This is a genomic window from Paraburkholderia sp. J69-1, assembly GCF_905220255.1.
Lineage (GTDB): Bacteria > Pseudomonadota > Gammaproteobacteria > Burkholderiales > Burkholderiaceae > Paraburkholderia.
Map to the genome: position 1 here is coordinate 1 of NZ_CAJMZG010000030.1, position 106,375 is coordinate 106,375.

Genomic DNA, 106,375 nt, shown 5'->3' on the forward strand with positions numbered 1-106,375 from the left:
GAGCGAAGCGAACAGTGCACAGGCGGCAACAACAAGAATCCGGTTTTTCATGACGACTCCATTCATTTCGTGACAATTACAGCGTCGGCACGATAGGCGCGGAATATTTCAAAACCGTGAAACATGGGTAATTCGCTTCAAAGAATAATCCTCGACACAGAGCCAGCACATTTCACTCATGAGCTTGCTTAGGCGAACCTTAAGAAAAGGCCATGAATCCATGACTTATTTAAATATTCCCTATTGCACAACTCGTTACAGATTGAACTGAAGATCATGTCGAACGATCAGAAACGGCGAACTGAATGTTGTCGAATTAGTAGGCTATTTTTACAATTATAAATTCACTTTTATGTGCCCTGTAACTAAGTTTCTCTTAATAGTTGCATTGTTATCGTGATGTCCGCTTACACAGTGCGTGCTGCTTCGATCATGAGACGCCGCTATCCAATACATCGCTCGTCCATTCGTTTGTCCCCCAACTCCCTGCACATGGCCATCATTCAACGCAGTCTTGTTGCAACAGTCTGTTTGCTCATCGGCATTTCGGCTCAAGCAACCACTCCTCAGCCCGAGAAAACGCTAGCCATTCCCGGCGCCCCGCTTGCGAGCTTCGATATTGGCTTTGCCAGCCACGGTCTCTATGCGCTCGCGGATCGCTCGAATGCGTCCGTCGATCTGTTCGATACTCACACGCTTCGCTTCGAAGGGCGGCTGACGGGCTTTACCGGTGAGAAGGCGACCGATATCTCCGGGCCGAATGGCATCGTCATCGTCGGCAAGAAGATTTGGGCAGGAGACGGAAATAGCGATATCAAGGTCATCGATATCGCGTCGAAAAAGACTCTGGCGACGGTCTCGACCGGCGGCAGCAAGCGTGTCGACGAGCTGGCTTACGATCCGCAGGAGCAGTTGATTGCCGCCGCCAACAACGCTGATGATCCCCCTTTCGTCACGCTGATTTCAGCGCGAGCGCCCTACGATGTGAGGGCTAGACTCGTGCTGCCCCACGCCACGGACGGCATCGAGCAGCCCGTCTGGGATTCGGCGACCAGAAAGCTGTTGCTTGCGGTACCAGTACTCGACGGACACAAGGATGACGGGGGCATCGCCGTGATCGATCCGCGCAGCGCGAAGCTGGAGCGCATAATTCACGTCGCGCGCTGCATGCCCGCAGGACTGGCAGCGGGTCCGGATGGCCAAATCCTGGTCGGGTGCAGTAACGATGCTGTCGAAGCCGGATTTCCGACTAAGTCGCTGCTGATCGATTCGCGCACTGGCACCGTCACTGCTTCGCTTGACCAGGTCGGCGGTTCCGATGAAGTCTGGTATGACGCCAGCTCCGGGCGATATGGTCTGGCTGCCGTCGCCAACCCCGGCGGCCCAGTGATGGGATTAGTCGACGCACACAGCAGGCGCTGGCTGGGCAATATACCGACGGGCAAAGCGGCGCATTCGATTGCCGCTGACGACCACACGTTTTTTGTGCCTGTTGCTGCAGGCGACGCGACCTGCACGAGCGGTTGCGTCAGGGTATTTCGTTAGTCCGTTGATGCGGGGCAGGCTACGCGTATCGAGGCAGCGCCTCGATACGCTTTTCAGCAACGCGGCAACTCATTGCGATTTATGTGCTATTGGCCTGAGCTACCGTCGTACGACATGCCGCAGGAAAGTCCGGGCTACTCGCTTGTACCTGGCTGACTACTTGCAACGCTCGCCACCTGGTTCGCGAATCGCCCAATTCACGGCTGCGTCGAAAAGCGCGTTGCCATCCGCGCTGAGCTTTTCAAACGAACGGTTGCCGAGAAACAGCGCGACACGACGCGCGGGCGCGATGAAATCGTAGTCCATAGTCGCCCCCTTCTCGTAAGCGAAAACCACGGCATGGGTCGGTTCGCCAGCGATGGTCGCAATGGTTGTCGCGCCCGGCCCAGGCTTGCCCCACCCCATTTCGTCGTCTCGCGGATAGACCCAGCGCTTTCCGGCCGGCACGCCGCCCGCGAGCGAACTCGGTGCATTGACAACGTTCACGTAGTGCTCTTTCGCGACCTCTCCGAAGTCCTCGCCCTTTTTCTGACCGGTGAAGCGCAGCGAATCGAACAGATCCGATTCCCACGTCAAGAGTGGGACAGGGACGTCGCGAAACGGCGTCCCGACCATATCACGCGCGCTGACTACCGACGAGATGATGACCAGGTCTTCGCCTTTCGCAGCCGAAACCGGCGCATCCTCGTCGACGAGTTTGACGACCATTCCGCGTTGCTCCAGATGCGCGATCACCTTGTCGTCTTCTTCCCGGTCGCGATGATTGAGCCGGGTAACGTACAGCACGTTCTTGCCGATCGTGACTGCGTCGGCACCCGGCCCCGCTTCGCGAGGCGCCGCCGCGGCAGCAGTGCCTGCACCATTTAACGCGAGCAACGCAGCCAGCAACGAGGCCACCCGCAGTAGCGGGCCTCGCGACGTTGCGACGCGCGAACGCAATGACAGATTCATACCCATGGTTGTTCTCCTATCAGAAATCGATTGTCGAGGTCAACGAGATGGTCCGTTCGAGCCCAATGCCCAATTGGCTCGATCCCGCCGACGCCCAGTAGTGTTTGTTGAACGCATTCTCGACATTCAACTGAAACGTGGCGTTGCGTCCAAACAGACTCGTCTCGTAGCGAGCACCTGCGGAGAACAGCGTGTAGCCGGGGATATAGGCCTGATTCGCGTCGTTGATCGGACGCTGGCCTACGAAATACGCGCCGCCGTTGATCGAAAAGCCATAAAGATGCGGCACGCGATAATTCAGAAATACGCTGCCGGTGTAACGCGGTGTGTTTTCCGGGCGCTTGCCGAGCGTGGTGGAATCAGTGCTGTCGACGAGCGTCGCATCGAGCCACATGCCGGTCGTGACTATCGAGAGATCGCGCGTGATGTCGCCCTGATACGAAAACTCGATACCTCGATAGCGACCCACACCGTTCAGGGCGTAGACGCCGTCAGCATCCGTGCTTGCAGACGGTTGCCGAATCTGGAACGCAGCGATCGACGCCAGGGCACCGTTATTGAAGCGATGCCTCAGGCCAACCTCCACTTGTTTGCTCACCGCCGCCGGCAGAATCTGATACGCGTTTGTGGCCGTCGCGGGCGCAGTGCCCGCAGACTCAAGCCCTTCGATATAGCTCGCGTAGACGCTCGTTTTCGGCGTGAGCTTGTACACGATGCTCGCCGACGGCGACGTGTGGTTCACATCCTGCGTGACCGTTTTCGCTTGCGTAGCGTGATACGACGAATACCGCACGCCCGCCGTGAAGTCGAGATGCGTCGTCAAGCCGATGCGGTCGAAAAGGTAGGCACCCTGGTTACTGATGTGCTGCGCGTAAAAGGCCTTCGACGAACCTGGCGTCAAACTCGTAATACTGAGCGGCTCATACAGATTCTGCGTCGCCGTGTAATAGTAAGTCGTGAAATCAGGCTGGAATAGCCAGTTTTCGTTGACGCCGAACGTGACGTCGTGCGTGACAGGCCCCGTATCGAACAGGCCATTGATTTCTGCACGCACATTCTTGTTCTCGTAGAACTGACCATTCTGCTGGCTGCCCTGAACCTGGCCGGTTCCCGTATCGACGTTGTACTTCTGGAAAATCCAGAGCCATCGATTGCGTTGCGTGATCGATTGACCAATCGACACATTGGCGCTCCAGTTGTCGTTGATCAGATAGTCGGCGCGCAGAATCTGTGCAATTGCGGTCGATGTGGTGGGCTTGTCGTTCGGCACCAGCAATTTCGACGCGTCTGGCAGCGAGGGCAACGTAATGACGCCGTTGACGGCAGTGAGCGGCGTAATACCGGCCTGCTCGACCACACGCTGATCGATGTGCTCGAGGTCGTATTTGAGCGTCAATCGATTCGTCGGTTTCCAGTCGAGCGCGACGCTCTCGAACATACGATAGCCGCGGTCGCCACTGATAGGCGTCTCGACATGTTCGGCCATCGCATTGACGCGAATACCGAACTGCTTGTCCGCACCGAAGCGCCGCGCAATATCGACGTGCGCGCCGACCGAACCATGCGAATCGACCAGCGTCGACACCGACGTCACCGGCGTGTCGCCCGCGCGCTTCATCACCATGTTGACGATCCCGGCCGGCACCGCGAAGCCGTAGTACAACGCCGAAGCCCCCTTCAGCACTTCGACCCGCTCCTTATCCTCCATCGGCATCCAGATGTTGTTGTCGATGGGCAGCACGCCGTCGAGGTAATAGCTTTGACGGTTGTCCAGCGCAATGCCGCGAATGGAAAGCTGGTCATACGAAATACCGCTCAGCTGCTGGCGCGTGACGCCCGCAACATTGCGCAACGCGTCGTACAAACCCGTTGCGGCTTGCGCTTTCAGCACATCGCTCGTGACGACGCTCACGGTTGCAGGAACATCGAGCGCGTCGAGTCCGCGGTATTGGCCCGTCTGAACGGTTTTCGGCGCGTAAGGGCTGGCTGCCGACTCCTTCGCGGTCTTGACCAGAATGGGCGCCAGCGTGGCCCCATCTGCCGTCGCATTCGTCACGCTGGACGCCGACGCGGACGTGCTTGGAGCGGCAACCAGTTCGTTTCCGAACGCGCGACCATCGGCGAACCCGCCATAGACGACCACAGACAGCGCAACGGCGATAGACCGGCGTCGTTTCAACGTGGAGCGTTGCCGCGCCGAAGAGGCGCGACGGACCTGGCGAGAAGATCGATTCATAGCGGAGAAGGAGAAAATAACGAGCAAAGCTGCGCCATCGAACGTCTTGCGTTCGAATTGGCCGACACAGAGAAAATTAAAACAGGCAAGCCGTGGAAACGTCGTTGCACGCTTGCACCAAAGCGAAAATCACCGAGGCTAGCGGTTCAGCCTGAAGTGTGCACGACTGAAAGTGCCACTGTCCGGTCGATTCCCTGCAATTGAGGCCCACACGGAGTAAATAGGATTACTAATCGCCCTATCTGACAACGTGGGCACACTTGCACGACAACACACCACTCTGGCTGAATTTCAGCAGTGAACAGCTCTGCTGACTGTCACGGAGGTCTGCTCGCTGCTAAAATGAGAATGGTTCGTATTTATACTTTAAAAATTCAGATTTGGCAATTCCCTCGCAAAATCAATGAGATGAACCGCGTTTAATGAACTTTATTTAATGTTCGGGGGACGTTTTGAGGGCTGTCCCGCCGAATTTTTGACGAGATTTCGCCATGCCAACAATACTCGTCGTCGAAGACGACGCGAAAACACTCCACGAAATCAAGGCCGCGCTGGAGGATCACGGATATATGGTCGAAACCGCGACGACGGGCGCGGAAGGACTCGCGTGCGCAACTTCGCGCAGCCTTGACGCGATCATTCTCGACCGGATGCTACCAGGCGGGATGGATGGCCTCGAGGTGCTGGGCGCACTTCGCGACGCGGCATCGACAACGCCCGTGTTGATTCTCAGCGCACTATCGACAGTTGACGAGCGCGTGAAGGGATTGCGCGCCGGCGGTGACGACTACCTCGTTAAGCCATTCGAATATATCGAGCTGACTGCCCGGCTCGATTCTTTGGTTCGCCGCGCGCAGACCTCTATCCAGGAACCGACGTGTCGCATCGGCCAACTGCATGTCGACCTGGTCAGCCGCACTGTGTGGTATGCAGGAAAGGAAGTCGAACTACTACCGCGCGAGTACCGGATTCTCGAGTATATGATCCGTCGCGAAGGACAAGTGGTCAGCCGCACGATGCTGTTTGAAGCGGTCTGGAATTACCGCGTAGGCGAGCGCACCAATGTTATCGATGTGCATATCAGTCGCCTGAGAAAGAAACTCGACCCGACGGCAACGGCGCCCATCATTCATACCGTTCGCGGATCTGGTTATGTCCTTCGTGCGCCTGATTGACCTTCGACGTACCACGAGCTTTCGGCTTTCGGTGCTATTCCTCGGCATCTTTGGCGGCATCTCGGTGCCACTGTTCGCCTATCTGTATTTTTCGATTACCGGTTTCGAGACTAAGCGGGTGGATGACTGGCTAGGTCGCGAATACGTTGCCATGCAGCGCAGTTCACCAGCGAGACTGTCCGCTCTCTTCAATGTACTGGCTCAAAGCGACCCGGACCAGCAGCGCCCAAACGGCCTCTTCAAGAACGACGGTCAATATATCGCTGGCTCCTTGACCAGGCTGCCTCATGATATTGCCTCCGTGGGAGAGCCATTCACAATCCGTTTGCAGCAGGAACCCATCAATCAAACCGCGCGCTGTATTGCTGCGAATCTGCCGGGCAACCATATCGCGATGCGATGCCAGAACGCGCGCGAGCTGAACAGTTTCAACAGCGGCCTCGTCAAGGTGCTGTTGATAGGCGCGGCTATCGCCCTCGCAATTGGCCTCGTCGGTGCGGCGTTAATCGGACTGAGTTCACTTCGTCGCCTAGATGCCGTCACCGCTTCAATCAGGCAAATCGTCGACGGAGACCTCTCGCAGCGTTTGCCGACGCATCGACGCCACGACGACCTCGAGAGTCTGGTACGAGTGGTCAACGGAATGCTCGACGAAATCGAGAGACTGATGAACGAAGTAAAAGGCGTCTGCGATGCGATCGCACACGACCTGCGTACGCCGCTAACGACGATGATTGCCGGGCTCGAGCGGGTGCAGCGGCGTGACCGGACGGTTGACGACTATCGTCAGGCGCTGAACGAAACCCTCATCGACGCCACGGACATGCTTCACACCTTCAACGCGCTGCTTCGAATCTCGGAAATCGAGAGCGGTGTGCGCCGCGAATCGTTTGTGCCGGTCGATATGGCCGCGATCGTCAGTGACGTGTACGAATACTACGAGGCATCCGCGGAAGAAAAGCGTCTTACATACCGATGCGAAATCGAAGGCAATTGTGATTTTCACCTGAAAGGAGACCCAAATCTATTGTTCGAAGCGCTGGCCAATCTCATCGAGAATGCCATCAAATTTACGCCAACAGGAGGGTGGATTGTGGTCAGCCTGGTCCGCCTTGAAGGCCGCATTCAATTTTCTGTTCACGACGATGGCCCCGGCATCCCCGAAAACGAGCATCAAGCTGTGTTGCAGCGCTTTTATCGCGGCGAGACCAGTAGACATACTCCCGGAAACGGACTTGGGCTAAGCCTGTCGAATGCAGTCGCCGCAATGCACGGCATGACGCTGAGATTCAATCGCGTCGCAAAAGGCTGCCGCGTTATGTTGATTGAAGCAGACGGAGCCGTCGACTTTCATGAGACCCGCAAGGCAAGCGCACTGCAACTCAATCCACCCTGAAAGCAACCTGGCAGTGAAACTTCCATGCGCCGATGTCTGGCGCATCGGCCTCCTTCCGTGTATTCGCTCAACTTCCTTAAGAAACGCTTAAGGAAGTGCTCATTCAAAAAAAAACAACGGAGTAGTCGACGGCGCCATTGAAATCGATGTCGCGAGCATCTTTTTCCTCATATGTATTGCGAACAGTTCTCATTCGCGCTATCGTTAACAAATTGAAAGGCACCGTCATCGCAATAATTCATTAACAAAAACATAGACTTACGATCATGTCACTTCGGGTTCGTCAATCGCGTCAATCGCAACAGTTTTCCCGCAGCGCCGCGCAATCACAGCACACCTGGGCATACAAGCCGCTGGTTTCGGCCCTCCAGATTGCCCTCGCAACTGCTTGTAGTTTTTCGTTTAGTACTACTACGTATGCGCAGCTATCGGGGCAAACTGATTCGTCCAGCCCGGACCAGTCGAAAGCATTGCCAGCGGTGAAAGTGAACGCGAAGGCGACTGCCGACGAACTCCCCACCGCTTACGCGGGCGGTCAGGTTGCCACGGGTGGCCGTGTGGGCTTACTCGGTAACAAGAACGTGATGGACACGCCATTCAGCGTGAGCAGCTACACATCGAAGCGCATGCAGGACCAGCAGGCACAGACGCTGGCCGACGTGCTCAACAAAGATCCGTCGATTCGTTTCACCGGGCAGACCGGCGGCGTGACGGATTCGTTTTACATCCGAGGCTTTCCGATTAACGAAGGCAATGTCAGCGAATTTGCGTTCGACGGCGTGTATGGTGTCGTGCCGAATTATCATGTCTTCCCCGAGTACGTGGAGCGCGTGGAAGTTGTGAAGGGACCGGCCGCCCTGCTCTACGGTATGTCGCCCAATAGCGGCGTTGGCGGTGTCGTCAACGTAGTGCCGAAACGGCCGTTGTCGCAAGATCTCACACGCGTGGGCGTCGATTACACGTCGGATGCGCAGTTCGGCGAACATGTCGATCTGAGTCGGCGTTTCGGTAATGATCGCCAGTTTGGTATCCGCTTCAACGGGCTGCATCGTCAAGGCAGCACGCCGCTCGACAATCAGCATTCGCGCTCGGAAGTGGGAGCGCTCTCGCTCGACTATCAGGGCGAGCGCCTTCGCGCGACGCTCGATTTCATCACGCAGTACCAATGGGTGGACGCACCGACGCGCCCCTTCTTGCTGACCTCCGGGCTGGCTGTGCCGTCCGCACCCGATGGCGCGCGCAATGTCACTCAGTCGTGGGGCTGGTGGAAATCGCTAGATCAGTCGGTACTGCTGCACACCGAATACGACGCCAGCCGCAATGTCACGATCTTCGCCGATGCGGGCACCGCAAAGACGGACGTCTCGCGTCTGTCCGACCAGACGCCGACCATCCTCAACGCGGCCGGCGACACCCGCTCCACACCGCAGAACTGGAAGTTCCAGGTCAATCGCTGGAGCGCTGATACGGGTGCCCGCGCCCACTTCGACACCGGGCCGGTTTCGCATCAGGTGACTTTGATGGCCAGCATCTACCGCGATCGCATTGCCAATGGCAGCAATTCCGGCTCGGCCATTCTTTCGAATATCTATTCGCCGATTGCAAGCCCGGAGCAGGACATCGCCTCGCCGTCGCGTGTGCCGAAAGTATCTTCGTCGCAACTTTATGGCGTGGCGCTGGCCGATACGCTCAGCGTCCTTAACGACCGCGTGCAATTGACCGCCGGTCTGCGCCAGCAGCAGATTGAATCGGATAACTTCAACACGAGCACTGGTGCGAAGTCGTCCTCATACGATAAGGGCGCGGTGACGCCGCTGGTGGGCATCGTGTTCAAGCCTGCTCAATATGTGTCGCTTTACGCCAATTACGTCGAAGGCCTGAGCCGCGGCGATATCGCACCGACAACGGCATCGAATGCGGGCCAGGTGTTCGCCCCTTACAAGGCGAAGCAGGAAGAATTCGGCGTCAAGCTGGATTATCAGAGCGTCATGGCCACGCTGGCCGCGTTCCGTATCACGAAGCCGAGCGGCCAACTGTATGGCACCGTCTACGCAGTCGATAGCGAGCAGCGCAATCAGGGCCTCGAATTGACGTTCGCAGGTGAGCCGCTGAAGGGCGTCCGTCTGCTTGGCGGCGTGACCTATATCGATGCGGAACTCACGAAAACGAACAGCGCTTCGACCGTGGGCAATCGCCCCGTTGGCGTGCCGCGCTGGATGGCCAACCTGGGCACCGAGTGGGACCTGCCATGGGTGCACGGTCTGACGCTCACCGGTGGCATCAATTTTACTGGCCAGGAATACTTCGACCAGGCCAACAAGCAGTCTGTGCCCTCATGGACGACCGTCGATATCGGCGCACGCTACACCACGCCGATTTACGGAAAATCGACTACGTTCCGCGCTGGCCTGCTCAACGTCTTCAATCGCAATTACTGGTCGGGCGTAGCCTCGTACGGAACGATCTCGCTCGGTGCGCCGCGTACGGTGTTCGCATCGGCGAGCGTGGACTTCTGATTTTGAACCTCTGGCGGAGATAAGAATGCAAAGTGATGTGCTGCTCGAATTGACCACCCCCAACGATGCCTGCCTGTCGCCGCCCTTAACGCTTGCGCCGTTGCTCGGCGAGGAACTGCGCCGTTTGCTGCAGGATCCGCAGACCTCGCTGGCAGCCTTGACACAGCAATATGGCTCGCCGCTCAACGTGGTCGTGCCTCAGGCGCTCGCCGGGAACGTCGAGCGTCTTCGGACGGTCTTCCGCCGTCATGGCGTAACGCACGAAATCTTCTATGGCGCCAAGGTCAACAAATCGCCGGCCCTCGTTCGGGCCGCGGTCGATGCGGGTGTCGGCGTGGACGTGTCGAGCATCTACGAGATGCGCGACGCGCTGCATGCCGGTATCGAACCACGCAGTCTCTGCGCAACCGGACCGGCAAAAACCCGCGTCTTTCACATGGCGCTCGTGGCCAATCGAGCGCTGATTTCCGTCGATTCCGTCGAGGAACTGGACGACATCGAAGCTATTGCTCGCGAAGTACAACCGGAGCAACCTGTACGTGTTCTGCTTCGGTATAAACCGGCCGATTCGCGGGCAAGCCGGTTTGGTCTGGAGCAGGCCCAGCTTTTTTATTTACTCAAACGTTTAGTATACCTAAAAAATAAAATTTCGTTTGAGGGTTTCCACTTTCATCTCGCAGGCTATCGTCACGAACTTCGGGTGGCGGCGCTCACACAACTCGTACCGTTAGTCGAAGCCGCACGTGAAATGGGATTGAATCCAGCCATGATCGATATCGGCGGCGGCCTGCCGGTTCGCTATGTCGATCAGGAGCACTATCGCGCCTGCCTCGAAGGGCAGAACCCGACGCACTATCGCAATGCGTCGGTCCCCCGCTCCTTTTATCCCTATGGCGGCGCAATCGATGCGGCCACATGGCTCGATCGCCTGCTTGCCTCGCCCTGTATCAACGGCTTATCGGTTGCGGGTTATCTGAAGTCCCAGCAACTCACGCTGGCCATCGAACCAGGGCGCAGTCTCGCCGACCAGGCTGCGCTTTCCGTGTTTCGTGTCACTCGTGTCAAATCGCTTGCGGATAATGAAGCCGTGATTTTCGCCGAAGGCAGCAGCTTCAGCGCCTGCGAAACCTGGTTCGGCTCCGAATTCCTGATCGATCCGCAGCATGTGCCGCTTTCCGATGCGCCAAGACGCCAATCCAGGCCGGTGCGCGCCTGGGTCGCCGGTCATAGCTGCCTGGACGAAGACGTCATTTCCAATCGCCTGATTGAGTTTTCCGTGTATCCGCATGCGGGCGATCTGCTGGTCTACGCCAATACGGCGGGTTACCAGATGGATCTGCTCGAAAACGAGTTTCATCGTCATCCCATGCCACGTCGCATCGCGGCGATGTTCGACGCGCGCGGCCAGATGACTTTCTCACCCGACGATCGAATGGAGGAACGCCATGATTTTGAATAAAGTCACTGACCTGATTGGCAACACGCCGATTCTTTGTCTCGATGTGCCCGGTAAGCACGCACGCCTGCTCTTGAAAGTCGAAAAGAACAATCCTGGCGGCAGTATCAAGGATCGCATGGCCCGCAATATGATCGTGGCTGCGCTGAAATCCGGTCGATTGAGTCCGGGCGGCGTGGTGGTCGAATCGTCGTCGGGCAATACGGGCATTGGACTGGCGATAGCTGCGGTCGAATTCGGCCTGCGGTTTATCGCGGTGGTCGACCACCACGCGGCGCCCGACAAAATCGCCGTCATGCAGGCGCTGGGCGCGGAAATCCGCTATGTGGAAGGCCACTATCGCGAGGACGAGGTCGCCGTGGTCGAGCGGCAACGCATGGCTGCGGCACTGGCCAGCGAGATCTCGGCCGCGGTGTTCATGAACCAGTCGGACAATGCAGCCAATGCGGGCGGCTATTCGGAATTCGTGCGGGAAATCGTCAGCGAAATTGGCGGTATCGATGCCTACGTGGGATGCGTCGGCACGGGCGGTTCGATGACCGGCATCGCGCGCGGACTCAAGGTCCACAATCCGCAAACGAAAACGATAGCTGTCGAACCGGAGGGCTCGATCGTATTCGGACAACCAGGTCATCCTTACTATCAATCCGGTACTGGCACACCGGCCGGCGACACGGTCGGACTGGTGCTGGATTACAGCTGCATCGACATGGGTGTGCAGGTATCCGATTCCCATGCGTTCGAAACGGCTCGCTATATCGCGCGACGCACCGGCCTGCTCGTGGGTGGCTCGACGGGCGGCGTGATTTACAAGGCGCTGGAATTCATTCATAGCGGTGTGATTCGCGGCAATGTCGTGGCGGCTGTGGCAGATGGCGGCGAAAAATATCTGCATACAGTATTCAGCGAAAACTGGCTCGAGGAGCGCAGTCTTCTCGATCCGCGCGTCTGGGAACGCCTCGACGGCTGGCTCGGCCAGGCAGACGCCGAAGAAGCGCCGCGTGAAGTGCCGCGCCTGCACGCGGTCCACGCCGCATGAGCGCCTCTGCAACGGTTGACCAGCTCAACGTGGTGGTGTGCGGCGGCGGTCGCACAGGGCACCTCGCAGCGGTGCTGTTCGCTCGCCTGCCAGGCGTGCACGTCACGCTCTACACGAACAATCCCGCCGTGGTGGAAAACTACCAGCACGACGAAGGCGTGACTGCCATCCTGCCCGACGGAACCCGTTGTTCGGCGCAACTCGACGCGGTGACAAGCGATCCCGGCGCAGCGTGCCGCGAGGCAGACATCGTCATCGTCACTGTTCCGGCGCACGTGCGGCCACAACTGCTGGAGCAGATCGCGTCCAGCCTGCCCTCGCACAAGCCGGTCTATGTGGGCGCGATTCCGGGATTTTGCGGCTTCGACTGGCTTGCCGAGAAAACGTTTGCCAATCGCGACAACGTGGTCATCTGGGGCATGAAGGACGTTCCGCACATTGCGTCCGATCTGTGTCCAGGCGTGTCGGTCAGAATGGGCGGCGCGAAAAGCGCCCTCTACGCCGCGACGCATTCGCGCGAAAGCAAGCGCGCGCGCGAGGCGTTGCTCAGGCATCTGTCCCGGCTCTATGAAGCGAGCGTCGAATTGCTGGGTGACTACCTTGAAATCACGCTGACGCCCGGCAATCCGATCATGCACAGTTCGGTTCTTTACGGACTGATCGGACCCTACGGGCAATGGCACGAAACAACGTTCGCCCAATCGCTTTGCTGGTGGTCCGATTGCCCCGAACTCGGCGCGTATTTTCTCGAACGCAGCGACGAAGAGAATCAACGGCTCTGCAAGGCGCTCGAACAGCGCCTCGATATCGACCTTTCATCGGTCAAGCCGCTGAAACAGGAAATCGTCGAGGCGTACGAGGAGCAGATCGCCGATCCGCGCACCATGCTCTCGGTGCTACGCACGAACCAGGCGTACGACGCCATCGCGTTGCCGCTCGTGCACGAAGCACATCGCGACGGTTACGTCATCGATCGCGAACACCGCGCTTTTCACGAGGACGTAGCGTTTGGCCTTTCATTGCTCGTGGAAATGGGCCGCCGTCTCAACGTGCGTCTGCCGCATATCGAAGAAGTCTTTCAATGGAATGTGTCGTATATGCAGGGCCTGCGCAGGTCCGCACTCGACTACTTTCCTGAATCCTGGCCAGCCTGAAGGCGGAGTTTCATGAAATCCAATCTCTCCATTTTGCAGACCAATCACGCGTTCTACGCCGAACGCCGGCAAGACGCGGAAGATGCAGCGCGACGCAACGCGGTGCGACGTCTCGTGCGCTGCCTCTTTGCCGAAGGCATCCTCGATGCCCGTGCTCTCGAATTTTCAGCCGATGGATGCGGTGCGTCGCTTGCGTTAGCGAATCGCAATGCCCGGCTGCTTTTCACCGATCTTGAAACGGCGCCCGCGAACACATTCATCAATAACGGCGAACTGGTTCTTGCCGATGCCGACGGTACTCGCACCACCATCAATCAGCCGGACCGGTTGATCGATGCGTTGCGCCCTTCTTTCGACTTCAAGCCGGGCGACGACGGCGTCGCGGGTCTCAAAGCGGATATCGCCAATAGCATCGCCAACGACGCGCTCGCACGCATCTATCGCGATGCCTGGAACGCGGATCTGCGCGAGCGCATCCGCGTGGCAGGATCAGGCGGCTTGCTGGGCTACATGCGCAAACATCTGAGCGTGCGTCAGGCCGCGGTGGAACTCGACCAATGGGGCTCGCTCGAAGGTCATCCGTTCTATCCCACGTGGAAGAGCAAGCCCGATCTCGATGCTGAGGAAGTCGCCGCGCTGTCGCCGGAATTCAACGCCCTTGTCAATGTGCGCGTTGCCGCGTTGCGCCGCGATATGGCCTACATCGAGCGAATGCCCCATGTAGAGAGCGTGCAGACCTGGTTCGCCGCCAACTTTCCCAACGTGTGGACGCGTTGGCGCGACGGCCTGAACGAACAGGGACTCGACGAGCACGACTGGCTGCCGCTGCCCATTCATAGCTGGCATCTCGAACACTTCGTTCGCCATGAATATGCCGCTGAACTGGAGGAAGGCATTCTGCTACTCGAAGGCCCGGATATCGAAACCTGGCCCACCATGTCGTTCCGCACGATGATGCCGCGTCTGCCGGGGCCGGTGCCGTTCATCAAATTGCCGGTCGCTCTCTGGCTCACAAGCGAGCAGCGCACACTGCAGGCAAAGTCGATTCATATGGGGCCGCGAATCAGCTGGCTCATGAAACGCATCCTCGCCGATGAGCGAGGTTTTGACGGCACGCTCGAAGCCTTTCCTGAAGAAGCGGCGTTCCATTACAGGCACGCCGCGCATCAGGAGGACCGGCCCGGACGCCATCTATCCGTGGCATTCCGCGCGAGCGCCGAAGCGCTGGACCGTACGGACGCGCTGCTGCCTGTCACAGTGGCGGCACTGTTCACGGCCTCGCCGGTGGACGGCCGTCCGCTCGTGACCGAACTCGTTGAAATGCAGTCGGGCACACCCGCGGCTACATCGACCGTCGGAACCTGGTTCCGCAACTATGTTCGAGCTGTCGTGCATCCCGTCATCGGCATCTATCTGCTCTATGGCATCGCGCTGGAAGCACACCAGCAAAATACCTCGGTGCTATTCGACGAGATCGGCATGCCGCGTAAAATGCTGATCCGCGATTTTGGCGACGGACGCACCTACGCGCCGCTGCTCAACGCCCGCGGCTATGAATTGAAGCCATACGCGCACCCGGGGATTCTGCCAACCGTATTTGATCAGGATATCGAACCTGTTCGCGATTTCGTACTTGACGCCTGCTTCGTGTGTCATCTGCACGAACTCGCGCTGGCATTGACGCGCGAATACGCACTGACGTCGGATCAACTCTGGCGTGTCATTCGCGAAGAGACCGCGCGTGCATTCGATGCGTTCTCATCTCGCGTGGAGCCTACGTTATGGGCGCGCGAACTCGACGCGTTCCTCGAACAGCCCTGGCCAACGCGTTCGGTTCTGCGAATGCACCTCCTCAAGTATGCAGATTATCGTCTTCAGCACGATCTGCCGAATCCGCTTCCTGAACTGGTCGAGGAGCAATAACTCATGATGAATGTCTCTGTCGCGCCCGGGCGCGCGGCACGCCTCATACACGTGCTGTTCGCGATTCAACTCGTATCGATGGGCGCGATGGAAATGAGCGGGCCGTTCTGGCCGCTGCATCTCAAGGAACTCAGCCACTCGACGTTCGAATCTGGCTTTGCGGGCGTCGCGGTCTACGTCGGGCCGATGCTCGGCATCATGCTGACCAGCGCTTTCTGGGGCCGCATAGGCGATCGCACCGGACATAAGCTGATGATGATCCGCGCGCTCATCGGCCTTTCGCTCACCCAGTTCGCGCTGGCGTGGGCAAGCGATGTCTGGTCGATACTCGCGCTGCGCTTCCTGCAAGGCGCATGCGCGGGTTATATCGCTCCCGCGCAGACTTACGGTGTTGGCATTATCGATCCATTGCGTCGTGGACGGCTCTTCGCGTATCTGCAGGTCTCGACGAATCTCGGCTCCCTGGTGGGCGCTGTCTTCGGTGGCGTCATCCTCGACCATTCGACTTTCGTCTGGATCAATATTGTTGCTGGCGTGTTGTGTCTGGCCAGTGCGCTTGCCGTCGCATTGATTCTGCCTGATGTCCGCTCTTCGCGTCCAAACGCAAGCGTGCAACCAGAAAAACAAGCCCTCGACCGCGGCGCCTCACCGTGGCGCGGGACACCGATCGTCGGGCTTCTTGGCGTAATCGGCCTGCTGTTGATCAGCCGAATGTTCACGCAAACGCCGTTCTCGCTCTACGTCCGCACGACATTCAACGTCGGCAACTGGGTAGTCGGTTTCTGCTACGGCATGCTGGCGTTCGGGTTTGTCGTATCGGCCGCGCTGTGGGCACGTTTCTTTGAACAGCGTAGCCTTGCCGAAACATTGCGGCGCATGACCGGCATCGCGTTGGGCTGCTGTGCGCTGACGCTTGGCGCGGCACTCACACGAAGCGTCGAAGTGTTCGTCGCAATCCATTTCCTGTGGGGGATGTTGCTGGGCGCCACCACGCCTGTGCTGATGTCGCTGATTTCGCGGGCAGCCAGCGGTTCGCAGCAAGGCTATGTGCTCGGCGTGGCGCAGAGTACGACGCAACTGGCATCCATTCTGGGTATCGCCCTGGGCGGATGGTTGACGGATGCGGCGGGGCTTCGCTACACATACGTATTCGTCGGTGTCGCCTACGCCATGGCAACCGCCCTCATTTTGACGCTTGTGCGTGAGCGGCCCGCATCGATTCGTGCGCCAACAGAAGCGAGGGACACACCATGCTGAACGTAGAACAGTTGCGAGCAGACACTCCCGGGACCACCGACGTCGTTCATTTGAACAACGCTGGTGCGAGCTTGATGCCGAATGTCGTGATCGATACGGTCATGGCGCATCTGCAAAGCGAAACCCGTATTGGCGGCTATGAGGCAGCCGCCGCTGCTGAAGCGCGGCTTGAAGACGTCTATGCGTCGATTGCGCGACTCATAGGTGCGATGCCAGACGAAATCGCCGTCGTCGAAAATGCCACGCGCGCATGGGACATGGTGTTCTATTCGCTGCCGCTCAAGTTGGGCGACATCGTTTTGACATCCACAACGGAATATGCAGGCAACTATATTCCGTACCTGCAACTGAAACGGCGCCTGGGCATTGAGATCGTCGTCGTGGAGAACGATCCGGGCGGCCAGATCTGCATGGAAGATCTGCGACGCAAGCTTCAGCATCCGCGTGCGAAACTCGTCACGTTGCCTGTCATCGGCACGAATGGCGGCCCGGTTCAACCCGTCGAGGCGATTGGTAACGAAGCCCGGCAGGCAGGCGCATGGTTCCTGCTCGATGCCTGCCAGGGCATCGGACAACTACCGCTCGACGTGCAGAAGATCGGCTGTCATGCACTCACGGCAACCAGCCGGAAATACCTGCGCGGACCGCGCGGCATGGGCTTCCTGTATGTCGAATGCAACCTGTGCTCGCAACTGGAGCCAGCATTCCTCGACTTGCACGCCGCGCATCTACACGGCCCCGATTCCTTTGAGATCCGCAACGATGCGCGACGGTTCGAGAACTGGGAATGCAACATCGCGGCCAAACTCGGCATGGGCGCGGCGGTCGAGTACGCGCTATCGATGGGCATGGATGCGATCTGGACGAGGATTCAAATGCTCGCGCACGCCCTTCGTGCCCAGTTGCGCGACGTCGACGGCGTGCGGTTGCAGGACGTCGGCACGATTCAATCCGGCATCGTCACGTTCACTTGCGACGGCATCGATCCCGACGACATCAAGCGCAAGCTCGCAAGCCTGCCAGACAGAATCAACGTTTCCTGTTCGACCGACACATCGACGATGCTTGACATGCGCGCACGCGGCCTGAAATCGGTCGTACGAGCTTCCGTGCACGCCTATAACGTGCAGGAAGAAATCGACGCACTCGTTTATGCCATGAATGAAATCGCTCTCCGGAGATAAGATGCCGAAGCAGAATCCCTATTGCGTCGCAGTGAAGCCGATCGAGTTTCTCGTCCAATCCGAAGCGGTCGACCACACCAATGTCGACAAACTAGTGTGTGAGATTCGCACATCAGGAAAATGGACAACCCCTATTCCCGTGAGTCGCGAAACCGGGATTGTCATGGACGGTAATCATCGCCTGACTGCTGCAGCCATTCTCGGACTTCGTCACCTGCCATGCGTGCTGCTCGACTATTTTGACCCCAGAGTGTCGGTAACCGAATGGAAGACCGGCATACCGTTCCATGTAGACGCCATTCTTCAGCGCCTCCTGTGTGAAAAGGCTGTGTTTCCCTATAAGACCACACGGCATGCGTTCGCGCCTTCGCTGCCCGTGACCGATATCCCGCTCGACATTCTGCAATGACGAGTCGATCGATTGCGCGTGCATGCATGCCTGCCGTGCTGCTTGCCGACACCACCGATATACTCGTCGCTTATTGATTCGCGATATCGGCCCTCTCTTTAGTGCTCCCTAACCGCTCCATGACTTCGATCCGCCGCCGCCTGCTCACCTGGCTCGTATGCGGCTTCGCCATTGCTTCGTTGATTGCCGCCTACGGAATTTTTCGCACCGCCCGTCATGAGGCGGCCGAGTTGTTCGATTACGAATTGCGTGCAGTCGCGCTCTCCATCCCCGCCAATCTGGGTGTAGCCCAGCGCATCGAAGACGCGGAACGCGGCGGCAAAGGCTATAGCGGAATCGACGACGACGAAATTCTCATTCAGATCTGGGACGATCAAGGCCGCGAAGCCTATCACTCGCAACACGTCGTTTCACTACCACGCGGCGGCACAGGTTTCAATGTATTACGGCACAACGACGAAACCTGGCGCGTGTTCGGCCTCCAGCGGCCGGACGCTTTCGTTCAGGTAGCGCAGCCTTACGGCATTCGCGACAGCCTCGGTCGCCAGCTGGCGTTACACACACTCTGGCCGTTGGCACTGCTGGTACCCATGTCGATCGCTCTCGTTCTGTTTGTCGTCGCGCGCGGCCTGCTGCCGATACGCGAGCTTTCCACCCACCTCACGACGCGCAGTCTTTCCGCGCTTCATCCGCTGGTTCTCAACGCGGACACGCCTCTCGAGCTCGTCCCACTCGTCCACGCACTCAACGATCTGCTTGCGAGACTCCGTCTCGCATCCCAGGCACAGCAGAATTTCATTGCCGACGCGGCCCACGAACTGCGCTCTCCACTCGCGGCACTCAGCCTGCAAGTACAGAGCACGATTCGCTCGGGCGAATTGCGTGGTGAAACGCATGTTCTCGATCGAATCAGCGTGCGCCTTAGCCGTCTCGTTCGCCTCGTGCACCAACTGCTGAGTCTTGCCCACGAAGACGCCGATACGCCGGCGAAACTCAAACCTGCGAGTCTGCGAAAGATCGCAGAGACGATCATTGGCGAATTTTCTCTGCTCGCAGAGGAAAAATCGATCGACCTTGGACTCGTCGTGCATTCCGATTGCCCGGGTCGTGACACGTTCGAGGCACGCATCGACCCTCACGGCCTGCATACGCTCATCGGCAACCTGGTAGACAATGCAATCCGCTACGTGCCAAGTGGTGGCCAGGTCGATCTGGTGCTATTCCGCAACGGTGACGACACCTCTATTCAGGTAGTCGATAACGGACCCGGCATTCCCGAAGAACACATCGATCGGGCATTTGACAGGTTTTACCGGGCGAATGCGCTGCAAGGAACCGGAAGTGGTCTTGGCCTATCCATCGCCGCGCGTATCGCCGCACGCCACGGCGCGCAACTGACCCTCGCCAACAACGCTGACGGCGTCGGGCTCACAGCTTCGCTCACGCGACTCAAACCTCTGCGATCAGATCTGTCGCAGACGGATTTCGCGACGTAACCTCCGCACAATACAAGCGCGCCGTAATTGGCACGTTAGTTCGAGACGTTAAGCTAATTGCAATTCGATTAAGACGCGGCGGTGAACGCCACGACGGACGGCAAGCTGTTCGGCGGCGACGAGTGGGGTAATTCGCAGGAGGCGGTTGAGGCGTGAAATGTTTGGGGGGCGTTTATTTGCTGCGAATGAAGCGCCCCCCACAGCCCCTCTACTCCACCACCCGAAAATATTCACTCGGCGGCACGCCCAACTGCTTGCGAAACATGGCGGAAAACGCGCTGGGGCTGTCGTAGCCCATATCGAGCGCAATATCTACGATACGCGCGCCCGATGCCAGGCGCTCCAGCGCCATCAAAAGCCGGGCCTGCTGCCGCCACTGACCAAACGTCAAGCCAGTTTCCCGCATGAACAGACGCTGAATCGTCTTGATGTCGACGCCAATAACTGCCGCCCAATGAGCCAGGGTCCGGTTGTCGTCGGGCGCTTCCGCGATCGCGTTGCAGATCGTCCGCAAATACGGATGGTGCGGATTGGGCAGATGCAAAGGCAGAACGGGCAGAACCCGCAACTCGTCGAGTATCAGCCCCATCAAGCGGCCATCGCGCGAATCGGTCAGATAATCGCCGTCAATCTCCATCGCGCTGACAATAAGTTGCTTGAGCAGATCGGAAATCGCCACCGTCGCGCAGGCTGCGGGCAATCCGCTAGCGGCCTCCGGCTGGATATAGAGCGAACGCATCGACACCGCGCTCACCATGCGGATCGTGTGTGAAGTGAAGGCCGGCATCCAGATCGCGCGTGTAGGCGGCACAATCCACCGCCCCGCCTCGCTGCTCACGACCATCACGCCTTCGACCGCGTAGATCAGTTGCGCCACGCCGTGATGGTGCGCGGGACGGACTTCGCCCGCGGGAAAATCGACCGAACGACTGCTTACCGCGGCAAGATGATGATGATGGTCGCGTCGAGGGGAATCCTCTGGGTGCGGAGAGAGCGGGCTGAGCCTGGGCATGTCCTTTTTCCGACGATCGATTGACTATTCGCGGGAGACGGATCGGTAGTGTAGCCCTAGACTGGATTTCCCATCCAGCGCATGCAGCGGGCTCCAGACCATGAAAAATGCAGCTACCCTGACCTCGAACGCGGCATCGTCGCGACCTGCGCCCTCCGGGCGACAGACGGCGTTCGGCATCCTCGGCGTCATGAGCGCTTCGCACCTGCTCAACGACATGATCCATGTCCCTGATGATTGCGGCTTATCCGCTTTTCAAAGGTGACCTGCATCTGTCGTTTGGAGAACTGGGGGTGGTGACGCTAGCGTATCAGTTGACCGCTAGTTTGCTGCAGCCGTTTATCGGCCACTACACGGATCGCACGCCCAAGCCCGGATCGCTGCCCGTATCGATGATCTTCAGCCTGTGCGGGCTGCTGTTGCTGTCGCGTGTCGGCAACTTTCCCGGCTTGATTTGCGCGGCAATGCTGGTGGGCACCGGCTCTTCGGTGTTTCATCCCGAATCCTCACGCGTGGCGCGCCTGGCTTCGGGCGGGCGGCATGGCCTCGCACAATCTATTTTTCAGGTGGGCGGCAATACGGGTAGCGCAATTGGACCACTGCTCGCGGCGCTGTTCATCGTGCCTCGCGGTCAACACGGCATTGCGTGGTTCGCGCTTGCCGCCGTGCTGGCCATGTTGCTGCTTTCGCACGCGAGCCGCTGGTATCGGCGGGACATGGCGCAACACGGCGCGCGCAAACGCAGCGCGACCGGCAAGGCAGCGTTCGACCTGCGCACGGTGGTGCCGGTTATCGCGATCCTGATGTTGCTGATGTTCTCCAAATACTTCTACACCGTGAGCATCAGCAATTATCTGATCTTTTATTTGCAGGGGAAATTCGGGCTGGGCGTGCAAGCGGCGCAACTACATCTCTTCATATTCCTGGCTGCCGTGGCGGCGGGAACGCTGGTCGGCGGCCCGCTGGCCGACCGGATCGGCCGCAAGACCGTGATCTGGTTCTCGATCATGGGCGCCGCGCCCTTCACGCTCGCACTGCCTTACGCGAGCCTGCCCGTCACGACGATCCTGCTGATTGCGATTGGCTTCATCGTGTCGTCTGCGTTTTCCGCGATTCTGGTCTATGCGCAGGAATTGATGCCGGGACGCGTTGGTATGGTCTCCGGATTATTTTTTGGTTTTGCATTCGGACTTGGCGGCATTGGCGCGGCGGTGCTCGGTCGCGCCGCCGATCGCTATGGGATTCCCGCCGTCTACGCTGTGTGCGCCTGGCTACCCTTGCTGGGTATCGCTGCCGCCTGGCTGCCCAGGCAACCGGGCGAGCGAACTGCCACCGGTTCCGGATCAGGACAGTGTGAATGATGCGGGTCGCCATTTATCCGATGGGAGCCGTTCTGTTGTTTGCGCTCATATCGCTTGCCAGCCTGAGCTTGCATATTCGCGCCATGAAAGCCGAAATCGACCGGCAGCCATTCCGTCTATCAGGCGTGACACGGCATGAAGCGCAGCAACGGCTGCTTGAATGGCGTGCGCAAAGAAAAAGACTTTGGCCGACTGCTGTGTTGTTGATCGTGGCGGTTGGCGTGGCAATGCATGGCTTTTGAGGCGAGGTATTGCGCTATTGACCGCACAGCCAGTTCATCGCGGGCCGCACCGTCGACGGCGGATAAACGCACCAGGAGCCATCGTCATGTCGAAAGAAAATAATCGCCAGCGGTCCGGACCGGCGCGCGACTTCGACCTTGACGGCATGCCACGGCATGGTCTTCGTGCGCTAGGGTCGCGTGACGCGGCAGGCTTCTGCGCGCCCGAACCAGTCGTTGACCAGGGAGCGAAGCGATTGTCGATCGGTTTTCATAGATGTCTCCGGAGCGGCGAACGTGACGCACCGCCGCTCCAAGCACACACTCAATGCAGCGTTTCGCGTTGCGCCAGCGGTTTGAACAGGCGGCTCCACGCCAGACTGACCACGATCGTCGCGCAACCGCCCAGCACCACCGAGCCAATTGCGCCCATCGCGGCCGCCGTCACGCCCGATTCGAATTCGCCCAGCTGATTGCTTGCGCCGATAAAAAGCGTATTCACCGCCGCCACGCGTCCACGCATGCGATCCGGCGTTTCCAGTTGAATCAGCGTTTGACGCACGATCACACTGATCGTGTCCGCGCCGCCGGAAATTGCCAGCAGCAGCAACGAAACGGCAAATGAGCGCGACAGCCCGAATGCGGCGATAGCGGCGCCATAAACCGCCACGGCGATCAGCAGCTTGCGACCCACGCCACTGCGAATCGCGCGCCGCGACAAAATCAGTCCAACGCACAGCGCGCCCACGGCCGGTGCGGAGCGCAACAGTCCCAGCCCTTGCGGCCCCACATGCAGAATCTCCTTGGCGTAGACCGGCAACAGCGCTGTCGCCCCACCGAACAGCACGCCGAACAGGTCGAGCGAAATGCCGCCCAGCAGCAGCGGATGGTTCCAGACGAAGCGCAAGCCGGCGAGTATCGTCGCAGCCGTCACCGGTTCGCGCGGCTGCGCGACGTGCTCATAAGGAATGAGCGCATACAACACAGCGCTCACGCAAAACATTGCGGCGCACGTGACATAGAGCGCGTCGATGCCGGTGGCAAACAGCAAGCCGCCCACGGCCGGCCCCGCGATCACGCACACCTGCTGCACCACCGTACTGAGCGCCATCGCGCGCGCCAGCAAGCCCTGCGGCACCAGCATCGGCAGCAGCGCCTGCTGCCCCGACATCTGGAACGGCCGGATCGCGCCCAGCACCAGCGAAAGGCTAAGCAGCAGATCGCGGCTCACCGCGTGCATGACGGTCGAAACGGCCAGCAAGGCGGCAATCACGGCCTGCACCGCGAGACACACCGCGACCATGCGGCCGCGATGCAGACGATCGGCGCAATGCCCCGCTACCAGCGTGGTGGCGAGACCCGGCATGAACTGAAACAGGCCGACGAGCCCCAGATACCAGGCGCTCGACGTCAGCTCGTACATATGCCAGCTGATCGCCAGCATCAGCATCTGTTGCGCCGTGATGGAACCGATGCGCGCGCCCAGAAAGCGCATAAGCGGAGCATGCCGCAATAACGGTGTCATGCCCGCCCGAGCGTCGATCGATACCGTGGGCGAAGGGTTGATTCGACTCATGAAGGCTTCCGCCCTTGTCTTTTTTGTTGGTGCGGTGCCTGCACAAGCCCGCTTAGCCCAGGCTGCCCGTCACATCGTCGAACAGTTCGTCGACACTCAGACGGCGCGCGATGATCTTTTGGTCGAACGCCCAGTCGATCGCCAGTTGCAGCCCCTTGCGGTTCGCTTCCAGGCCGATCGGCGGAAAGATCGCCGGGACGCCATCGGCCAGTTCGCGGCTCTCCTTGATCATGCGATACAGCTCGCGCACCAAATCGGGACGTTCCCTGGACAGACTCTCGTGCACCGCGAACATATGATTGATCGGCACCACACCCGTGCGTGCAAACCAGTCCTTCGCCGCCGCATGGGCGTGCGGCACCAAGGTGCGCACGCGTTCGTCCTTCGGCATGTCTTCGCCGAGCAGCGCGGCGGCCAGTTCGCCCTTGAGCATCATCTCTGGAATCGACGATCCGGCAGGCAGGCGCTGGCAGTTCTGCGGGTCACTGTACTCGGCGAGGTGACCGTCACCCAACGTCATCCAGGTGACCTTGTCCAGATCGACGCCGTATTCGTGGCGCAAAATGCCGCGAATCCACAGCGCCGTGGTCTGAGTGTAGGTGCGCACGCCCACCCTCTTTCCTTCGATATCCTTAGGATCGAGGTGACCAAAATCGATATTGAAGCCGGCGCAATGATGCTGGAAACGCCCCGAAATCGGCGCGGGCAGCAAGACATAAGGCTTGCCGTAGGCCTTGGCCTGCAGGAAGGTGACGATGGCCAGTTCACCCGCATCGAACCGGCTTTCGCGCACCATGGCCTTGAAGCCATTGTGCGCGGGCGTGGGGCCGCAAAAGTCCAGCGTCACCTGCTCCGAGCGCACGCGCCCGTCGCGCAGCGCCTTCGTCACCGCGTATTCGGCCAGATTGGTGCGCAGCGTCGGCACACCGGTCAGCGTTGTTGTCATGAATGTGTCTCCCGCTACGTCGGATCAGTAGCCCGCCATTTCGCGCGCCAGGCCCACCACGCCATAGGTGCGCTGCGGAGCGGACATCAGGAAGCGATAGCCCTCTTCGCTCAGGCGCCGATGGTTTTTCGCCGTCACATGCGGATGGCCCACGATGACGTTGCGCTTCTTGCAGGTCTCGACGATCTGGCGCATCGCATCGAGCACTTCGGGATGCTCGTACTGGCGCGGCAGGCCCAGTTCCTGAGACAAATCGCCCTCGCCGATCAGAATGAAGCCGATGCCGGACACATTGGCGAGGATGTCATCGAGATTCTCGATCGCCTGGGTGCTCTCGCACATCAGGCCCACGAGCAGTTCACCTTGCGGCGCAAGCGGCCACACATCGGCCTTCTCGTAGTATTCCTGCATCGACAGGCCCCAGTAACGCGCCGCGTTGGCCGGGCCGTCGCCGCGCACGCCTTTCGGTTCGTAGAGCGGCGCATGCTTCGGGCGCGCGTAGCGGCACGAGGCCACCGCGTTGTACGCCTGCTCGACGGTCGCCACGTGTGGCCAGATCACGCCGTAGGCGCCGCGATCGAGCACCTGCTTGGCGAAGCTCTGGTTCATCTCGACGCCGTTGGCCGGGATGCGCGCGATCGGCGTGACCTTCGTGGCCACCGATGCGGATTCGGCAATCTGCTTGCGGTTTAGCATGTACTGCAGCGCATCGCCAAGTGCGGAGACATCGTAGGGGTTGTGCTCCATCTCGAAGACGAGGCCGTCATAAGGCGCGTCGCTCATCTCGATGGCGGTCTGCTTGTCGAGCTTGGAGAAGGCAGCGTGCGCGGCCTTACCCGACTCCAGCGCGCGAATGATGCTGTTCAGGCGAATCGTGGACATGGCAATCTCTCTTTGTCACCAGTTATTTCGTTATGCGAATAATTTGCGGGAAATCAGGCGAGTCCCGGATAAAGCGTTTGCGCGGTCTTGCCAAAAATCCATCTGCGCGCCTCTTCGTCGAGGCAAGCCAAGCCGGACTGCGCATCGGCGAGGATGTCCTTGAGCGCACCTGGCGAGGTCGGGAAATTCGAGCCCCACGCCATACGTTGCGCACCGAAGGCTTCCACCACTCGCGGGAAAAACGTTTCGGCGCTGGCCTGCTCTTTCTGCACGTCGCCAAAAATGCGCGGCGTAAGCTTCATGTAGATATTAGGCAGATCGGCCAGTGCGAACAGGCTCGCCGCTTTGGCGTACGGCGCGCCATCGAGCACATCGGGGCGGCCCAGGTGGTCGAGCACGATCTTTACGCCGGCAAACTTTTCAGCCAGCATGCGCACCTGTGGCAGGCCGACCGGGCCGGTCTGGATGCACATCGGCAGATTCAATTCCGCGAGCATTTCCCACGCCTTGAAGGCCTTGGGGTTGTCGAGTTCGCTGGGGTCGAAGTCCTTGGTCGAGCCGCCCGTGAAGATGCGCAGGCCCGCAAGACCTTTGTCCGCCCAGCCTTTGATGACCGCGGGCACATCATCGGCCAGCATGTCGACGGAGCCGACCGCTACCAACCGGTCCTTGTACTGATTGCAGCCGTCCACCACGTAGCTGTTGTCGAAGCCGTAGGTTGTCGACGAATGCACGACCGCGGCCCTGGCCACGCCCGCTTCGTCCATCGCCTGGATCAGCGCTTCAACCGTGTTGGGGCGCTCCTGCGACCAGTCCGAGCGCTTGCCGAACAGCGGCGCGGGCGGATAGCGATTTTCATCGTCGGAGATGATGTGAGGATGAATGTCGATGTAGTTCATAGTGTCGGTCCAGCCGGGGCTGCGTTTACAGACCACGGGCCTTGAGATGCGCATCGAGGCGCGGATAGACGCGGCGCGCGTTGCCTTCGAAGATCGCGTGGCGGTCGGTGTCGCTGAGCGCTTCGCAGGCGTCGATATAGCGCTTCGTATCGTCGAAATACTCGCCGGTATCCGGATCGCGGCCACGCACCGCGCCGATCATTTCCGAGCCGAACAGCACGTTGCTGGTGGGCACGACCTTGGTCAGCAATTCCACGCCCGGATGGTGATAGACGCAGGTGTCGAAGAAAATATTGTTCAGCAGCCCTTCCAGCGGCCGGTCCATCATTTCCAGCGACATGCCGCGATAACGGCCCCAGTGATACGGCACCGCGCCGCCGCCGTGCGGAATCACGAGACGCAGCGTCGGGAAGTCCTTGAACACGTTGCCCTGCAGCAGTTGCATGAAGACCGAGGTATCGGCGTTCAGGTAGTGCGCGCCGGTGCCGTGATGGCACACGTTGCACGAAGCGGCGACGTGAATCATGGCGGGCACGTCCAGATCGCAGAGCGCCTCATAGAGCGGATACCATTCTCGGTCCGTCATCGGCTTGCCGGTCCAGTAACCGCCGCTCGGATCGGGATTCAGATTGCAGCCGACAAAACCCATTTCCTCCACACAGCGGCGCAGTTCCGCGACCGAGTTCTTCGGCGGAGCCAGCGGCGATTGCGGCAACTGGCAGACCGGCACGAAGTTGTCCGGATAGATATCGCAGACGCGCCGCACGAGGTCGTTCGACACTTCGGCCCATTCGAGGCTGGTGCGTTCGTTGCCGAGGTGGTGGCTCATCAGGCCCGCGATGGGCGAGAACAGCGTAAGGTCGCCGCCGCGTTCCTTTTGCAGACGCAACTGGCCGTTGCCGACACCTTCGCGGATGTCGTCGTCGCTCACGTGAGCGCCCGAGAGCGGCGGCGCATTGGCGGGGTCGTTGGCGGCGGCAATCTGTTTGGCGCGCCAGTCGCGGAACGAGGCAGGTACGGTCGTAAAGTGACCGTGGCAATCAATGATCATTGTTGTCTTCCATACGGCATTCAGGCGCGCATCAGGCGCGGGGATCGACGAACAGCTCGTCCATCGACATGCGGCGCGGCGTGAGGCCCTGCTTGAACGCCGTGGCTTCGAGTGCTTCGATGGTCCTGCGGTTTTCCTCGATGCCATACGGCAGCGGATCGTGGCCGACGATCTTGCGCAGTTCCAGATATTTCTTGTTCTTTTTGTCGGTCAGCTCGCCTGCGTCGAGCTTCGCCAACCAGTCCTTCTTCGCCTTGTCGAACGCGTCGTAGATCGACTTCGCGACCCACGGATGCTCGGCCAGCACCGAATCCTTGACGACGATGGTGCCGTGCATCGGATACACACCAGTGCGTGCGTAGTATTCGGCCTCCAGTTCCGCGGCGTTCGGGAACATATCCGGATAATCAGCCTCCACTTCCTTCCAGCCGCCCGTGGGGTCGCCCGTGCGGCCAATGCCTGCGTTCCCGTGAAAGCCCGCCACGAGTTCGCCCTTCGCCATCATGTCGGCCAGCGAGGTGCCGGCCGGCGCGTGGATGACGTTCGGCGGCAGTTGCAGTTGCGTGACGTGCTCTTCGTCGTCGACCACCCACGTCACCTTCGACGGATCGAGGCCGAATTCGTCGATCAACACCTGACGCGTCCACGCGCCGGTCGTCACCGAATAGGCGCGAACGCCCACCTTCTTGCCTTCGAGATCCTTGGGCGTCTTGATGCCCGCATCCGGACGCACGAGCAGGCCCGAATGGTGAAAACGTCGGACGACAAAGATAGGCAGCGCGACGAAGGGCGCGCCATAAGCGCGAGCGATGATATAGGTGGTCGGCGCGAGTTCGCAGACATCGAATTCGACGTCGCGAACCATACGGCGAAATGCGCCGATCTGCGGATGCACGGTGATGAATTCCGCGTCCACGCCTTCGATGGGAATCGAGCCGTCACGAATGGCGGCGGTGTGCGGGTGCTCGGCGATGGCGAGCTTCAGATGAACTTTGCTGGACAATTGAGTCTCCTTTGACTTGAACGATCGGATCGACCTGGCGTTCATCGTTGCCCCTTTAAATCTGCATCTAATTGGGACAATTGAATCGGGCGTTTCAGGTGATCTCGTTGATGAAATGATCTTTCCGCGCCACTTTTACGTCTATTGAATTAACCTGCTGCCGACTTAACCGATTGGTAAAACCTCGGGCGCGAAGAGCTTGTGCACGCAGCCCGAATGGCGCGCGAGGTTGAGCGGATAGCTAAGCGTCCGCAGGCGGGCGGCCCGCTTTCTGCACCGCCGCTACCGGGCGCGGCGCTGTCCCCTGGCCCGTGCGCAATCGCTCGGCCGCTTCTTCCAGACACGACAGCATCAATTGCGCACTGGGCGTCAAGCCGCGATTGCGATTCCACAGCACGCCAGCCGGTCGCAGTAGCCGCGGCAGACTCAAGGGCAGCGTATGCAACGGCTGAGCGTTGTCGCCCGCAGGCGTACCCGCCATCACGGCAATGAAATCGGATATCTGCAGATGCGCCCGTGCGACGTGCACCGAAAGCGTTTCGATGTAGTTATGGGTCAGCGGCACATCGTGCGCTTCGAGCGCGCGCTCCAGCGGATCGCGCAGGATCGAACCAAGCGGCGGCAAGATCCACGGAAACGGCCGTAAATCGGCCCATGTGAGCGACTTTCTGCGCGCAAGTGGATGGTGCCTGCCGGTCATAAGTGTGACCGGCTCCTCAAGTAATTCCTTTTCTTCGAAACTGCCGAGCGTGTCGGGCGGCGGCAAGCGGCCCACCACGAGATCGAGACGGCCCTGCCAGAGATCGGGCAAGAGCGACGCAGTGGTGCCTTCGGTCACCATCACGTTGGTTCCCGGCGAGCGCTGCTTGAGCAGACTGAGCGCTTGCGGCAACAGCACGGAAGCCGAAGCAGGCAGCATGCCGATATGGATCTTGCCCTCCGTGCCGGAACTGAGCGCCTTGAGTTCGTCACGCGCCTGATGCAGGATGGTCAGCATTTCTCGCGCGTGGCGAATGAGGCAATCACCGTATTGCGTTGGCACCAGTCCTTGCGCCGTGCGCGAAAACAGCGTGAGGCCCATGCCCCGTTCGAGTTCGGCCAGCGACTTCGAAACAGCGGGCACCGTCACGTGCGTGACGTCGGCCACCTGGGTTAGGTTGCGGTAGGTGTCGATCGTCACCAGCAGGCGCAGATGGCGCGCCTTGAGGTTGATCTGCAGGTACCAGTCGAGAGCGGACACTTTGTGTACCTCCGCGGGTTACGGCGAGGTCAGTCTTTCGGTTCGAGCGCGTGCAAGGTCATGCCCAGCGAAATCGACGTGAAATAGCCCACCGTCACGAGCAGTTCCGCAATCACGGCGCGGCCCAACACGGCGTCGTAGCGCGCGAAACGCGTCTCCTCGATTGCCGCGCCCGCGAGAATGTCGCTCACCGCTGCGCACAGCGCGCCAAAGCGGTCGTCGCCCGCTTCCGGACGGCGCTTTGCCAGAATGGCCTCCACCACCGCTTCGGGTACGCCCGCTTTGAGCGCGTGCCGACGATGATTGGCGATCACATACGGCGCGTTCCAGAACACAGCCGTCGCGAGAATCGCGACTTCGCTTTCCGCTTCGGTCAGCACGGGCGAGCGATCGACATGGGTGCCGATAATTTCCATTCCGGCGGCCAGATTCGGGTTATGCAGCCAGATATGGAAGGGTGTGGGAATCCTTCCGCGCCCTTCTCCCAGGCGCGCAATAACCTTGTTCTGTTCGTCCGAGGCGGTTTCGGGATCGATGCGTTCGATTCGGTTTGTCATCGTTACAGCTCCTTCATTAATTCGTTATGCCAATCAAACTGCTGTGTCGTTCGATCGTCAGAAAAGACTGCTCGGCCAGGGAATATGGATAATCTGGTCGAATACACCGTAAATCAGTGCAGTTACGCAGGCGGCTAGAATCAGACTGAGCTTCCACGATTCGCGCCCTTCGATCCGCATATACGCCACGATGACGATCGGCACCGTGGGAATCATGCCTATCACGGACATACACGCCAGAAACCCCACGAACCAGCCGAAGAATCGCGCCGCGCGCGTCAGCGTGACCGCGTTCGGCAGTTTCTCCGCGTGGTCGCCCGACACATCCATATGGATGCCGTTGCCCCCCGCTGCCTTGACCGGCACGAAAAACACCTTGTAAAACAGGCTGATGGACCCGGCCACGACCAGGATGCTCGCAATCACGGTGGGCCCGATGCGCGCCATCAGCAGCCAGCTTTGCGCCGACACCAGCATGTAAGCGCCAATGCCGATGAAGAACACGTAGACGAGGTCTTCCGGCTTGAAGTCGATCTTGCCGCTAGGCCGAAAACGGGCCATGCCGCCCACGCGCAATGCGTTGAACAAGGGCTTGAAAAACACCAGCGCGGCGAGTGCGAGCAGCACCATGACCACTGGCCGCGTGACCCATGCCGTGCCGTAGCGCACGAACGAGATCGTCATGTAACGCTCCATCAGCACGCCCAGCACGAGGCCGAGAATCACCGGCGGACGCGCCCATTTGAGGCGCTTCATGGTCCAGCCGATCACGCCCGCGATCAGCAACACAAAGAGATCGCCCCAGCTACGCGAACCCTGAAACGCGCCCACGTAGATGATCGGCATGATGACGGGCAGGATCAGCGTATAGCGCAGCGTCGAGACCTTCGCGAATTGCCCGCTGAGCAAAAAGCACAGACCCGCGCCAAAGATATTGGCCAGCGCGATAGACCACACCATCGAATAGGTGAAATCCAGATGCTTGGTGAGCATGTCCGGGCCGGGAATAAAGCCGTGGACCATCATTGCGCCCAGCAAAATTGCCTGCGCCGCGCCGCCTGGCACGCCGAATGAAAGCATCGGCACAAGGCTGCCACCCTCGCGTGCGTTATTGGCCGCTTCGGGCGCAATGACGCCGCGCACGTCGCCCGTGGTGAACGACTGCTTCGCGTCCTTCGATGTCTGCAAGGCATGGCCGTAGGCAATCCAGTCGGTCACCGCGCCGGTAATGCCCGGTACCACGCCGAGCAACGCGCCCAGCCCACCGCAACGCAGCACCAGGAACCAGTTGCGCAGGCTATCGCGCACGCCTTGCTGCATGCCTTTGCGCGAACTGAACTGCACGTTTTCGGCAATCGCGGTGCGACGGATCGCGAGTTCGCACAGTTCCGGCAGCGCAAAAATGCCGAGAATGATCGGTACCAGCGGAATGCCATCCTGCAGATAAAGAATATTGGCGGTCCAGCGCATTTGCCCGGTTTCGACATTGGTGCCGATCATGCCGACCAGAATGCCGAAGCAGGCCGCCACCACGCCGCGCAGCGGCGCATTGCCCGATAGCGCCGCGACCATCGAAACGCCGAAGATCGTCAAACCCAGCATTTCCGGCGTGCCGATGGACAGCACGAAAGGCCGCACCAGCGGCAACGACACCGCCAGCATGACTGCGCCGATCAAACCGCCCAGCAACGAGGATGTATAGCAGGCGCTCAATGCGCGCGAGGCCTCGCCGCGTTTGGTCATCGGTAAGCCGTCTAGCACCGTTGCCTGCGAAGCCGCGTGACCCGGCACGCCGAACAACACGGCCGGAATCACGTCCGAGGTCGTGATCACGGACGCCATGCCCAGCAACATCGCAAAGGCCGCATACGGGTCCATCGTGTAGGTGAACGGCACCAGCAAGGCAAAACCCGTCAAGCCACCGATGCCCGGCAGCAAACCGATCGCGAGGCCAACCATGACGCCGAAGACCAGGAAGATCAGCCGGTTGAATTGCAGTATCGTCGACAGCGCATGGCCCGCTGCCATTAACGTTGCATCGTTGAAGAATTCCATGCGTCATCCTGATGAAGAAGCGACCCCGGCGATTGCCTGATGCAAATCGACCGGGCTGCGAAGATCGGGTATGGGTCAGCGCATAACGCCACGTTGATACCCGGTCGTTCGACGAAATCAGTCAGCGAGTGACGGATAGAGAACCTTCGCCGTGCGGCCCCAGACCCACGCGCGCTCTTCGTCGCTGAGCGCCGCAAAACATGCGTTGCCCTGCTCGACCAGCGTCTTCAAGGGTCCGGCAGATGCCGGATAGTTCGAGCCAAACGCCAGATGGTCCGCGCCGAATACTTCGACCAGCTTCGCGAAAAAGGGCTGGGCGCCGCCCGGCGAGTTTTGCGCGAGATCGAAGGTGCGCGGCGTGATCTTCATGTACACGTTGTCGTATTTCGCGAGCTCGAACAGCCCGGCACAACGCGCATACGGCGGGCCGTCTTCGAGATCGGGACGTGCGCAGTGATCGAGCGCGATCCTGACCGAAGGAAAGCGTTCCGCCAGTTGCGCGACCATCGCCAGGCCCTCGGGTGTCGTCTGCACCGCCATCGTCATACCGATTTCCGCGCAACGCTCCCAGATCGGAAACGTCGCCGGATCGACGAGCCAGCTGCTGTCGCCTTGATGCGTCGCGCCGCCCGTGAACAGGCGGATGCCGCCCATGCCATTGGCGAGCCAATGATCAAAGGTCTTCAGCGCGTCGGGCGCCATCAGATCGAAAGAATAAACGCCGGTGAAACGCTTCGGCTGCTGCGCGACGCTATCGGCGACATACGCGTTGTTGTGACCGTAGGTTGTCGACGAATGCACAATGGCCGCTTTTGCCACGCCCGCTTCGTCCATTTCGGCGAGCATCTGCTCGAACGTGACCGGTCGCGTGGCCGACCATTTGGAGCGGTGGCCATGCTGCGGTGCGATGGGGTAATGCACCGTATCGGTCGAAATAATGTGCGGATGAATATCGATGATTTCGGGTGTCATGAGATTAACCTCTCGGTAATTGGCGGTCACTCACCCACACGAGGTGCATGACTGGCGCTGTTTCGGAGTAAGGCGCACTTGCGCGAACGGCATCGCATTCGCGCAGGCGCACTGCGATCAGTGAGAACTGAAAATAAGCTTGCGGGCACTGTCGATCTGCGGCGCGGGCGTGGCGTAGAGCTTGCTGACGATCTGCTCCACCGCATTGCCGGCGATCGGGTCGATCGGATAACCGGAATGCTTCATCGCATCGATAAAATCAGGATCCTTGATCGTTTTATCGAATGCCGTACGCAGCGCATCCAGCCGGTCCTGCGGCACCCCTTGCGGCACCGCAATCGGGCGGCCCGCGTCGAACGGCAGCAGGAACAGGTTGAACAGCGCCTTGACGTTGGGATCGGTGATAAAGGTGCTCAGATTCGGCGCATCGGCGAACGGCGCGGGACTCGTCCAGCCCAGATGCAGCAGCACCTTCATCTTGCCGTTGGCCAGCAGGCGCACCGGTTCGCCCTGTTGCAGGCCGTCGAGCGTGGAGGCCCAGCCGTCGACTTCGCCGCGCTGCATCGCCAGATATACTTCACCGCGGCCCGTGTAACCCGGCACGATGCGCATTTTCGCGCCCAGATATTCATCGAGCAGCGCGGGCAACGTGCGGTCTTCATTGGCGAAACCCGTTGCGCCCACATACATCTTTTTGCTGGTGAGATCGCTCATCGACGTGACGCCGGATCGCGTCATGGACACGATGCAATACTCGACCTTATTCAGGCTGCCCAGCCAGCGCACCTTGCGCGGGTCGAAACGGTTCTGGCGCGGATCGAGCAGCGGAATATAGAGGTTATTGCGCTGTAGAAAGCCAATCACGCTGCCATCGTCCGGTTGCCGCGTCTGCAGCGAGGCCGCGGCAACCATGCCGCCCGCCCCCACCACATTCATCACCACGGCGCGCGGCTTGCCGGGAATGTAATTGACGAAGAAGCGCGCGAACTGCCGGGCGATGATGTCGGTCGGCGTACCCGCGTCGGCGCTAACGACGATCGTGAGAATCTTGCCGTGATAAAAGTCTTCGACCGATTGGCCAAAAGCGGGGCCGGTTATTGCCATTGCGGCAATACCGATCAACGCCGCGCACGTACGTATTGCGGTCATCAACTTCATGCTCGTACCTGTCTCCGGTCATAATCCGCGATTCGCCTTTAAGGCCATCCAGCAGGCAAACCGCACCGCGCCGGCCGTGAATCGCTTTTGTCTACGTTCGTTGATTCAGTGAACGCAGGGACATTTTTCGCCGCGCCGACCATAGGGGTCAATTGAGAAAATTGGCCCGGGGTTTGAGCAAATGGTTAAGGCAAGACGAGGATCAAGACGGGAGACGGTGCGCAGACCGATTGCGTGAAACAGAAAATCGCAGCCGGCGCCTAGGCGGCAATCCGGTTCTTTTTAGCGAGCCGCGCGGCGGCCTCGTCGAGGCATGCAACCATCAGTTGCGCACTGGGCGTCAAGCCGCGATTGCGATTCCACAGTACACCCGCGGGACGCAGCAAACGGGGAAGGTGCAACGCCAGCGTATGAAGCGGTTGTGCAGGGTCGCTGGCCGGTGTATCGGCCATCACCGCTATAAAATCCGACACCTGCAAATGCGCGCGCACGACGTGAATGGAAAGGGTTTCTATGTAGTTATTCGTCAGCGGCACGCCGTGCGCTTCCAGCGCGCGCTCGAGCGGATCCCGCAGGATCGAACCGGGCGGCGGCAAGATCCACGGATAGGTGTGGAGATCGGCCCATTTGAGGTTTTTCTTGCTCGCCAGCGGATGATGGCGGCCCGTGACAAGCGTGACCGGATCTTCGAGCAACTCCTTTTCTTCGAAACTGCCCAGCGTATCCGGCGGTGGCAAGCGGCCTACCACGAGATCGAGACGACCTTGCCAGAGTTCGGGCAGCAGGGAGCTGGTCGTGCCTTCGATCACGACCACATTGGTGCTGGGCGAACGCTGCTTGAGCAGGCTTAGCGCCTGAGGCAACAACACGGAGGCGGAGGCCGGCAACATGCCGATATGCACCTTGCCTTCAGTACCCGAACTCAAGGCTTTCAGTTCGTCACGGGCCTGATGCAGAATCGTCAGCATGTCGCGCGCGTGGCGGATAAGGCAATCGCCATAGGGCGAGGGAACCAGGCCCTGCGTCGTACGCGAAAACAGCGTTAAACCCAGCCCTTTTTCCAGTTCGGCCAGCGCCTTGGAAACGGCTGGCACGGTAACGTGGGTCACATCTGCCACCTGGGTCAGGTTCCGGTACGTATCGATCGCCACCAGAAGGTGTAAATGCCGCGCCTTCAGGTTGATTTGCAGGTACCAGTCGAACTCCGACAACTCGTCACCTTTCCCGGTTTTACCAGTTCGTTAAGTCTAACGCCTTTTTCCTCAATTGCCGGGCCGACAGACCACTGGCACGATCACGCTGCGCGTAGTGACGCCGCGATGAGCGGCTTTCAGCCAACACGACGTCCTCCCCCAGGGTAGATGCGCAAGAATCGACCCCGGGCGCAGCGATAACAGCCCTAGCCGTTGTAGCAGTCATAGCAGCCATAACAATGTGCCGATTCATCCGGCACGCGGAGAGCGTGAATGTCCCAGTATTCCAGTCGTCGGCATTTTCTACGCAGCGCGGGCCTTCTCGGTCTGAGCGTTGCGGCTGGCGCATTCACCTCGCCGTGGCTGGCGCGCGCCGCCACGGCGCCGATACGCATCGTCAGCAATCCAGGACTGGAGAACGCTACGCTCAATGCACTCATGAGTGAAACCGGGTTTTTCCGGAAATTCGGCGTCAATGCGCAAATCGTTCAGATACCGGGTGTCATGGGTCCGTTCGACGCGATCGCCACCGGTGCGGGCGACCTCTGCATGGTATCCGGGTACAACCTGGTGCTGTCGCGTATAGCGCAAGGCGCGCCGGTGAAAATCGTCGGCGCGGGTATGAGAAAGTGTGCGTTGACGGTTTTTGCGCGGCCCGATGGCACCAAAACGCTCGCCGACCTGAGAGGGAAAACCGTTGCCGTAGGCCCGGCGCGCGGCCTGCTGCATGCGCTGATGCTGCAACTCCTGAAGGAACGCGGCATCGATGCAATGCAGATTCGCTTTGTCGATAAAGGCAGCAACGACGCGTGCCATGAAGCGGTGGTCAATGGCGAAGTCGATGCAAGCTGTTCGAGCATTTCGCATCTCAACGATCAGGACGGTCTTGTGGTCATTAACGACGGCAATATGTGGGACGCGCTGCCGCGCTGTATTTTTCAGACCGCCTATGCCTCCGATGACGCGATCCGCCACAAGCATGACGATATGGTTGCCGTGATGGCGGCCTACGGCGCACTTTACGAATTCCTGATGTCGCCCGCCTCGCACGAGGCATTCCTCGATGCGCGCCGGCATGCGCAGAAAAAATTCGACAGAGCTTCGGCGCAAGCCATCTGGAATTTCAACGAAACGCAGCGGCCTTATTCCGCGGATCTATCGCTTACGCGCGACGACATTGGCTATCTTCAGGACATGTATATCGGGCTGGGCAGCCTCGATCGCAAACAGGCTTTCGACGATGTCGCCGATATGTCGGCGGCGCACGCGGCGGCGAAATTAATCGCCTGATTCGCCGATGGCCGGCTTGATGTCCGGCCATCGGAAGACAGCAACCCGCCTTAGAACGTGTGCCGGATACCTGCGATCACGGAGAGCTGCGATCCACCAACGGGCGGCGTGGCAGTGGGCGTGATGGTGGTAGCGGGAAGTGCCAGCGTGCCGTCGTTATGAATATGCTCTGCGGTCAGATAGAGCAGCGTGCTTTTCGACAAAATATATTCGCCGCGCAATACGAATACGAGCGCCTTATTGGCAGAATGATCGTACTGCAGATGCGCCACCATGCCATCCATATAAAAATACGGCGTGACGGGAACGGTGCCGGTCACCCAAAACAGATTGCTTTTCGGCGTTGCAATGCCCTCGTCGTCGCGGCGAATCCAGCCAACCCCAAACTTCGCCCCCTTGACCTTGAAATAGCCGCCCAGCGTGAAGCGGCTATCGGTGAGTTTGGGCGAGGTCAGCCCGCCCCACGTGGCCGACGTGCCGCCATAATTGCGCTCGTAGGAACTCGCCACGCCCCAGTTGCCGCCGTCGTATTTCATCATTGCGGAGTATTCGCGGCATTCGTTCGACGGAACCGTTTCACCGGGGCAATTCGAGGCGACAGAGCTATTGCCTGCCACGGCATCGCGCCCGAAGCTGTAGTTCACGCCGCCTTCCAGCGCGCCGAGAAAAAAGCGGTAACTCACGGAATTATCGGCGCGCGCGTTGGCAATGCCATTATCCAGCGTAGTGAGACCTTGTGCGCCCGTGCCAAACGGATTGATAAACGAAGTGGCGAAAAAGCGCATCGTGTATTGCCGCCCAAAAGTGAGTCTGCCGTATGGGCTGTCCAGCCCCACGTAAGACTGACGACCGAACAGGCGGCCGCCCTGGCGCGATACGCCGTTATTGGGCTGGAAACCGCCTTGAAGATCGAAGATGGCCCGGGTGCCGCCGCCCAGGTCCTCGCTACCGCGAATGCCAAAGAACGAGGTGGCGGTGCCGTCTCCTTCGCGAAACGCGCTTGTGGTGGCGTTTTTGCCCTTTGCGACGTTATTCACGTATTCCAGGCCTTGATCGATCAAGCCGTAGAGCGTCACTGAACTGGTGCCAAACGGCTGAAAGCTGGCTGCGCTGCCACTATCGGCCAGTGCACAGGTGGGCGCAATGCTCATCAACGCCGCGCCGGCGCAAATTGCGGATCTGCACTTCATGATCGTCGCTGTCTCCATGTGTCGGATCACAATGGCTCGTGCAGCTTGCCGGCGTGGCGCGCTGCATCGGCGTAATCCAGATTTGATTTATTTGTAATGCACCGAAATTTTGCCTGTGCACGGCCACAGGTCCATTGAGAAAAATGGCTGACCGTTTGAGCAATTGGTTAAGCCATGCGTTGACTCGAATTCGCACTGATTCGCGTTCAATTCCCGCAAACGAAAAAACGCAACCTGCGCGGGCGTGCGCAGGTTGCGTTGCCGAACGAATATCAGCGGTGCGCTAGAAACGATGCCGGATGCCCGCGATGATCGACGTTTGCGAGCCGCCGCCAGGCGGCCCCACCACGGGAATGATGGTGCTGGCCGCCAGCGCGAGCGAGCCGCTGTTCTTGATGTGCTCGCCGGTCACATAAAGCGCCGTGCTTCTGGAAAGCGAATAGACTGCGCGCAACACAAACATCACCGCCTTATTGGGCGATTGATCGTATTTGAGCTCCGCCACTTCGCTGTCGAACGAGAGGAAAGGACTCACGGGCACGGTACCCGTCAACCAGAACAAATTGCTTTTGGGCGTCGAAATCCCTTCGTCATCGCGCCGGATCCAGCCCGCGCCGAAGCGCGCTTCGCGAACATTGAAATAGCCTCCAAGGATAAAACGGCTATCCGTGAGTTTCGGCGATGTCAGGCCGCCCCAGGTTGCCGAGGTGCCACCGTAATTGCGCTCATATGCGCTGACGATGCCCCAGATCCGGCTTTCATATTTGAGCATCGCGGACCATTCCCGGCATTCGTTCGAAGGCGATGTCTCGCCAGGGCAATTGGTTGCAACCACGCTGTCCCCGTCGACCGCGTCGCGGCCAAAGCTGTAATTCACGCCGGCTTCGAAATCGTCGATGTGATAGCGGTAGCTGACCGAATTGTCGGCGCGAGGATTGGCAATGCCGTTATCCAGCGTAGTGAGCCCTTGCGCGCCGAAGCCGAACGGGTTGATCGGCTTGATAGCATAGGCGCGCATGGTGTATTGGCGTCCAAAGGTCAGGCTACCGAGATCCCCTGCGAGTCCGACATAAGACTGCCGCCCAAATAAGCGACCACCCTGACTCGATGCACCGTTGCTCGCCTGGAAACCGCCTTCCAGATCCCAGATGGCGTGGAGGCTGCCGCCCAGATTCTCATTGCCGCGTATGCCAAAGAATGAAGTGTCCGTGCCCCAGCCCGTGCGCACGCTGCTGGTCGTGCCTTTGCCGGACGCCTGCCCTGTGATGTATTCGACACCTTCGTCGACCGAACCATATAGCGTGACGGTATTGTCCGCGCCCTGGATCAGGGGCGGCGAAACGCCGGCCCACGCAGGCGAGGCGCCCATCAACGCCGCGCAGATAAAAATTGCGGACCTGTACGTCATGGCCGTTCTTATCCTCATAGTGTAAGACGCAATTCGCCAGCGATTTTTGCCGCGCCGATGAATTGCGTTGTCTCCGTTTGTCGGGCGATTTTGCCAGCGCACCGTCGAACGTCTATTGAGAAAAGTGGCCTGCGACTTGAATGAATGGTTAAGAGGTGAAGCTCAGCAAAAATGCTACTGCCCGGCATCGAACCGCAGTGTCCCCGCCAGCCGCGGCGGCCCGCCCGTGTCGGACGGATGATTGACGCCGTCCGACACGGGCACTTCGGCGAAATCGAAAGGACTCACGCCGTCCAGACACGCCACGTTCACGCCAAACAGATTGGGATTTGAGCGACGCTGAAGATGCGTGGCAATCCCGCAACGCGAACAGAAGAAGTGCTGCGCGACACCCGTATTGAAGCGGTAGCTCGTCAGCATCCCTTCGCCCTGAAGCACGGTGATCCCGCCCAATTCCGCCGTCACGACGACTGCGCCGCGCATCCGGCAATAGGAGCAATTGCAGCGGCGCACCGAATTCAAACCGTCGCTCAAGGTCGCTTCGAAACGCACCGCGCCGCAATGACACTGCCCGGCCCACTTCTTTGTATTGCCTTCTGCCATGCCCGCGTCTCCTTTATCCCTGACGACAGGATTGAAATACTCAGCCCTGCAATTAACTCCGAAACAAGCCCTATAACGCCAGCCGGAATCCCGCGCCATAGACCGACTGGATCACATCCTCGTCCGGTGCGATCGATTCGAATTTGCGGCGAATCTTTTTGACGTGACTGTCGATGGTGCGGTCCTCGACGATGCGGCCATCGGGATACAGCTGGTCCATCAGCGCATCGCGCGAAAACACGCGGCCTGGCCGCGCTGCGAGCGTCTTGAGCAAGCGGAATTCGATCGGCGTGAACTCGACCGTCACGCCGCGAAAGGTCGCCTGAAAACATTCTTCGTCCAGACTGAGCGGCACGCTTTCTGGCGCTCGCTCAAAGCGCGAGCGGCGCAAGATCGCCTTCACGCGCGCCACCAGCTCCAGCAGGCTGAAGGGCTTGCAGATGTAATCGTCCGCACCCAGTTCAAGGCCAATCAGCCGATCCACTTCCTCCACCTGCGCCGTCACCATGATGACCGGCACTTCGCTGTACGTGCGTAGATCGCGGCAGATATCGCGGCCATCGCGGCCCGGCAGCATCAGGTCAAGCACGATCAGACCCGGCATCTGGCGCTTCACTTCGCCAGCCACGGCGAGTCCATCGCTCACGCCGCGCGTTACATAACCCGCGGCCTGCAAAAAATCCGCCATCAGGCTAGCGAGTTTCGGTTCGTCTTCGACGATCAGAATATCGATCGGTGTTTCGTTAGTCGCGCTCACTTCGGTTCCTGGCTGCTGTCCTGATCAATAACGGCGTTGTGCTGTCCTTCGCCGCGCCGTCTTTCCAACGCGGCAATTCGATGGCGATGCGCAAGCCGCCTTGCGGCGCACGCGCCGCATCGATGTGCCCGCCATGCGCTTCGACAATGCCGCGACAGATCGGCAAGCCAAGTCCCGCGCCGCCGGTCGCGCGGCTGCGCGACGCCTCCACGCGATAAAAGCGCTCGAATAGCGATGGCAGATACGCATCGGCCACGCCCGCGCCGTTGTCGTCGAATTCGATGCGCACTGTACTCGCATCCTCACGCGCGCTCACGAATACCGCACCGCCGCAATCGACATAGCGCAGCGCATTTTCAAGGATATTCGTGAAGACCTGCTGTAGCCGCCGCTCGTCGCCGCGTACCCAGAGCGGCGCATCGGGCAGATTGGCGTGCAGCGTCAAGCCCGCATCGCTCAGGCGGCGCGCGCCGCGGCGCAGCGCCGCTCGCAAGGTCTCGCACACATCGGTCTGTTCGTGGTGATAACGCAGCGCGCCCACGTCGGCGAGCGAAAGATCGTAGAGGTCGTCGACCAGCCGGCTCAGGCGTTTCACCTCGCCGCCCAGCGAGCGCACCGCCTCGACGCTCACAGGCCGCACGCCCACTTCAATCGCCTCGATTTCGCCGCTCATCACCGCAAGCGGTGTGCGCAGTTCGTGCGAAATATCGGCGACCAGCGCGGAACGCATGCGCTCGGTGCTTTCCAGCGTCTGCGCAAGGTGGTTGAAATCGCGTTCGAGCTGGCCAATGTCGCCGCTCGATACCGTCGGCACACGCGCGCTCAGATCGCCGCCCGCGAGCGTGTGCGTGGCGCTGGCGATGCGCCGCAACGGCGAGGCCAGCGCGCGCGCCATCCACAAGGTCGTGAGAATCGCCAGCAGCGTAGCGGCAATCGCGATGATCCAGCTCGATTCGCGCTGGGTCTTCTGGAAGCGCAGATCGCCCGCTTCGGTGGCGCGCTCGAACGGCACCATCAGCAACCAGCCCACGGTCTTGCCGCTCACCACGATGGGACGGCGCGGCGAGCTATCGGCAAACGACGGATTGCCGAATACGTAATGGCCCTGGGCGTCGAGCAGCGTGAAGCGCGTGTTGGTGCCGATCAGCGACGACACCGGCAGGCGCGGCAGCGGCGCGTGGCTCGACACCGGATACGAGGCGGGCGCGTAAGGCCGCATGATTTCGTGCCAGAGACTGCGATTCTCCAGCAGAAAATTCCAGCTACCGTGATCGCGATACGCCATGCCTAGCGGCCCGACGCTCGATTCGAGCCGCTTGATTTCCTGATGCTCCAGGTAGCCGAGAAAACCGCGCTCGAAGCTGATCTGCGCGCCCACGGCCATCGCGCCGATCACCAGCACATTGACGACGAGCATCGCGGCAAACAGCTTGCCGGTGAGGCTCGAGCGTCGGATCGCGTGTATCGCGCGGGTCAGCACTGCTGGCATGTCGTTGCCTGGCGTCCTTGTGACGGGAATCGTGCGGTCATGATACCCGTCGCGGCGGCGCTCAGCGGCTGGCCGCGGCGGCGTGGCTGGCGGCATGCGCGTCGTCCGCCTCCACGCCACCGCCCAGCGCCGCATAGAGCGTGATCAGGCTCGTTTGCGCCGAGAGTTGCGTGGCCACCAGCGATTGCTGCGCGCTATACAGCAGGCGCTGCTCGGTCAAGGCATCGATCAGGCTGTCGCTGCCCTGCTGGTAGAGCGCCATCGTCAGGTCGTAAGCGTGCTGATCGGCCTGCACGGTGCGGGTCTGGGCGTCGAGCTGCGCGTCGATGGTCGCGCGCGTCGCCAGCGCGTTCGCGACTTCCTCGAAGGCGGTCTGGAGGGTCTTCTCGTAGGTCGCCACGTCGATCTTGAGCGTGACCTTGGCGGCGTCGAGCGTCGCGCGGTTTTCGCCCGCATTGAAGATCGGGATCACCGCTGACGGCTCGACCGACCAGTTGCGGTTGCTACCCGTGAACAGCTGCGCGAGCGCGGGACTTTCGAAACCCAACGCCGCGGTCAGGCTGATGGTCGGGAAGAAGTTCGCGCGCGCCGCGCCAATGTCGGCGTTATCGGCTTTCAGCGTGTGTTCGGCGGCCAGCACGTCGGGGCGGCGTTGCAGCACGGTCGACGGAATGCCCGCCGGAATCGTCATGATGCTGGCGACGGGATCGACCTGCGCGTCGGGCAGATCGGCTACCGGCACAGGTGCGCCCACCACGAGATCGAGGGCATTGCGCGCCTGTTCCACCGTCGTCTGCGCCTGGGCCACGGCATTGCGCGCGGACTGCAGGCTTGCCTGCGCCTGTTCGACATCGAGCGCGCTCGCCGCGCCCAGCCCATGCTCACGATCGACCAGATCGAAAGTGCGCTGCTGGCTTGCTTCGGTTTCTTGATCGATTACCAGCAGGCGCTTGTCGGACGCAAGCGTGAGCCAGTCGCTCGCCACATCGGAAACCAGGCTGATCTGCGTGCTACGGCGCGTTTCGATGGTCGACAGATAGGTTTCCAGCGCCGCCTGGCTCAAGTTACGCACGCGCCCGAACAGATCGAGTTCGTAGGAGGTGAAGCCTAGATTGGCGCTGTAGATATGCGTAGTCGTGCCGCTCGCGGCGGTGGTGCCAGAGGATGAACCGGAGTCTGCGCTGCGCACGGAAGTGGGCGTGCGCAGCGCTTCTTCGGAGCCGCCCAGATCGATCTCGGGGAACAGCGCCGAGCGCTCGATGCGGTATTCCGCCCGTTCTTTCTCGATGTCGAGAATCGCAATGCGCAGATCGCGGCTATTCGACAACGCGAGCGCAATCGTGCGTTGCAGACGCGCATCCACAAAGAAAGTGCGCCAGCCGATATCCGCGGCCAGCGTCTGTTCGGTCTGCCCGGTCAGCGAGACCGCTGGTCCCGTGGACGACGCAGCATCGGGCCACGCCGCCGGCACCGGCGCAGCGGGCCGCCGATACTGCGGCGAGAGGTCAATACACGCGCTCAGCGCCACGACTGCCGCGCCAGCTGCCATCCAGTTGAGTACGCGCCTCATGCTGCACCTCCATTCGCGGACAACGAGTACGCCTCGTTCTCTTCTGCCTCCTGCGAAGCGTGTTCGTGCTCGCTCACCTGCGCGCCGGTCGAGCCGGAATCGTCGGCGGGGGCATCGGCGCCGCCCGGACCGCGCGGCCCGCCTGGCGCGGCCCCCTTGCCGCTCAACTTGCGTACCATGAAATACGAGAGCGGCGTGAAAAAGATCGCCAGCAGCGTACCCACCAGCGTGCCGCCGAACACACCCGTGCCGATCGACTGGCGCGCCGCCGCGCCCGCGCCGCTTGCCACCACCAGCGGCGCGACGCCCAGCAGAAACGCCAGCGAAGTCATCACGATCGGACGAATGCGCAGCGCCACGGCCTGTTCGATGGCCTTGAGCGTGCTCGCGCCCTGCTTCTCCAGCATGGTTGCGAACTCAACGATCAGGATCGCGTTCTTCGACGACAGCCCCACCGTCACCAGCAGTCCCACCTGGAAATACACATCGTTCGACAGCCCGCGCAGGCTTGTGCCGAGTGCCGCGCCAAACACGCCCAGCGGCACGATCAGCAGCACCGCCAGCGGCACCGACCAGCTTTCATAGAGCGCGGCAAGACACAGGAACACGAACAGCACGGACACGGCGTAGAGATACGGCGCCTGGCCACCCGACAACTGCTCCTGATACGACAGCCCCGTCCACGCGTAGCTGATGCCCTTGGGCAGCTTCGCAACCAGTTGCGCCATGGTCTGCATCGCCTGGCCGGAGCTCACGCCGGGCGCGGGATCGCCAACGATCTCGAACGACGATTGCGCGTTATAGCGGTCCAGCTCCGGCGGCCCGAAGGTCCAGTGCGAAGTCGCGAACGCGGAGAACGGCACCATCGTTCCGGCGGTATTGCGCACGTACCAGTTTTCCAGCGCTTCCGGCGACATGCGAAACGGCGCATCGCCCTGCACGTACACCTTTTTGATGCGCTGATTGTCGAGGAATTCGTCGACGTATTCGCCCCCCAGCGCGTCTTCCACGGTCGTGTTGATATCCGCGGGCGCAAGGCCCATCGCGCTGGCCTTGCGGTCGTCGATATCGAGCGAGAGCTGCGGCGTATCGGCCAGTCCGTTAAAGCGCACCTGCCGCACGATGCCGCTGGCGTTGGCCATCTTGATTAGCTTGTCGCGCGCGGCGGCCAGTGCCGTGTGGCCCAGATTGCCTTCGTCGACCAGTTCCATGTCGAAGCCCGAACTGATGCCCAGCCCGCGCACAGTAGGCGGCTGCAGCACGAACACCTTGGCGTCGCGAATCTGCTGCGAGAGATCGCGCGAAGCCTTGGCGACAAAACCCTGCGCCGTGTCGTTCACCGCCGTGCGCTGGCTCCAGTCTTTGAGCTTCACCCACATCATACCGACGTTCTGGCCGTTACTGCCCACCGCATAACCGGCGACGTTGAACACTTCAGAAACGGCCGATTGCTTGAGCAGATAGTCTTCAACTTTCGCCATGGTCGCTTCGGTGCGCTCGCGCGTCGCGCCCACGGGCGCGGTCACGGTGACCATCAGCACACCCTGATCCTCGGTGGGCAGGAACGAAGTGGGCAGGCGCACGAACAACAGCCCCGCGCCCAGGACCAGCAGCGCGTAGACGATGATCGCCGGCTTGCGGTGATGCAGCATCCTGTCAACGACGCGGCGATATTTGCCGGTCGAGGTGTCGAAGCCGCGATTGAAGCTGCTGAAGAAGCGTCCCTTGGGTTTCTCGTGGCCGTCCTTGAGAAGGGTCGCGCACAACGCGGGCGTGAAGGTCAGCGCCACCACGACGGAGAGCGCCATCGCCGAGACCACCGACACCGAAAACTGCCGGTAAATGATGCCGGTCGAGCCGCCGAAAAACGCCATCGGCAACAGCACGGCGGAGAGCACCATCGCAATCGCCACCAGCGCGCTGCTGATTTCCGTCATTGACTTTTTGGTGGCGTCGCGCGGCGAAAGATGCTCTTCCGTCATCAATCGCTCGACGTTTTCCACCACCACGATCGCATCGTCGACCAGCAGCCCGATCGCCAGCACCACGCCGAACATCGTCAGCATGTTGATCGAATAGCCGAACACGTCGAGGATGCCGAAGGTGCCAAGCAGCACCACCGGCACCGCAATCGCCGGAATCAGCGTGGTGCGCAGGTTCTGCAGGAACAGAAACATGATCGCGACAACCAGCACGATGGCTTCCGCGAGCGTCTTCACCACTTCCTCGATGGAAGTCGTGATGAACGGCACCATTTCGTAGGGGTATTCGACCTTCAACCCCGCCGGAAAGCTCGCCGCGTGCTTGTTGAGGAAGTCGTGCACTTCCTTGTCGACCTGCACTTCGTTCGCGCCCGGCGCGAGTTGCAACCCCAGACCCGAAGCGGGCTTGTTGTTGAAGTTGGTTTCGACCGTATAGGCCTGCGGGCCGAGCGAGACGCGCGCCACGTCGCCAAGCAGCACCTGCGAGCCGTTGGTTTCGGTCTTTAGCACGATGTCGCGGAACTGCTGTGCGGTGGTCAGGCGGCTGCGCGCCGTGATGGTCGCGTCGAGCTCCTGGCCCTTGACCGCAGGCGTATTGCCGACTTCGCCGGCCGCCACGTCGTTGTTCTGCGCGTCGATGGCGGTCACGACATCAGACGGCATCAGCGCGTATTTCTGCAGCTTGTTCGGATCGAGCCAGATCCGCATGGCGTATTCGTAGCCGAACTGCTGCGCCTGACCCACGCCGGGCAGTCGTTCGATCTGTTCTTCCAGATTGCTGTAGAGATAATCGGCAATGGCCGACTTGCTCATCTTGCCGTCTTCGGACACGAGGTTGAAAACGAGGAAAGTATCGGGCGACGCCTTGCGCACAGTCACGCCGCTTTCCTGCACTTCGGTCGGCAAGAGCGCGTTGGCCGATTGCAACTGGTCTTGCACCTGCACCTGGGCGGTATCGGGATTGGTGCCCGCCGAGAAGGTCAGCTTGATCGAAATATTGCCCTCGGAATTCGCCGAGGACGACATGTACATCAGATTGTCGAGACCGACCATCTGCTGCTCGATCACCTGCACCACGGCGTCCTGGTTCGTCTGCGCAGACGCGCCATTATAGGTGGCCGTGATCTGGATCGTGGGCGGCGCGATGTCGGGATATTGATCGAGCGGCAACTGGGTAATCGCGAATGCGCCGGCCAGCGACACGAGAATCGCGAGCACCCAGGCGAACACCGGGCGGTCGATAAAGAAATGAGCGATACGCATGCACTCGCCCCTTAGTTCGCTGCGGGCGCAGGCGACGCGGCCGACGACGACGCGGCGCTATTCGTATCGGCGGCGGCTTCCTGCTCCGATGCAGGCGCTTCGACCGCCTTCACGGGGTCGCCGATACTGACGAACTGCGATCCGGCCACGACGATGCGCTCGCCCGTGGCGAGGCCGCCCGTCACCACCCATTCGTTGTTGTTCGCAGTACCAGCCAGCATCAGCGTGCGCTGCTCGATCTTGTCCTGCGCGTCGACCACCAGTGCCGTCGCGTTGCCGCGCTGATCGTGCGCCACCGCCTGCTGCGGGACCAGAATCGCATTCTGGTTGACGCCCTGATCGATCACCGCATGCAGATATTCACCGGGCAGCAGCAGCTTGTCCGGGTTCGGCACGATCACGCGCAAGGTGATGGTGCCCGTGGTCTGATCGACGCCCACGCCCGTGAATTGCAGCGTGCCTTCGTGCGCGTAGGTCGTGCCGTCTTCCAGCGTGATCTTGACCTTGGCGTTGCCGTTCGCGTCGGTCTTGTACGCGCCGCTCGCGAACTTCTTGCGCAGCGCGAGCACGTCCGTACTCGATTCGGTCACGTCCAGGTACATCGGATCGTAGGCGTAGATGGTGGCGAGCGCCGTGGTCTGATCGGCCGTCACCAGCGCACCCGGCGTATAGGCCGACGCGCTGATCGTGCCCGTGACAGGCGCGGTCACGCGTGTGTAGCCCAGATTGATGCGCGCGCTTTCGAGCGCGGCCTTATCGGCGTCAATGGTGGCTTCGTCCTGCTTGAGCGTGGCTTCGGCCTCTTCGAGCGCTTCCTTGCTGATCGCGTCGATGGCGGCGAGCGAGCGGTCACGCTCGGCAATCGGCTGGGCGGAAAGCAGCGCGGCCTGGGCTTTTTCGAGCTCGGCTTTATCGGCGTCGTAGGTCGCTTGATAAAGCGCGGGGTCGATCTGGTAGAGCACCTGCCCTTCGTGCACCACGCTGCCTTCGGTAAACAAGCGCTTCTGGATCACGCCGGTCACCTGGGGCGTCACCGGCGAGGTCAGGAACGACGTGGCGCGCCCCGGCATCGACGACGATTGCGCAAACGCGACGGTCTTGACCGTTTCCACGGTCACCGTCTGCACTTTTTTCTGCACGCTTTTTTGCTGCTGCGAACACGCCGCCAATGCACAGGTCAGTAACAGAACGCCCGTGCGCCGACGCGCGGAAAGCCGGATTTGCATCATGTTGGCCTCAATACTGTGAGCGCGGTCCACGCCCGATTGCGGCATTATGCAAATCAAATTCGCAAGAAATTAGGATGGCCGGGAAAGCGCATCTTTTGCATGGACGAACGGTTTCATATGACGCGAGAGCAGGCCAGTGCTAACCAGTCGGTCAGGTCGAACGCGTGATGAAATGGTCGGCAGCGCCTTTTGGAAGACGAACAGCATCGAAGATGCTTGCGAACGCAACCAGCCCGATCAGTACGAACGCCAGCCGATACTCGATTCCACTGCCATGCCAGTCGGCCCGAAGCGCAACAAAGTGACCAAGCCGCACGCTTAGCGCGCCAAGCGTAATGCCAGCCGCCATCGCGATTTGCGAAGCCGTGTTGAAGAGACTATTGGCATCGGACATGCGCTCTTTCGCGACATCCGCGTAAGCAATCGTGCCGAGAACGGTGAATTGCATCGAGCGCGTCATGCCGCTCAGGAACAGCAGCAGCAGCGTGATCGGCACGGGTGTATTACGTTGCAGAAACGCGCATGCGGCAAGGAAGATCGCGCAGAACACGCCGTTCCAGAGCATGACCGGCCGATATCCGAAGCGCTGCAGTATAGGCGTGGTGAGCGACTTCATTGTGAGATTGCCCGCGAACACGGCGAGCACGAGCAAACCGGAATGAAACGCGTCGTAGCCAAAGCCCACCTGGAACATCAAAGGCAGCAGAAACGGCGCGCTGCCGATTGCCATACGCGCCAGCGAACCGCCCCGAAGCGCTGCGCGAAAAGTTGGAATCGAGCACGCAGAGAGATCGACAAGCGGAGCACGCGAACGCAATAAATGGCGAACCGCTAACACAAGGATTGCAACGCCGCTGGTCAGCATGCCGAGCGTGATGGCGTCGATTCGCGCGTCGGCGCGCTCGAGACCGGTCAGTAAAATGAATGTGCCGAAGCCACTAAGCAGGAATCCTGACCAGTCGAAGCGACGCTCGCGCGCTTCCCGCGCATCCGGAATGATGAAGTAAGCAATCGCCAGTGCCACCAGACCGATCGGCACATTCAGATAAAAGATCCAGCGCCAGCCAAAGTGTGTCGTGATAAAGCCGCCAACCGGCGGCCCGAGCACCGGCGCGATCAGCGCGGGCCAGACCAGCGACTGCATCGCCGCCATCAGCCGCTCCTTTGGCGTGGAGCGCATGACGACGAGTCGACCCACCGGCACCATCAACGCGCCCGCCACACCCTGTACCACGCGCAGGATAACGAAGCTCACGAGTCCATTCGACAGCCCGCATAACGCTGATGTCAGCGTGAACAAGGCGATCGCGAACGCAAACACGCGGCGTGCGCCAAAGCGGTCGACCACCCATCCACTCGCGGGTACGAACACGCCAAGCGCGAGCAGATAAGCACTCACGCCGATATTGAGCGCGACCGCCGTGGTGCCGAACGAGCGCGCCATCGCCGGCAGCGCAGTGGCAATCACGGTGCCATCGAGAATCTCCATGAAGAGCGCCCCGGTGACGAGAATCATGATCGCCCGCAAGCGGGCTGGCGTGGGTGCGTGGGTATCGGCGGGGAACGGACGGTTCATGCGGTGAATGAGCACACGCGAGCGCGAAACCTGCGGGGGGCGCCTGCGCATCACTTCTGGATGTCGAAAAACATATCTTACGATAGTTTTGAGAGTTGCATCAGCGGGACGCACGCTGCGTCTGAAGTCATGCCTGGGGCTTACCCTGGCATTGACCACGTTCCATGATCAAGATCAAAATTAACCATATCGTGGACTTTATGTCCATATTATGGACGAACAACAAGGAGCCCTACATGCCAGATCAGGACTTTTCGCCGATGACGCCCTATCAACTGCCGTTCCCCAAAGACGCGCAACAGGAGATCGTCGTGCCCTCCGCCATTCCCACGGACGAACGCGTCTGGGTGCCACAAGCCGAAAACGTATGGTTTCGCCCGCTCTGTCTGAACCGTTCGCAGGGTTACTGGATGAACCTGCTGCGCGTGCGCAAATCGGGCGTCCTGAGCCGGCATCGCCATCCGCAGGCCGTTCACGGCATGGTGCTCAAGGGCCGCTGGCGCTATCTGGAACACGACTGGGAGGCGACCGAAGGCAGCTATGTGTTCGAGCCGCCGGGCGAAACGCACACGCTCTACGTGCCCGACGACGTCGAGGAAATGATCACCTACTTCCAGGTGAACGGCGTGATGTTCTACTGCGATCCGTACGGCAACTACACGGGCTACGAAGACGTCTTCACGAAGATCGACATGTGCCGCAAGCACTATGCGTCGGTGGGTCTGGGCGAAGACTACGTGGACCAGTTCATCCGATGAGCGCCGCCCGCTACGATTTCGCCGGATGTGTGGCCGTCGTGACGGGCGCGGCGGGCGGCATCGGCCGCGCAATTTGCGACGCCTTCGCGGCATCCGGCGCACGCACGGTCAACTGGGACCGCGTGTCCGGCGAGACGGCTTCGCCTCACGCTCCGCGCCACGTCGCCGTGGACGTCACGCGCCCGGAAACGGTCGAAGCCGCATTGGCCGCCACGCTCAAGGAATTCGGCCGGATCGACTTCCTCGTCAACAACGCGGGCTTCGCGGGTTCGACCGTGCCGCTCGACGCCTATTCGCCCGCCGAATGGCAGCGCATCGTCGAGGTGAATCTGCTCGGCACCTATCACGTCTGCCGGCATGTCGTGCCCGTGATGCGCAAGACCGGCGCGGGCCGCATCGTCAACGTGGCCTCGCTCGCGGGTAAGGAAGGCACGCCGAATGCCTCGGCCTACAGCGCGGCCAAAGCCGGTGTGATTGCGCTGACTAAATCGCTCGGCAAGGAACTCGCGCAGGCGGGCGTACTGGTCAACGCGATTGCGCCCGCGGCCGTGGACACGCCGTTGCTCGCACAGATGTCGCCCGCCCATGTGCAGACCATGATCGACAAGAGCCCGATGGGCCGTCTGGGCACGGTTGAGGAAGTCGCCGGGCTTGCACTTTGGCTCTGCTCGGATTCCTGCTCATTCAGCACGGGCGCGACTTTCGATCTTTCGGGCGGCCGCGCGACGTATTAGGTGCGCGGACCTTCGACACCGACAACAAACTACAGGAGACGAGCCATGCCGACCAAATCGCCCCGGCTCAAACGCATTCAGACGGTCGCCGTCGTGTTTCTCACGGTGGCCGGCATCGTCAATTATCTCGACCGCAGCACGCTGTCGATCGCCAATCATTCGGTCGCGCAGGAATTGCATCTGAATGGAGCCGAAATGGGCCTGCTGCTTTCAGCGTTCTCGCTTGCGTATGCGTTCGCCCAATTGCCGGTGGGCGCGCTGCTCGACCGTTTCGGCTCGCGTGTGATGCTTGGACTTGGCATGCTCGTCTGGTCGGTCGCGCAGGTCACGGGCGGCTTCATCCAGACGCTCAATCACTTCCTGGCAGCGCGCATCGTGCTGGGCGTGGCGGAAGCACCGCTCTTTCCGGCTGGCGCGAAAGTGATCCACGAATGGTTCGCCGTACGCGAGCGCGGCGGCCCCACCGGCACCTTTATCTCTTCATCGACGATCGCGCCGATGCTCGCCCCGCCGCTGCTCACCGTGCTAATGCTCTCGTTCGGATGGCGACCGATGTTCATCATCATGGGCGTGCTCGGCGTGCTGGTTTCGATCGGCTGGTATGCGGTCTATCGCAACCGCGATCAGATCGCACTGAGCGCCGATGAAACCGAATGGCTCGAAGATGGCGCAACGGAACCGCCGCGCGCAAAAGGCATCAGCTTTGCCGAATGGGGCATGCTGCTCAAGCTGCGCAACACCTGGGGCATGATTTTCGGCTTCATGGGCGTGATTTATATGGTGTGGCTCTACCTCACCTGGCTGCCCGGCTATCTGGAGAAAGAGCGCCACCTGAGCATCGCGCACACCGGCTGGCTCGTGGCGATTCCCTATGTGTTCGGCACGATCGGCATGGCGGGCAGCGGTTTTATCGCCGATTACCTGCTCAAACGCGGCGTCGCGCCAATCCGCAGCCGCAAGTGGCCCGTGTGCGTGGGGTTGATCGGCGCCGCAGCGTTCACGGTGCCCGCCGCGTACACGCCCAGCACCGCGCTCGCCATCACCTATGTGTCGCTCGCCATGTTCTTCGTGAACCTCGCCAGCGGCAGCGCATGGGCGCTCGTGAGCATCGCCGCGCCGCGCCACCTGGTGGCGTCGCTCGGCAGCATGCAGAACTTCGGCGGTTATCTGGGCGGCTCGTTCGCACCGGTCATCACCGGCATCGTAGTCGACCAGACACATTCGTTCGTCAATGCGCTGCTGATCAGCGCGGCCATCGCGTTCGCCGCGGCTTTCGTCTATCTCTTCGTCGTGAAGGAAGTCAGGCCCGAGGACGCAGCGCACGCTGCCGCGCCGCAAGCCACCTGAATTACGCCACTTTTATTGAACTCACCTGTAGCTATCACCATGACATTCCAGACCAATCTTCTCGAAGGCAAAGTCGCGCTCGTCACTGGCGGCTTCTCCGGCATCGGCGCCGCGATCGCTAACCGGCTCGCGCAACTCGGCGCGCGTACGCACGCCGCCGGTTTGCCGCCGCCCGTCGCGACGCCATCGGCGCCCGACGCACTCGACGCCAATGTTCAGCGCGCCACGCTCGACGTGCGCTCTTCCGAAGATGTCGCCGCGCTGATCGGCAAACTCGACCGGCTCGATATCGTGATCAATTGCGCGGGCGTGATCAGCCGCGTGGAAGAACACGAAATCGAGGTATTCGAGCGCGTACTCGACATCAATCTCAACGGCACGATGCGGGTGTGTTCGAGCGCTCGCGATCTGCTGCGTGCTTCGTCGGGCTGCATCGTCAATACGGCTTCGATGTTGAGCTTCTTCGGTGGCGGACTCGTGCCCGCCTATAGCGCGAGCAAGGGCGGCGTGGCGCAGCTCACGCGCTCGCTCGCCATCGCCTATGCCGCCGACCACATCCGCGTGAATGCCATCGCGCCGGGCTGGATCGCGACGCCGCTCACCCAGGCTTTGCAGGACGATAGCGGGCGCTCGCAAGGCATCCTCGATCGCACGCCGATGAAGCGCTGGGGTCTGCCCGAGGAAGTCGCCAACGTCGCCGCATTCCTGTGCTCGCCCGCCGCTTCGTTCATGACCGGCGCGATCGTGCCAATCGACGGCGGCTATCTCTGCGTCTGATATCGGCAAGCCGCAAACACGGGCGGCACGAAATTTCGGCCGTCCGCTTTGGGGCATAATGGCGCGACCTGATGCCCGCGCCTGATAAGCCCGTTCGCCCGCCCGCTTCCGATGTCGATTTCCACCAAGCCCAATTCGCCCGCTCCCACCGCCGCCTCGGGCAGCACCGCCACCACGGCGGTGGCAGGCGCCGCCGCGTTCTCGAAGTTCATCGCCGTCCTGCAACTGATCGCCGACGCTGAAACGCCGCCCAATATCGCGAAGCTCGCAACGGCCAGCGGTTATCCGCGCCCGACCGTGCATCGCATCGTCGCGGCCTTGCAGGCCGAAGGTCTCGTCGTGGCGCAAGGCGGCGGCAATACCTTCGCGTTGGGAGCGCGCCTCGTCAATCTCGCCAGCCGTAGCTGGGAGCGCTCCGATCTGCGCATCGCCGCCGTGGATGCGCTCATGGAGCTGCGCAACGTCACGTCCGAAACCGTGCATCTCGCGGTGCCGAGCGACGGCGCGATGGTCTACATCGAGAAGCTGGAAAGCCCGCATGCGGTGCGAATGGCGTCGCGCATCGGCACGCGCGTCTCGCTGACGTCGAGTTCGGTCGGAAAGGCGTGGCTCGCGACGCTCACGCCCGCCGAGCGCGAACCGTTACTCGAACGCGCGCCGCGCACGCGCTTCACGGAACACACGATGACCGATCTCGATGCGATTCGCAGCGAAATCGAGCTCACGGCCGAACGCGGCTATGCGGAAGACCGCGAGGAAAACGAGCAGTCGATCTGGTGCTACGGCGCGGCGATTCGCGGCGCGGACGGGCGCGCGGCGGGCTGCATCAGCATCAGCATGCCGATGTTCCGCCGCGAAGCCGACGCGCAACGCCACTACATCGAGCCGCTGCTCGCGGCCTGCCGCACGATCGCCGCCAGGCTCGGTCCTGTCGCGGGGCGTTGAGCGCGCGAAGCCTGGACAATAACGCCACCGCACGTGAGGTGCGTGGCGTGTGCGGTTTCATCGATGACCGCCCGGAGTGCGGTGCGCCCGCGCATCAAGCGGGCTATCGAAAGCCTCTGCATCCTCCGCGCTGACCGGGCCGCGCGCGCACAGTCCGATCAGCCCCGCGAGCAGCGCGGCAATGGCGAGAATCGCGAGGCCATAGCCGTAGCCGGAAGTCGTCGCACGCACATAGCCGATCACATAAGGCCCCGCAAAACCACCGAGATTACCGATCGAGTTTGCCAGCGCGATACCGGCCGCCGCTGCCGTGCCGGACAGAAAGGTTGTCGGCAACGCCCAGAATGCGGGCAGCGCGCCATAGCCGCCGACTGCAGCCAGCACAAGTCCCGCGATCACCACGAGCGGTTGCGCAGATGACGCTGCGAGCGCCAGACCCGCCGCAGCAACCGTACAGGCGCAAGCCAGATCGATGCGATATTTGCCGCGCCGGTCGGCCAGACGCCCCCACACCAGCATCGTGATCGCGCCCACCACGAACGGAATCGCATTCACAGGTCCGACCCAATGTTCGGCCAGCCCCAGTGCTTTCATGATCTGCGGCTGCCAGAGCACGAGACCGTTATTGGCCGTCACGATCAGGAAATAGACCGCGCCCAGCAGCAGTACATGCGGATTCGCGAGCGTTTGCCCGAGCGAAAGCTTGTGCTTGCGGGCGCGCTCGGCGGCTTCGCTGCGAATCTGCGTGTCGAGCCAGTTGCGTTCGCTATCGTCGAGCCAGCGCGCTTTCGCAGGCGCATCGCAAAGATAGCGCAGCGTCACGACCCCCATCACCACCGATGGCAGTCCTTCGAGGATGAAGAGCCACTGCCAGCCCGCCACGCCAAGCAGGCCGTCCATGCGCAGAATGAAACCCGAAACAATCGAACCCAGCGCAGTCGATACCGGATTGGCGAGCATGAACAGCCCGATAATCTGTGCACGATAACGCGACGGAAACCAGAACGTGAGATAGAGAATCACGCCAGGAAAGAAGCCCGCTTCAGCCGCGCCCAGAATGAAGCGCAGAGTCATGAAACTCGCCGGTCCTTTTACGAAAGCGCCGCATGCCGAGACAATGCCCCACGTGATCATGATGCGCGCAAGCCAGATACGCGCCCCTGTTTTCGCAAGCGCCAGATTGCTTGGCACTTCGAACAGAAAATAGCCGATAAAGAAAATTCCAGCGCCCCAACCGAATAACGAAGCGCTCAAGCCCAGATCGCGATTCATGGTGAGCGCGGCAAAGCCAACGTTGACGCGATCGAGAAACGCGAAGAAATACAGCAGGATCAGAAACGGCATCAGCCTGCGTGTGACCTTGCTCATGGTGCGCTTTTCGAGCTCGGCATCGGTCTTCATGGCGGTGTTCATGGGTGTCTCCTCACCTCTGTCCAGCTTGTGTTGCTGTTTTTTCGTTGACGATATGAGGACCGCAGCGCACCAGCAGCGCGCTACGGTCCTTGCTGCTGATCAGGTTCGAAGCCGTGCGGCTACGGCGTCGGGGCGCGGAATCGGCGCGACCGCACCGAAGCCTTGCGTCGACAGTGCCGCTGCGGCGTTGGCGTAACGTGCTGCCACTTCGGGCGCATCGCCTGCCGCGAGACGCGCGACGAACGCGCCATCGAAACAGTCGCCCGCGCCAGTGGCATCGACCACGCTGACTGCATGGCCCAGAATGCGCGTGCGCTGCACCCCACGCGCGACCAGCACGCCGTCGCGGCCCATCTTCAGGCAGACGGTGCGCACACCGAGCGCAAGATAATGCGCGACGATCTCCTCCGCATCGACGAGACCCGTGAGCGTCTGTGCGTCTTCGAGACTCGGCAGAAGGTAATCGACCTCACCCGCGGTGGCTTCGATCACGGCACGCGCGCGCGCCAGCGGCCAGAGCTTCAGGCGTACATTCGGGTCGTAGCAGATCGTCGCGCCGGCGCGCCGCGCATGCGCGATCGCCTCGAACACGGCATCGCAGGCGCTCGCGCTGATGGCCTGCGAAATGCCCGAAACGTGCAAAAGACGCGCACGCGCGAGCAACTCGAGTGGCAGCGTCTGCGGTGACATCTGGCTTGCCGCCGAGTCCTTGCGCAGATAGCTGAACGCGTGGCCACGCGCATCGTGCGTCACGAAATAGACGCCGGTATACGCCTGGGCATCAACGGCCACGCCCTGCACATCCACGCTCTCTTCTCGCCACAGATCGAGAAACAACCTGCCGAACGCATCGTCGCCCACGCGCGTCACATAGCCGACGCTTGCGCCTTGTCGCGCGGCGGCCACGCAGAAGTTCGACGTGTCGCCGCCAAAACCCTGCAGGAACTGGCGCGCATCGTTGCCGGCCGACTGATTGAATTCGATCATCGGCTCGCCAAGCGCAAGGATCGCGGGCGGAATCTTGTTGACCTCAGATGCGGCCATATTTAGCCAGCCCCTTGCGCAGCGATTTTTCGCCGATGATCAGACGCGCCTGCTCCAGTTCGCGTGCATCGATCTCTTCCGACATCTTGAGCACGGCTTCGGCATGCTCGCGCGGCACCACCACGACACCGTCGATATCGGCAACGATAATGTCGCCGGGATTGACCTTCACGCCACCGCATTCGACCTCGATATTTGCCGCAAGCGTCGTGAAGCGACCCACGGTCGTGCCCGGCGAAACCGAACGCGAATAGACCGGGAAATCATAATCACGGCGGATTTCGGTGATATCGCGCACGCCGCCGTCGAGAATCGCACCTGCATGACGATTGGCCACCGCGCCCGCCGTCATCAGACCGCCCCACACCGCCACATTCTGCTCGCCGTAAATGCCGATCACGATCACGCTGCCTTCGGCCGATTCGTCGATGGCGTCGAGCGCGTGCTGCGGCGGCACCTTCTCGTGCGTCGGGGCTTCGAGAATCGTCACGGCCGGACCGACGATCTTCCGTTCATTGATGCGCGGCTTGATTGTCTGATCCATATAGCCGCGGCGTCCCGCGATCAGATCCACGGCGTCGGCCACCGAGGCCGTCGCCACTTTTTCGAATCCGCTGATAAGGGCTTGCAGTTCCATCTATTCCACTCCTTTTTTCAATGCTTTCAGTAGCATGACTAAATGATTCGAACACAACGGCCACGTGAACCACGTCGGCGCTGCCGTCTTGCCTCGTGAATGCGCCCGCGTTACGCGACGCTCCACGGATTGACCCAATGCTTCGGTTGCTCGCCGCCGAGCACGCGCGCCACTTCCTGCGCCGCCTTGGTCTGCAACTCGGCGACCGAATCTTCCGAATACCAACCGGTGTGATCGGACAGCACGGCGTTTTCACACGCGAATAGCGGATGATCGGCGCGCGGCGGTTCGCTTTCGAATACGTCAAGACCCGCGCCGAAAATCGCACCACACTGCAACGCATCGATCAGCGCGCTTTCGTCGATCAGACCGCCGCGTGCGGTATTTACGAGGATCGTCGTCGGCTTCATACGCGCTAGACGCGGCGCGTTGATGAGCTTGCGTGTATCGGGCGTCAGCGGCGAATGCAGAGAGATGTAATCGCTTTGCGCGCAAAGCGTATCCAGATCGACGCATTCGACACCGTGCGCCTGCGCCGGATCGAGAAAAGGATCGTGCACCAGCACGCGCGCGACGCCCATGCCGCGCATCTTGCGCTCGAACGCACGCGCAATGCGCCCATAACCGACCAGACCCAGCGTGCGCCCGCCGATGCGATACATCTTCTGCTCGCGCGAAACATTCCATGCGCCGTTGCGCACTGCGCGGTCGCGGCGCACGGTATGGCGCGCGACGGCCATCAGGAGCGCGAGCGCCTGATCGCTGACCTCTTCCACACCGTAATCGGGCACGTTCGCCACATAGATGCGCTTCTCGCGCGCCGCGGCGAGATCGACGTTATCGACGCCGATGCCATAACGCACGATCGCGCGGCAGCGCTGCATTGCCGCCATTGCCATCGCGTCGACGGGCGATTCGCGCACCAGCAGCGCATCGGCGTCGATCGCCGCTTCGCGCACGCGGGCCGCGTCGCCACGGCACGGCAGCACCACGACATCGGCGCCGACCTCCGCGAGAATCCGCTGCTCCGTTGCATACGATCCGTAACCATCGTCGATCACGACCACGCGCTTGCGACGCATTTCGTGATCCGCTTCCAGACTTCTGCTTTCCACCCTTGCCTCCATGACTGCACGCGAATTCACCACGAACGCGCGCGAGTTTGCCTGGGCGCGCGCGACCGGGCTCCGGCCGCACGCCCCGCTTCACTGACGATTGATTCGCCTGCAAATAAAGGGCTGGCGCATCATTGCGCGCTATAGCTGCGCCCGTGTGCCTGAACCTTCCAGATGCGGAAATTCGGCACAGCGGGATGATCGAAATCCATAGCGTTGTCGACCCACAGATTCAGATGGCCCGCGACCACATAGAGATTGCCGTCCGGGCCCCAGCTCAGCGTGTCGGGCCAGACCATCTCGGGATGAATCACGTAGGTCGAAATCTTGCCGGTCTTTGCATCGCGATACATGAGGCCGTTCATTTCCAGCGCCGTCATGTAGAGATTGCCCGCGCGGTCGGCGATCATGCCATCGGTGTTCGACGGCAAGGTGGCGACGCGTTTGACCGCAGTGCGCAGCGCCGATTCGCTCGTATCGAAGTCGCGCAGCAAGGCCGTGTCGAGCGAATACAGCGTGTGGCCGGACAGATTGGTCCAGTAGAGCGTTTTCTTGTCGCCGGAAAGCGCAATGCCATCGGCACCGGTGCGCATCGGCGTCTTGCTCAGCACGTTCTGGTTATCGATGCGGAATTGAAAGCCCGCTTCGTCCGTGGTGAAAACGCTCTGGTCGAGCACGCGGCGCGCGCGATTGTGCTTGCGGTCGTAGACGATCAGGCCGCCGTGCAGGTGGTCGCAGAAAATCCCCGAATCGGTGATGTAGGCGAAGTCGCGATCGTTATCGACAACCACATCGTTGAGGAACGAGCACTTCTTGTCCGAATCGGCGTCGCTAAAGGTATAGCTCTGCAGTTCGCGATTCGTCTTGAGGTCCCAGAGCACGAGCTTTTCCGCGCCGGGCGCAGAAGGCTGGCCGGCTATATGGCCCTGGTCGAGAATCCACATGACGTTGTTGCGATCGATCTCGAAGCCGAGCACAGATTGCAACGCCTGTGGATCGCCCACCTTGTTCATCGCGAGGCTCGGGAACGGCTGCAGCACCCATTGACCGTCTTTCTTCACCAGCTTCGACAGCGTCGCTGGCACTTCAGGGCCGCCCCAGCGCGCCGTGCTCACGTACATGTTGCCCTTCGAATCGAGCTTCACGCCTTGCAGCAGCACTTTCTTGTAGGTGGCGTTGGCGTCGTAAGCCTGCTCGGCCTTCGGATCGCCGAGGTCATACGGCAAGCGGTTCCATTGCGCCACGACCTCAAGTTTCGGCACGGCGGGCGTTTGCTGTGCGCTCTGGACTGGCTGTTTATCCTGTGCGGCATGGGCGCCACCTGCCGCCAGCAACGCGGCGCCCGCGAGCAGCGCACCGATCCAGCCGTGCGTCAGCGTCGTTTTGATCTCCTGCATTACCCATCTCCTCCGATCTGTCTTTCTCGTTTGACTTCTTCGTTTGACTTCTTCGGTGCCGTGCGCCGAATCGCATGGAATCCGCCGTCGACAACTGATATCTTAGATTGCAGATCTCAATGCCACAAGGGGGCATGGTATATTTCGGCTCAATACGGATGACGTAACCAGCGGTTTGCCGCGTTGCAGGTCGCCCGAGTCCCCAACACGGCATCGCCTTCGTCGCCTGCCGATTACCCTGCCCACTGCCACTGGCTGACCATGAGTATCGAAAAACTGGGGGAACGCCCGAAGTCCCTCACGACTATTGCGAAAGAAAGCATCCGGCGCGCGATCGTCGATGGCCATCTTGCGTTTGGCAGCCAGCTATCGGAGAGCGTGCTGGCCGGTCAACTCGGCGTGAGCAAGACGCCAGTGCGCGAAGCGCTGCTGCAGTTGAAGCTGGAAGGGCTGGTGGAAGTGCAGCCGCAATCGGGCACCTACGTGTTTCAGCCGACCGAGGAACAGGTTCGCGAGATCTGCCGCTTTCGCGAGATCATCGAATCGTCGGCGCTGGAACTGGCGATGAAAGCCGATACCGCCACGCTCACGCTGGCGTTGGCGCGCGCCCTGGCCGATACGCATGACGCAAGCGCCGAAAACGCGAAGGACGCAGGCGACGGACGTGCACGCGATCACGACGCCGCGTTCCACGGCGCCATCGTCGCGGCGTGCGGCAACGGCTATTTGCAGCAGGCATATCAACTGGTCGCCGACAAGATCCATGCGCTGCGCGCGCGCCTCTCGATCGCCGACGCGTCCGTCGACTCCTGCCAGGACACGCACGCGCACATCATGCAGTTGATCCGCGAGGGCAACGCGAAGAAGGCCTGCACGGAATTACGCGCCCATATTCGCAGCACGGAGCATTCGTATATTCGCGCCAGTCAGATGCAGACCGCCGACGAGAAAGCCTGAAGCAACGCGCGCTGCAAGCTCATGCAGCCAGCGGCAAGCTTGTTCTTTATCGGCTGGCGCGTCCAATCCGCATTCGCGATTTGTGATATCACGCGGCGTGATAATAGAATCGGCCCTGCGCGTTCATTAAGGCCTTCACTCAGGTCTGCAATGCGGGGCTCAGCGTTTCGACGAGAAAATCGATAAACACGCGCACGCGCGCCGTCATATGACGCTGGTTGCTGAAGATCACGTGAATATCTTCGATATCGCCGGGATTGTAGGCCGCCAGCAATTCGACAAGCCTCCCCGAAGCAAGATCGTCCTTGATGTGAAAGAGGCCCAACCGGCTGATGCCGAGACCCGCCAGCGTAAGCTGGCGCATCGTCGCGCCGTTGTTGGTGAGGACGTCGCCGCGCACGGGAAAGTGAAACGTGCGTCCATCGATGCGAAACGGCCATTCATCCATCGACCGTCTGAAATTGAAGTTGAAACAGCGGTGGCCCGCGAGATCCTCCGGCGCCTGCGGAATTCCGTGCGCTTCCAGATAGCTGGGTGCCGCCACGACCGCGCGCCCCGTCGATCCCAGTTTTCGCGCGTGGAAATTAGCATCCGACAACGGGCCGGTGCGCACCGCCACATCCACACGTTCGCGCTGCAGATCGACCACGGCGTCCGTCAACGACAGATCCACCCGAATGCCCGGATAACGCGCAGTAAAGAGCGGGATCAACGGCACGATGTAATGCGTGCCCATCGGAATCGACACGTTGATGCGTAGCACGCCATGCGGCGCCGTGATGCCTTCGGCGATACCCTGCTCGGCTTCGTCGATATCGTCGAGGATACGCACACAGTTGTCGTAAAAGATCCGACCTTCCGTCGTCACTGCGAGATGTCGCGTGGAGCGCTGAAAAAGCAGCACGCCAAGCCGTGCTTCGAGCCGGCTAATCACCTTGCTGACCGCCGAAGGCGTTAACCCCAAGGTCTTGCCCGCCGCCGAAAAGCTCCCGGTTTCGACAACTCGCGAGAACACCCGCATTTCTCCGCTTCGACTGTCCATGCTGTCTCTGATTGCAGAAATTGATTCACAAATGATATTCCATTGCACTAGCTAGGAAAAGGAATCCGGCAGCGTCACAATTTACGTCTCGGAAGCGAGCACGCGCGATAACGCGCTCACGCCGCTGCATACCGCTGAACATGAAGGACGCACCATGACGACACTTTTCGACGCCTACGATCTCTCTGGCCGGCCGCTACGCAACCGCGTGGTGATGGCGCCGATGACGCGTGCGCGCGCGCCGGACCATCTGCCCAACGAGGAAACCGTCCGCTATTACGTGCAACGCGCGAGCGCCGGGCTGATCGTTACGGAGGGCACACCGATCAGCCCCGAAGGCAATGGTTTCGTCGATTGCCCCGGACTCTGGAACGACGCGCAGGTCGCGGCGTGGCGCCACGTCACCGATGCCGTTCACGACCTCGGTGGCACGATCTTCACGCAGATCTGGCACGTTGGCCGCATGAGCCACGTGTCGCTGCAGCCGGGCGGCGCGCAGCCGGTCAGCTCGACCTCGGTGCAGGCAGCGAAAAGCTCGGCGTTCGGCTACGACGAAGCGGGCAAGGCCGCGTTCGTGACTGCGAGCAAGCCTCATGCGCTCACGCTCGAAGAAATCCCGCGCGTGATCGAGGATTTCGCCACTGCGGCGCACAACGCCGTGGCCGCAGGCTTCGACGGCGTGGAAATCCACGGCGCGAACGGCTATCTGGTCGAGCAGTTCATCAACGGCGCTGTGAACGACCGCACCGATGCGTATGGCGGCGATAGCGTGGAAAACCGCGCGCGCTTTGCGCTCGACGTCGTGGACGCGTGCATCGCGCGAATCGGCCGCGAACACGTTGGCATCCGGCTCTCGCCGTTTGGCCGCCTTCACGAACTCGGCGACTTCGAAGGCGAAGCCGAAACGTTTCTCTATCTCGCCCGCGAACTGGGCGCGCGGGGCATCGCTTACGTCCACATCATGGATCAGGCCAGCCGCGGTGCACCTGCGATGCCAGAGGGTTTTCTCGAACGCTTCCGCGAGACGTATCGCGGCACGCTGATCCTGGCGGGCGGCCTCGACTACCGCAAAGCCAGCGCGATGATCGGCAATGGCACCATCGATCTCGCGGCGTTCGGAGCGCCCTATATCGCGAATCCGGATCTCGTCGAACGCCTGCGGCATGGCTGGGCGATCGCAAAGGTCGATCAGAGCACATACTACGGCGGCAACGCGCGCGGTTATACCGATTATCCGCATTACACGGGCGAAGATGCACGCTAATACCGTGCGGTCCAAAGTCATTTCTCTCTTATCGGCAGCACGATGAAACCTGTACTTTTTGTAATGACCAGTCACGGCAGCAAAGGCGAAGGCGGCGAGCCGACGGGCTTCTACCTGTCGGAAGTGACGCATCCGCTCGCAGTGCTAGAAGCCGCAGGTATCGCGGTCGCATTTGCGTCGATCAAGGGCGGCGAGCCACCCGTAGACGGCCTCGATCTCGACGATCCGTTCAACGCCCGTTACTGGAAGGACGCGCAGTTTCGCGCGGCCATAGCGCAGTCGAAGGCGCTTGCAGATGTCGATGCAGGCATCTATTCCGCAATTTTCTTCGCAGGCGGCCACGGCGCCATGTGGGACTTCCCGACAAGCGCGGCTGTCAACGAAAAGACCCGCCAGATATGGGAAGCGGGTGGCGTCGTGGGCGCGGTCTGCCATGGCCCGGCGGCGCTCGTGAATGTCACGTTAAGCGACGGCAGCTACCTCGTCGCGGGACGCAAAGTCGCCGCATTCACCGACGCTGAAGAAGAAGCCGTCGGCCTGACGCAGGTCGTACCGTTCCTCTTGTCCAGCACGCTCGCACAACGCGGCGCTGAGATGCAGGCTGGCGTCGAATGGACGTGCACTGTCGCGGTCGACGGCATGCTCGTCACGGGGCAAAACCCGCAGTCGGCGACAGGCGTGGGCGAAGCCATCCGCGACCTGATCCTGTAACGGCGCGAGCCTGGTGGGCGGGCAAGCATCACCCGCCACGAAGCGCATCGAGCGCTCGACTCAAGTGCCTGTCGCTGTCGCCGAGATAGCCAACATTGAAACGACACCACGGCGACGTCCCCAGCAGATTCGGTGAAACACTGCTCTGGGCGCGAGAATCAAGTCCTGCTAGAAAATCGCCTTGGCGAGTTTGATCGAAGCGCTCCAACCGGGCAGCGCCGCCCACAAATGCAGGCTATGCTCGTTCTCCCCGTAGATCGTAGCGCCGAAACTACCCGGCATGTGAATCGCCACTTCGGTTGTGCGCCGCGATTCCCTTGCAGACGATTGGTGTCGCACAGAAAATTCCCGTAGCTGACGATGGCGTCGAGTGTAAGTTCGAAGCACTCCGAACTACTGACGTGCGCGAGCAATTTGATGCAGGCACGATTGCTGGCCAGGTCTCGAGTCACCCGGCGGGCCGAGCGCCAAAGCCGTACTAGCCCACATCGAGCGCCTGCACGCGATCCGTACGCTCGACCTGCCACTGAAGATCCGCCGCAACGTCCATCAGTAAATGACACCCAGGCGATCGCCGACGCGTTGCCAAAGTTTGGGCCGCTGGCCAGCGCCCTGCAGAGCAGCCGCGAAATTACGGTTATAGTCCGGTCACCGTTTCAGCGCAAGGCAGCGCGCCGTCAGGCGCGCGTTGCGCTTAATTACCGAAGCGCTCGGTGCGCTCCTCGGCACCATCCGCGCTCCAATATCGCCAAAGCCCGGATTGCTCGCCACCGACATAGTTGCCTTCGGCAGCCAACTGGCCGTTTTCGTGAAAATCCCGCCACACGCCCTCTTCCTTGCCGTGGGCATAGTGCCCTTCCGAGGTCAACGTGCCATTCTCGTGAAAGGCGGAGAAGAGGCCGTGCCGGATCCAGCGGGTCTTATCGGCGGACATCATCCGTGAGTAACGGAATTTGATGCCGCCGGATTCGTGCGGAATTTCGGCGATATGCAGATCGGCTTCGATGGACATGCTGTTCCCTATTATCTTCCGTATGCCGGCACATGGCGGCGCTATTGCTATAACTGCCAGATTATTTACGGACCTAGCAGCGCTGCAAACTTGTCAGCTAGCGTTGGTCTGGATCGATGCGGCCAGATTGCACTCAGCTCGAAGAGTGGCAGTACATTCTCCTCACGAACCTCGCACACGCGCACTCCTTCGAACTGGATAGCCTTGACGGACTCCGGCAACAGCGAAGCACCACAGCCGGCAGCAACGCACGCAAGCACCGTCAGTGATCGATTTGCGTCCTGAACAATGTTGGCTTCGCAACCAAACTTGCGGAACGCACTGAGAATACCGGCTCGCACCACGGGAAGTTGTCCGTGGGGAAACCACACCAGACCGATACGCGCGAGGTCCGCAAGGCCAAGCTTGCCATCTGCGCCCAGAGGATGCGACGCCTGCACGACTGCCAGCAACTTCTCGCGCACGATTAGCTTCTCGCGCATCTGGCCACGCACCGCAACCGGCGTATGGAGCAAACCAATGTCGATTTCGCCGGTTTCGAGAGAGCTGGCCTGCTCTGCATTGCTCATTTCGCGTAACGTTAGTTCGACATTCGGGACCGCTGCACGCAATGCAGCGATTGCCTTGGGCATGACCTGAAAAAGCGCCGCAGACGCGAAGCCGATGATCAGCCTGCCGCCACGCTGGGCGCCAATATCGCGCGCCCTCTTTTCCGCCGCATCGAGCCGTGAAACGCTCACGCGAATATCTTCGGCGATCGCTTCACCGGCGGGCGTGAGCGCAGCGCCACGGCGTGTACGGGCTAGCAGCTTCACCCCCAAATCCGTTTCGAGTCGCGTGATCGCCTGGCTGAGTGCGGGCTGCGCCATGCCGAGCTGGGCGGCCGCGCCTGTGACGCTTCCCGCATCCACGATGGCCAGGAAGTATTTCAGAACACGTATCGACTCCATTATCCGCTTTCCATATCAAAATATTATGAAAGAACAACATTTCCATAGTATGCGCGCGATCCTGGCTTTCCTAGAATGGCTGCAAATCGATTAACAGCGGCCGCCCATCGACCTTCGCGCGCGGCACGCACCAGGAGACGACAACCATGCGCTGGTATCACGAAATCACGCCCGTCGAAAAGCGAACATTGTGGAGCTGCTTTGGCGGATGGGCGCTCGACGCAGTTGACACGCAGGTGTTCTCCCTAGTCATTCCGTCACTACTCGCCACATGGAGCATCAGTAAAGGCCAGGCGGGGCTGATTGGCGGGGCCACGCTCGTGGCTGGCGCTCTCGGCGGATTACTCGCTGGCATCCTGTCCGATCGCGTCGGCCGGGTGCGCGCTTTGCAGATCACCGTGATCTGGTTCTCGCTCTTCACGTTTCTGAGTGCATTCGCCCAAAGCTTCGAGCAACTTCTCGCATTGAAGGCACTGCAAGGTATTGGCTTTGGCGGTGAGTGGACGGCTGGCGCGGTTCTGCTCAGCGAAACGATGAATCCCAGGCATCGTGGCAAGGCGATGGGCATCGTGCAGAGCGCATGGGGATTCGGCTGGGGTGCCGCCGTGCTGCTCTATATGGCGGTCTTCTCCTTCGTGTCGCCTCAATGGGCCTGGCGTGTTCTGTTTGCGATCGGTCTGGTGCCTGCCCTCCTTGTCCTCTACATGCGACGCAATGTGGTCGAGCCGCCGCGCGAACCCCAGAAGGGGCGCGACGACATCGCCCGGCGCAGCACATTGAGCATCGCTGCGGGCATTTTCGATCCCGCCGTGATCCGTACCACCCTTGTCGGCGGCCTGATCGGACTGGGTGCGCATGGTGGCTACCACGCGATCACCACCTGGCTGCCGACATACCTCAAGACCGAGCGCCATCTTTCGGTGCTCGGCACCGGCGGTTATCTCGCGGTCGTCATCGTGGCATTCATCGTCGGTTGTTTCGTGAGCGCCTGGTTGCAGGACCGCATCGGGCGACGCTGGAACGTGATTCTCTTTGCCATCTGCTGTGCGGTGATGGTCAATATCTACACGCTCCTGCCGATCAGCGACACCACCATGCTGATCCTGAGCTTTCCGCTCGGCCTGTTTTCGGCGGGCATTCCCGCAACGCTCGGCGCGCTGTTCAACGAACTGTATCCTCAAGGCGTGCGCGGCACGGGTGTTGGCTTTTGCTACAACTTTGGCCGCATCGTATCGGCCGGATTCCCGGTGCTCATCGGCCACATGAGTAGCTCGATGTCGCTGGGCGCCGCACTCGGTATCGACGCGGGACTCGCCTATGGCCTTGTTGTTGTCGCCGCCCTGATGCTGCCCAATACACGGGGGCGGCTCGTTACCTCGCCCCAGCATAGTGGCGCGTGCAACGACGCGCCGGCCGTGTCACGCAATTGAGCGCACTGCGCGTTTGTCCGTCTATTCACCGTCACATCGCTCAGCGTCAACCGAACTCAGGCACTCCAAACGATGGACCGCTTCCAGCCCACAATCTCAGCCGATGCCTTCGCTGGTCTTTCGCCGACGTCCATTGCATGGCTCGACGAAGACACGACACGCACGACGGGAATCGATTCGCACGCGCACATCTTTGTGCAAGGTCTTCCGCTCGCCGCACGGCGCCGTCACGCACCCGACTACGACGCGACGCTCGATCAATACATCACGCAACTCGCAGCGCACGGTATGTCGCACGGCGTACTGGTGCAGCCGAGCTTTCTCGGAACAGATAATTCGTTCCTCAGTGCAGTGTGCGCGCGCTTTGCGCGTCGCTTTCGCGGTGTGGCCGTTGTCGAGCCAAATATCGAGGACGCCGATCTCGAAGCGCTTGACGCCGCGAACATTGTCGGTGCACGTCTGAATCTGATTGGTTTGCCGTTGCCGGACTTCCGGGAGCGCCGATGGTCCTTTCTCCTCTCGCGCTTGAACGCTCTGCGCTGGCATGTCGAAGTACAGGCGAATTCAGCTGAGTTGCCATTGGTTCTTGATCCGCTGCTCAAGCACGGATGCACGGTTGTCGTCGATCATTTCGGACGACCAGACGCACGCCACGGCGCTAATGACTCCGGCTTTCGATATCTGAAATCCACCGCATCCTGTGGAAAGGTGTGGGTCAAACTTTCTGCGGCATATCGGAGCGCCGGGAACTCGGGCGGCACGGAAAGTGGCGTTGCCCTATGTTCCGCTTTGCTCGAATCATTCGGACCTGAACGGCTTGTATGGGGCAGCGATTGGCCTCACACGCAGCATCGTCACGTGATCGACTATGAAGGGACAGTGAAAGCACTAGAACAGTGGATTCCCGACGAGACAATGAGAGCCAAAGTACTGACGACGTCCGCCACAGAACTGTTCCGCTTCTTCTCTACCAGCAGCTCCATGAATTGCAACAGAGGCGCGGGGACGGTACCAATCGCACAAAATGATGCCCGATCATTGTCTTGACCGCATGATCCTGGTTTCTCTCTAGCCTGGCCCGCAGACCTGAAAGATCAACGGAGGTCTCATTTGCTCATGGCAGGAGAAAGCAAAGAAGAAGTGCCAGGTTAAACGATCGCCTGGCTGCGAATCGCGGGAACCGGGCTGCTAAGTCCGATTCCCGCGATTCGCTATCAACGGCGACCACTTCAGTTCGTCCTATGTTGCTGCACGGCAAGCGACAAGTTGGTTCCTGAAGCGGCTTCCGGAAGATGTACGAAGCGATCTGGCTCTCGACGCACTCGGTAAGACCGCGGCAGTGTGCGTCAATTTGTTGCTGAACTATCTGGGTGATCCCGGCTATCGCAAGGTAGACGGAGAAACCTTCGACGCGACACTCGACCTCAGGTCCCTTCAGGCGATGAAGTCCGTATAACTGCAGTTGATGACCTCTTCCACAGCAGGCGTCGCGTTGAGCGGCAAGATTGCGCCCGCATCGCCCTGCACGATATCGTGCAAGGGAGGCTCCCCGTCTTTCTGGCCTTGTTGGCGTGACCCAGCTCCACGAGCCGGCGCGTTATCATTCGCTTCAAGCGCGCCTGCAACGGACGCTGCAACGCTTCCCTACATTCGCCGTTTTGCATGTAGGGGCTATCCAAACTGACTCGAAGAGGTTGATAAATGAGTGTGAAATGTCCGCAGCGCTATTCTGTCTGGGAAAACGACAAGGGCGTAAAGATCTTCATTGAGGAAGCCGACTACGTGGAGGACGACGACGACGGCGAGGAACCGTTTTTCACCGTTAGCGTGGTCGCGTTTGGCGATCGGGACGACATGAACGCGATGGGCGATGAAATGGACCCCGAAGAATGGGCAGACTTCATCGAAACAAACGGATTCCGACAAACCGGAATCGAGCCGCCCAGCTCCGATTGATGCGACCTTCTTGGTCGGAAGCGATTAAGCCAGCCAAAGCTGCGCTCAACCACCCAGCGTCGGGGCAATAGCACAAAGCCCTTTTTCGCCTCCGGCAACTTGATTACCTGAAGCTCGATGCCTTCGTCGCGCGCAGCCTCCGCTGGCTCCGCACCCGTGAGCTCCCGATAGGCTGGGCCGTGGCGATGCAGAACATCCGCCAGTTCCAGCACAGCGCGCATCATCGTTCTTATCATCGCCGGTACTTCGTGGTTGCGATCGACGCCTCTTCGTCAATCGGTATGGAGTGCGTTGAGGCGTTCGGGACAGGGGCTACCTGATCAGGCAACTATGCAGATGTAGCAGCAGCGAAATTCCTTTCGCTACATTACCGGGAACATTGCTCGGAGGTTTGATCGGTGGGAACACGGTTGTCTCCTGTTAGCCGGGCCGTGGGCGGCGGCGCGGTCAGGTCAGCGATTCTTCGGCGAGCAGAAACCTGTTTCGTTGCTCGGCGCTACGCGTCATGTCAATGTTTGAGCAAAATTTATAGGGTTGCCCCGTGAGCCATCCGCCTCTTTCTCGATACCTGCTATCGTGAATCGCGATGCATCCTCTCTGGCGGCAACCTTACTTCCCGCCACATTCCAGCGCGCAAACCAGCGCACCGACGACACCCACCGCGCCGATGCCCGCCCCAAGTACGACGTTACCCAGGGTCGAGGCGCAACCTTGCAGGCTCAGCAACCCGCTAACGCAGATAGCCATGAGAATTTTCCGAACTGGATGCATGTTTATCTGGAAATGGAATTGGCCTTGGAACCGTTGCCATGCACAGCCCATGAACCGAAAAAAAACCCGCTTGCAAGGCAAGCGGGCAGGAGAATTACAAGATGAATTGCCGCCTGTTGGTGGCAAATTCATCATACTCAAATAATGTATTACCGTGGACATTGAAAATTGACGGAATCTATCAACACGCTTCCCCGTTGCCTGAAGCAAGCAATTTCACGACGAAGATTCCACCGATTTCTTCCGGATAATTACGTCTTATTTTTAATACTACGTAATAAATCTCCCAGACTTCTTTTCCTAGGTTCGCGTTGATCGTCTGCACCCGCTATAACCGGGGGTGAGTCTTTCTGGAACGAGTTGTCCATGCAAATTGCAGGCGCTTTCCTTGAAATGAATATAAATAGAATCCGGTGGATTGTAACCAACACATGAATTTGGCACGAGGACTCGATCCTTAGACTGTGCTGGCAGTCACACACAACAGTCGAGGAATAGATGAAAAAGATAAGTCTTGGTGCAATGTCGCTCGCGCTCGCGGGTATCTCGGGCGTCGCTCACGCGCAGAACAGCGTCACCCTTTATGGTTTGATCGATGAAGCCGTGATGTATGCCAATCACGCTTCGGGCAGTTCAAACCTCACCGGCCTGAGCTCCGGCAATCTGAGCGGTTCACGCTTTGGCCTGAAGGGCTCGGAAGACCTGGGCGGCGGTCTGTCCACCGTCTTCCAGCTCGAAAGCGGGTTCGACGTCAACACGGGTAAGAGCGGACAGGGAAGCCGTCTGTTCGGCCGCCAGGCATTCGTTGGCCTGAGCGACAACAAGTGGGGCACCGTGACGCTCGGCCGCCAGTACGATCCGGAAGTCGATCTGGTGCAGCCGATCACGGGTGACAATTATTTCGCGAGCTTCTTTGGCACGCCGGGAGACGTCGACAACAACGACGACAGCGCGCGCTTCAACAATTCCGTCAAGTACACGTCGCCCAATATCAACGGCCTGCAATTCGAAGGCATGTACGCGTTTAGCGGCGTAGCGGGCCAGACCGGTCAGGGCTACACCTACGGTGGCGCCGTGTCATATTCGACCGGCGGTCTTTCGCTGGCCGGCGGCTACCTGCTCGCGACGAACGGCAGCAACGACGGCGCCGTGCGCTCGTCATGGTCGAGCGGGACCGCCGATTCGTTCTTCGACAGCGCCATCAACGAGGGCTATGAAACGGCGAAGTCGGTCGGCATCGCACAACTGTCCGGCCAGTATGTCCTCGGTTCATTCACGGTGGGGCTGGATTACAGCAATGCACAGTACAAGTCGGATGGCTGGTCGGCGTTCACGGGTACGGAAAAATACAACACCGGTCGCGCATTCGCGCTGTACCAGTTCACCCCGGCACTGATCGCTGGCGTCGGCTACGCCTACACGGCGGCGAGCGGCAATACGAGCGCGCACTATAACCAGTTCAGCATCGGCGCGGACTACTCGCTGTCGAAGCGCACGGACATCTACGCGGTTGGCGCGTACCAGAAGGCAAACGGCACTCAGCTTGTCGATGGCGTGAGGCAGAGCGCCCAGGCATCGATCGGCTCGTTTGGCTATAACGGCACGGATACGCAGACGGCAGTGATGCTCGGTATCCGTCACAAGTTCTGACGCGTCAACGCTGCCTGAAAAACATGGAGTCCGCTGCGAGGCGGGCTTCAGGTCGTGATCTGATTAATATCCGATCCATGTCATGTCAATTTCGGGCTTCGATGTCGTAAGTGCCCGGCCCCACGTCATTGATATAGGCATACGCACGGCCATCGCTATGTACGCCGTCCGGGTCAAGCGCCGAAACAGCGGACGTCGCCACGGTCTGGCCGTTCAGGCGCACACCACCGCGTGTGAGAGCAACCGAAATGGTGCCGCTCGTGCCCTGCGGCACGTCGACGTGCATCGCAATCCCGCCTTGTGCGTCGATACCCCACTTCACCGCGGTGGCGCCATGCGGCGTTGGCGCGCTACCCTGTGCCCAGCGCGGATCGCCGATTTGCGGCTTGACGTGCCAGTGATCATAGCCCGGGCTCGCAGGGCGAATACCCAGCACGTATTGCGAAAGCGCCGAGGTCGGCCCCGATGACCACCCGTGCGCCAGACTCGTTTGCGGCTGACGGGCTCGCCGTTTGCGTTCATGGCCTCTCATGTCGTGCCGGTATAGTGCTCGCCCGGCGCAATCATCTTGCCCCACAGCGCCTGAATCAGGTTCAGCGCACCGCTCGTATCACCGGTGGTCAATCTTGCACGCAATTCGGCTTCGGTCGCTAACGGGCTAATGACCGGAGGACGCCCGCTGTCGCTGGAGAATGCTAGGCGGCCGTTCTCATTGGCCAATCCGGTCGCCACATTCGCCAGCACCTGCCGCGCACGCTCCGGCAACGCCACGCCGTTCAGCACAGCCAGCGCGTTGGCGTTCTGGGCGAGCGCCTACAGCTGGCTCTCACTCAGCGCGTAGAATCAAGCCCGTTCGTTGTAGAGCTGCTTGTTGATCGAACTGCGAACGCGCGCGGCCCGTTGCTGCCATTCGGCTTGTTCGTCGGGTTTCGCCAATACACCGGTTAGATACGCCGCATCATTCAGGATGCCGTAATAAATCGCATTCCTGGAAGTTACCACGCCCGTCGCCGGATGCGCGAAGTCGGGCAGCCAGTCCCGCTCACAAAAGGAAACTTGTGCCTACAGCGGTGCACAGCACAATCTGGAGCTCAGCCCCGCCCGATAAGGCACGGAGGCATTTCCCATTGCAAGCAAAGTCTCTCACGCCAGGGCACGGTCACCAATGCGAAGCACTGGCACCCACTGTATGCTGCGGACGTCCTTTCAATGCTGACTCCCGGCTCGATTTCAAAGGTTGACGCGTGCATTTCCCGCCGGACATTGCACAAGACCCATGTGAAGCGCAGAGGTGCACGAGCGGGGATCCAGTGCGCTGCGTTGCCTTTATTCGAACAATTTTGCGATTGTTCTCGATGCGATCTTCACCCGAGTCGGGGCAAACTGTATCCCAAGCTGGAACTCCCCCTGCCCTCAGCACGGCTCGTTCCACGCCGATCCTTGAACAAATTGAAATCACCACAATCCCCAAATGAATACCCCCATGTCTGTAACTCGCGAGACATTCGATCGAGTTCTCGTTCCTGTCTATTCCCCGACCAACGTCATCCCGGTCAAGGGCAACGGCTCCCGGGTGTGGGACCAGACCGGCACTGAATATATCGATCTTGCTGGTGGGATCGCGGTGACGGCGCTGGGACATAGTCATCCGGACATTGTCAAGGTTCTGGTCGAGCAGGCACATCAGATTTGGCACGTCAGCAACGTCTACACGAATGAGCCCGTTCTGAAACTGGCTGAAAGGCTCGTCGACGATACTTTCGCCTCAAAGGTGTTCTTCGCGAACTCGGGTGCGGAAGCGAACGAAGCGGCGCTCAAGCTCGCGCGACGCGTGGCCCACGACCGCTTTCCGGGCGACGCGCAGAAGATCGAGATCGTATCGTTTCAGCAGTCCTTCCACGGCCGTACGCTATTCACGGTTAGTGTGGGAGGACAGCCGAAGTACTCCACGGGATTCGGCCCGCTTCCTGCGGGTATCACCCATCTCCCCTATAACGATATCGAAGCGGCACGGCGCGCAATCGGCCCGCAAACGTGCGCTGTGATCGTCGAACCGGTACAAGGCGAAGGCGGAATTCATCCCGCGAGCTGGGAGTTTCTCAAGCAGTTGCGCCTGTCGTGCTCTGAGCATGGCGCCACACTCATTTTCGATGAGGTGCAAATCGGCGTAGGAAGGTCTGGGTCGCTGTACGCGTATATGGAATATGGTGTAACGCCCGACATCCTCACGACAGCAAAGTCGCTGGGCAACGGCTTTCCGATTGGCGCGATGCTGACCACGGACGCACTTGCCAGCCACCTCTCCGCCGGCTCGCACGGCTCGACGTACGGCGGCAATCCGCTTGGCGCTGCCGTGGCCGGAAAAGTCATCGAGTTGGTGAACAAGCCAAATATTCTCAAAGGCGTGCGTGAACGCAGCGACTACTTCCTTTCTTCGCTCCGCTCGCTTAACTCGCGGCTGGGCATGTTCCGGGAATTCCGTAGCTTGGGATTATTGATTGGTGCCGAGTTGAGCGACCAATTCGCAGGACGTGCGCCGGAACTGGTGAGCACGGCATTGCGCGAAGGTGTGATGCTCCTGAACGCCGGGCCCAATGTCCTGCGATTCGCGCCTTCCCTGGTGATCCCCTTCGCCGATATCGACGAGGGCTTTGCGCGACTCGAGAAGGCGTTTGCTGCTTTGACGGCTTCTGCCTGAGAAACTAAGAAGGGCACGCTCGACGCGTGCCTTACTTGCGTATCGCTAGCGCTCGGCTTGATACAGTGAAGTCAGCGCGTGCAGGCAAGGAAACGCTCAACGAGCGTCACGAAGTAACTCGACCCTACGGGCAGCAGTTCGTCGTTGAAGTCGTAGCTGCTGTTGTGCAGCAGGCACGGCCCCGCTCCATGGCCGATGTCCCGATGATCGCCTGTGCCATTGCCAATGAAGGCATAGCAGCCCGGCTTCGCCTGCAGCATGAAGGAGAAGTCTTCGGCCGCCATAGTCGGCTCTGCCGTTGCGTTGACGCGTTCGGCGCCCACGACATCGCGCATGACGCCGACGGCAAACGCCGTCTGTTCAGCATCATTGACCGTGGGCGGATAGTTTCTGTTGAACGCGATATCGCATTCGCAATCGAAGGCCGTCGCCGTGGCGGTGGCAATGGCGCGAAGTCTCGTTTCGATCAGGTCCAGCGCTTCGATGGTGAACGTTCGCACCGTGCCGCCGAGCCACGCCTCGGTCGGGACGACATTCTGGGCCTCGCCGGCATGAACCTGCGTGACAGAGAGCGCAGCCGATTCCACGGGGTTCTTGTTGCGACTCAGGATGCTTTGCAGCGCTGTGACCATATGCGCGGCGGCGATGACAGGATCCCGTCCCAGGTGCGGCATCGCGCCGTGACAGCCCGCGCCACGCAACGTGATCTTGAAGAGGCTGGTCGAGGCCATGATGGGGCCCGGCCGAACGGCGAAGTGCCCCGCCGGCACGCCCGGCCAGTTATGAACGCCGAAGACCGCATCGACCGGAAAACGCTCGAACAGCCCGTCGTCGATCATCGCCTGCGCGCCTGCGCCCGCTTCCTCCGCCGGCTGGAAAATGAACTGGACTGTACCGTCGAAATCGCCATGCTTCGCAAGGTGCTGTGCCGCGCCGAGCAGCATCGCCGTGTGGCCGTCGTGTCCACACGCATGCATCGCGCCGGGCACCGTGGAGCGATGCGCGAATTCGTTCGATTCCTGTACGGGCAGCGCGTCCATATCTGCCCGCAAACCGATCGCACGATTGCCGTTGCCTCGCCGCAGCGTTCCTACCACACCCGTTTTGCCGACGTGGCGCGTGACAGCGATGCCCCACTTTTCGAGGAGACTGGCCACGAGATCCGACGTTCGGAATACGTCGTACCCGACCTCCGGATACGCATGAATGTCCCGGCGAATCGCCTGTATTTCGGACGCGTGCGCCTTGATTTCAGCAATAAGTTCCATGGTGAATGAGTCGGCCCCGATCTTGTCGCGGGGCCTTTCGAAAATCAAACGTGAAAGATCTGGGCAACGAGCGCGGCGCCGAGGAACGTGCCGGCGTTCGCGACGAACGAGACCAGCACAATGCGCCAGCCAAGCCTGCGGAATGCCGGGATGTCCTTGGCAATGGAGAGGCCCGCAAACGTCAACATGGGGGTCGTCACGCCGAGGAAGTCGTTTTTTGCGCTCAGTGCCGCGATCTGCGCAGCCCATGGGCAAAGCGGAGAGGTCATGAACATGGCGACGATCGATACCCAGCAGACAGCGGGAATTTTTCTGCCCGTCGTCGTGGCAAGCAGGTCGCCAATGACCGTGGCAAGCACCATGCAGCACATGCCAGGCAAACCTTGCAGCGGCGTCGTGCCGTGCGTGATCCAGTCGGCGACCAGCGAAAGCACGGCGGTGAACACCCAGGCCGCGAGCTTGCCCGTGTAGCCGAGAACCGGCGCTTCGGTCTGAACGTCTCCGAGCTTCGGGCGCGAATTCTCCGCGGCGTTCGAGGTACTCGACGCTCTCGTCGTGCGCCCGATGAGCGGCTCGAGTACGCGGTAGCCGAACAGCGCCATCGGCAGCGAGATGAACAGCGTGAAGTACGTACCGACGGTCGTCGTGATGAGATTGCTCGCCGCCGCGAAGGTCATGACGTCCTTCGCCATTTCCGGCGTCTGCTGCGCCGCGATGGCGCCGGACGCCGCCGCCATCATGCTGCCCGACCCCACGCCCGAACCCATGGCGAGCGCCAGCGGGTGAAAGATGTGGAGGCTTGCAATGAAGCCGGCAAAAATCGCGATGAAGACCGCGCCGAATACCGTGCCGGTCAGATATTCGGCAAGCACGCCGCGCCCTTCGGCAGAGTCCATTCCGTACTTTTCGCCGATGATGGCAAGGCTCGGTTCTCGACCAACCGAAAACGTCGCGCCAATCGCTTCGCGTTTAATGCCGAGAAGCAATGCCAGCGGCAGCCCGAGGAGAATGGTCCCAACGAAATGGCCAAGTTCCTGAAAGGCCAATGCCCACCCCGAGGCGGCGAGCTTCGGCAGCGCACCTCCAACCATTAAGCCGAGCTTCGAAACGAAGAGAAGCAGCGCTGGCTGCAGGACCGCTGCGGCGAGCAGTTGCGTTTTGATGTCGAGACGCAGGCCGCTCTTCCAGCGCTCGGAAAAGAGACCCAGCGCGCCGCCAATCAGCAGCGCCCAGACCATCGGCAGCAAGACGACTTTGCCGGGGCCGACGCTGAACGTGAATGAGCCAATGAATTCCGCGACAAGCAGGATCGCGGCCGCGTAGACCAGAAGCTTCGCGCCCCTAAAGCCATGGCTCCCCGTGCTTTCCGTCGTCATCGTATGTTCCATGTCTATCTCCTCCGTGGTTCCAGGCGAACGCGAGGCCTCGTGTGCGGTGTTACCCGCGCTTCAGTTTCCGGCGAGGCCTCGGCTCGCTCGGTCCTATTTGTGTTTTTCTCGCTCAATCGTTAGGCCTCCAGGCGTTGTGCTGTGCCTAGACAGGGTGCCAATCAGAGATATCCAAACGCGGTTGCCGGATCCTTCGCCGTTTCCACCCAGACGCTCTTCGTCTGCGTGTACTCATAGAGCGCTTCGACGCCGCTCGAGCGGCCATAGCCGCTCATGCCGTAGCCGCCAAACGGCGAGGCCACGTTGATGGTCTTATAGCCGTTCACCCAGAACGTGCCCGCGTTGATCTGGCCTGCGACCCGATGCGCGCGCGCCACATCCGTCGTCCACACGGCGCCGGCAAGACCAAATTCCGTGTCGTTGGCGATCTGGATGGCTTCCTCTTCCGTGTCGAACGGAATCGCAACGACCACGGGCCCAAAAATCTCGGTGCGGGCGACGTCCATGGAGTTGTCCACGTTCGCGAGCACGGTCGGCGAGACGAAGTAACCCGCGTCGGAGCGTTCCGTCGAGCCGGCCGCGAGCGTCGCACCCGCTTCCACGCCGCTTGCGATCATTTTCATGACATGTTCGTACTGCGTACGATTGCAGATGGGGCCGACTTCCGTCGCGTCATCGGTGGGCATGCCGACCTTGATCTTCTTCGCGCCGTTCGACATCATCGCGACGAACTCGTCATACACGGAGCGCTGGACCAGCAGACGCGAACCCGCCACACAGCTTTGGCCAGCGCCAGCAAAAATCGCGGCCTGAGCCGTGAGCGCCGCGCGCTTGAGGTCGGCGTCTTCGAACACGATGTTTGCCGACTTGCCGCCGAGTTCGAGGACACACGGCAGAACACGCTTCGCAGCCGCTTCCGCAATGCGTGCGCCAGTAGCCGGCGAGCCGACGAACACGACCTTCTTGATGGCCTTGTTGGCGATCGCCGTTTGCGCCACGGTCTGCCCATAGCCCGCTAGCACGTTGATGAGGCCTTTCGGCACACCCGCTTTCTCGGCCAGCATGCCGACCACGAGCGAGCTGAACGGCGTGAGTTCAGAAGGCTTCAGCAGAACCGCGTTGCCCATCGAGATGGCGGGCGCGAGTTGCCAGCCGCACGTGAAGACCGGTGCGTTCCACGGCGTGATCTGCAGAACCGTGCCAGCAGGCTCGCGACGCGTGTAGTTGAGGTGCGAGGTCGGAACCGGAATGACTTCGCCGTAAAACTTGTCGGCCCAGCCACCGTAGTACTCGAACATCTCGGCGACCTTCGCGACTTCGCCGCGGCAGTCGCGAATCGGCTTGCCCGAACCCAGCGACTCCAGGCGCGCGAGCGGCTCCGTGTGCTTTCTCAGCTCGCGTGCGACTTCGAACATCACACGGCCGCGCGCGGCGTGGGTCAGCGCCCACCATTCCTTTTGCGCAGCCGATGCTGCGGTCGCGGCAAGCGCCACGACTTCAGCGCCACCATCCTTGTAGGCGAGACTTTCGTCGCCCGTGGCGGCGTCGTAGAGCTGGATGAGTTCGCCGTTGCCGGCGACGAGCTCCCCATTCACGTACGAACCGACCGTGGTCGCGTTCGGGAAGAAGTGCTTGAATGCATCAAGCAAGGTATCTGCAATGTGCTGTGCCATTTTTGCTTCCTGTTTTGTCTCGTGTTTCGTTCAGTGCTTTTCGACGAATTCGACGATGCGGTTAAAGTCCTCGGCATCGGCAATCGATGCCTCGCTGTCGGCCCAGAGCCGCCCCGCTTCCTTCGCGACGGGCGCGGACACGCCCTGGCTCTCCAGCAACGCCATCGCGAGGCGCATGTCCTTGCGCATCAGCTTCATCGTGAAACCCGAATCGAACTTGCCATTAAGGATCCAGGTCGGGTAGTTGGTCAGCGTCGCGCTGTTCTTGCCGGAACCGCCGCTCAGTGCTTCGATTAGACGTTCCTTGTCCACGCCCACCGCCTCAGCCGCGCGCACGGCCTCACTCGTCACGAGGAGATGGACTCCCGTCAGCAGGTTGTTGATCAGCTTCGTGACGTGGCCCGCGCCCGGCGGACCGACATGCACCTGCTTAGCGCTGATGGCGTTCAGCAGCGGTTGCACGGTGGTAACGTCTTCGTCGGCGCCGCCCAGCACCATCGTCATCGTCGCGGTCGCGGCGCCCTTCGGGCCGCCGCTCACGGGGCCGTCGATGAAGCGGACTCCGGCCTCCTTGAACGCCGCCGCGACCTTGCGCGTACTGTTCGGGTCAGCCGTGGTGGTGTCGATCACGATCAGGCCCGGCTTCGCGCTGGCTAGCACGCCGCCTTCGCCGAACACGACCTGCTCGACGATCGCGGAAGTCGGCAGCGAGAGGATGAGCACTTCAGCCTGGCTTGCGATGTCCGCAATCGACGCGCAGGGAAGCACCCCTTCGTCGCCGAGCGCGCGCACGCTTTCCTGGTTGGCGTCGAAACCGAACACCGTGAAGCCCCCACGCTTTGCCGACAACGCCATGCCTCGGCCCATATTTCCCAGTCCGACGACGCCTATCGTTTTCATTGATGCGCTCCTCTGAAGTTCAGGCAAATGAGTATTCGGATGGCATAGCTGGCCTCCGATGTCTGTGATAGTCGGCTTCTTGACTTATTCAAACAACAAGTGCCAATATCGTCTCTGTTCTAATTATTCGAACACTCACCATGAGTAACACCCTCACGGAAAGCCGCATCACCTACTTTTTCGAGGCGGTGCGGTCTGGCACCATCCGAGCAGCCGCGGACTGGCTAAACGTCGCGCCGTCGGCGGTCAGCCGGCAGATCACACTGCTCGAAGAGGAACTCGATGCGGCCCTGATTGAACGTCATGCGAGAGGTGTGACGCCAACGGAGGCGGGCGAGTACGTCATCGAGTACTTTCGGGAGCAGCGCGCGCATCGGGACGACCTGCTCTCGCGACTGCAGGAATTGAGGGGCTTGCGCACCGGGCACGTGAACGTGGTGCTGGGCGAGGGATTCGTTTCCGATATGTTGTCGGGGCCTATGCAGCAGTTTTGCAGACAGTACCCCAACATCAAGGTCAATCTCGACCTCGGCAGCACGAACGATGTCGTGAGAAGAATCTCAGAGGACGAGGGTGAGATCGGCCTCGTCTACAACCCGCCGAACGAGGCGCGCATCGTCTCGCGGGCGTCGCGCCGGCAACCGATGATGGCCATCGTCGGCATGCAGATGGCCCGCACGATCAACAGGAAGAGCCTGAGCGTGCAGGAACTCGCGTCCTATCCTTTGGCGGCGCCTCACCCCACCTACGGAACGAGGCAAATGCTCCAGGCCGTTGAATTTGCCGAGCGGATCAGCCTCGACCCGTTGGTCACGACCAATTCCATCAACATCATGAAACAGTTCGCGAAGTCGGAACTGGGCATCGTGGTGTTGCCGGCGTTTGCCGTTGCCACCGAACTGGAAGCCGGAGAGCTGACGGCTATTCCGATCGAGCATCCCATTCTCGAGAACGCCGAGGCGCATCTGGTGACACGCGTTGGACGAAAATTATCGGTCGCGGCAAACAAGATGCTGCAGATGATGCCTTCGCAGATGACGGCGTTCCGGGTATAGCTCGCCAGGCGGCACACGCCTCAGCGGCACCGCCCGTTGCGCGCATCCAGGCTTCGCCCAGATCCCACCAGAGGCCTGACGTCAACATCATGCCTTCGCGCGCAATGCTGTAAGCGGTCAACGCTCACAAAAGCAAAGTTGTGCGTATTTTGCTAGATCGTGAAGTTTCGCGCTCAGGCCCGCCGATCGTAGGCTAGCGAGATTCTCCTTTGCAAGGAAAGCTGTGTTCATCGGCGCTGCTTTTTGCAAGCACAGTTGTGTTGCGATGCACGAATTGAACGAACTTTGCAACAAAACAGACAGCGAAACGATCGCAAAATAAGGACGATTTGCGACTTATATGTCCGCATCCACTCTGGGCCCAAGGAAATTTCGCATGAGATGGCAGGTACTGGGATAGTCACAAATTAACTTGCAATTTAGACCCAGCTTTACTTTTGTGAGCGGCCGAGTTTTATCCAAAAAGTACTACTTGAGCGTACTATTAGGATAATCCTTATTATCATAATGCATGTATTTATAGAGTAAATTTTCTTGTATGAAAACGCGTCAGACTTCCCTGCCCGTTCCGTCCAGACGATCACAATCCGTCCGGCTTTCCCGATGCCGCCGAACTCGCCGTGTTACGCGCATGTTATGCGGGCGTGGCCGTGCGGCCCGCTGTTGAGCGCTACCTACCCTCGGCACTCGGTGACGGGAAATCGGCGCGCGGCGTGCGCGGCCGCATCCGGCGCAGGCTGGTGTCGCTCTCTCGCACGGCGCACCGGGACGATCTGGCTGCACTTCTCGATCATCCGCCGGAAGAGCGCGCGCAGCACGCGAAGGCCGTTGCCCTGGCGATCGATGCGCTTCGCACCTCCCGTGCACCGGAACCCCGGATCGCCGACGACATCGCGCAGTGGTTCGCGCCGCGTGCCGTGCGCGTGCTGCAGGCGTACGGCATCAACACGCTCGCCGATCTCACCGTGCGCATTCCGCGCCGGCGCCAGTGGTGGAAGGTCGTGCCGGGGCTCGGTGCGGTGAGCGCCCGCGCGATCGAGGCATTCTTCGCCGCCTGCCCCGCGCTCACCGAGAAGGCGCGGGCGCTGATCGTTTCAAGCCGGCACAGTCCCATCGTGCCGTGGGAGTCGATCAGCCTGCCGCACGAGGTCGATGGCTCCGAAAGCACCTTCCGTGCGGCCGCCGCCACCTGCACGCTCGATGCGACCCACGACTATCAGGCCGCGCGGGCGGCCGCGGTGCGGGGCAGCGACACCTTTCGTAGGCGCTGTCCAACGCCACGCCAGGATACAGGGGCTAGGTCAGCGCGAGCAGAATTCCCACCGACGTCGGATGAGTGAGCCAAGCAGACGTGCCCTCTCCGCTTTCTAACGTACACTCGTTCACCTTGCCATATCGCTTACGATAGAGCTGCATATAAGTCGACGTCCAGATACTTCCCACCCTGATTACTATACGGCACAACAGGATTAAGGGCTCTAGCCACTACTGGCAAATCGTCCAAATACCGTAAGTCTCGTTTGAACGATGACACACCAGACCGCCATACCTTGCCATCGATTACATCGAGAATTTTCTCGGCTGTTAGCGCTGCCGCACGCAAAGCATCAGCCGCACCGTACGGATGAAATCCGGCACCGCAGCCCGGAAGACGAACTTCCGTTTCAGGCGGCCACTCGGCCAGCGCCAGCCGCTCAACAGGGTCGTTATCAGGCCATCGGTCTCCATTGACCAAGGTAACGACGTGAGCCGCGCTGCCGTACGGCTCTAACCATGCGAGCATGACGGGCGCAACCAAATCGCCGGCTTTCGCCAACCGAGAGAGCAAGGTGCGGACGCTGCTCGTTCCCGTTAAGTCGACGAAGAGGTCAATCCCATCAAAGGTGGTCTGTTCAGCCAACCATCGCTCTGCGCGCATGCCCGAGCCGACTGCATTGATTCCAGGCACATCGCGCGTAAGCTGGCGCGCAATCGCCTTAGCTTTGTTCATACCTACGGAACCCAGCCCTAAAGGGTGTCTCGAGATATTCTCTGGTTCGAAACGGTCGAAATCTACAACCTCAATGTGACCAATCCCTGCCCTTGCCAGCAAATCAATCGTTGGCGCCGCAAGAGAGCCCGCACCGAAAACGACGACCTTTTTATCCTGCCGCTTCTGGAACGTCGTAGCACCCTCGTCACGAGTGAGACACCATCGCGTATCCATCCGCATTACCGGCAAGGGCAGCAACGTTGGCAGTTCGAGCAGAGGCATCGCAGCATCGCGAATCTGATACGCATAGTTGCCAACCGCGGTTACGACAAGGACGAACCGCTCAGTCAAACGCCCTCGTTCCATGCTTCCACGGCGGACCTTCTGTGCCACGAACGCAGCGGCGTCAGGACGATGAGCACGAACGAATTCGGCTAGACTCGCATATGTCTTCGGCCATACGCCCGGTCCCCAAGCCTCTTCCGTGCCAAGTCGCACGATGAGCAACTTCGCGCGACCAACCTTGTCCGCACGTATCGCCTGCTTACGAAGACGCTCGCCCGGGTCCCCAACCGCAACGTGAGCCCACTTACCGAGGTGGCTGCTACTCGTCTGGATTCGTAGCTCGCCTTCATTGACTGCACAAACTTCATCCAGTAAGACAACTCCTCGCGGCACGTCGACGTGCTTCACCTTGCTCGCCTCGACGTCGCAGTAGTTGTTCCAGTAAAGCTCCGCCTCCTTCGCGAATTCCTTCTTCACCCAGTCCCTGTCTTCACAGAGACGAAGGTAGTCCTCGAGCGCGGCAAGGGTCCTCCGGATTAAGTCCTCCGGCCGGTCATAGTCCGTTCCGAAGGTTTCCACGTCGAGGCAAACTCTCCCCTTCACTTCGATATGAGGAAGACCGCGTCTCGCGTCGCCGACGATGAAAACGTTGGGCGCAATTGCAGGAAAACCCTCCGGCAGTGCGAACAGGATTTCGGAAACACCCCCCACTTTGACTTCAGCGGTCAGGCGCCAAACGTCCGCACTTCCATCAGGCGCCGGTCCGTCCAGGCGCACAGCATGGTTCGCATGTGCGCCATCAAGGAAGCGCATTGCCGCGCTTCTTGCATTCGCGAGAACGGATAGCGCCATTACTCAGCTCAGTGTCGTGCGTGCTGCACGGGAAGGTGTGGAGATTGGCGTCAAGATAGCGGGAGCTGCTGCGAGCAATGATGGAAACATGGTCCCGTTACTCGGCTGCATCGACTTCCATGCCGCCACACCGTCTTCGCCGAAGACGCTGCGGATTCTGCCCTCGCTACTCTTGCCGGCGTCCTCGCTAAACATCGACTCAAGGTCCTCCATCAGTCGGCTGTGCCAAATGTTGAACTCTCGCGCACGAGCACCTCCGTCGCTGCTCCATCGGTCCGCAAAATTCTCCTGCTCGAGCTTGGGATTTGGGATGCGCGGCCCACGTGCATCGTACTGAATGAACTTCGGCATGAGTTCAATCAACTCCAGCACAATCTCAAGTGAATCACCTGCCGTTAGGCCCTTGGTGCGCGCCAGATGTTGATAGGCGTGCGTTGCAAGCGTCATGATGATGATGGAAATAGGCGCTGCTTCCTTGCGCTCGGCGTCGGCATAGAAGTAGAAGTTGTCTCGATGCAACTTCATGAGCTGTATCGCGCGACGAAGAATGTCGTCGATGTCGATGTCGCTGTCCGGCAACGGAGCGACAGAAACCGCAGCGTCCATGACAGCAACAAGCCTATTGTTTTGGAAGAGGAAACGCTGGTCCGCGATAGCTTCGAACCAAAGAGCCAGTTCGTGAGGGTTAGATGCCGTCCATCCACGTTGTTTGTCACGAACACGTAGCGGAGCCCCCGGCACGAGAAACCCTGCAGGCAACGCTGGCGTGACATCAAAGTAGAACGGCAACCGTTCAAACGGTAGACGCCAGCAACGGTTCTTAGGCTCTGGTTTACCGCAAATTTCCGGCAATCCCTTGAGGGCCCCCTCAAACTTCGAGAAAAACTCGTCGGGCGTCATCGATTCGAATTCCACTCCGGTCAGACGCGCGACGATGTCGAGGTCAAACTTCGTGTTCCCCCTAGGCTTGATAGTCGTGGAGGTACGCATGGAGCCCTGCGGAAACACGTCGACACGCTCGGCAGGCAGGTCGAAGTGCGTCGCAATATGCTCGCCAATGCGCTTGTACTCTCGCTCTGCACGATTGTAGTGGTCCTTCGGTAACTCCAAACGCTTTAAGATGCGTTCGATGAAGGTTTCCCAGCGTTTGTCCTGTCGCCGAGCTCGCAGCGAGTCGTAAATTGGTCCGGACTTACGCAAAAGCGATTGATTGATTGGCGCGTTCACAGGAGCCTCCTAGTTAGAGAAGCGCAAAAGAATGCGTTCCGTCAGGAAGCCGGACCGCGTCAGACAAGATGTCGATAGTGGGAGCAAACGGTCGCGCCCCACCCGTGGCTCCGCTAGACGTTGGCGTGCGTTCGTACAACGAAATCGCCGACTGGTTTCGCGCCTGCAACTTCTGCCCAAAGCGGAAACAAGCACTTGCCGGCGCAATCAGCAGCACGTGAATACGGCGCGCGCGCCACTTGTCGCTCAAAATGCGCAGTGCCTCGCCGACTGTGACACCAAACAATTGCAAGTCTTCGGGATGTGAAATCGCCGAATAACTAGGCTCTTCAATCGAAATTCGAACTGTCGGCAGACATGGTTTTCCCTCGCGCTGAAACTGCGAGGGCAATTCCGTCGTCGGCACTGCTGCGGTTATATAGACCAACAGGGCGGCGTCACCACGTTCATCGGAATTTGTATTGTCGACGTCGATGTCCACCTGATATTTGTTTGCAGCCGGCGGCGTCGCAGTCCGCCATCCCCACTTCCCGCCGATGCTATTGGGCGACGCGTCGCGGTCGTATTGGAAAACCGTTAACCCACGAGCCTCGCCAGCAATGCGCCCCGCGAGGACGAGCGTCGACATGCTGTGCAACGGAAAGATGCAGAGCTGCTCGGGCGTCGCACCTCCGCGCTCATCGCCATTGAGGAATCGGCGAAATGCTGGCACATCGGCGCCCATCTGTTCAAAGAGCGACGTCCAATAGTGAGGGGCAACGTTGTTACCCATGTGCGCTGCATTGCGAAAGAACGCTTGAGGAGCACCGCGTGGTCGCAACTTCTGCTCACGCATCGCGGCCTCGATTGCCGCTGCATCAAATTGCGAATATTGCCCAGTGATGTTGCCACCGATAACCACCGCTTGCGCCGAGGGAAAGCGCAGACCGTCAAGCAACCGATTCGCCTCAGCGATATGCGCCGCCCGCATCGCCTGCAATCGCGTAGCCGGAAAGCTGTCGGGTGCGACACGGTCGATGAGGCGGTGACACCGGTCACACATCAGCATAATGTTCGACGGCTCGTCTACGAGTTGCGCCGACAGCGCCGAGTCACCGCGCGGCCCGTCCGGAGACGCGGCTACGATGTGCGCAAGATACGAAAAATTTCCGTCCTGCCCAGTCTGGGAGTGTTCACGAAGGTCTACGCCGCAACCTTCAAACTGACAGCGCCACTGCGCCAGCCGCTCGACATGGCGCTTCGTTTCCGTAGACAAACCTCCCTGACGCCCTTTGGGTGCAGTCACGTCGGCCTTCTCACGAACCCAGACCTTCAGCGACGCAGCCGTCGCTTTAATTCCGGATGCGTTTTTTAAAAATGACCAATCAGCGACCGCACTGACGTCCATCACCTTTGAAAAAAGCACTAATTTCTTAGAAATATAGGGCCTGATTGATTCGATGGCAGCTTCAGCAAGGTCTCCGCTGCCGATAGAACGCCATTCGCCGGACGTCGAATCCTGGGCAAACACTGCTGAGCGAAAGCTGTCTACGACGACATGCAGCAGAGTTGCTCCCTTCGCCGCTTCGCGAAGCGCATTCCCCAGTTCCTCATCACTCATGCCAGTTTGAGTTAGCATACACATACCATATCTTGTGACCACCAATCAACGATACACTAAATGTTGAATTATGTTATCAGCAATTTTTACCTGATAACATGATTATTTTTCCGCTCGCTTTTTCCGGCAGTGAAAGGTCTACCTTTCACATCAGCGACCACGCTTGAGCAAGTCACTCAGCGATTTAGCGCCGGCTCGGTCCAGCACGGTATCGAGGTGCGCATCGGAACGAATGCCTTTCGCGAAGTCTTGGCCGTATTTTTTGCGAAGCGTATCGACGTGCGTATCGCCCCGCTTCCGATGAATTTCGCCGCTCGCGTCGCGCTGACGTCCGTCAAGACCTTTGGGCAAATGCTTGCTCATGGATGAAAATCCTTACAAAAAATGGGTTACGGAACTATTTTCCATGTTCGGCATCGGTAGAAAATTTCCGGTACAGCGAACAAGACGTAAACTGACACGCGTGCCGCTTATCCGTCAAGCATTTTTTCCGGAAAAGGGGTTGTAAAAGTTCGGAATCGTGGTATATCCTGAAGGTGTAACTTTGGGGGTAATTACGATGGCCACTCGGCTCGGCGAAAAAATTCGCGAGTTGCGTAAGGGAAAGAAGCTGACCCTCGAGGCTCTCGCGGCGCAGGCAAACCTGAGCAAGAGCTATTTATGGGAGTTGGAGAACCGCGAGTCTCAACGCCCGTCAGCAGAGAAATTGCAGTCACTCGCCGACGCGTTAGGCGTCAGTCAGGGCTATCTTTTGGAAGACGACGTAGAGGCGCCCGCGCAGCATCATATTGACGAGGCCTTTTATCGGAACTACAAGAAGCTCGACGCCGATGCGAAGGAACAACTCCGAAAAATTCTGGACGCGCTCAAAAAATAAACATGCAAACGGACGTGCTTACGCCTGCGAAGGCTGCGTTTCGCTTGACCAACGTTCTAAATCAGATTGCATCCGCCCATGGCGAAGCAAGATTTCCGGTAGACGTAGAAGCGCTCGCTCAAGGCGTGCACGAACTCTTCAAATGGAAGGACCCCATCACGAGTGTCGTGGGTACAGACATTCCAGGCTTTGACGGATGCCTCTCTTACCTCGGCGACGGAAAAGGCTGGGCGCTCCTGTACAACGACGCCACTGGTTCCCGCGGTCGCATTCGTTTTACCCAGGCGCACGAACTCGGGCATTACATCCTGCACCGGAGTACCCAGCAGGAGTTCCACTGCACCAGCGCCGACATGGACGACTGGCAGGCAGACGAGAAGAAGATTGAGACAGAGGCAGACAGCTTCGCTGCCAATCTTCTGATGCCACTCGACGACTTCCGCAAGCTGATGTCGACCACCGTCGATTTCGAGCAACTGGGCGACTGCACTGGCCGTTACGGCGTTTCCCTCACTGCGGCAGCACTGCGATGGGTAAGCGCAACAGACAAAAAACTGGTACTCGTCGCCTCAACTGACGGTTTTATGAACTGGTCGTACTCAAGCGATAGCGCTCGCGTTTCAGGCGCGTTCTTCCGCGCGCGCAAGTCTGCAGTGGAGATTCCTAGCGGTACGCTCGCTGCGGACAGCACCGTCGCGCGCGAGGAAAAGGGTGTGGTTGTTCCTGCGAACACGTGGTTTCCCAACGCCAGTCGCAATACAAAACTTCGGGAGATGAAGATTACCTCGGAGCAGTATGGCGTTTTGACACTGCTCGAACTTCCCAGTACTGAGACGGTCTGGGAACCGTGGCAAAAACGCTGAATCTTGGAACGCACATCGCCAGCATCATCCTCGGAGGTGGGATACATTTTTAGGCTAGGCGTGACAGCTTACAGCAAGTTGGAAGTTGAGCAGTTGCGAATGAGTCGAACACCTCATTCGCGCCTGTGGGCAGCACGCCTGAAACTTCAAACATAACGATAGAGACTGGCGAACGCGGCAACGCGAAGTTGCACGCGCTCACCAGTCTCAGCACTTGCGCCACTTTAATCGCTCCGCTGCAACGAACTTCGCTTATTGCCATGCTAGATGGTGGGATTCCTGAAAAATGCAATCCGCCCCTATTTTATAGCCCGTGAAGCGCCATTCTGAATCACGGAAACTGTACAATTTGTCTCAACAGACAATTGATCGATTTGACCCCTTAATAAATGTCATCTTCCTACGGTCCCCAGTGGCAGTCCCTCCTCTTCTCAGGAAGACGAAAGCAAGAGCATCGCACTTCGCAAGGGGAAGTCTCGGCAACGAGTGACTCATCCGCGAACGATCCAGTCAAAAATTCGGAGTTGCGGACGGAAATTGAAAGGGATCACGACAGGATCCTTTTTTGTACGCCAGTCCGAAGAATGGCGGACAAGACGCAGGTGTTTCCGCTTGACCGGAACGATAGTGTTCGGAACCGGCTAACTCATTCCCACGAGGTTTCAAATCTCGCGCGCAGCCTAGGGGTTACTCTCGTGCACAACGAGAAAATTGCCACAGGCGTTGCTGATGCTATGCGCAATATTCCTGCTCTGCTAGCAGCAGTTGGTTTGGTTCACGATCTCGGAAACCCTCCGTTCGGACACCAAGGTGAGAAGGCTATTCAAAGTTGGTTCGCGGACAACGTGCAAAATGTCGCCTGTGTCGCAAACGACGAGGAAAACGTCAATAACTCATCATTTAATCGAGTGCTTAGTGATGAGCTATACGAGGATTTTTTGAAGTTTGAAGGCAATGCGCAGACTTTTCGCCTCGTAACTCGACTTCAACTACTGAATGACAACTTTGGCCTTGATCTGACCTACGCTACGCTCGCGGCCATGATGAAATATCCAGTTGGATCCTGTCAGGTCAGCCTTAAAAATGAAGTAGGGAAGAAAAAACACGGATTTTTCGAATCCGAACGATCAATTGCTGAACAAGTACTCGCTAAAGTTGGGCTCGACGTGGGCTTACGTCATCCGTTAGCCTATGTCATGGAGGCATGCGACGATATCGCGTATGTTGTCCTTGACATAGAGGATGCCGTTAAAAAAGGACTGGCGTCTTTTTCAGATCTTGTAGCTTATCTTCAACACCACAGCGAAAGCGATCCTGTCGTGTCGAGAGTGGTTGATCTGAGTATCGTCAAACATACTGAATATCGAAATGCAGAACTCTCTCCAGCCGAGCTGAATGATGTGTCCATGCAACGTTTTCGCGTGTACGCAATAGGCGAGATGGTACATGCGACTACAACTGCGTTTGTCGAATACCAAGAGACTTTTATAGCAGGTAACCAGACACAGGGATTACTTAGCCTTTCTGCGGCAGCTCAACTCCGTAAGCTTTTGGGTAGTTTTGCGAAGACGTATGCCTTTCAACATCGATCTGTTCTTGAAGTTGAATTACGTGGATACAATACTATTCGCGGCTTGATGGACATTTTTTGGAAAGCGATTTCAGCAACCGACCCACAAGGTGGAAAAAAGTTGCCTGAGCATCCGTACTATCGCTATGTTTACACGCGTATTTCGGAAAATTATCGGCGTGTTTATTCAGAGCCCGCGCAGGAAGTTCTTCGATTGCCTTTGAGATACAGGCAGTGTCTACTCCTAACGGATATGATTTCTGGGATGACTGATTCGTACGCCGTGAATCTTCTTGGTGAACTAAACTCTCTAAAACCTGCAAACGAATTGTGACTGCAGCTCAAACCCGAAGCAGATTGCGGCAATATCTCGCTTACAAAGGAGCGGATAGAGCTCATCTGCGATTTTTTTTGAATACTATTACGAACCATCTAGAAGATGCCTCCATCTTCGGGGGAATGGTACGTGATTTCAGCCTTGGCTACGCACGATCATTTCGCTCTGACATTGACGTTGTCACATTGTCACCCGCCAAGGATATCTACAATTGTATTAAGCATTTAAATCCAATTAGAAATAAATTTGGCGGATTTCGTTTCATTGCGGGCGAATATCTTTTTGACATTTGGTCATTTTATGACACATGGGCGATTCAAGAAGGGTTAATTGCTGGAGAGACACTGAAAGATTTATGCGATACAACTTTCTTTTCTTTAGATGCTGCGCTTTTCAGGCTTAACGATGAGAAATTGATTACAAGCTCAAATTATGAAACACATGTGAAAAATCGCATTCTCGGAATAAATCTTCGCGAGCATCCAGATCCAATAAAGATTGCTAAAAGAGCGATCCAAATGGCGCTAGCAAAGAACCTCACACTTACTTCGGAATTGTGTGAGTTTATTGTTCGGAACATTAACGCTGATGCTCGGAAAACGTACGATGCACCAATGTTTCACAGAATACATGAACATCTAGAAAAGACTCCTTATCAAAATTTTAAACCTCATACACAATTGTCTATTTGGCCGTCAGAGGAAAATTGCGAAGCACACGGATTCGCAACCCGGCATGATCAATCGGATGCGTGCCGATCATTTCTCTAGAGATATTTTTCGGCACACGCGAAATTATTACGTGTGCCGATCTAGAAATTCAGAAATTCCCCTAACGCATAGACTTTTCCCACAAAGAGAGTACACAAAATAGGAAATTTTATTGACAATATCTTGCCAAGAAAAATATTCGGCAAATTAGAAGGGAATTAGCATAAAATTTCATAGCATCAGCCAATCAAGTCGCGATTATTTAATAAAAATCTTTCAATCTCATCGACATCCTTCTGGACCGCCCTCTCTATTTCAGGGGCCGCCTCGGCCCAAATTCGACCAGCAGCGTTATCATCGATACCGAACTGTGCAAGCCGCCAACATTTCTCAGCCGCCCACCACTGAGATCGAGTCAATGCATTAGTCTTAGCACTCTCTAAATAGAATCCAATCCAACTCAACAGTTCAACCGATAGCCGCATAGATCGAGCGACACGGCCAAGTGCCTGCTTTCCGCTAACGGTATGCCTGTCAACTGCTACCCAAAATGGACACTCAGTTACGACCGCAGTCGAACAATTCAACGGAGACGCTAAATCTTGCGAAATTGATAAATATGCCGATGCCAAGACAAACGCTTTATCCCACGAAAAAAACGCCTTGGGAAATAATTTTCGTGCTTCCCGAATTAACAAAGCATTCTGCTCCGTTAAGCACTTTCGCAACGCCCAATTAAAGAAATCATCAGGTCTTTTCAATGCAGCCGCCACAATCTTTACCGCCAATGGATCCAAAGCAAAGGCAAATACTGTCATGTCGCCCTCACTCGCAGCGAATGCCAATGTTCCAAGTCCAGCCGCATCCTTATTCTTGACTGTTTTAGCAACCGTACGGAGCACACTTAACTCCGACGACTCAACAAGAAACGAACTTGATTGTGTCCAGCATTCTTCGAAGACTATGATTGGTGCTCGTGCCTTAAACCATCCGAGATCTCCATTCCTGGCGAGAACCAGAAGGACCTCTTCGATTAAATTGATTTGTCCGCGACGGACAGCTTTTTGAATCAATGAGCGCAGTATTGGTCTAACGGCCTCATACCCCGCGCTAGTAGCCTTGACCGTTCTTCTCATGGTGCCCAGTACATATTCCGCCTGCTAGCGCTCATAGCCGAATATGTTTGGTAGCAGCGACAAGCAACACATCCGCGACGCGTAACTTGCACCCCAATGCCACCTTTTTGGAGTGCCAGATTAATCTCTCGTTCAGCACACTGAAACTCTGGACTAACCTCGTTCCCGACAACTACATCGTCAAGAATGATCCTCTTCAGATACCCTTCAAATGGAATAATGCCATTGACATTTCCAATCATCAGCATTTGATCAAAATTCCCGACTCTCAAACCAGTACTCGCCTCCAAGGCATCCTCAAAATATCGTTCCTTTGAAGGAGTCGACGCCCCCCATTTTGATGGATTCAGCTTTGATACAAGAACTTGAGCACTTCGAGGGAGAGCATTCAACACAGCAATGTCTAGTTCAAAGAGAACTGGTCCGTATTGATTTCGATTGCTAATTCGTTTATGGATATCTACAGTATCCATAAAAACATCATCCCATATTCCAAATTCTCTATCGAGATCATCCGTGTATTGTCCAGATTGATTTAATCCACTTCTCTCCACCAGATGCCGCGAAGCTAGGCCACCCAACTGAATGATGCTAATGCTAGTCATTACACTATTTGCGTGATGAAGGGTTCTTACGCCCTTTTTCCACAGAATGTCGTGAAGTTCTTTTCCGAGCATATTTTTCTCAACTCTTAAAAATTTAAGATAGTGCGATTTCGCATACTGCCTTATTCCACTTAACGCCATTACAAAATAGCGTCAGATTTTATGCTTACGTATATTGTACAAAAAATAGCTCACATTTGCGACGTAACAATTCAAGCGCTTCACCCGTTCCAATGACCCCATTGCCAACAGTCCAGCTTCGTATTCAGATAGCATATAGTCTGCACAGGAAATTGTGCTACACTGTACATGCATACAGTATTTAGATACCCCACAGCGACTCGTTCGATATTTTTAATCACCTTTGCGATCGACATGTTGAAAAAGAAAATATACCTTGCAGGTTTTGATGTATTTCGACCTGATGCACATGAGTATGGAAAATGGCTCATCTCACTTTGCACCAATGCGGGATTTGAAGGCCTCTTTCCATTGGATTCTATTGCACCAAAAGAATTATCAGGAGTGAAACTGGCTAATTGGATATACAATGCAAATATAAACCTTATTCGGAATGCAGACATTATTATTGCCAATGTAAACGACTTCCGCGCAACGGGCGAGCCCGATTCCGGGACAGCTTTTGAGATTGGATTTGCAACCGCAATCGGCAAGCCTGTATGGGCATACTCGACAAACAAAAGACCACTAATTGAACGCTTGTCTACACAAATTGTCTCCGGGAAAGCTACATGTGCGCGTGGCTTCACCGTTGAGGACTTTGACTTGCCCATGAACCTTATGATTGCGTGCGGCGCGAAGCTGATCTATGGGGGACCGCAAGAGTGCCTAGCAGAGATTCAGAAATTTGGAGCAATGCAACCGCACAATGAACCATTCCTTGATGAATCAATTTAAAGGCTTGTCGAATCACAACAACCTCTTCGTTACCAATTGAAAACCGATAATTTCCCTATAGTTCTTACAGAGTTACTGGATTTCTTCATTCTTTAGTTTTCTAAATTCTAGCGGCGATCTGGAGTGCTGGGCGCACTCGCGCTGGGTATTTCAACTCGCAATCGCGCGGAGCCGACAAGGCATTCTCGAGCGTTTCAACAATGTCGAAGTGCAGTTGCACGGGACCCTTAACGATGTCCCGCTTGCGTCCTGTGCTCCTCAGCGGAGCCACGAAGCACTTTAGTCGCGGCGCAAGACAGCCCCCCCTACACTAGTGCCTGGGCAATTAGATATCCATATATAAGTGAACTTAGGGCCGACGTTTGAACTCAACGAAACCGTGAAACGCCGACGCGTCAAACTGTCTTCGTGGCGTCTAATGCTGCAGAAAATGTTCGCCTATCGAATCTAGACATTACAGAAAATATTTCAAACTCACCATGCATAAGTCTTTCAATGCGACTGTCCACTTCCTTCGGCACAGCAAATCGGGATCGAAGTAATTAATTCGTTGTACGACAGCGTTTTCCTGCAAGCAGCGCTGCAGGTGATTCCGCCACAGTTCTCTTGAAGAGTGTCCCATCCAATACGGCGTGCTGCGCGTTTTGAGCCGAATCGGCTCACTCGTGCTTTGATCAGGCCATTTGCGCGTGCTAGCGCTGCCAGGTTCGCCTTGCGAGACCAGTTCGGTCAACGATCAACGTTATTCGGGGCTAGCGACACGACGCGTGCTGATAATCAGCCGCCCTTTACATCAAAGTAGAACGTGTCCGATGCCCCCGGGCCTCCCCGCTCCGGATATCGAATGAACGCCTCACGTTCTAGCCACGCTGCCAGTCGGTCATTCTCGACACGCTCCACCTCGATTCGATGGAGCTCGAATCGGTCTGAACTATCCTGCAAGGTGAGCACGATCGACGAGAAGATCCCATGCCCCCTAATGACCTCTTCGATAATGGCCGGGCCACAACAGGTAGCTCCATTCGGCTATCCCGATCCTACCGACACTAAGGTTTTCTCACTGCCTACCTCTGAACGACTACATCTATGGGCTTGCCGGGAAAGAGCGCATGCATGCTAATGCGTTTGGCTAAACTTTGCATTTTCTGATGCAAAGAGGACAAGTGCCCCAGAGCGTCAACAGTCCGATCCGCGTCAAACGCGGCCGGAATAGCAAGGTACAACTTTTGGACAGATCCCATACGCGTATTCAATTCCACAAGCATTGCGCCGCGCTTGATACCTCCTGCCCCCATCGGCTCGCGATGGAGAACCCTATTGCGGTACTCGGTGAGCTCGGCCAACCATCTCTGTTCTTTGTAGTCTTCCATCAACTCGCGAACCAAGACATCGTCCTTGGTATCCGCGTTAGCAGTCCTCTTTGTCCAACCATCGAGCTTCGCCATGCTGTCGACATTGGCGCCAGCTCCGAGATGTCGAGCCACGATCGCGGCCAAATAGTCCCGGGCCGCGCATAGTTCGACCAAAAGAGAATGAAATGCGAGGAACAAATCTGCCATTGCTAAATTGGTGAACCGGCGGCCAGCGATCTGCTTCCGCTGCAGTGCTGGAATTAGCTGAATATGGTACTGATGAGATGCATCGCGAATGCGTATATCGGCGGCACGCAACGATGCAGCAATGTTACTCGCTAGATCTGCATAGTCAGCTTCGCTCGCCCTACGAGCGTTCGCCGAGATTGAACTCCAGAGGTCCGCAGCACTCGGACCTTGGCCTTCACCTAAAGCCGAAATGTCCATCCAAACCTGATATTCTGGTTGGTTCTCCATGATGCTCAATTCGTTGATGCCGAGTATAGAAACGTCCAATTCTCTTGCAATTCCTCGAATCTCCTCCAATTGAAACGGACCTACTGCTCTCAAGTTTTCATCTATCAGCATCGGCGCGATAACCCAGCCTTCAGGCTGCTGGAATCCTCGAAATCCGCCGGTAAAATGCAATTCAGCACGGGTTCGGGCTTTTCCATATGTAGCGTTAGGCGTAAAAATCAAGGCATCTCCTATCGTTCGCGTTGTCAATAGCGTGCTCGCGCAGCGGAATTCCGGCTGCGATTTGTTAGTTTCGCAGCGAGTATTGTCCTATCTACCGCTACGCTTGGCTTCAATTATTGACTGACTTTAAGATCCAGGGCGCCCACTAAGGTGCACAGGTATATGAGTTCGAAAGGTTTTGAAGACTTAATGCATGGTCTTTCGGGCGAGAGCAGCCGGCAGAGTGGTCATGCTCGTGTCTTCGTCGAGTTCCGAACATAATAGTAACTGGCCTTCTCGATGGACTGCTAGGAGCACAAGCTGCGCAAGGATGCCTATCGAGAATCGGGTCAGGCGCGGAGAGCTGGACTGGACGAACCTGTCTCGCAGACCGCGCCCTGAGTCAAGGAACTTCTCTCCTTACCAGCAGCAGTGAATCATGGCGAGCCAATTCCATGGCTGCTATCCAGTTAGGGTCATCTTGGCATTCTTTGACGTATTTACCCAGTGCAGCAAGCGCTCGGACGACGGCGACGCGAATTAGTGGCAGGGTGTACGGATTTGAAGGTACCTTTTCGCCCCGTTGCGGATTTTCCAAATCGAAAAGCAATGAGCACAAGTGAACTAAAAGGGAGGTCCGATGGACGTCGAAATGTGATTTATTGGCGAACTCGAGAAGTTCTGTGATGGAGTTGAGCTTCTGTTCCAAGAGATGCTCTGGACAGCTGTGTAGGCCATCAATGAGAAACTGAATATAGCGTTGCGTTGCCGGTGTCAGCAAACTCGTCTCTTTGACCCAGGTGCCGGCAGCGACCAGCGCTCTGGCTACTACGTACTGATTTTGATTGCTGTCAATGACGTGGATTGCGAGGTCCAGCACGGCGTCGATTCGGTCAGGCCACCAGCGAATGCACGCAAACAAAAGCCAGACCGGTGGTGAGTCAATCGACACGCCCGCCTCCCATAATTCTTGAAACCAGCTATCTAAGTTGTGTGCTTGAACGGTGTCTAACGTGATGCGGTCACTGATGACTCGGTGAATGACCTGTGAAATCATTTGGAGCCGCGGTGCGACGAATTCTCGGGTACTGAATCGCCCTGAATCCGAAACAGCTCGGTTCACCAGCCGCTTGCCCTCATCATTCCACCAGACACGCAGTTTCTCGATCACCTGAAGCAGGCCGTCTTCGCACCAAGGGAAGTTCACACCCTTATTCACTGTGAGCAGTAGTCCAACGAGGAATCCCTCGTGTGGCCCACTCATCGACAATTTTTGCTCACCCATTACGTCAGTCATCTTTTCGACTGCATCAATGCTTTCGTGCTCAAGCCAGTGGCGGAAGATTGCGTCCTTGCTTCCGCGTCCGTGGGGCATTGGCCAGCATATAAACGCCGCCTCATAGAACGTCGGGAATTTCGGAACGTCTCCGATTGCGACGTCGCGCCACAACAATTGAGCAAGGCGCGTCTTTTGCTTCGCCGTCATCAGGCCGGCCCCGAGCAGCCAGTCTAGGCGTCTGACGCACTCGCTCGCCTCCGTCGGTTGTTCTGTGGGCGATAACCGCGCAAAATCGTCCAAAGCAACATTCACCGTCGCGTGCCAGTCAGCGCTGGGCTGAATTTTGCGGGGCGGCCGTAGAATCTGTGCGACGTCAGGCCACGAATGACGTTCGAGGTATCGAACGTCATTCGAGGAAAGCGAAAGCATCTGAGGACCAAGCCGTCGGAACTCTGCGGTCGGTAGAAGGCGCACTGCACGCGCAAAGAAACTCGAGTAGTGACTATGGAATGAGTAGTCGTCGCGTATGGCCTTCGATTTAAACAGGCGTATCGCGAGTTCACAGAGCTCCACAGCGTGCTCCGGTTCAAGACGAAAAGCGACTCGCGATGCCACGTCCATGAGGAACTTAAGCGGCGAAGCGGAATGCTCCTCCCAACTGGTGTCGGCAGTGATGGACTGCATCGCAGCCAACGCTTGACGGAAGATTTGCTCAGCGGAATCTTTCGCCAACGCAGAAATAGCTGGAAGCTCAAGTGCTTCAGCGGAGCTTCTTGCGTCACCTCCGCTTGCGCGCGCGAAAATCCGCATGCTAGTGGTTGACCCGCTAGAAAGCGCCAATATTCGGAAGCAGGTGAGCAAACTTTTAGTCGTAAACGAGATTCGTCCAATTGATGGCGGCAGCGACGCGTGCTCGATCAGGCGGACGTAGGTTGTTGCGGCTTCAATGGCCTCTTTTCGAATGAAAGGACGTTGCTCGCTCCCAGATAGGCTCGTTGAGTCAATCTTGACTGCAGAAGCATCCAAAACCTCTTCAGCAATATCCAGTTCAAATCGAACCTTATCCATGAGGAAATTTGGATGCTCGACGTTATCGCGGGAACTCTCGTCACGTTCCAACTTGTCTTTCTCTACTGACTCGGCAGGCTTTCTTTCTTCCTGTTCGATTCGCGCCCTGAGTCCCGGTTCTGGAGACCAGTGCCCGTCGTCCGACGGATTTACGGCCAATCGTCGTCGCGGACTGTCAACGTCCTCGGCAGCGAATTCAAGCGCACTGAGAAGCCATTCAGACCATTGCTCCCTTGAAACTAGATATGCGGTCTCACCTTCAAACTGAATAGCAAGCCGAATAGCCTGTAGTCCGCCCTTTGCGATGTCGTAGGCCCGGCGAACGACACCGACTTCTCCGAATAGTGCACCGACACGGATGCGCCAATATGGGTCAACGCCACGCGTAGCCACAATAGAGAGTTCGTTGAGTAAATCGATTGCCGCTGGCTTAGCGTCATGCTCAAGACAGAACAATATGCGCTCGTGAAGGAACATGCACTGGAGCTCGGCCGGCATCTCACCGGCTAGGAGCCGTGAAAGTGCCGCTTCCCACTCTCGGAAACGTTTTCCGTCATTGTCCTCGCGCGAGTCGCGAAGCATTGCGACAGTCAGTCTGAATCGGATGCGTTCAAGTTCATCGTCAGAGGGAAGCAGCGTCGCGGCGACCTCGGAAAGACCCGTAAGTAGCTTAGCTTCGACAACGTTGGTGCTGACCAACGCATCAGTGAGGAGCGCGGCTGCTGGAATATTCAGCCTCATCAATGTTGCTTCAAAAATCCAATTGACCTCCTCCAAAATGACGAGTTTCAACCAATTTGGAGCGGCGGCCGATTCCTTCTTTAGTGTTGCCAATACGCGCCAGACCGACGAAACGTTCTGGAGACGTTCACGGTTGTCGCTTGGAGCTACTAGCCATCCAGGGTAGTCGCGCCTGTTGCGCTGGGCGACCACTGTCCATTCGACTAGCTGCGAGACCGTCGGATTCATGTCTCTTAGCTCGTTTCCTGGACTGTGGTAGGGCCATTTCGCTCGACGAAGAGGTGGCTCCTCCTGCCAATAGCTCAGAAGTTCCCCAAGCGCCTTACCATAGTCGGTTCGACCGTCCCGCTTTCCGAGTTCAGCAATGTCAATGGGGAAAATCTTTCGCTTTTCGAGTATGAGACGCTGACCTTCTGAGACGGGGCTCAGAGTAATCAGGTAAATGGGCGGAGCCTTATCACCGAGATGGTCACGAGCCCAGCCAGTCCAGAGCAAGAAATTGGGGTCGTCACCAGAGAACCCAATTAGGCAAAACACGTTCTCCAGCATGGACTGCTGCACTGTATTGACAAATGGTCCATATAAGGACGGGTAACGACGATAGTCTTCCTCTGTAACGATTAGCTTGGTACCAGCTCTCAGACTGCCATGCAGCTTCACTATGCGAGGTCGTCCGTTACGCTTGGAATACGGAACATCGTCGCCGGCGACAACTATTTGATAACGAGGTTTGATGCGTGGGTTGAAACGCGTCCGGTCCGCGTCGAGTGCCCGTTCAAGAAGAGTGTCATAATTCGTCGTATAGACGTCGCTCCAATACAAGGAAAGCAATTTGGTATGCAGGTCACCCGGGGCGACTATGCCAGCGTCAGGTAGCAATTCCTGCAGCCGGGCATCCAACTGGGCGCGTCCACGGACAGCCTCATATTCTTCGGCGAGGCGTAACATGCCACTTGTCCCGCCGAGACGCCTTTTGGCATCTTCCCGGGCAGGCTGGTTCGAGTATAGGTCGCCCAGCAAACTGTCAACGAGCTGGCTCCATGTAGGAAGTCGCTCCCCTCCTTGAGCATTCAAGCTAAAACCCGCACCAATCATTACCGATGCGTGACCGTTCTTGAGTGCGTCTCTGATAGTTCGCAGATGCCCGCCGCCGGAGATGCGATTGATGATGTCAGCTGTTGATTCAGACGGCACTTGACTAGTGTCTTGGGGCTTGCTCATTTTTCTGTTCGTTGGATTCTGTGACGTAGGTCCCGACGTCGAACGCTGCTATCAGTATAACGATTCATCAAGCTATCGCTGTGGAGTTGTAGGTGGACCCGCACTTACGGTGCATGAACGACATTATGCAAATAGCATAAATTGCCGTCATAGGTGCTTGCTTGATTGGCGTACCAGTTGTCACAACATATTCGCCTATCCTGCGCTGCCCGTACGCAGAACGCTCAAAGCGAGAAGGTCACACCGCGACTCTTCGCCACCGCGTCAACAAGGAAATCGCGAAACCTCGTTAGCTCTGACAGCAACAACTCTCTCGATACGCTCGCTTTAAGGGGCTCGTGTTCCGATGTCCAAAGATATACGAACTCAATGTTATCCGTGACCAGATTCTGCAAAGCACTCATCCTGACATCTAAAGCTTCAATGACTGCATTGACTACCGTCACGTCAGCCTCGTCCTCTTCAAATTGATCAAACATAGTGCCGTGTTTGGCGTTGAAGTCGGACCAAAATCTCAACGAGAACAACCACTCCGATAACGGACCTGACAAGCGTAATGCGACTGCCCCTTCATCCATCAACACCAGAGATTCCTGCATCCGCATGGCATACCCCCTTACTTGACCGGATCGGTATTGCTGAAGTGCGTTAAGCCATTTCGCACGCCCGACGCAACGCCTGTTTGCGTCGCTTTATTCGGCCCAACGAGTGGAACGTTGTTCGGGATCAGGTTGCCGCTCTGATCAAGATACTGACCGGACAATTGGGCAATTCTACGCCCGCGCCGGCCGACCGCCGACACGATGAACATCGCGTAATTGCCAATGCCTAGCTGCGCTTCGCGATCTACGGAATACAGCAAATGCACCTCAACGAGGACTTCCGCCGCGAGGTCGCGAAAAGGATTTTCTAGCGGGTCAGCACCGGCGCGCGGACGACGGCGAATCGAGCGAATCAACAGCAGCGCCGCCACCTTCGCCGACTCCAGAAAGCACGAACCCGACTCGCGGCCGGGTTCGTTTCATAGCAACGCCGCATTTCAACGCCGACGCTCCGCATCCTTCTCATTGTGAAGATCAAAGACATTGCCTTCGCCATATTCTGACTCCAGCTTATCCTTTGCTTCACGGAGGTTTTCAGCAAGAACACTGATGCGCTTACCCGGTTGGTCCGAGTCGCGTACCCAAATTATGGCGCAATAAAGCTTCACGTTTCCCTCGCCCAATTGCTCGCTCACTTATATGGAGCAAGGCATACACCGCTGTTACAGAAGCCGCCGATCGTGTTCCTTTTCCATTGAGAAGGTTGGTGATTTGCGATGGCGTCATCTCGGAGAAATTATAGACACTCACTCCGGGCACGTTCCCGAACCTCGCCATATCGGCCTCATACAAGCTCAAATCCGGAATCGTGCTGCCATTCAACTGTCCATGGACACCGCTGATGATATTTACGTCGCCAGAATACAACCCGCCATTAACGAGAATCGCAAAGTCGATTTGCGAGATATCGCCTACAGACGTCCAAACCTCTCCGCCCGCTGCATTCGTCGAAGACGAGAATACTTCTCCGTATTGACCTAAACCACTCGCTCCCGATGTTGCGCTGTTTGTGGTAACAAAGCCCTACCTCGAAAGATCAGCGTGCAACTTGGTGCATTGGCTAACTGTACAAGCACGCCCTCAGCCGATTCTGGATATCAGCAGTTTCTTCGGAAATGAAACAGTGTGTTCGAAGCTTTGAAATCCCCCTCACTGGTTCATCTGTGTGAAGCCATTCCGCGGAATTCACGCAAATCTTGCTATCCCTTCCGACTCGCTGCCAAAACAACTCACTGAACCACATAGTCGACCCGATAGCCTCGACATAACCTGATCGCAACACCCAGCGCCCTGGATTATGTGATGTATCGATCTCCATCTGCTCAAGCGGGGGCGGCAGGCCATTCGATTTCATCGGCAAGTGCGAGAAGTCACGACCAGCAGATTCATACTCAATTGGGTCCTTCGCGTTTTGCCAGTGGTTGTATTCAACATCTGCCCCCCTTCGACAAACCCGTCTAAACCGACAAACGGAGTCGCCGGTGTGTCCCATTCGCCGGCCGCATTTGCTACCTTCTCACGGATTGAAACGAAACAATGGTCGTAGGACCCCGCTACCCCGTATTGGAGAGAAAGGCGATCTGTCTCCAAGTGTCCCCGTGTGCCTTTCGTCTCGACCCGCTTCCTGAGAGTGGCTATAGAGATGGACTTCCGCCCGTCGATGAACGTCGCTTCGATGCCGAGCACCTGCATCCTGCCAATGAGCAGGTTAAGTGCATCGAGCGGTGCAACGGAACCCGTTCTTGGTTGAAATTTTACTTTGTCTTCGCCCAAGACCATCTCTGCTGAACCCGTAGGGTCATTCAGCGCAAAGACGAGCTTTAACTCTTCCGTTCTACCGTGTGTCATTATGGATACACCTTAATCGTTACCGTCACACCGCAACTCGCACCATAGCTGACTAACGATTGAGCAACCGCACTTCGCCCCGGCTGCACGCGCACATCCAGCACTATGTACGCCGGAGTACCGTTGACCGTAGCTGTCGGTATTCGACGATGTTCCGAGAACCGCGCGTGCAACACCAATTGTCCAAGCCAATACGGTTTGGATTTGTGCCCCTGAGACATCTCGGATGTGTAAAGGCGAACTTTGAAGCTTTGACCGAGTCTGGGCATCGTCAGTGACGTTAGGCTCAAGAGAAATTGGCCATCGTGCGAGAAATGCTGGAGCCTAGAGCAACGGTTTCGGCGGTCGCACGCAGACACCGATTGCCCGCTATTGCGCCCGAGAACAAGCATGGTGCCCTACCTGCACTCGCGCATCCGGCTATCCCCTTTGAGAGCTACAATGAACGCCATCCCCGTAGAGCGTCGAAACCACTCCCTAGGGGACTCAGACGAGCACGTGCATCAACAATTTACGGTGTCCGCGCGTTCTGAGTTACAAGTTTAGCCCCAGTCGCAACTCCGATGAGCGGCATTCTCAGCATGGAGAATAATGAAAATCTATCGAACATTGATACTGACGGCATTACTTTTGCCCGCAATTGCGTATGCGGTCTTGAGTCAGCCAGTTGATGTCAGCAACGAAGTCCTACGTTATCGGCACAACCCGCAAGCCAATGCGATTTTTGGCCGCGCCCTCAGCGACAACCCCGAACTCACTTCGCGCATCAGATCTCGACTGTATTTCGTGATGGGCGAGACGGCGTTTTACGGTAAACAGTATCTCGCGTCAATCCACGCATACAGCCGCGCAATCTCACTCAATCCAACGGCCGCCGCATTCAACAACCGCGGCATGGCTTTTCTCAACATCGGTGAACTCGACGCAGCCCGGGGAGACTACGCCGCTGCCGTACAACTCAACGCATGGGATGTTCATGCTTGGGTGAACCTCGGCAATCTGTATATCAAACTCAAACAGTATGACCTGGCGATCGATTGCCTCAACCACGCTATCTCGGTCGGCGATCAACGCGCCACTACCTACGTGTCCCGAGGCAATGCATATCAATGGAAAGACGATTCACAAGCCGCGCTGAAGGATTACAACACCGCAATCGGGTTGGCACCATCCGCAATCGCTGCGCATATCGACAAAGCACAAATCCTGCTCGTTTCCGGCCAACTGGACGATGCTCAGGCTGAACTAAATCGCGCTTTCAAGCTTGACCCAGGCAACACGGATATCAAGATCGCCAGTGCCTTGCTCCTTAAGAAAAAACATAAATTCGTCGAGGCCATAGATATTTACACGTCGATATTGAAGGTGACACCAACCAATGTGCGAGTTCTTGAGGGCCGAGGCCAAGCTTTGGAAGCAACCGGCAACTGGTCATCAGCAATTGCCGACTACTCGAGCGCCATTAAGCTTGATCCGACCAACGATCTGCTGCTTAGACTACGCGGCCTCGCGTACGAGGCAAGACACGACAACGCCGCCGCAATTGCCGACTTCACCGAAGCAACCCGCGTTGCGCCCACCACAGCACGCAGCTACCTACTCCTCTCACGCGCGCTGGTAAGCACAGGGCAATCCCAACAATCTCTCGATATGCTTGCTAGCGCAATCAAACTGATACCAAATTCTGTTTCACTACGTCAAGAGCGTGCCTTCACCTTTGAAGGAAGAGGCGACTACGCGTCGGCGATTGACGAATATCAGAGCATACTTCGGGCGAAATCCGACGACGAGACCACTCGCCGCTACCTAGCGGACGACGAGACCGAGCTTGGTCGCTATGCCGATGCAGCGCGTGAATACGAATTTGTAAGTCGAGCGAACCCGGACGATGGTGAACTTCTTTTTGGCCGCGCAAAATTGAACGTTTACACAGGGAACCTTCAACAAGCCGATGCGGATCTCAGCGATTGGCAACGCCTGTATCGCGAAAAGAAACTTGATAGTTCCGACCAGAGGCGCTACTACGTCGCTATCTGGCGTCACATCATCGCTCTGAAACTGGGCACGGACGACCAGCGTGCGCTGTCAGCACAAGCAAATAGGCTCGACGCTGATCTCTGGCCCTACCCGATTCTCGCTCTCTACATGGGCAACTCGACAATTGCTAAGGTTATGTCCGTCGTCGAGCAAAGCGGCAATGATCGCAATGAGCGACTATGCGAAGCCAACGCCTACCTAGGCGAATGGCTTCTGGCACGCGGGTCAATATCCGACGCGCATTATGATTTCACGCAAGCCAATGCAAGCTGTCCTGCCGCGTTCATCGAAAAAGAGCTAGCGACATGGGAACTTCAGCGTAACAGGATGGGTGAGCCTTCGGGGGGCACACACTACAGCACCAGCATTGAACGCAATTGAAAAACAGCAAGCGGACGCGGGTACCAGACGTTTCCATCTGAAATACTCGGCCCACCCTTGCCCCGTATGGGCTTCGGGCCATTCGCCGGCTCCCGGTACGGTTTGCTACACTTTTTTGTGTAACGTCAAAACCCAGTACCAGCAAGGCGTACAGGCCGATTTTCACGCGCTTTGTGGCGTGCGTAATGTCTGTAGCTATTCAGGGGAACGTTTCAGAATGAAACACCCCGAACAATTGGGCAATTCCACGCCCGCACCGGCCAACCAGCCACACGACGAACATCGCGTAATTGCCGATGCCTGGCTGCGCTGCGCGATCGACGGAATCCGGCAAATGCACCTCGACGAGGATGCACGCCGCGAGGTGGCGAGAGGGATGTCTAGCTAGGTGGAGCAAATCAGCAGCCGCACCGACACGCACGCCGACGCCATAAAGCACCAACCCGGCTCGTGGCCGGGTTGGTTTCTCTGCTGCTGTCCGGGGAATTTCCGGTGCGCACCTATCCTGCTCCAGCAAATCTATTCGTACACTCGGGCTGCAAACAAGATGTCAGCGAACGTTCGCCACGTAGGCGTATCCGGAATCGGCTGTCCCGTGTTCTTGTAGTACTCGTCCATGTCGCGAACCCAAGCCGCCATAGCACCGAGAAACCTGTCGAGGCTAACGTTTTCCCAATCCCTCGAATTTTCCTGCAAGTCTCTTGCTAGAGCGGCAACGAAATCTGCCAACTGCTCTTTTGAGTCAACGTCGTTAATTTGCTTCGATAGCAACCTAGCCTCTACTCTTTGGGAACGCCACGAAAGCATATGATTCACCCTTGATTTGGCGTTGTGAATTTCCACGCTTGGCTCGTCACTTGCTGAGGTGTTGCAGGCGTGATGTTAACCATCGTTCCGGCCTGTGACGTCACAAACAAGCGGCGATTATCAAGGCTATAGATTAACCCGTCCTGTTCATATACGCTGATCGGCGGCAAATCGCTGGGAGACAAAACCCCCAATTGCGGCGCTCCGATTGCATCCTGCAAAGAGGATCCATCCGAGAAAGTCGAGCTGATACTACTCTGCGTAAACCTGATCGAATTCGGGTTCGCCAAACCACTT

General features: G+C 58.8%; 85 protein-coding genes and 4 pseudogenes. 39 read left to right on the plus strand and 50 right to left on the minus strand.

Annotated features, from left to right (window positions below; all coding sequences use genetic code 11):
- The first annotated feature begins 492 nt into the window (after nt 1-492).
- Nucleotides 493-1,545, plus strand: coding sequence for a cytochrome C nitrite reductase (locus U5A67_RS36435; RefSeq protein ID WP_321818129.1), 1,053 nt, complete (start codon nt 493-495; stop codon nt 1,543-1,545).
- Between the two features lie 156 nt (nt 1,546-1,701).
- On the opposite strand, the gene U5A67_RS36440 is transcribed toward U5A67_RS36435, so the two are convergent.
- Complete coding sequence (locus U5A67_RS36440; protein WP_321818130.1) at nt 1,702-2,442, minus strand: hypothetical protein; 741 nt, start codon at nt 2,440-2,442, stop codon at nt 1,702-1,704.
- Nucleotides 2,443-2,515: 73 nt separating this feature from the next.
- Nucleotides 2,516-4,552, minus strand: coding sequence for a TonB-dependent siderophore receptor (locus tag U5A67_RS36445; protein ID WP_321818131.1), 2,037 nt, complete (start codon nt 4,550-4,552; stop codon nt 2,516-2,518).
- Nucleotides 4,553-5,223: 671 nt separating this feature from the next.
- Between U5A67_RS36445 and U5A67_RS36450 the strand changes: the two genes are divergently transcribed.
- From U5A67_RS36450 to U5A67_RS36500, 11 genes are all read left to right on the plus strand, one after another.
- Nucleotides 5,224-5,907: a response regulator transcription factor gene (locus U5A67_RS36450; protein WP_321818132.1), complete on the plus strand. Its 684-nt coding sequence runs from the start codon at nt 5,224-5,226 to the stop codon at nt 5,905-5,907.
- Entirely contained in the window at nt 5,885-7,303 is a 1,419-nt protein-coding gene (locus U5A67_RS36455; RefSeq protein WP_321818133.1) for a sensor histidine kinase, read from the plus strand. The genes U5A67_RS36450 and U5A67_RS36455 overlap by 23 nt, the downstream gene beginning before the upstream one ends.
- Nucleotides 7,304-7,569: 266 nt before the next feature.
- Nucleotides 7,570-9,819 carry a TonB-dependent siderophore receptor gene (locus tag U5A67_RS36460; protein WP_321818134.1) on the plus strand — a complete coding sequence of 750 codons (2,250 nt, stop codon included), beginning with the start codon at nt 7,570-7,572 and terminating at the stop codon, nt 9,817-9,819.
- Nucleotides 9,820-9,844: 25 nt separating this feature from the next.
- The gene (locus tag U5A67_RS36465; RefSeq protein ID WP_321818135.1) at nt 9,845-11,278 is read left to right on the plus strand and encodes a Y4yA family PLP-dependent enzyme; all 1,434 of its coding nucleotides are present in this window, start codon (nt 9,845-9,847) and stop codon (nt 11,276-11,278) included.
- Nucleotides 11,265-12,314 (plus strand): cysteine synthase family protein, encoded by a 1,050-nt coding sequence (locus U5A67_RS36470; protein ID WP_321818136.1) that lies wholly within the window; start codon nt 11,265-11,267, stop codon nt 12,312-12,314. Before U5A67_RS36465 ends, U5A67_RS36470 begins: the two co-directional genes overlap by 14 nt.
- Nucleotides 12,311-13,468: an NAD/NADP-dependent octopine/nopaline dehydrogenase family protein gene (locus U5A67_RS36475; RefSeq protein WP_321818137.1), complete on the plus strand. Its 1,158-nt coding sequence runs from the start codon at nt 12,311-12,313 to the stop codon at nt 13,466-13,468. Before U5A67_RS36470 ends, U5A67_RS36475 begins: the two co-directional genes overlap by 4 nt.
- 12 nt (nt 13,469-13,480) lie before the next feature.
- The gene (locus U5A67_RS36480) at nt 13,481-15,391 is read left to right on the plus strand and encodes an IucA/IucC family protein (RefSeq protein ID WP_321818138.1); all 1,911 of its coding nucleotides are present in this window, start codon (nt 13,481-13,483) and stop codon (nt 15,389-15,391) included.
- Nucleotides 15,392-15,394: 3 nt separating this feature from the next.
- On the plus strand, nt 15,395-16,648 hold the full coding sequence (locus U5A67_RS36485; RefSeq protein ID WP_321818139.1) for an MFS transporter: 1,254 nt from the start codon (nt 15,395-15,397) through the stop codon (nt 16,646-16,648).
- Nucleotides 16,642-17,832, plus strand: a complete 1,191-nt coding sequence (locus U5A67_RS36490) for an aminotransferase class V-fold PLP-dependent enzyme (RefSeq protein WP_321818140.1) — start codon at nt 16,642-16,644, stop codon at nt 17,830-17,832. Before U5A67_RS36485 ends, U5A67_RS36490 begins: the two co-directional genes overlap by 7 nt.
- A 1-nt stretch (nt 17,833) precedes the next feature.
- The gene (locus U5A67_RS36495) at nt 17,834-18,241 is read left to right on the plus strand and encodes a ParB N-terminal domain-containing protein (protein WP_321818141.1); all 408 of its coding nucleotides are present in this window, start codon (nt 17,834-17,836) and stop codon (nt 18,239-18,241) included.
- A 119-nt stretch (nt 18,242-18,360) separates the two neighbouring features.
- Nucleotides 18,361-19,737, plus strand: a complete 1,377-nt coding sequence (locus U5A67_RS36500) for an ATP-binding protein (protein ID WP_321818142.1) — start codon at nt 18,361-18,363, stop codon at nt 19,735-19,737.
- A 208-nt stretch (nt 19,738-19,945) separates the two neighbouring features.
- Here U5A67_RS36500 and U5A67_RS36505 read toward each other — a convergent pair whose 3' ends face one another.
- Nucleotides 19,946-20,749, minus strand: a complete 804-nt coding sequence (locus U5A67_RS36505; protein WP_321818143.1) for an AraC family transcriptional regulator — start codon at nt 20,747-20,749, stop codon at nt 19,946-19,948.
- A 100-nt stretch (nt 20,750-20,849) separates the two neighbouring features.
- Here U5A67_RS36505 and U5A67_RS36510 point away from each other — a divergent pair.
- Nucleotides 20,850-22,110, plus strand: a pseudogene (locus tag U5A67_RS36510) (MFS transporter).
- Nucleotides 22,107-22,352: a hypothetical protein gene (locus tag U5A67_RS36515; protein ID WP_321818144.1), complete on the plus strand. Its 246-nt coding sequence runs from the start codon at nt 22,107-22,109 to the stop codon at nt 22,350-22,352. The pseudogene U5A67_RS36510 and the gene U5A67_RS36515 overlap by 4 nt, the downstream one beginning before the upstream one ends.
- 304 nt (nt 22,353-22,656) lie before the next feature.
- Here U5A67_RS36515 and U5A67_RS36520 read toward each other — a convergent pair whose 3' ends face one another.
- The 12 genes from U5A67_RS36520 to U5A67_RS36575 form a co-directional block, all read right to left on the minus strand.
- Nucleotides 22,657-23,856, minus strand: coding sequence for an MFS transporter (locus tag U5A67_RS36520; RefSeq protein ID WP_321818209.1), 1,200 nt, complete (start codon nt 23,854-23,856; stop codon nt 22,657-22,659).
- Between the two features lie 103 nt (nt 23,857-23,959).
- A complete protein-coding gene (locus tag U5A67_RS36525) occupies nt 23,960-24,853 on the minus strand; it encodes a phosphate ABC transporter substrate-binding protein (RefSeq protein ID WP_321818145.1) in 894 nt (297 codons plus the stop codon).
- Between the two features lie 24 nt (nt 24,854-24,877).
- On the minus strand, nt 24,878-25,735 hold the full coding sequence (locus U5A67_RS36530; RefSeq protein ID WP_321818146.1) for an HpcH/HpaI aldolase family protein: 858 nt from the start codon (nt 25,733-25,735) through the stop codon (nt 24,878-24,880).
- Between the two features lie 53 nt (nt 25,736-25,788).
- Entirely contained in the window at nt 25,789-26,634 is an 846-nt protein-coding gene (locus U5A67_RS36535; RefSeq protein ID WP_321818147.1) for an amidohydrolase family protein, read from the minus strand.
- A 25-nt stretch (nt 26,635-26,659) separates the two neighbouring features.
- Nucleotides 26,660-27,685, minus strand: a complete 1,026-nt coding sequence (locus U5A67_RS36540) for an amidohydrolase family protein (RefSeq protein ID WP_321818148.1) — start codon at nt 27,683-27,685, stop codon at nt 26,660-26,662.
- A 31-nt stretch (nt 27,686-27,716) separates the two neighbouring features.
- Complete coding sequence (locus U5A67_RS36545) at nt 27,717-28,688, minus strand: ABC transporter substrate-binding protein (protein ID WP_321818149.1); 972 nt, start codon at nt 28,686-28,688, stop codon at nt 27,717-27,719.
- A gap of 241 nt (nt 28,689-28,929) precedes the next feature.
- Nucleotides 28,930-29,928, minus strand: coding sequence for a LysR substrate-binding domain-containing protein (locus U5A67_RS36550; RefSeq protein ID WP_321818150.1), 999 nt, complete (start codon nt 29,926-29,928; stop codon nt 28,930-28,932).
- A gap of 29 nt (nt 29,929-29,957) precedes the next feature.
- Nucleotides 29,958-30,485: a carboxymuconolactone decarboxylase family protein gene (locus U5A67_RS36555; RefSeq protein WP_321818151.1), complete on the minus strand. Its 528-nt coding sequence runs from the start codon at nt 30,483-30,485 to the stop codon at nt 29,958-29,960.
- A 57-nt stretch (nt 30,486-30,542) separates the two neighbouring features.
- Nucleotides 30,543-32,540, minus strand: a complete 1,998-nt coding sequence (locus tag U5A67_RS36560; RefSeq protein WP_321818152.1) for a tripartite tricarboxylate transporter permease — start codon at nt 32,538-32,540, stop codon at nt 30,543-30,545.
- A 117-nt stretch (nt 32,541-32,657) separates the two neighbouring features.
- Entirely contained in the window at nt 32,658-33,512 is an 855-nt protein-coding gene (locus U5A67_RS36565; protein WP_321818153.1) for an amidohydrolase family protein, read from the minus strand.
- Nucleotides 33,513-33,629: 117 nt separating this feature from the next.
- Nucleotides 33,630-34,670, minus strand: coding sequence for a hypothetical protein (locus tag U5A67_RS36570; protein WP_321818154.1), 1,041 nt, complete (start codon nt 34,668-34,670; stop codon nt 33,630-33,632).
- Between the two features lie 260 nt (nt 34,671-34,930).
- On the minus strand, nt 34,931-35,881 hold the full coding sequence (locus U5A67_RS36575) for a LysR substrate-binding domain-containing protein (RefSeq protein ID WP_321818155.1): 951 nt from the start codon (nt 35,879-35,881) through the stop codon (nt 34,931-34,933).
- Between the two features lie 255 nt (nt 35,882-36,136).
- On the opposite strand from U5A67_RS36575, the gene U5A67_RS36580 reads away from it, so the two are divergent.
- Nucleotides 36,137-37,153, plus strand: a complete 1,017-nt coding sequence (locus U5A67_RS36580; RefSeq protein WP_321818156.1) for an ABC transporter substrate-binding protein — start codon at nt 36,137-36,139, stop codon at nt 37,151-37,153.
- A gap of 50 nt (nt 37,154-37,203) precedes the next feature.
- Here the strand turns inward: U5A67_RS36580 and U5A67_RS36585 are convergent, their stop codons facing one another.
- The gene (locus tag U5A67_RS36585) at nt 37,204-38,304 is read right to left on the minus strand and encodes a porin (RefSeq protein WP_321959797.1); all 1,101 of its coding nucleotides are present in this window, start codon (nt 38,302-38,304) and stop codon (nt 37,204-37,206) included.
- On the opposite strand from U5A67_RS36585, the gene U5A67_RS36590 reads away from it, so the two are divergent.
- Nucleotides 38,297-38,440: a hypothetical protein gene (locus tag U5A67_RS36590; protein WP_321959798.1), complete on the plus strand. Its 144-nt coding sequence runs from the start codon at nt 38,297-38,299 to the stop codon at nt 38,438-38,440. The genes U5A67_RS36585 and U5A67_RS36590 overlap by 8 nt on opposite strands.
- A gap of 186 nt (nt 38,441-38,626) precedes the next feature.
- Here the strand turns inward: U5A67_RS36590 and U5A67_RS36595 are convergent, their stop codons facing one another.
- From U5A67_RS36595 to U5A67_RS36630, 8 genes are all read right to left on the minus strand, one after another.
- Nucleotides 38,627-39,751: a porin gene (locus U5A67_RS36595; protein ID WP_321818158.1), complete on the minus strand. Its 1,125-nt coding sequence runs from the start codon at nt 39,749-39,751 to the stop codon at nt 38,627-38,629.
- Between the two features lie 174 nt (nt 39,752-39,925).
- Nucleotides 39,926-40,354: a GFA family protein gene (locus tag U5A67_RS36600; RefSeq protein WP_321818159.1), complete on the minus strand. Its 429-nt coding sequence runs from the start codon at nt 40,352-40,354 to the stop codon at nt 39,926-39,928.
- 70 nt (nt 40,355-40,424) lie between these two features.
- The gene (locus U5A67_RS36605; protein ID WP_321818160.1) at nt 40,425-41,111 is read right to left on the minus strand and encodes a response regulator; all 687 of its coding nucleotides are present in this window, start codon (nt 41,109-41,111) and stop codon (nt 40,425-40,427) included.
- Nucleotides 41,098-42,600, minus strand: coding sequence for an ATP-binding protein (locus U5A67_RS36610; protein ID WP_321818161.1), 1,503 nt, complete (start codon nt 42,598-42,600; stop codon nt 41,098-41,100). Before U5A67_RS36610 ends, U5A67_RS36605 begins: the two co-directional genes overlap by 14 nt.
- A 61-nt stretch (nt 42,601-42,661) precedes the next feature.
- Nucleotides 42,662-44,170, minus strand: coding sequence for an efflux transporter outer membrane subunit (locus tag U5A67_RS36615; RefSeq protein ID WP_321818162.1), 1,509 nt, complete (start codon nt 44,168-44,170; stop codon nt 42,662-42,664).
- On the minus strand, nt 44,167-47,409 hold the full coding sequence (locus U5A67_RS36620) for an efflux RND transporter permease subunit (RefSeq protein WP_415768175.1): 3,243 nt from the start codon (nt 47,407-47,409) through the stop codon (nt 44,167-44,169). Before U5A67_RS36620 ends, U5A67_RS36615 begins: the two co-directional genes overlap by 4 nt.
- Before the next feature lie 17 nt (nt 47,410-47,426).
- Entirely contained in the window at nt 47,427-48,554 is a 1,128-nt protein-coding gene (locus U5A67_RS36625; protein ID WP_321818164.1) for an efflux RND transporter periplasmic adaptor subunit, read from the minus strand.
- Between the two features lie 241 nt (nt 48,555-48,795).
- On the minus strand, nt 48,796-50,220 hold the full coding sequence (locus tag U5A67_RS36630) for an MFS transporter (protein ID WP_321818165.1): 1,425 nt from the start codon (nt 50,218-50,220) through the stop codon (nt 48,796-48,798).
- Between the two features lie 236 nt (nt 50,221-50,456).
- Between U5A67_RS36630 and U5A67_RS36635 the strand changes: the two genes are divergently transcribed.
- From U5A67_RS36635 to U5A67_RS36655, 5 genes are all read left to right on the plus strand, one after another.
- The gene (locus U5A67_RS36635; RefSeq protein ID WP_205986365.1) at nt 50,457-50,978 is read left to right on the plus strand and encodes a 2,4'-dihydroxyacetophenone dioxygenase family protein; all 522 of its coding nucleotides are present in this window, start codon (nt 50,457-50,459) and stop codon (nt 50,976-50,978) included.
- A complete protein-coding gene (locus tag U5A67_RS36640; RefSeq protein ID WP_321818166.1) occupies nt 50,975-51,712 on the plus strand; it encodes an SDR family NAD(P)-dependent oxidoreductase in 738 nt (245 codons plus the stop codon). Before U5A67_RS36635 ends, U5A67_RS36640 begins: the two co-directional genes overlap by 4 nt.
- A 45-nt stretch (nt 51,713-51,757) precedes the next feature.
- Nucleotides 51,758-53,059 carry an MFS transporter gene (locus U5A67_RS36645; RefSeq protein WP_321818167.1) on the plus strand — a complete coding sequence of 434 codons (1,302 nt, stop codon included), beginning with the start codon at nt 51,758-51,760 and terminating at the stop codon, nt 53,057-53,059.
- A gap of 39 nt (nt 53,060-53,098) precedes the next feature.
- Complete coding sequence (locus tag U5A67_RS36650) at nt 53,099-53,836, plus strand: SDR family NAD(P)-dependent oxidoreductase (protein ID WP_321818168.1); 738 nt, start codon at nt 53,099-53,101, stop codon at nt 53,834-53,836.
- A 111-nt stretch (nt 53,837-53,947) separates the two neighbouring features.
- Entirely contained in the window at nt 53,948-54,781 is an 834-nt protein-coding gene (locus U5A67_RS36655; protein WP_321818169.1) for an IclR family transcriptional regulator, read from the plus strand.
- Nucleotides 54,782-54,838: 57 nt separating this feature from the next.
- On the opposite strand, the gene U5A67_RS36660 is transcribed toward U5A67_RS36655, so the two are convergent.
- The 5 genes from U5A67_RS36660 to U5A67_RS36680 all read right to left on the minus strand — a co-directional run bounded on the left by U5A67_RS36660 (nt 54,839) and on the right by U5A67_RS36680 (nt 60,387).
- Nucleotides 54,839-56,194 (minus strand): MFS transporter, encoded by a 1,356-nt coding sequence (locus U5A67_RS36660; RefSeq protein WP_321818170.1) that lies wholly within the window; start codon nt 56,192-56,194, stop codon nt 54,839-54,841.
- 99 nt (nt 56,195-56,293) lie between these two features.
- Nucleotides 56,294-57,238: a sugar kinase gene (locus U5A67_RS36665; protein ID WP_321818171.1), complete on the minus strand. Its 945-nt coding sequence runs from the start codon at nt 57,236-57,238 to the stop codon at nt 56,294-56,296.
- Complete coding sequence (locus U5A67_RS36670; RefSeq protein ID WP_241024398.1) at nt 57,225-57,875, minus strand: RraA family protein; 651 nt, start codon at nt 57,873-57,875, stop codon at nt 57,225-57,227. The genes U5A67_RS36665 and U5A67_RS36670 overlap by 14 nt, the downstream gene beginning before the upstream one ends.
- Nucleotides 57,876-57,985: 110 nt before the next feature.
- Entirely contained in the window at nt 57,986-58,990 is a 1,005-nt protein-coding gene (locus U5A67_RS36675; RefSeq protein ID WP_321818172.1) for a C-terminal binding protein, read from the minus strand.
- Between the two features lie 131 nt (nt 58,991-59,121).
- Nucleotides 59,122-60,387 carry an L-dopachrome tautomerase-related protein gene (locus tag U5A67_RS36680; protein WP_321818173.1) on the minus strand — a complete coding sequence of 422 codons (1,266 nt, stop codon included), beginning with the start codon at nt 60,385-60,387 and terminating at the stop codon, nt 59,122-59,124.
- A 261-nt stretch (nt 60,388-60,648) separates the two neighbouring features.
- Here U5A67_RS36680 and U5A67_RS36685 point away from each other — a divergent pair, with 261 nt between their 5' ends.
- Nucleotides 60,649-61,344: a GntR family transcriptional regulator gene (locus tag U5A67_RS36685; protein ID WP_321818174.1), complete on the plus strand. Its 696-nt coding sequence runs from the start codon at nt 60,649-60,651 to the stop codon at nt 61,342-61,344.
- 139 nt (nt 61,345-61,483) lie between these two features.
- Here U5A67_RS36685 and U5A67_RS36690 read toward each other — a convergent pair whose 3' ends face one another.
- Nucleotides 61,484-62,386, minus strand: a complete 903-nt coding sequence (locus U5A67_RS36690) for a LysR family transcriptional regulator (RefSeq protein ID WP_321818175.1) — start codon at nt 62,384-62,386, stop codon at nt 61,484-61,486.
- Between the two features lie 154 nt (nt 62,387-62,540).
- On the opposite strand from U5A67_RS36690, the gene U5A67_RS36695 reads away from it, so the two are divergent.
- Nucleotides 62,541-63,650 (plus strand): alkene reductase, encoded by a 1,110-nt coding sequence (locus U5A67_RS36695; RefSeq protein WP_321818176.1) that lies wholly within the window; start codon nt 62,541-62,543, stop codon nt 63,648-63,650.
- Between the two features lie 42 nt (nt 63,651-63,692).
- Nucleotides 63,693-64,361, plus strand: coding sequence for a type 1 glutamine amidotransferase domain-containing protein (locus U5A67_RS36700; protein WP_321818177.1), 669 nt, complete (start codon nt 63,693-63,695; stop codon nt 64,359-64,361).
- A 694-nt stretch (nt 64,362-65,055) separates the two neighbouring features.
- On the opposite strand, the gene U5A67_RS36705 is transcribed toward U5A67_RS36700, so the two are convergent.
- Together U5A67_RS36705 and U5A67_RS36710 are read right to left on the minus strand one after the other, a co-directional pair.
- The gene (locus U5A67_RS36705; protein ID WP_321818178.1) at nt 65,056-65,373 is read right to left on the minus strand and encodes a hypothetical protein; all 318 of its coding nucleotides are present in this window, start codon (nt 65,371-65,373) and stop codon (nt 65,056-65,058) included.
- 65 nt (nt 65,374-65,438) lie between these two features.
- The gene (locus U5A67_RS36710) at nt 65,439-66,323 is read right to left on the minus strand and encodes a LysR family transcriptional regulator (protein WP_321818179.1); all 885 of its coding nucleotides are present in this window, start codon (nt 66,321-66,323) and stop codon (nt 65,439-65,441) included.
- A 146-nt stretch (nt 66,324-66,469) separates the two neighbouring features.
- On the opposite strand from U5A67_RS36710, the gene U5A67_RS36715 reads away from it, so the two are divergent.
- The 3 genes from U5A67_RS36715 to U5A67_RS36725 all read left to right on the plus strand — a co-directional run bounded on the left by U5A67_RS36715 (nt 66,470) and on the right by U5A67_RS36725 (nt 69,709).
- Nucleotides 66,470-67,753 (plus strand): MFS transporter, encoded by a 1,284-nt coding sequence (locus tag U5A67_RS36715; protein ID WP_321818180.1) that lies wholly within the window; start codon nt 66,470-66,472, stop codon nt 67,751-67,753.
- A gap of 72 nt (nt 67,754-67,825) precedes the next feature.
- Nucleotides 67,826-68,800 (plus strand): amidohydrolase family protein, encoded by a 975-nt coding sequence (locus U5A67_RS36720; protein WP_321818181.1) that lies wholly within the window; start codon nt 67,826-67,828, stop codon nt 68,798-68,800.
- A gap of 654 nt (nt 68,801-69,454) precedes the next feature.
- A complete protein-coding gene (locus U5A67_RS36725; RefSeq protein WP_321959800.1) occupies nt 69,455-69,709 on the plus strand; it encodes a hypothetical protein in 255 nt (84 codons plus the stop codon).
- 14 nt (nt 69,710-69,723) lie between these two features.
- On the opposite strand, the pseudogene U5A67_RS36730 reads toward U5A67_RS36725, so the two are convergent.
- Nucleotides 69,724-69,867 (minus strand): annotated as a pseudogene (locus tag U5A67_RS36730) (transposase); the annotation flags it as partial.
- Between the two features lie 418 nt (nt 69,868-70,285).
- Between U5A67_RS36730 and U5A67_RS36735 the strand changes: the two are divergent.
- A complete protein-coding gene (locus tag U5A67_RS36735; RefSeq protein ID WP_321959799.1) occupies nt 70,286-70,585 on the plus strand; it encodes a hypothetical protein in 300 nt (99 codons plus the stop codon).
- Nucleotides 70,586-70,978: 393 nt separating this feature from the next.
- Nucleotides 70,979-72,130 (plus strand): porin, encoded by a 1,152-nt coding sequence (locus U5A67_RS36740; RefSeq protein WP_321818183.1) that lies wholly within the window; start codon nt 70,979-70,981, stop codon nt 72,128-72,130.
- An 85-nt stretch (nt 72,131-72,215) separates the two neighbouring features.
- Here U5A67_RS36740 and U5A67_RS36745 read toward each other — a convergent pair whose 3' ends face one another.
- The gene (locus U5A67_RS36745) at nt 72,216-72,662 is read right to left on the minus strand and encodes an alpha-L-rhamnosidase C-terminal domain-containing protein (RefSeq protein WP_321818184.1); all 447 of its coding nucleotides are present in this window, start codon (nt 72,660-72,662) and stop codon (nt 72,216-72,218) included.
- Nucleotides 72,659-72,913, minus strand: coding sequence for a hypothetical protein (locus tag U5A67_RS36750; protein WP_321818185.1), 255 nt, complete (start codon nt 72,911-72,913; stop codon nt 72,659-72,661). The genes U5A67_RS36745 and U5A67_RS36750 overlap by 4 nt, the downstream gene beginning before the upstream one ends.
- A gap of 700 nt (nt 72,914-73,613) precedes the next feature.
- Between U5A67_RS36750 and astC the strand changes: the two genes are divergently transcribed.
- Nucleotides 73,614-74,828 (plus strand): acetylornithine/succinylornithine family transaminase, encoded by a 1,215-nt coding sequence (gene astC / locus U5A67_RS36755; RefSeq protein WP_415768167.1) that lies wholly within the window; start codon nt 73,614-73,616, stop codon nt 74,826-74,828.
- Between the two features lie 71 nt (nt 74,829-74,899).
- Here astC and U5A67_RS36760 read toward each other — a convergent pair whose 3' ends face one another.
- The 4 genes from U5A67_RS36760 to U5A67_RS36775 all read right to left on the minus strand — a co-directional run bounded on the left by U5A67_RS36760 (nt 74,900) and on the right by U5A67_RS36775 (nt 80,084).
- The gene (locus U5A67_RS36760) at nt 74,900-76,096 is read right to left on the minus strand and encodes a M20 aminoacylase family protein (protein ID WP_321818210.1); all 1,197 of its coding nucleotides are present in this window, start codon (nt 76,094-76,096) and stop codon (nt 74,900-74,902) included.
- Nucleotides 76,097-76,140: 44 nt separating this feature from the next.
- Nucleotides 76,141-77,484 carry a DUF3100 domain-containing protein gene (locus U5A67_RS36765; protein WP_321818187.1) on the minus strand — a complete coding sequence of 448 codons (1,344 nt, stop codon included), beginning with the start codon at nt 77,482-77,484 and terminating at the stop codon, nt 76,141-76,143.
- Nucleotides 77,485-77,645: 161 nt separating this feature from the next.
- Entirely contained in the window at nt 77,646-79,157 is a 1,512-nt protein-coding gene (locus U5A67_RS36770; protein WP_321818188.1) for an aldehyde dehydrogenase family protein, read from the minus strand.
- Between the two features lie 30 nt (nt 79,158-79,187).
- A complete protein-coding gene (locus U5A67_RS36775) occupies nt 79,188-80,084 on the minus strand; it encodes an NAD(P)-dependent oxidoreductase (protein WP_321818189.1) in 897 nt (298 codons plus the stop codon).
- A gap of 113 nt (nt 80,085-80,197) precedes the next feature.
- Between U5A67_RS36775 and U5A67_RS36780 the strand changes: the two genes are divergently transcribed.
- Both U5A67_RS36780 and U5A67_RS36785 read left to right on the plus strand, forming a co-directional pair.
- Nucleotides 80,198-81,112: a LysR family transcriptional regulator gene (locus U5A67_RS36780; RefSeq protein ID WP_321818190.1), complete on the plus strand. Its 915-nt coding sequence runs from the start codon at nt 80,198-80,200 to the stop codon at nt 81,110-81,112.
- A gap of 538 nt (nt 81,113-81,650) precedes the next feature.
- Nucleotides 81,651-82,344: pseudogene (locus tag U5A67_RS36785) on the plus strand (phage integrase family protein); the annotation flags it as partial.
- A 167-nt stretch (nt 82,345-82,511) separates the two neighbouring features.
- Here the strand turns inward: U5A67_RS36785 and U5A67_RS36790 are convergent.
- From U5A67_RS36790 to U5A67_RS36805, 4 genes are all read right to left on the minus strand, one after another.
- Nucleotides 82,512-84,221: a ThiF family adenylyltransferase gene (locus tag U5A67_RS36790; protein WP_321818192.1), complete on the minus strand. Its 1,710-nt coding sequence runs from the start codon at nt 84,219-84,221 to the stop codon at nt 82,512-82,514.
- 3 nt (nt 84,222-84,224) lie between these two features.
- Nucleotides 84,225-85,448, minus strand: a complete 1,224-nt coding sequence (locus tag U5A67_RS36795; RefSeq protein WP_321818193.1) for a nucleotidyltransferase — start codon at nt 85,446-85,448, stop codon at nt 84,225-84,227.
- A gap of 13 nt (nt 85,449-85,461) precedes the next feature.
- Nucleotides 85,462-87,048 carry an SAVED domain-containing protein gene (locus U5A67_RS36800; RefSeq protein WP_321818194.1) on the minus strand — a complete coding sequence of 529 codons (1,587 nt, stop codon included), beginning with the start codon at nt 87,046-87,048 and terminating at the stop codon, nt 85,462-85,464.
- 150 nt (nt 87,049-87,198) lie between these two features.
- Complete coding sequence (locus U5A67_RS36805; protein ID WP_321818195.1) at nt 87,199-87,411, minus strand: hypothetical protein; 213 nt, start codon at nt 87,409-87,411, stop codon at nt 87,199-87,201.
- A 196-nt stretch (nt 87,412-87,607) separates the two neighbouring features.
- Between U5A67_RS36805 and U5A67_RS36810 the strand changes: the two genes are divergently transcribed.
- The 4 genes from U5A67_RS36810 to U5A67_RS36825 all read left to right on the plus strand — a co-directional run bounded on the left by U5A67_RS36810 (nt 87,608) and on the right by U5A67_RS36825 (nt 91,465).
- Nucleotides 87,608-87,925: a helix-turn-helix domain-containing protein gene (locus U5A67_RS36810; protein WP_144271895.1), complete on the plus strand. Its 318-nt coding sequence runs from the start codon at nt 87,608-87,610 to the stop codon at nt 87,923-87,925.
- Between the two features lie 2 nt (nt 87,926-87,927).
- Entirely contained in the window at nt 87,928-88,788 is an 861-nt protein-coding gene (locus U5A67_RS36815; RefSeq protein ID WP_321818196.1) for an ImmA/IrrE family metallo-endopeptidase, read from the plus strand.
- 389 nt (nt 88,789-89,177) lie between these two features.
- Nucleotides 89,178-90,692, plus strand: a complete 1,515-nt coding sequence (gene dgt / locus U5A67_RS36820; RefSeq protein WP_321818197.1) for a dGTP triphosphohydrolase — start codon at nt 89,178-89,180, stop codon at nt 90,690-90,692.
- Nucleotides 90,689-91,465 (plus strand): hypothetical protein, encoded by a 777-nt coding sequence (locus U5A67_RS36825; RefSeq protein WP_321818198.1) that lies wholly within the window; start codon nt 90,689-90,691, stop codon nt 91,463-91,465. The genes dgt and U5A67_RS36825 overlap by 4 nt, the downstream gene beginning before the upstream one ends.
- A gap of 179 nt (nt 91,466-91,644) precedes the next feature.
- On the opposite strand, the gene U5A67_RS36830 is transcribed toward U5A67_RS36825, so the two are convergent.
- A complete protein-coding gene (locus U5A67_RS36830) occupies nt 91,645-92,541 on the minus strand; it encodes a hypothetical protein (protein ID WP_321818199.1) in 897 nt (298 codons plus the stop codon).
- The gene (locus U5A67_RS36835) at nt 92,538-93,218 is read right to left on the minus strand and encodes a hypothetical protein (RefSeq protein WP_321818200.1); all 681 of its coding nucleotides are present in this window, start codon (nt 93,216-93,218) and stop codon (nt 92,538-92,540) included. The genes U5A67_RS36830 and U5A67_RS36835 overlap by 4 nt, the downstream gene beginning before the upstream one ends.
- 303 nt (nt 93,219-93,521) lie before the next feature.
- On the opposite strand from U5A67_RS36835, the gene U5A67_RS36840 reads away from it, so the two are divergent.
- Nucleotides 93,522-94,064 (plus strand): nucleoside 2-deoxyribosyltransferase, encoded by a 543-nt coding sequence (locus tag U5A67_RS36840; protein WP_321818201.1) that lies wholly within the window; start codon nt 93,522-93,524, stop codon nt 94,062-94,064.
- A 1,064-nt stretch (nt 94,065-95,128) separates the two neighbouring features.
- Here the strand turns inward: U5A67_RS36840 and U5A67_RS36845 are convergent.
- The 4 genes from U5A67_RS36845 to U5A67_RS36860 form a co-directional block, all read right to left on the minus strand.
- The gene (locus tag U5A67_RS36845; protein ID WP_321818202.1) at nt 95,129-96,115 is read right to left on the minus strand and encodes a hypothetical protein; all 987 of its coding nucleotides are present in this window, start codon (nt 96,113-96,115) and stop codon (nt 95,129-95,131) included.
- A 382-nt stretch (nt 96,116-96,497) separates the two neighbouring features.
- Nucleotides 96,498-100,403, minus strand: coding sequence for an SIR2 family protein (locus tag U5A67_RS36850; protein ID WP_321818203.1), 3,906 nt, complete (start codon nt 100,401-100,403; stop codon nt 96,498-96,500).
- A 224-nt stretch (nt 100,404-100,627) separates the two neighbouring features.
- Nucleotides 100,628-101,008, minus strand: a complete 381-nt coding sequence (locus tag U5A67_RS36855; RefSeq protein ID WP_321818204.1) for a hypothetical protein — start codon at nt 101,006-101,008, stop codon at nt 100,628-100,630.
- Nucleotides 101,009-101,019: 11 nt separating this feature from the next.
- The gene (locus U5A67_RS36860; RefSeq protein ID WP_321818205.1) at nt 101,020-101,376 is read right to left on the minus strand and encodes a hypothetical protein; all 357 of its coding nucleotides are present in this window, start codon (nt 101,374-101,376) and stop codon (nt 101,020-101,022) included.
- A gap of 2,068 nt (nt 101,377-103,444) precedes the next feature.
- Here U5A67_RS36860 and U5A67_RS36870 point away from each other — a divergent pair.
- Both U5A67_RS36870 and U5A67_RS36875 read left to right on the plus strand, forming a co-directional pair.
- Complete coding sequence (locus tag U5A67_RS36870) at nt 103,445-105,271, plus strand: tetratricopeptide repeat protein (protein ID WP_321818207.1); 1,827 nt, start codon at nt 103,445-103,447, stop codon at nt 105,269-105,271.
- Nucleotides 105,258-105,659, plus strand: coding sequence for a hypothetical protein (locus U5A67_RS36875; protein ID WP_321818208.1), 402 nt, complete (start codon nt 105,258-105,260; stop codon nt 105,657-105,659). The genes U5A67_RS36870 and U5A67_RS36875 overlap by 14 nt, the downstream gene beginning before the upstream one ends.
- Nucleotides 105,660-106,083: 424 nt before the next feature.
- On the opposite strand, the pseudogene U5A67_RS36880 reads toward U5A67_RS36875, so the two are convergent.
- Nucleotides 106,084-106,375 (minus strand): annotated as a pseudogene (locus U5A67_RS36880) (hemagglutinin); the annotation flags it as partial.

Excerpts from the sequence above, each read along its gene's own strand:
- U5A67_RS36435 (WP_321818129.1), top strand. The coding sequence starts at position 493 with ATGGCCATCATTCAACGCAGTCTTGTTGCAACAGTCTGTTTGCTCATC.
- U5A67_RS36450 (WP_321818132.1), top strand. The coding sequence starts at position 5,224 with ATGCCAACAATACTCGTCGTCGAAGACGACGCGAAAACACTCCACGAA.
- U5A67_RS36455 (WP_321818133.1), top strand. The coding sequence starts at position 5,885 with ATGTCCTTCGTGCGCCTGATTGACCTTCGACGTACCACGAGCTTTCGG.
- U5A67_RS36460 (WP_321818134.1), top strand. The coding sequence starts at position 7,570 with ATGTCACTTCGGGTTCGTCAATCGCGTCAATCGCAACAGTTTTCCCGC.
- U5A67_RS36465 (WP_321818135.1), top strand. The coding sequence starts at position 9,845 with ATGCAAAGTGATGTGCTGCTCGAATTGACCACCCCCAACGATGCCTGC.
- U5A67_RS36470 (WP_321818136.1), top strand. The coding sequence starts at position 11,265 with ATGATTTTGAATAAAGTCACTGACCTGATTGGCAACACGCCGATTCTT.
- U5A67_RS36475 (WP_321818137.1), top strand. The coding sequence starts at position 12,311 with ATGAGCGCCTCTGCAACGGTTGACCAGCTCAACGTGGTGGTGTGCGGC.
- U5A67_RS36480 (WP_321818138.1), top strand. The coding sequence starts at position 13,481 with ATGAAATCCAATCTCTCCATTTTGCAGACCAATCACGCGTTCTACGCC.
- U5A67_RS36485 (WP_321818139.1), top strand. The coding sequence starts at position 15,395 with ATGATGAATGTCTCTGTCGCGCCCGGGCGCGCGGCACGCCTCATACAC.
- U5A67_RS36490 (WP_321818140.1), top strand. The coding sequence starts at position 16,642 with ATGCTGAACGTAGAACAGTTGCGAGCAGACACTCCCGGGACCACCGAC.
- U5A67_RS36495 (WP_321818141.1), top strand. The coding sequence starts at position 17,834 with ATGCCGAAGCAGAATCCCTATTGCGTCGCAGTGAAGCCGATCGAGTTT.
- U5A67_RS36500 (WP_321818142.1), top strand. The coding sequence starts at position 18,361 with ATGACTTCGATCCGCCGCCGCCTGCTCACCTGGCTCGTATGCGGCTTC.
- U5A67_RS36505 (WP_321818143.1), bottom strand. The coding sequence starts at position 20,749 with ATGCCCAGGCTCAGCCCGCTCTCTCCGCACCCAGAGGATTCCCCTCGA.
- U5A67_RS36515 (WP_321818144.1), top strand. The coding sequence starts at position 22,107 with ATGATGCGGGTCGCCATTTATCCGATGGGAGCCGTTCTGTTGTTTGCG.
- U5A67_RS36520 (WP_321818209.1), bottom strand. The coding sequence starts at position 23,856 with ATGACACCGTTATTGCGGCATGCTCCGCTTATGCGCTTTCTGGGCGCG.
- U5A67_RS36525 (WP_321818145.1), bottom strand. The coding sequence starts at position 24,853 with ATGACAACAACGCTGACCGGTGTGCCGACGCTGCGCACCAATCTGGCC.
- U5A67_RS36530 (WP_321818146.1), bottom strand. The coding sequence starts at position 25,735 with ATGTCCACGATTCGCCTGAACAGCATCATTCGCGCGCTGGAGTCGGGT.
- U5A67_RS36535 (WP_321818147.1), bottom strand. The coding sequence starts at position 26,634 with ATGAACTACATCGACATTCATCCTCACATCATCTCCGACGATGAAAAT.
- U5A67_RS36540 (WP_321818148.1), bottom strand. The coding sequence starts at position 27,685 with ATGATCATTGATTGCCACGGTCACTTTACGACCGTACCTGCCTCGTTC.
- U5A67_RS36555 (WP_321818151.1), bottom strand. The coding sequence starts at position 30,485 with ATGACAAACCGAATCGAACGCATCGATCCCGAAACCGCCTCGGACGAA.
- U5A67_RS36560 (WP_321818152.1), bottom strand. The coding sequence starts at position 32,540 with ATGGAATTCTTCAACGATGCAACGTTAATGGCAGCGGGCCATGCGCTG.
- U5A67_RS36565 (WP_321818153.1), bottom strand. The coding sequence starts at position 33,512 with ATGACACCCGAAATCATCGATATTCATCCGCACATTATTTCGACCGAT.
- U5A67_RS36570 (WP_321818154.1), bottom strand. The coding sequence starts at position 34,670 with ATGAAGTTGATGACCGCAATACGTACGTGCGCGGCGTTGATCGGTATT.
- U5A67_RS36580 (WP_321818156.1), top strand. The coding sequence starts at position 36,137 with ATGTCCCAGTATTCCAGTCGTCGGCATTTTCTACGCAGCGCGGGCCTT.
- U5A67_RS36590 (WP_321959798.1), top strand. The coding sequence starts at position 38,297 with ATGCTCATCAACGCCGCGCCGGCGCAAATTGCGGATCTGCACTTCATG.
- U5A67_RS36585 (WP_321959797.1), bottom strand. The coding sequence starts at position 38,304 with ATGAGCATTGCGCCCACCTGTGCACTGGCCGATAGTGGCAGCGCAGCC.
- U5A67_RS36595 (WP_321818158.1), bottom strand. The coding sequence starts at position 39,751 with ATGACGTACAGGTCCGCAATTTTTATCTGCGCGGCGTTGATGGGCGCC.
- U5A67_RS36600 (WP_321818159.1), bottom strand. The coding sequence starts at position 40,354 with ATGGCAGAAGGCAATACAAAGAAGTGGGCCGGGCAGTGTCATTGCGGC.
- U5A67_RS36610 (WP_321818161.1), bottom strand. The coding sequence starts at position 42,600 with ATGCCAGCAGTGCTGACCCGCGCGATACACGCGATCCGACGCTCGAGC.
- U5A67_RS36615 (WP_321818162.1), bottom strand. The coding sequence starts at position 44,170 with ATGAGGCGCGTACTCAACTGGATGGCAGCTGGCGCGGCAGTCGTGGCG.
- U5A67_RS36630 (WP_321818165.1), bottom strand. The coding sequence starts at position 50,220 with ATGAACCGTCCGTTCCCCGCCGATACCCACGCACCCACGCCAGCCCGC.
- U5A67_RS36635 (WP_205986365.1), top strand. The coding sequence starts at position 50,457 with ATGCCAGATCAGGACTTTTCGCCGATGACGCCCTATCAACTGCCGTTC.
- U5A67_RS36640 (WP_321818166.1), top strand. The coding sequence starts at position 50,975 with ATGAGCGCCGCCCGCTACGATTTCGCCGGATGTGTGGCCGTCGTGACG.
- U5A67_RS36645 (WP_321818167.1), top strand. The coding sequence starts at position 51,758 with ATGCCGACCAAATCGCCCCGGCTCAAACGCATTCAGACGGTCGCCGTC.
- U5A67_RS36650 (WP_321818168.1), top strand. The coding sequence starts at position 53,099 with ATGACATTCCAGACCAATCTTCTCGAAGGCAAAGTCGCGCTCGTCACT.
- U5A67_RS36655 (WP_321818169.1), top strand. The coding sequence starts at position 53,948 with ATGTCGATTTCCACCAAGCCCAATTCGCCCGCTCCCACCGCCGCCTCG.
- U5A67_RS36660 (WP_321818170.1), bottom strand. The coding sequence starts at position 56,194 with ATGAACACCGCCATGAAGACCGATGCCGAGCTCGAAAAGCGCACCATG.
- U5A67_RS36665 (WP_321818171.1), bottom strand. The coding sequence starts at position 57,238 with ATGGCCGCATCTGAGGTCAACAAGATTCCGCCCGCGATCCTTGCGCTT.
- U5A67_RS36670 (WP_241024398.1), bottom strand. The coding sequence starts at position 57,875 with ATGGAACTGCAAGCCCTTATCAGCGGATTCGAAAAAGTGGCGACGGCC.
- U5A67_RS36680 (WP_321818173.1), bottom strand. The coding sequence starts at position 60,387 with ATGCAGGAGATCAAAACGACGCTGACGCACGGCTGGATCGGTGCGCTG.
- U5A67_RS36685 (WP_321818174.1), top strand. The coding sequence starts at position 60,649 with ATGAGTATCGAAAAACTGGGGGAACGCCCGAAGTCCCTCACGACTATT.
- U5A67_RS36690 (WP_321818175.1), bottom strand. The coding sequence starts at position 62,386 with ATGGACAGTCGAAGCGGAGAAATGCGGGTGTTCTCGCGAGTTGTCGAA.
- U5A67_RS36695 (WP_321818176.1), top strand. The coding sequence starts at position 62,541 with ATGACGACACTTTTCGACGCCTACGATCTCTCTGGCCGGCCGCTACGC.
- U5A67_RS36700 (WP_321818177.1), top strand. The coding sequence starts at position 63,693 with ATGAAACCTGTACTTTTTGTAATGACCAGTCACGGCAGCAAAGGCGAA.
- U5A67_RS36705 (WP_321818178.1), bottom strand. The coding sequence starts at position 65,373 with ATGTCCATCGAAGCCGATCTGCATATCGCCGAAATTCCGCACGAATCC.
- U5A67_RS36710 (WP_321818179.1), bottom strand. The coding sequence starts at position 66,323 with ATGGAGTCGATACGTGTTCTGAAATACTTCCTGGCCATCGTGGATGCG.
- U5A67_RS36715 (WP_321818180.1), top strand. The coding sequence starts at position 66,470 with ATGCGCTGGTATCACGAAATCACGCCCGTCGAAAAGCGAACATTGTGG.
- U5A67_RS36720 (WP_321818181.1), top strand. The coding sequence starts at position 67,826 with ATGGACCGCTTCCAGCCCACAATCTCAGCCGATGCCTTCGCTGGTCTT.
- U5A67_RS36725 (WP_321959800.1), top strand. The coding sequence starts at position 69,455 with ATGAGTGTGAAATGTCCGCAGCGCTATTCTGTCTGGGAAAACGACAAG.
- U5A67_RS36740 (WP_321818183.1), top strand. The coding sequence starts at position 70,979 with ATGAAAAAGATAAGTCTTGGTGCAATGTCGCTCGCGCTCGCGGGTATC.
- U5A67_RS36745 (WP_321818184.1), bottom strand. The coding sequence starts at position 72,662 with ATGAGAGGCCATGAACGCAAACGGCGAGCCCGTCAGCCGCAAACGAGT.
- astC (WP_415768167.1), top strand. The coding sequence starts at position 73,614 with ATGTCTGTAACTCGCGAGACATTCGATCGAGTTCTCGTTCCTGTCTAT.
- U5A67_RS36760 (WP_321818210.1), bottom strand. The coding sequence starts at position 76,096 with ATGGAACTTATTGCTGAAATCAAGGCGCACGCGTCCGAAATACAGGCG.
- U5A67_RS36765 (WP_321818187.1), bottom strand. The coding sequence starts at position 77,484 with ATGGAACATACGATGACGACGGAAAGCACGGGGAGCCATGGCTTTAGG.
- U5A67_RS36770 (WP_321818188.1), bottom strand. The coding sequence starts at position 79,157 with ATGGCACAGCACATTGCAGATACCTTGCTTGATGCATTCAAGCACTTC.
- U5A67_RS36780 (WP_321818190.1), top strand. The coding sequence starts at position 80,198 with ATGAGTAACACCCTCACGGAAAGCCGCATCACCTACTTTTTCGAGGCG.
- U5A67_RS36790 (WP_321818192.1), bottom strand. The coding sequence starts at position 84,221 with ATGGCGCTATCCGTTCTCGCGAATGCAAGAAGCGCGGCAATGCGCTTC.
- U5A67_RS36800 (WP_321818194.1), bottom strand. The coding sequence starts at position 87,048 with ATGAGTGATGAGGAACTGGGGAATGCGCTTCGCGAAGCGGCGAAGGGA.
- U5A67_RS36805 (WP_321818195.1), bottom strand. The coding sequence starts at position 87,411 with ATGAGCAAGCATTTGCCCAAAGGTCTTGACGGACGTCAGCGCGACGCG.
- U5A67_RS36810 (WP_144271895.1), top strand. The coding sequence starts at position 87,608 with ATGGCCACTCGGCTCGGCGAAAAAATTCGCGAGTTGCGTAAGGGAAAG.
- U5A67_RS36815 (WP_321818196.1), top strand. The coding sequence starts at position 87,928 with ATGCAAACGGACGTGCTTACGCCTGCGAAGGCTGCGTTTCGCTTGACC.
- dgt (WP_321818197.1), top strand. The coding sequence starts at position 89,178 with ATGTCATCTTCCTACGGTCCCCAGTGGCAGTCCCTCCTCTTCTCAGGA.
- U5A67_RS36830 (WP_321818199.1), bottom strand. The coding sequence starts at position 92,541 with ATGAGAAGAACGGTCAAGGCTACTAGCGCGGGGTATGAGGCCGTTAGA.
- U5A67_RS36835 (WP_321818200.1), bottom strand. The coding sequence starts at position 93,218 with ATGCTCGGAAAAGAACTTCACGACATTCTGTGGAAAAAGGGCGTAAGA.
- U5A67_RS36840 (WP_321818201.1), top strand. The coding sequence starts at position 93,522 with ATGTTGAAAAAGAAAATATACCTTGCAGGTTTTGATGTATTTCGACCT.
- U5A67_RS36850 (WP_321818203.1), bottom strand. The coding sequence starts at position 100,403 with ATGAGCAAGCCCCAAGACACTAGTCAAGTGCCGTCTGAATCAACAGCT.
- U5A67_RS36855 (WP_321818204.1), bottom strand. The coding sequence starts at position 101,008 with ATGCGGATGCAGGAATCTCTGGTGTTGATGGATGAAGGGGCAGTCGCA.
- U5A67_RS36870 (WP_321818207.1), top strand. The coding sequence starts at position 103,445 with ATGAAAATCTATCGAACATTGATACTGACGGCATTACTTTTGCCCGCA.